This is a genomic window from Flavobacterium sp., from assembly GCF_036759525.1.
In the GTDB taxonomy this organism is placed as follows: domain Bacteria; phylum Bacteroidota; class Bacteroidia; order Flavobacteriales; family Flavobacteriaceae; genus Flavobacterium.
The window spans coordinates 57,672-173,014 of sequence record NZ_DAIOUN010000001.1; the positions used below are offsets into that span (position 1 = coordinate 57,672).

Sequence of the window (115,343 nt, forward strand, 5' to 3'; positions counted from 1 at the left end):
GTTTGGTAAACTTAGGTTGTGCTACAGGTCACCCAAGTTTTGTGATGAGTAATTCATTCACCAACCAAACTTTAGCTCAAATTGAGTTGTGGAACAACAGTGCGGCTTACAAAAACGAAGTGTATATGTTACCGAAACATTTAGATGAAAAAGTAGCGGCGTTACACTTAGCCAAATTAGGCGTTGAATTAGAAACCTTAAACGAAGAACAAGCCGCTTATATTGGTGTTGAAGTTCAAGGACCGTTTAAGCCAGAGTATTACAGATATTAGTAGTAAGACTGGAGTATTATTAAGTATTAAGACTTTTGAAATAAAATTACCCTTGCTGAAAAGTGAGGGTTTTTTATTTTATTAGCGAAAAATTCAAAACAAAAAACCCATTTCTCTCGAAATGGGTTTTGTATAGTAGAAAAAATGCTAATTAAGCTTCAAATGGAACAACAGATACAAATGATTTGTTATCTCCTTTTTTCTGGAACTTAACAACTCCGTCAACTTTTGCATGTAAAGTATGATCTTTACCCATGTAAACGTTTTCACCGGCATTGTGTTTAGAACCTCTTTGTCTTACAATGATATTACCTGCAATTGCAGCTTGACCACCATAAATCTTAACGCCTAAACGTTTCGATTCTGATTCTCTACCATTCTTGGAACTACCGACACCTTTCTTGTGAGCCATGATGTTTAAGTTTTAAATGTTAATTATTCTTCTGTGGTTTCTGCTTTTTTAGCAGCTTTCTTTTTTGGAGCACTTCCTGAAGCATTGATTCCCTCAATAACGATTTGCGTCAATGACTGTCTGTGACCGTTTTTCTTTTTGTAACCTTTTCTTCTTTTCTTTTTGAAAACGATTACTTTATCACCTTTTAAGTGTTGTAACACTTTGGCTTCTACTGAAGCACCTTCTATAGCGGGGGCGCCTATAGTAACTGTTCCGTTTTCGTCTAACAACATTACTTTGTCAAAAGAAACTTTGCTTCCTTCTTCAGATGCTAAACGGTGAACAAATACTTTTTGGTCTTTGCTTACTTTAAATTGTTGCCCTGCTATCTCTACGATTGCGTACATAACAATATGTTTTAATTAATTTTTTGAGTCTGCAAATATACAACTAATTATGAATCACACAACTGAAAACTCAGTTTTTAATTTATATTTTAAACTTCTTTTGAAATGAGTTAAAAAAACAAGAAAAAAATTGGTCAAACTGTAACAAAATCACGAAATTGCATACCTATTTCTGTATTAAAAAAATTAATCACCAATTTTATGAAAAAATCATTAATGGCTTTAAGTAGTATGCTTATGCTGGGAGGGACGGTTTCAGCACAAAAAGTTGCTTTTGAAGAGTACACTTTAGACAACGGCCTTCATGTTATCCTTCACCAAGACAACTCAGCTCCGGTTGTAATTACATCAGTAATGTATCACGTTGGAGCTAAAGACGAAAACCCTGAAAGAACAGGTTTTGCTCATTTCTTTGAACACCTTTTATTTGAGGGAACCCCAAATATTGGTCGTGGAGAATGGTTTAAAATAGTGACCGGAAACGGTGGAACAAACAACGCTAATACTTCAGACGACCGAACTTATTATTATGAAATTTTCCCTTCAAACAACTTGGAATTGGGTTTATGGATGGAATCGGAAAGACTTTTACACCCTGTTATCAATCAAATTGGTGTAAATACGCAAAACGAAGTGGTTAAGGAAGAAAAACGCCTTAGAGTTGACAACCAACCTTATGGAAATTTATTAGCCGAAGTAAAACGCAACATGTTTACGAAACACCCATACCGTTGGGCAACAATTGGTTCTATGGAACATTTAGATGCCGCAACTTTAGAAGAATTTCAAGCTTTTAACAAAAAATTCTACGTGCCAAACAATGCTGTTTTGGTTGTGGCCGGCCAATTTGAACCCGCTCAAGCCAAAGAATGGATTCAAAAATATTTTGGCGTAATTCCGCGTGGTGCTGATGTTGTTCGTACTAAAGTTGAAGAAGAGCCTATCACAAAAACCTTAAAAGCCCGATATGAAGATCCAAACATCCAAATTCCAATGGCTGTCGCTTCATACAGAACACCTTCTATGAAAACCAGAGACGCAAGAGTACTAGACATGATTTCTACTATTCTTTCTGATGGAAAAAGCTCAAGACTTTACAAAAAAATGGTTGACGATAAAAAAATGGCTTTACAAGTAGGAGCTTTCAACTTTAGTCAAGAAGATTACGGATTGTATATCCTTTATGGACTTCCTATGGGTGGTAATACTCCGGAAAGTTTAATTGCCGAAATGGATGAAGAAATTGTTCGTTTGCAAAACGAATTGATCTCTGAAAAAGAATACCAAAAACTGCAAAACATTTACGAAAGTGAATATGTAAACAACAATGCTTCTATTGAAGGTATTGCCGGAAATTTGGCCACTTACTACATGTTGTACAAAGACATTAACTTAATTAACACCGAAATCGAAATTTACAGATCTATCACGCGTGAAGAAATTAGAGAAGTAGCCAAAAAGTACTTAAATCCAAATCAACGTCTTTTATTAGACTACGCACCAAAATCTGATAAAGCTCAAAATTAAGATCCATCATGAAAAAAATAGCCATTATACTTTCGAGCTTGTTTTTAACTATCACTATGCAAGCACAAGACAGATCACAACCCAAACCGGGTCCGGCTCCCAAAATTAACATTGGTAAGCCGCAAACTTTTGAATTACCTAACGGATTAAAAGTATTGGTTGTAGAAAACAACAAACTTCCTCGTGTTTCTTACAGTCTAACTATTGACGTTGCTCCTTATGCTGAAAACGAGAAAAAAGGAGTTTCTGACTTAACCAGCAGTTTGATGGGTAACGGAACTAAAACCATGTCAAAGGATGCTTTTAACGAAGAAACCGATTTCTTAGGAGCCAGTATCAATTTTAGTTCAAGCGGGGCATTTGCTAACGGCCTTTCAAAATACGCAGACCGTATTCTTGAGTTAATGGCAGATGGAGCTCTAAACCCGGTATTTACTCAAGAAGAATTTGACAAAGAAAAAGCCAAATTATTAGAAGGTTTAAAATCACAAGAAAAAAGTGTACCTGCTATTGCTCGTAGAGTAGAGAACGTTTTGGCCTATGGTAAAAACCATCCTAACGGAGAATATTTGAGTGAAGCTACAATTAACAATGTAACTTTAAAGGATGTAACTCTCAATTACACCACTTATTTCGCTCCACAAAATGCCTATTTGGTAGTTGTTGGTGATGTAAAATTTGAAAATGTAAAAAAATCTATAGAAAAACTATTTGGCCCCTGGAGAAAAGGTACTGCACCAAAAGTTTCCTATCCTGATCCAAAAGATGTTCAATACACTCAAATCAACTTTGTAGATGCACCTAATGCTGTACAGTCTGAAATTTCTGCTGTACACATCACCAAATTAAAAATGACTGACAAAGACTATTTTGCAGCATTATTGGCCAATCAAATATTAGGAGGCGACTTTAACAGCTACCTAAATATGAATTTAAGAGAAGCACACGGGTGGACCTATGGGGCTCGCTCTAGCCTAAGAGGCACAAAATATGTGAGTAACTTTTCGGCTTCTACTCAAGTGCGTAATGCCGTAACCGATTCTGCCGTTGTAGAGATTTTGAAAGAAATCAAACGCATTCGTACAGAGAAAGTATCGGATGATGTTTTGAGTAATGTAAAAGCAGGTTACGTAGGTAACTTTGTTATGCAAATTGAAAAACCGGCTACCGTTGCACGCTACGCTCTTTTGACTAAAACGCAAGGTTTACCGGCAGATTTTTATGAAAATTACATCAAAAACATCAATGCCGTTACAGCTGATGATATTTTACGTGTAGCGAAAAAGTATTTCTTAGCAGACAATTTGAGAATTGTAATTGTAAGTAAAGGCTCTGAAGTTTTACCGGGATTAGAGAAATTAAATATCCCTATTTTTTACTTTGACAAATACGGAACCAAAGTTGAAAAGCCTCAAGAGAAGAAAGTAAGTGCTGATGTAACTGCAAAATCGGTTTTAGAAAAATACATTGCTGCTGTTGGAGGTCAAAAAGCAGTTTCAGAAGTAAAAACTATTTCTTATAAAGGATCAACTACGATTCCGGGAGCTCCTGCTCCGGTTGCTTATTCTTATAAATCTGATGCAGCAGGAAAACTAGCTGTAGAATTAAGCATGAGTGGAATGAGTTTAATGAAACAAGTTGTGAACGGAAACACAGGTTATGCCGCTCAACAAGGTCAGAAAATGAATTTGGAAGGCGAAATGTTGGAAGACTTGAAATCCAATGCACATCCATTTCCTGAATTGAAAATGCTTACCCAAGAAGGCATTACTTTAAAAGGGATTGAAAATCAAGACGGTAAAGATTGTTATGCCATTGTAAGTGGAAAAACTACCTCCTATTATGAAGTGAGTTCTGGTTTAAAAATTGCTGAAGTTTCGGCAACACCTCAAGGGAACAGTACCGTTTCTTTTAAAGACTACAGAGATGTTAAAGGTGTAAAAGTTCCGTTTAACACGATAATGAATGTTGGATTTGAACTAGATATCAAAATGGATGAAGTAAAAGTTAACGAAGGCGTTAGCGATGCTGATTTCCAATAATCTAATCCTAATAAAAGTAAGACTGTCAGAAATGGCAGTCTTTTTTTTGCTTTATAAAAACTCCAAATTCATTTCTATCCGCAAAGCACGCAAAGGGTATCTCTTTTTACACTAATACGCTTCTCTTTAATGGTACACAAATTGTAAGGATTTAAGTGATTTTCTCAGATTTAGAATAGCTATACTATAAGTAATGGAAACAAATTCGTTTAGTGCAACACTCTCTTTTTACAATAACTCTCAACCTGACAAGATCCCATAGGGCGACTGGCGTAGCAAAATTGAAACCTGAAACTAAAACAACTTATCACTTCTTAGCCGATAAATAAACCCCAAACATAATAATTGCCGCCCCAAGAAGCTGGACCCACGTTAAACCTTCTTGGTCTAACAATCCCCAAAAAAAGGCCACAACCGGTATTAAATAAGTTACCGAAGATGCAAATACCGGTGAAGATATTTTAATCAATTGATAAAATAAAATGTTTGCCAAAGCAGTTCCCACCACGCCTAAAATAGCAATGTAAACAATTACATCTTGTGTTTCGGGAACTTGAACAGCTTCAAAAAAACCGGAAAAAATTAAAACCAATGTAGCCGGAATAAGCATTACTACAAAATTACCCGTTGTTATACTCAACGGATTCAAATCGGATAAATACGTTTTTATAAAATTTACATTTAAAGCGTAGCAAACCGAAGCTATTAACAACAAAACTGTATAATTATAGTTTTGCTCCGGATGCGTTGCTGCCCCATTTAAAATAAGTAATGCACTTCCTAAAAGACCAAAAACAACCCCATAAATCTGCCTCCTTTGAAAATCAATTTTGAAAATTAAAATCCCAATAAGTAAAGTATTTAATGGTGTTAATGAATTCAATATGGCACTTATAGTGCTGCTAATTTCAGTTTGGGCATACGAAAAAAGATAAACGGGAACAAACGTACCAAAACATGCCGTGAGGGCTAAATATTTCCAATGTCTAAGATGGATGTGTTTAAGACTGTTAAAACCAATTAGCAACAAAAAAAGAGCCGCAAATACCATTCGTAGTGAGCCCAATTGAAAAGGTGTTAAACCGGTTAGACCTCTTTTAATTAATATAAAAGAACTCCCCCATACCAATGCCAATACAAACAAATAAAGAAAACGTAAATTCTTATTTTCCATTACCTTAAAATTGAGTCACAAATCTGCGTTAATTTTTGCAAACCCACAGCGAAAAAAATGTTATTTTTGTACTAATGTTTAAAAAAACACTTCTTTAGTAATCCTTTTAAAGAACACACTATGAAAATTTCAACTTCAATAGCCGTTATGGCTTTAGCTGTTATAACTTTAACCGGTTGTAAAAATGAAACTCCAGTAGCCACCGATACGGCAACTACAAATCAATCTGAACAACCAGCTGTTTTAGCAACTGCTACCTTTACTATAGAAGGCATGCATTGTGAAGTAGGCTGTGCCGGACATCTTGAAAAAAAATTAGCCAAATTAGACGGTGTAAAAAAAGCAGATATTGATTTTGAAGCTAAAAAAGCAACCGTTGAATACGACACCAACCTCCTAACTCCTGAGATTATTGTTCAAACTGTGGAAGGAGCAGCCGATGGTAAAACATACAAAGTGTCGGATGTTATGAATTCTGCAGATGAAGCTCTTGGGGTAACAAAAGACAAAAAGAAAAAGAAAAACCAGTCACAAGAATCTAAATCGGAAAACCAATCACAAGAGCCAAAAGCATCCTGCACTTCCGGTGAGAAAAAAGCATGTTGTGCTTCAAAAATGAAAACCACATAATATTCATCTTACATAAAAAAACCTTCATCTTTGATGAAGGTTTTTTTTGTTTAAAACTTCAAATTTAATTCTTCCACCGTAAGGTTTCCATCAAGGTTTTCATATCGTCTTTAATATAACTCGCAGCAGGCATTATTGAATCAAAATTGGGCTTGGCATAAAAATACACCGAACCACTAAGGAAATGCTTTGTACTATCCGTGGCATAAAATTGAGTGTTGGTAGCTGCATTTCCCCCTACTTGGTAAAACATTCCGTAAACTTTATGATTCCTATTTAGAAACGGAATCTCCGAAATATCATCAGCTTTAACCACATGTTTGTAGGTTAGCTTTTGTGCATCTTTAAGCAACTCTTCCAAATTAGTCGCTGTTACTGGCTTGTAGGTTAAATAAACCGTTGCCTTCATTTTTGGATATTCTATAGTCACATAACAGGAATCGGTTACCTTCACCTTGGTATTTGAATTGAAATCAAAAACAAAAGGACAAGGGCTGTCAAAACCAAAATATTGAGCAACCGGATAATCCAATCTTAAATGAGCGGCCGGCTTGGGCATTATTTCGTTTTTACACCCAAAAACCGAAAATACAACTCCAACCAAAACTAAATATTTATACATCTGTTGTAACTTTAATTTGTTTTATTCTTTTGGCATCTACAGATTCTACAGTAAACATACAAGTATCAAACGCAATTTTTTGATTTTTCTTGGGAAAAGTGCCTAAAATTTCCAAAAGAAAACCGGCTAAAGTTTCTGCTTCCCCTTTTTTGGCTTCAAACAGTGTTTCATTAACAGATACAATTCGGTAAAAATCTTTCAAGCTAATTTTTCCTTCAAATAGAAAAGTCTTATCATCAATTTGAGAATAATTGATATTCTCATCGTCAAACTCATCACTAATATCTCCTACAATTTCCTCTATTATATCTTCCAATGTAATTACTCCCGAAGTACCACCATATTCATCTACTACTATAGCCAGGTGGTTTTTCATGCCTTGAAAATCTTGCAAAAGATTGTCTAGTTTTTTGTTTTCAGGAACAAAAAAAGGTTCGCGTAAAAGTGAAGTCCAATCAAAATGCGTTTTATCAATATGGGGTAGTAAATCTTTAACATACAAAACGCCTTCAATTTGATCAATCGTATTCTTGTATACCGGGATTCTAGAGTAACCTTTGGATACAATTTTAACCACAACCTCTTTGAAAGACTCTTCTATTTCAAGGGCAAAAACATCAATTCTGGGACTCATGGCCTGACTCGCATCAGTATTTCCAAAAGACACAATTCCTTCTAAAATTTTTTGTTCTTCTTGAGTCGTTTCATCATCTGAAGTAAGTTCTAAGGCTTGGGATAGCTGATTTACAGAGAGATTTGTTTTTTGTTTGGATAACTTATTTTCTAAAAACAAAGTAATGGCTCGCATTGGCATATTGAGTGGTGTAAGCAAAACATTGAGAAAATGTATAGGTGTAGCCACAAAAAGAGCAAATTTAACATTGTTTCGATTGGCATAAATTTTTGGCAAAACCTCGCCAAACATCAAAATCAAAAAGGTAACAACAACTACTTCTAACGAAAACCGGAGCCATTCTTCGTGAATAGATGCAAAAATGGACTCTTTAACAAATGAAAAAACTATTACAATGGCAATATTGATAAAATTATTAACTATAAGTAGAGTAGCCAATAACTTTTTGGGTTTATCCAACAGAGCTGCAATTCGCTCTCCGTTTGAAGAATCCGTTTCAGATGCTTGTGAAATATCGTTTTGCGAAAGTGAAAACAAGGCAACTTCAGCACCAGATACAAGTGCTGAACAAACCAGTAAAATTAAAATACCTAATAACCCAAATACTAAATTTGTATCTATAAGGTTAAAAAAACCGGAGGGGTCTGTGTCCAAATGTGCTGTATTGGTTAAACATTAAAACGGCAAATCTCCGTGATCTGAACCGCTTCCGCCTTGCGTGTTCTCAAAAGAATTTCCTTTATTCGAATCTGGCATGTTTGGAATATTTTGTCTGTTGAGTTCGGTTTCTTTTTTGGTTGTTAAAAATGTAAACTCAGTAACTTGAATTTCGGTTGTATATTTAGTTTGTCCATCCTCGGCTTGCCATTGTCTGGACTTAATTCTACCTTCTACATATATTTTATCACCTTTGGACAAAAACTTTTCGCAAATCTCTGCGGCCTTGTTACGCACCACTAAGTTATGCCATTCTGTAGACGTAATTTTTTCATTCGTTGTTTTGTTAATATACACCTCATTTGTAGCCAAAGGGAATCTACCTATACAGTTACCACCCTCGAAATAATGCATTTTCACATCATCTCCTAAGTGACCAATAAGCATCACTTTGTTTAAAGTTCCATTCATAGTATTTAGTTGTTTTGAATAGTATCAAAGTTACAAATATAATAAGAGTTTAAAAATAGTTTTCAATAAAATTAAAAACAACTGCCGGAAAAGGCTTTTTAATTGCCTCCTTTTTTGAAATTCCAGAACTGAGTTTGCCCGAAATTTCCAACCGCCAAAAACGGATATACAAGTGTTGATGTGAAAGTTTATGGAGTCTGCTTTGGTTTTCATAAGCTACCAAAAAAAGGAGGGGTTGAAATTCGGAAAATTGTGTTGCAACACGTTCTTTTATTTCATTTTCATTCAATTCTTTCTCTGATTCAATTAGAGGAAACTCGTATAAATTATGCCAAATCCCTTTTTGAGTTCGTTTTTGAATGAGGGTAGCGTCTTCGGAATCAAATACAACCAAATAATTAAAATAACGGTTTGTAATTTTTACTTTTTGAGATTTTACAGGTAAGAGTGCCACTTTATCGTTCTGGAAAGCCCAACACGAATCATTAAAAATACAATCCGAGCAATTAGGACTTTTAGGCACACATTGCAAAGCTCCAAACTCCATTATAGCCTGATTAAAATCGGATGGCCTTTGTTTGTCCATAACTTCTTGAGCAAGATGGGTAAACTCTTTACGGGCTTTAGCAGAAGCAATATCTGTTTCCAATCCGAAATAACGAGAAAGCACTCTGTAAACATTCCCATCTACAACCGGAACAGCTTCATTAGAACTAAAAGATGCTACAGCTGCGGCTGTGTAAGGACCAACACCCTTTAACGCAATCAATTCCTGATAAGTTTTTGGAAATTGTCCTTCAAATTGAGCAACAACTTGTTGTGCTGTTTGATGTAAATTGCGTGCTCTGGAATAATAACCCAAGCCTTGCCAAAGTTTTAAAACCTGTTCTTCTTGAGCTTGAGCCAAATCAAAAACGGTAGGAAACTCCGAAATAAATGCTTCAAAATAAGGCAAACCTTGCACTACTCGCGTTTGTTGCAGAATAATTTCAGAGAGCCAAATAGCATAAGGATCTGTTGTGTTTCGCCAAGGTAAATCTCTCCGATTTTCTAAATACCAAGATATAAGACGATTAGAAAATGTCATGTTTTAAAATTGGTTTACAAAAGTATATCTTTATGTTATTAAATTTTAATCAATTATGCTTGAATAATTGTTTTTTTAATTTGTATATTTGCACTCTCAAAATTTTACACATAAATATTTAATACGAAAGAAAATGACGAAAGCAGATATCGTAGCAAAGATTTCAGAAAAATTAGGTCTTGAAAAAGGAGACGTCCAAGCGACCATTGAATCTTTTATGGATGAGGTTAAAAATTCTTTAGAAACTGGAGACAACGTTTATTTAAGAGGTTTCGGTAGTTTTATCATCAAAACTAGAGCCGAAAAAACCGGAAGAAACATTTCAAAAAACACAACCATTAAAATTCCTGCTCACAACATCCCGGCATTCAAACCTGCAAAAGTATTTGTAGAAGGTGTGAAAGCTAATACTGAAGTGACAGTTTAAACTTATTTATTAATACCAAAAAGATCACACTATGCCAAGTGGAAAAAAGAGAAAAAGACATAAGGTAGCGACTCACAAACGTAAAAAAAGAGCGAGAGCTAACCGTCACAAAAAGAAAAAGTAGTGTAAACTACTTTTTTCTTTTACAAAAAGTTCTTTGAAATGAAACAGCTAAAAACAATTGCTGTTTCACCGGGTACAAAAAAATACCTGTTTAAAATATTGTTTAATCCATCCTAACGTAAGGTTGATTGGTTAACAGTTGCTCGTTGATGGTTTTACCAACAACCGACAACCGACAACCGACAACTAAATTGTTCGGATAAAAATTTACACCGTGAATAAAGAATTGATCATTAGGTCAAGTTCTGATGCTGTAGATTTTGCCTTATTAAAAGATGGAAAACTAATCGAATTACACAAAGAAGAAGAACAAAAGAGCGGTTTTCAAGTAGGTGATATTTTTATCGCTAAAATCAGAAAACCGGTACCGGGACTTAATGCGGCTTTTGTGCATTTAGGCTTTGAAAAAGACGCCTTTTTACACTACCACGACTTAGGACCCAATCTTCCCTCTTTGCTGAAATTCACCAAACTTGTAAGCACAGGTAAACTAAAAGATTTCTCCCTTAAAAACTTTCAGTTTGATAAAGAAATCGATAAAGATGGCACAATCACTGATGTGTTAAGTGCCAATCAATCGGTTTTAGTACAAATCGTTAAAGAACCTATATCTACTAAAGGTCCCAGAATAAGCTCTGAGCTTTCTCTAGCCGGAAGATATATTGTTTTAGTGCCTTTCTCTGACCGCGTTTCTGTTTCTCAAAAAATAGAATCCAAACAAGAAAAAGACCGCTTAAAAAAATTAGTACAATCTATCAAACCTAAAGGATTTGGTGTTATTGTTCGTACAGTAGCAGAAGGCAAAAAAATAGCCGAACTAGACCAAGACATGCAGAACCTGCTTAGCAGATGGACTGGCATGTGTAAAAAATTACCAACGGCTCATCATCCTTCCAAAGTACTCAGCGAAGTGAATCGAACTTCGTCAATACTTAGGGATATCTTTAACGATTCCTTTACCGGAATTTACATAGATGATGAAGAGTTGTTTGAACAAACCAAAGAGTCAATCGAAGAAATTGCTCCTTCCAAGGCAAATATCGTCAAATTGTACCAATCCAGAGAATTACCCATTTTCGAAAAATACCACATAGAGAGACAAATTAAAACCTCTTTTGGTAAAACCGTATCCATGAGTAAAGGTGCCTATCTGATTATAGAACACACCGAAGCTCTTCACGTTATTGATGTGAATAGCGGAAACCGTTCCAATAAAGCACAAAATCAAGAGGAAACGGCATTGGAAGTAAACCTAATTGCCGCTGCTGAAGTAGCCAGACAATTGCGTTTACGTGATATGGGTGGTATTATTGTTGTTGATTTTATTGACATGCAAAACCCAGAAAACCGAAAAGTACTTTTTGATTTCTTAAGAGAGGAAATGAGTGACGACAAAGCCAAACACAAAATCTTACCGCCTAGTAAATTTGGTTTAATCCAAATTACCAGACAACGTGTAAGACCGGAAGTAAATATCAAAACAAGAGAAGAAGATCCTAACAACGGAACCGGAGAAATTGATGCTCCTATCCAAGTTATCGATAAAATCAATCTCGATGTTGAAAGATTAAAAAATCACAAAAATTTGGTGCTCAATGCCCATCCTTTTGTGGCCGCATACCTAACCAAAGGTTTTCCATCATTACGTTCAAAATGGTTTTTTGAACATAAAAAATGGGTGAAAATTATACCTCGTGATGCTTACACGTTTTTAGAATATCATTTCTTTGACAAAGAAGGAAATGTTATAAAAGAATAAAATCAAACGCTCGTTTTTTTAAACGGGCGTTTTTTTTTACTCAACCACCAATTCCACTTTCCGCTTAATCTCTCCCCCATTTTCATCCACCACAGTGATATAATGAATTCCTGAAGTCGCTTTCAACGGCATATCGTGAAAGTTTTGTGTGATGCCTAAATAGGTATGGTTCACATACCAATACAATTTGATGTTGGGTTGCGAATGAGCTACTTTTAAAATAATCGGTTGTACTTCGCTGTCAAAATTTTTGGTTAAGTATAATTTGCTATCTGCCTTCGGATAAATAAAATCCATAAAAGGCGTTTGGTTGTCTTCACAATCCGAACGAAAAGGGGGCAACACCCAATAATCCATGTTTTTACTTTTGTAATACCATTCCATTACCGGAGGCAACACAAACCAGGATTTAGCAACCATTTCGTCGACATTTTCGCAACTGCTGTTTACCCGAAATTGTTCCGTTTTGTCTAAATGGACTACTTTGTGATACGCACATTGTTCCGTTTGTTTAGCCGTGACCGGAATCCATTGCTTGCTTTTCGGACAATTTTCATTGGCTAAATAACCACTTTTAGCACAAACATCGGCTTGTTTCATGTTGTTTAATGGCTTTTCAAACCAATTGCTTCTGGGCAATAAATTAAATACGTCAAACAAAATCGGAGCGGCATGACTTACACCTGTGAGCAACGGACGACCTTCTCCGGTGGCGTTACCAACCCAAATTCCAACAACATATTTTTTACTCGTTCCAACCGCCCACGCATCCCGATTCCCAAAACTCGTACCGGTTTTCCAAGCGATTGGTAATGACGAATCGTAAAATCGCCAGGCTTCATCACCTTCGGGACGGTTGACTTCTTTCATGGCTTCATAGGTTAAATAAATGGAACCGGCTCCTACGATATTTTTTTGATAGGATAATTTTCCGAAATCCACTTTTTTATCCAAATCATAATTCAACTCCGAAAATTCATTTTTACGGTATTGAAAATTGTTTTTTGGGTAGTGATTTAATGTTCCGGTTAGTCCGGCATACGTTTTACACAAATCCCACAAACTGGTTTCGGCTCCACCTAAAATGAGCGACAACCCGTAATGATTCGGATGCCGTTTCATGGTGGTAAAACCGTATTGTTGCAGTTGGTCATAAAACCGATATACGCCAAAATCCTGCAACATCAACACCGACGGAATATTCAACGAACGTGACAAAGCCCTTCTTGCCGGAACCGCTCCATCATACGTCAAGTTAAAATTTTGCGGAGTGTAGCCCGAAATTTGTGTCGGAATATCGGGAACTAAGGTATTAGGTAACAATTCGCCTTCGTCTAACATTCCTGCAAAAAGCAACGGTTTCAAAATACTTCCAGAACTTCGCGGTGCCGAAATAACATCTACATCTTTTTGATGGTTTTTGTCGGTGGGAGCATTACCCACATAACCCACAATATTACGGGTTTCGACATCCACCACCAAAATGGCTAAGTTATAGACTTCATTTTGTTTGTATTGGTAATAATAATTTTGAGCAATTTGATTTAAGCGTTCTTGCAAAGCAAAATCAATAGTAGTTTTTACTTTTTGACCTTCTTGCTTTTTGGCTGTTTTTTGTAATAAATGCGGAGCCATTTGCGGTAAATCAAACGGTTTTTGAGGTAACGGTTCTTGCAAAGCCATTTCATACGAAAGTTGGTCCAACACTTTATTTTCATATAATTTTTCCAACAACCGATTGCGTTTTTCAAGTAACCGTTGTTGGTTTTTCCCGGGATAAATTAAGCTTGGAGCATTTGGTAAAACGGCTAACGTAGCTGTTTCTGCCCACGATAACTGATGCGACTGCACACCAAAATACCGCCACGAAGCCATTTCCAAACCCACCACATTACTGCCAAACGGAGCGTGAGCCGCATACAATTTTAAGATTTCTTTTTTAGAATGACGCAGTTCTAAACGTGTTGCCAAAACCACTTCGATAATTTTTTCAAAATACGTTCGGGTTTGCCCTTTTCGGGAAAGGCGAATGACTTGTTGGGTTAACGTACTTCCGCCACGAACCACGCGATTGGCTTTGCGGTTTTGCCGAAATGCATTCCACATAGAAATGGGATTAAAACCCGGATGATAATAAAAATGTTGATCTTCAAAAGCGATGATGCACTGTTGAAATTTCTCCGGCACACTATCCGCTGCCGGAAACCGCCACTGTCCATCACGAGCGATTTTGGCTCCTAATAAATTACCTTCTTTGCTTTCAATCACGGTGGAATACGGTTCGTTAAAAAGCGTTCGTGGCAAACAAAAATAATAACCAAGCAACAACACTAAAATCAAAATGAATTTAATTTTATGTTGGAGGATTTTGGTTTTGGCTTTATGGAGGAAGGTTTTGAACACGGAATTAAAACTAATTTTTATTATTCATCTTGTTAAAAAGGTAAACTCCTATGTCTCTGACTTCAGAGAGTGTTCTAAAATATACTTATTGAAAACTTTGTACATATACTCTTTTATTAATCAAGTTCAATTATTTTAACAGCTTCATTTATGTACATATTTGAATCATAATTAATAGCGTTCTCTATTATTCTATAATCTAATTTGAGTCCATTTCGTTGAACACTTTGGCCATTGGGATAAAAACCACCATATCCAGTAAATGCCTCTTCAGAACCATCAGGCAAAGTAAAAAGGGTAATATTAGTTGGAGCCCCACTAGTTTGTTCGCCTATAGTAATACAATTGGGTGATTGCTGTATTGCCATTCCAATAAATTCACCTCTACTTGCCGTATTTCTATCAACCAATAAAATTACTTTCCCTTTATAATACTTCTTAGCACTAGCAGCCGCCTTAAAAGGATCACTTATGAATCGTAAGGGAGCTTCAGCATCATATTCACAAACAGATGGATAAGCATTTATAGGTAAACTAACCTTTATAAACTCTTTTCTTATTGACAATAGATGTTTAGTAATATCAGATGCAGTAAGGTTTTTTGGATATTTTCTCAAATCTACAATCAATCCTTTTGTAGAGGAGAACTGTTTAAAAGCATTTTTTACATCCTTTTTTGTCATTTTCCCTAAATTTAAATACCCAATTTTTGGCTTAACAAAATAAAAATTGTCCTTAATATCCGTTTTGTCTGTTTTGGCATCGAAGTCAAACTTTTCATATAACTTAATATACTTGTTGACCACTTCACCATTCTTTTTTATTATATCAACATTAATGGAATCTACATTATTACATAATATTAAACTGTATGACAAGCCTACATTAAGTGCATTTGAATTTGAAGCTGATATCAAACTTGCAAAAGTAGAAGTGATATAGGTTGAAATTTTTTGATTTTTGATTTTCACAATAACATCTCCAAGTTCAATTCCGTTCTCTTCGGCTAGTTTCTTGTTTACAAAACGATTTACAACAGCAGAATCATTCACTATCTTCACATTGAAACTTGCATAAAATTTAAACAATGAATCCCTAACTTCACTAGAGAAACCCATGGAATGAGAATCATTTAATTTTGCAACAATCTTCAATTTTGCAATCTCATACGTTACTTTTGAGTTTGCATTTGAAAAATTGTTGATAGCACCATCCAAAACATCAAACCACTTTTCATCGGTCAAATATTTATTTAGATTCCAATATTGCATCGCATTCCAAAAACTAAATAAAGTCAACAATCGATGGTGTTTGTTGTTTAAATCGAAATCTTTAATTCCTTTCTCATTTTCAAAGGAAACCATTCTAGTGAGCTTACTTACTTTTGCATAAAAATTACCTATATTTCCGTTGATTTTCAATTTATTCAGCTCACTTGTTAATTCAACGCCAAATACTGCACTATCAATCCAATCATAATCTTGGTTTTTTAAAAAAAGTTTTGAATTATCAATCTTTCTTTCTTTAAAACTAGTGCTTTTAGAATTGTACTTTCTAACGAAGTCCAATAAAAAAACATTTATTTTTTCTTGTGATTCAATTTTTTCGGAACTTTCCATAAGCTCTAAAAAAATACCACCCCAATCGTATTTTCCCTTGCTAACATCCGGATGATGATATTTCATTAATCCCCAAACTAATCCTACTTGTTTGAATTTTTGTATGTCTGTTAATTTCGTTTGTGAGTTAAGAATAGAACTTGTAAAAATAATTAGAAATAAAAAATGTTTTTTCATAAAAAAAGATACACGAATTAAATGACAATAAAGACCCTCATAGCTTCATTAATAAATAAAAATAGGATTTCTTGGATTCTAACTATCTTACTTTTCTGTTAAATGTTTCTTTTGAAACGATTATTTGACAAAACCCCATAGCCCTGATTGCAGCGAAAAGCCCACAGACGTGAACCGCGTTTTTTGGTGGGAGGCTGAGCGACCATAGAAGCTCCAGCAAACCGCCTAAAAAAACCGGGTTCAGGGCGAGGACTTGCAGCGGAAAGCAGGATTAGCTTCATATAAAATTCTTTATGAGATTCCTCCTGCGTCGGAATGACACAACGAGGAGGAAAATCGGAATGACATAACTGTACAAATGATCAAACTCTTAATAATCTAAAAAAACTTGATTTAAAAATAAACTAAAAATTAACTAACTTTAAAAGGATAATCAACCCGATTATAAATAATATTAAGCCTCCAAAATAGCCTTTTAAATGCATTACATATGATGTTGTTAATTCTGCTTTACGTTTTCTGCCATCGATAAATGTAATGATAAATATAAATGTTCCTAAAACAATTAAAAAAACTGATAAACCAAACTTCATAACATAATTATATTTTTTTATTAGTACTTTAAATTTCGCTTTAATCCTTCACCACTTCCACCCACTGCCCCAAGGTTCGTGCCGCATACGTGTTATCATACATCGCTTCGGCTTGCATGCCCGGTAAATAGTAACGACCCAAGTACGACGCATTCAAGAGCACTCGGAACGTTCTGGACTCGTTGGCTTTGAGGCCAAAATAGAAATTGGTGCGGTCGTCGCGAATGTCGATATGGTCGGCTACGTTGTTGCCAAAACTGCCAAAATCGGTGAAACGGGTGTTTACAATTTCAAATCCTGACGGTAAAATTTGGGTCAATGCCACGTTTTCTACTCGTTCATTGGTTTGGTTTCGGATGGTGATTTCGGCAATAAACTCGGTGCCTTGAGCAATTTTGGTTACGTTCACCGGGGCTCCGCTTCGGTTTTTGAAAATCAAATTGGTAAACAACTTGCTTTGCATGGCTTTTTCCTGCCCAATCGGCAAAATACCACTCGTGAGCACCCGCACATACAAGGTGTTGGATTTGGTGTTTTTGAGCGTAATGGAATTGCTTCCGGTTTTGATTGCTAAGTTTCGATTGGCCAACGATTTTGCGGTTTTAATGCTCTCCGGTTTTCCATTAACGGAGTAAGTAATCGCTACCCCTTTTCCACCGTTTTGTTGGGCAAATTTAGACATGGCATACAAACTATATGCCGTGGTTTGCGTGCTCATCCACTGGTCGGAAGCCATATTTTTAGCTAAATCAGTCGCCATTTTGAACGCACGTTGCTTATCGCCCAACAAAATCAAGGTTTCCAATGCCATTGCTCTGTTGCGGTCGGACGAACCGTAATAATAATAATTTGGTTTGGAATCGTCAATTTTGCTTTGGTTAAACACACTTTGAGCCGCTTGTTTTTGTCCCGCCAACGCATACGCAGCCGCCAAACGCAATTTACTTTCGTTGGAAATTCCTGTGGTTTCTCGCAAACGGTTCATCGAAGCCATATCGGGTGAGCCGGCCAAAGCCAACGTATATAAGCGATAGGCTTGAGCAAAATCGTTTCCGTTTTTGGCAAATCGCCATTCTTTGGCTGTTTTTTGTTGGAATCCTATCCATTTGGCTTTGAAATTCAGTGGCAATACATAGCCTTTTTTCTCGGCTTCAATCAAGAAATGTCCCACGTAGGACGAACTCCAATCGTCGGCATAATTTTGTCCGTTCCAATACGAGAATCCACCATTTGATATTTGGAAACCGCCTAATTTTTGAATGCCGATTTTGATGTTTTTCTGAATTTCAGTTTTACGGTTTTGGTCTAAATCGAAAATATCGGACAAATACAATTGCGGAAACACACTCGACGTGGTTTGCTCCAAACAACCGTGTGGATACTGAATCAGATACTGTAATCTTCTGCTAAAATCAATGGTTGGGAAAGACGAAACTTCCAATTGAGCTTTGTTGCTTCCGGCGACACCAAAGGTAGAAACAGCAATGGTTTTAGAGCTATTGGGTTCTAAAACTACATCGGTAAACTCATTTGTAATCGGGTTTGGATTGGTGATGTCCAATTCAACTTCATACGTTGCTTTTTCATTACCGGATGTGGCAATGATTTGAACTTTTGCCAATCCGGTGGCACTGCCAACTTCCAAATTGAAGTACACCATTTTTTCATCCGGTTGAGCGAAAGTCAAGCTTTGTGAACTGCTTCCAATGACACGCACACCGTTATTGGTTTTGATTTGTACCGAAACATTTTTTACTTTCGATTCCATGGCAAAAAGCGTTACCGGAAGCGTTACTTTTTCGGAAGGTGAAATTTTTCTTGGCAACGAAGCCAACACCATCAATGGTTTTCTGACCGGAGTGGTTTTTTCAGCTGCACCGTACGCACTTGAATTTACATCACCGGCCACCACCATGGTACGAACCGAACCCACATAATTGGGCAACTTGATTTGATGTGTTTTACTTTGTCCTTTTTCCAACTTGAATGGGCCAAAATACATAACCACCGGTTTAAAACGATTGGCTTTTTTGGCTTTGCTTCCCCCTAAATCTTCGTCACCACCAATGCTGAAAACTTGGTTAATTCTTTCACCATACGCTCCAATTACGTCATCAAAAATATCCCAGGTTTTTACGCCTAAGGCTTCACGAGTATAGAAACTGTTCCACGCATTTGGCGTTTTAAAACGGGTTAAATCCAACAAACCATCATCTACAATCGCCAAAGTATAGGTCATGGCTTTTCCTGATTTTTCGCTTACGCGGATGTTGGTTTTACTCTCCGGTTTCAAGACTTCCGGCATACTGATTTGAGGTTCAAGAATGGTGTTTTTATCAATCACTTCTATCGGTACAATTCCATACAAACGAATTGGTGAATCATTCAAAGTGGACGCGTGGGGTTGCAATAAGGTAATATGCACAAACACATTCGGAGCCATGTCGCCGGTGATTGGAATTTCAACATTGGTTTCACCTTTTTGGGTGTTGGCCCAAAGTGTTTTTACGACACGCGAACCATTTTCTAACGAAATTAACGCTCTTCCTCCGGCACTCGATGGAAAGGAAATTTTAGCTTTTTCGCCAACAGAATAATTCTTTTTATCCGTAGAAAATAGCAACATCGAAGCGTTAGACGAATCGGTATTTCTAGTTTTTCCGGACCAATACGGCCAATCAATCATTACGGTAGAACCGGTGGCGTGTCCGCCTTCTTCATCCGTTACTCGAATTAAATAACGACCCCATTCATTTTCTTCGTTTTTGAATTGTATGCTGGCTTTGCCATTGGCATTCGTGTTAACAGTAAAATTCTTGAACGCTGTTGTTGAATTGGAGGAAACATAACTGGAAAGATTATCATAACTCGCATCCCACCACCAACGCCATTCTACTTTATACACTTGTACTTTTAAATTTTGCACTGCTTTTGGATTTCCTTTTTCATCCACAGTTACAATATCATAACGGTTCATTTTTCCGGTTTCTAACAAGCCGTAACGGTTTGGTTCAGGTGTTTTTAAACCAATATAGGTTTGATATGGCGAAAGTGTGGCCACCATTACATCGGTACTGAAATCGCCCCCGTTTTCATAAACTTTGGTCATCAAACTGGCTTTCAACATTCCGGGTGATTCAGTGCTTACTTTCGGTTGAAAACTAACGGTTGCTTTTCCTTCTGCATTTACTTTTCCGCTGAAAATATTGGTTTCTTCCGTTTCAAATTGACGAATCGGATCATCAAAATTGTAATTAGCAAATCCTTTGAACGTGGTTTTTTGTTGCATGATTTTAGCTTGCATTTCCATTTTTAAATCTTTGGCAACGGCACCATGCAACCAAGCTACTTCTACTTGACTGGTATTGATCTTGGAAGTAGATAAAATCTCGGAATCAAATTTGTTTTTGATTTTTAAACGATTGGGTTTAATGGTTTCAATCTTGATGTTTTTGTAAAATCGAGCTCCTCCCACACTGATTACCGCCTCCCAACTTCCGGTAGGATGCGAATCACGAGTAGGAATGATAAATTTGTAATGATTGAGTGGATTGTATTTTTGAACGGATTGAAAAGTCAACTTTCCGGTTGGATCATTCAATTTGAATTTGATCGGATGTGATTTGTCCAATTTACTGGCGGCATCATTAAGCATGAATCCTAAAAATAACGTATCGCCGGGACGCCAAACCCCTCTTTCGCCGTAAATATAGCCTTTGAGTCCTTTTTGTAATTTTTCACCGGATACATCAAAATTACTTACCGAAAGCGAATACCCTTCGTCTAATTTCACGTAAGTGGTTTGTTTATCCTTGGAAACAATGGCAAAAAAAGCATATTTTCCCACTTGAAAAGCGGTTATTCCTTCCGCATTGGTGGTTCCGGAAGCTAATTTTTGTTGTTGAAAATCATACAATTCAACCGTAGCTCCGCTAATAGCTTGCGTGTTGACAATATTTGTCACCGCAAAAGTATACGAACCATTTTCACCACGTTTGGCAATGACTCCCAGATCGGAAGCCAATACATTCATCCCAATTGGTCCACGACGGTAGTAATCCAATTCACAAGGATCTTTGCTATCGTACCAATCGTAATCATCATACCAATAATAGTCGTAGTAATCCTCGTCGTTGGAACGCACTTCATCGCTGTCTTCCTCATTTTCTTGTTCGGATTCAGTTACCGAATTACTACAACTGTACAAAGAATAACTTTTTTTGAACGACATTTCCACGCGATAAATCGCACCGGGTTCGGGGGTGATAATTTTGGATAAATCGATGGCAAATGTGTTCCATTTACTATAATTGGGTAATTTTTTGTCCAATAAATTGATGGTTTGTTTGGCTACAGGTGAAGCTACTTTTCGTAGGTTTCGCTTGCCGTTCAAATTATTATCTTGTAAAAATTGAAGAATGTTGTTTTTGTAAATTTTATACACTTTAACATCCACCGCTTTCAAGTTGGCCGATTCGAAATTGATTTTTAAATTGTTGGAACTCGGTAAAATGGTTCCGTTTTTCACAAATCGAATATTGGGTTTCATTTCGTTGAACGCCACACGTTGGGAATGGGTTTCTTTCATTTTATAGCCTTCGTCACTGGAAATTCCCTGAAAAACTTCTACCAACAAATCGCCTTTGAGAGGTTCGCTAAAAAAGACTTTAAGCAAATTCCCTTCGATGATGAATTTGGATGTTTGAGCCGTTTCAACCGCAACCAAACCTAGTAAATCTTGACCTTTTTTTATCGGGTCAGAAAAATTAATGAACAACGATTGGTTGTCTTCATCGCCTACTTCCATCCCTACAATTTTGAAATTGTTTTTGCCGGGAATATCATACTCCACACTTCCTTTTTGGTCGATGTTGAATGATTTTCCGTTCCATGAAATAGTAATTTTACTGTCTTCAACCTTACGCTGAATGCTATCAATGATAAATTTGAATTCGGTTTTTGTGCTAAGTGCTTTATCGAATTTAATTTTTAATTTATTACCGTTTTGAGTGGCTTCTACTAATTTGGTGACCGTCTCAAAATCAAGCCAGTCACTGGTTTGAATCGTTCCGTTTAAATAATTCAACTCTCGGCTGTAGGATTGCAAATCCAAAAGGTTCACTGTAAAATCTTGTTTGACTGTTTTAACAGAAAACTTAAATTCTTCCAATCCTTTTTCCGTTTTGATAAGTTTGGCTAATTTGAAAATAATACGATATTCGGTGTCTTGTTCCAACGGTTTTTCGGGTACAAAAGCAATAGTGTTGGAGGACAATGCTACCATTTTTCCTTTTATACTGGGAGAAATCTCAAATAAACCCGCATCAATTTCCTGATTTGGTTGCCATTCTGTTTTGTCAAACGCTAACGTCACTCGGATATCCGAATGAGCTGATTGTAATCCGGAACTAAAACTGAGAATATAGTTCTCGTACTTCGAAAAATCAGAATTGAATTCTTCGGTAGAAACTTTTTTGCCACAAGAGTGTAGCACAACAACCGCAACAAAAAGTTGCATCAAACGTTTGATTGACATTGTTCAAAAAGATTAAAAAATGGAACGAAAATGGTGTGGGTACTTATTGACGATAACACAAAAAGTATTCCAAATATTGTGTTAAAGTTAATTATTTTTAAGAAGAATTTTTGGATTAAATTATTTCCGTTTGGAGGCAAAAAAACGGAGCATTAAATCGGAGGCTTCATTAGCTAAAACCCCTGAAACCACTTCTGTTTTCGGGTGAAGTTGGGTACCCATTGTCATAAAACCGCGTTGTTCATCTCGGGCTCCAAAAACGATTTTAGAAATCTGACTCCAATACAATGCACCGGCACACATTTGACACGGTTCTAAAGTTACGTAAAGCGTGCATCCTTTTAAATATTTTCCGCCTAAGAAATTGGCTGCAGACGTAATGGCTTGCATTTCGGCATGAGCCGTCACATCGTGTAGCAATTCGGTTAAATTATGCGTTCGAGCAATGATTTTATCATCCACCACTATCACGGCACCAACCGGAATTTCACCTTTTTCAAATGCGGTTTCAGCTTCTTGCAAAGCTTTTTTCATGAAATAAGTGTCGTTGAAAGGATTTTCCATAGAAACAAAAATACAATTTCAATTCGTACATTTGTCCTATGGTTGATAATTTACTGCAACATATCGAATTTCCTTCTGATTTACGCAAACTAAACGTAAATCAATTGCCGCAATTGGCTCAGGAATTACGCGACTTTATCATTGATATTGTTTCGGTTAAAGAAGGACATTTGGGAGCTAGTTTAGGTGTGGTAGAATTAACCATTGCTTTGCATTATGTGTTCCATACGCCGGAAGATTTGCTCGTTTGGGATGTGGGTCATCAAGCTTACGGCCATAAAATTTTAACCGGACGAAAATCAGTTTTTCATACCAATCGCCAATTAAATGGCATTTCAGGTTTTCCCAAACGAAGTGAAAGTGACTATGACACCTTTGGTGTTGGGCATTCCTCTACTTCTATTTCTGCGGCGTTGGGCATGGCGATTGCTTCTCAATTAAAAGGAGAAAACAAACATCATATTGCGGTTATTGGCGATGCTTCGATTGCTAGCGGCATGGCGTTTGAAGGATTGAATCATGCCGGTGTTACCGATGTAAATTTACTCGTGATTTTAAACGATAATGCAATTGGAATTGACCCGAGTGTTGGAGCGTTGAAAAATTATCTTACGGCTGTAAAAGAGGGTAAAAATCCAAAAGTCAACAATATGATCAAGTCGCTGAATTTTGATTATTCAGGTCCGATTGACGGTCATGATATTTTTGCGTTGATTTCAGAATTTGAACGGTTGAAAAAAGTTAAAGGTCCGAAGTTTTTGCACGTTATCACTACCAAAGGTAAAGGTTTACAAAAAGCGGAAGAAGATCAAGTAAAATATCATGCTCCGGGGAAATTTGATAAAATAACCGGGGAAATTCATCTCAAAGAAGAAAGCCATTTGCCCCCAAAATTTCAAGATGTTTTTGGTTTGACTTTAGTTGAATTGGCTGAGCAAAACGAAAAAATTATTGGTATAACTCCAGCAATGCCAACGGGAAGTTCCCTCAAATTCATGATGGATGCTTTTCCGGAAAGAGCTTTTGATGTAGGCATAGCCGAGCAACATGCTGTGACATTATCTGCAGGAATGGCATCACAAGGAATGATTGTTTTTTGCAACATTTATTCTACTTTTTTACAACGAGCTTATGATCAAGTAATTCACGATGTGGCCTTGCAAAATTTACCGGTTATTTTTTGTTTAGACCGAGCCGGTTTAGTGGGTGAAGATGGAGCCACCCATCATGGCGTTTTTGATTTGGCGTATTTGCGATGCATTCCTAATATGATTATTTTTTCACCACGGAATGAAATTGAATTGCGAAATATGCTTTACACCGCACAATTGGGATTAAATCATCCCATCGCCATTAGATATCCCAGAGGAAGAGGTGAAATAGTCGATTGGCAACAACCGTTTCAAAAAATTGAAATCGGAAAGGCTACTTTATTGAAAAAAGGATCAAAAGTGGCTATTTTAACGAATGGTTATATTGGACGAAATGTAACTTTAGCTCTAGCCGAAATGGAAAATGCAGCCTTGTTTTCGCATTTTGATTTTCCGTTTGTCAAACCGTTGAATGAAGAACTTTTACATTCTATTTTTGAAGAATATGAAAGCATAGTAACAATAGAAGACGGGTCAATTATTGGCGGATTTGGTTCGGCTATTGCAGAATTCAAATCAAAATATAATTACAAAAATAACGTTGATGTACTAGGTATTCCTGATAAATTTATAGAACAAGGTAAAATTGACGAATTACAGACTTTGTGTGAAATTAATAGTGAAAGTTTGTTAAGATTTTTGTCAGGTTATTCAAAATAAGCATTTTTGCATTTTTAAAATAAGTCTTCTTTTAATGAAATCATTCTCGGTTCTAATCGCAATAATTTTACTTCCCGTAATTTGTTTCACGCAAAACCTAACGCCTATTGATAGTATTGTAAAGGTGAAAGATACAACGTATTGGACACACAAAAACATGCTTGGCCTCGATTTAAGTCAGATTGCTTTTATCAATTGGAATGCGGGGGGAAACAGTTCCATTTCCGGACTTTTTAAAGCTGATTTTGGTAGGAAATACATGAAAGAAAACATATTATGGAATAACGAAATGAGTATTCGTTACGGAATTAACAAGCAAGAGGGTAGAGAGCTTCGCAAAACTGATGATGCATTTTCGGTATTGTCCAATTTTGGTTATCGCAAACATCCGGGATCCAATTGGTTCTACTCCGCTCGTTTTAACTTTAATACACAATTTACCAACGGATATGCCTATCCCAATACGCAATTGGCTATTTCTAAACCTTTTGCACCAGCTTATATCTTTTTGGGAGCAGGTTCAGAATACAATAGAAAAGATTTAAATTTAAACTTTTATTTTTCGCCTTTAACATTGAAAACCACTTTAGTATTAGACCGAAGACTAGCCGATTTGGGTTCGTTTGGAGTTACAAAAGCTTTGTTTGACGAAGAAGGGAATCTATTGAGAAGGGGACGAAAAAGTCGAAACGAATTTGGTATGCTTTTTAATAATTTTTGGAAAACCGAAGTTTACAAAAATATGATTTTAGAGCATCGGGTTTCGCTATATTCTGATTACATAAACAATTATGGAAATATTGATATTGACTGGCAACTGCAACTAAACATGGTTGTAAACCAATACGTTAGAGCCAACATTGGATTTCATATGATTTACGACGATGACATCAAAGCTAAGAAAGAAGTCGAAGGGGAACAAATTACAATTGGACCCCGTATTCAGTTTAAACAAGCTTTGGGTGTAGGCGTTGTGTATGCTTTTTAATGGGTATTAGAAGCAATAATTTTATGCATCAAAATAGCATTACCGTCTGTCAAAAGTGAAATGTAATGCGAAATATGCAACAAGCGTTCATACAAACCCTTTTTCTCAACCTGGTATTTTTCGGGAAGTAATTTAAGTACCAAATGGTCGTAATTGGTCATTTTATCCTCAAACTTGTTATTTACAGCTGTGATGAATGTATCCAGTAAATGTGCAAGAACGTGGTACCCGTTTATTTCTTTTTCGATTACTTCTCTACTTTGGTAAATTTTTTTGACACTCAATTGAATAATGTCATTCATTTGGGCTTTGTATTTACTCTTATCTGTTAAGGCATAGGGAAATTGACCTCGCATAATTGCTTCTTCGTTTTCTAAAAATACCCGAACAGCCTCATTAATCAAACTTCCTATAGCTAATGCCCTCAAATAACTTATACGATCTTCCTTGGTTTGTAATGAATAAAACTTGGCTGAGTCAATTGTGTCTTTTACTAATTTCAACAAATATTCTAAAGCGTAATCTTCATCAACCAAACCGAGATTTATGCCGTCTTCAAAGTCGATAATGGTGTAACAGATATCGTCTGCCGCTTCTACTAAATAGGCCAACGGATGGCGTTCGTATCCAATATCATCTCCTGATTTATTGGGTATCAAACCCAACTCCTCTGCGACTTCTTGAAAAAAGGCTTTGTCTTGTTGAAAAAAACCGTATTTTTTATCGGCAATGTTAGGCGTTGGTTTTTTTGGTAAACTTTCTTTAGGGTACTTCATAAAAGCACCTAAAGTAGCATAGGAAATTCTGAGTCCGCCTTCGTTACCGGGTCTGTTTCCGGTTAAAACAGAAAACCCGTTGGCATTGCCTTCAAAATCAATTAAATCCTGCCATTCTTTTTCAGAAAGTTGGTTTTTGAATTGCAAACCGTTTCCGTTTTTAAAATATTCGCCAATGGCTTTTTCTCCGGAATGTCCAAAGGGTGGATTTCCAATATCATGGGCCAAACAAGCGGCAGCAACAATGGCTCCAAAATCATTCATGTGATACCCGTGCACATCTTTTAAATACGGATATTTTTCGATTATTTTTTTTCCTACCAATCTGCCAATGGAACGACCTACAACCGAAACTTCCAAACTATGAGTCAATCGCGTATGTACGAAATCGGTTTTAGAAAGTGGAATAACTTGCGTTTTGTCTTGCAAACTTCGGAACGCTGCAGAAAAAATTATTCTATCGTAATCAACTTCAAAACCCAATCGGGTGTCGTCTTGTTCCAAGCGTAAACGTTTTCCGGTGTCGCCTTGCCTTTTGAGCGATAAAAGTTGTTCCCAGTGCATCATAAAATTTCAGCTAAAAAAAGGATGTTTTTAATTTTTAGAATTTCTTATTTATCGTTTGCCAAAAAGAAATGCTTGGACTTTTTAGGATACTGATTGTAACTGATATCACTTGGATTTTCAATTACTGACTTTATATTGATTACATCACCTAATTTGAAATTGGCTTGAGTGTATTTGTAATCTAGAAGATATTCGCCACAGAAATAATTTCCTTTTTCATCTTTCTCAATAACTCCGGTATAGATTCCTTTTTTCTCTTTTGACATGATTCCAAGTTTGATTTCCAAATGTACGAATTGGAATCGATAAAAAAGAACAGCTCCTCATAAAATGAAGAGCTGCTTATTACTTATTCCTGATTTTTTGCTTAAGACCCACACATCTCACAATCTTCCGGGCCTGAGTTTCGGGCTCTTTCAATCATGGCTCTATATTCTTCGGGCGACATTTCTACCGGTTCATTTACTACTGCAATGGCTTCTAGCTTTTGAGCGGCCGGTTGTTCAATAATTTGTACCGGCTCGGCTTTTTTATCATTATTTAAGGTAAACTTGATGGCATCTACTGCTGCTTTGGTTCTCAAATAATACATTCCTGTTTTTAATCCGGATTGCCAAGCATAGAAGTGCATTGAAGTTAATTTAGCATAGGTTGCCCCTTCCATAAACAAGTTCAACGATTGTGATTGGTCAATAAAATAACCGCGTTGACGAGACATATCAATAATGTCTTTCATGCTCATTTCCCAAACCGTTTTATACAATTCTTTTATGTCTTGTGGAATGGCATCAATATTTTGAACCGAACCGTTGTGACGCATGATTTCTTGTTTCAACGTCTCGTTCCATAAACCTAATTTTACCAAATCTTCCAACAAATGTTTATTTACTACAATGAACTCTCCAGAAAGCACTCTTCGGGTGTAGATATTTGAAGTATACGGTTCAAACGCTTCGTTGTTCCCCAAAATTTGAGAAGTGGAAGCCGTGGGCATTGGAGCTACAAGCAATGAGTTTCTCACCCCGTGTTCTACTACTTCTTTTCTCAAACTTTCCCAATCCCATCTTCCGGATAGATCGCTGTCTTTTAATCCCCACAAATTGTATTGGAACTCTCCTTGGGAAATGGGTGACCCTTTGAATGTTGAATACGGTCCTTCTTCTTTGGCCATTTCCATAGAAGCGGTTACGGCTGCAAAATATAAGGTTTCAAAAATTTCTTGGTTTAATTGTTTAGCTTCATCACTGGTAAAAGGCAAACGCATCAAAATGAATGCATCGGCCAAACCTTGTACACCCAAACCAATGGGTCGGTGACGCATATTGGAATTCTCTGCTTCCGGAACCGGATAATAGTTTCTATCAATTACGCGGTTCAAGTTGCGTGTTACACGTTTTGTTACATCATATAATTTTTGGTGATCAAATTTTCCATTCTCTACAAACATGGGTAGCGAAATAGAAGCCAAATTACACACGGCAATTTCATCTGCTGATGTATATTCTAAAATCTCCGTACACAAGTTTGAAGAACGAATCGTTCCTAAGTTTTTCTGATTTGATTTACGGTTTGCGGCATCTTTGTAGAGCATGTATGGCGTTCCGGTTTCAATTTGCGATTCCAGAATTTTTTCCCATAACTCACGTGCTTTGATCGTTTTTCTTCCTTTCCCGGCTGCTTCATACGAAGTATAAAGGGCTTCAAATTCATCGCCATATACATCGCATAATCCCGGACATTCGTTAGGACACATTAAGGTCCAAGTAGAATCTTCCTGTACCCGTTTCATGAACAAATCGGAAGTCCACATCGCAAAGAATAAATCTCTGGCACGCATTTCTTCTTTACCGTGGTTTTTCTTCAAATCCAAGAATTCAAAGATATCGGCATGCCACGTTTCTAAATAAATAGCAAAACTTCCTTTTCGTTTTCCGCCCCCTTGATCTACGTAACGAGCGGTATCGTTAAATACTCGCAACATTGGAACAATTCCGTTTGAAGTTCCGTTTGTGCCGCGAATGTAAGAGCCCGTTGCACGTACATTGTGAATTGAAAGACCGATACCACCGGCAGACTGCGAAATTTTGGCGGTTTGTTTTAAGGTATCGTAAATCCCGTCAATGCTATCATCTTTCATGGTCAACAAGAAACAAGATGACATTTGCGGTTTTGGTGTACCGGCATTGAATAAAGTAGGTGTAGCGTGTGTGAAGAATTTTTTCGACATTAATTCATACGTTTCTTTCACGGCTTCAATATCATTTAAATGAATCCCAACCGAAACACGCATTAACATGTGTTGCGGACGCTCCACAATTTTTCCGTTTATTTTTAATAAATAGGAACGCTCTAGTGTTTTAAAACCAAAATAGTCATAATTAAAATCACGGTTGTAAATAATCATAGAGTCCAATACTTCTGCATTGTTTTTGATTACTTCGTATACCTCATCTGAAATCAAAGGAGCTTTTTGACCCGTACGTGGATTTACGTACAAGTACATATCGGTCATGGTTTCAGAAAATGATTTTTTGGTATTTTTATGTAGATTCGATACCGCAATACGTGCGGCCAACTGGGCATAATCGGGATGTGTTACCGTCATGGAAGCGGCGGTTTCTGCGGCCAAGTTATCCAATTCAGAAGTGGTTACACCGTCATATAAACCTTCAATTACTCGCATGGCTACCTTTACGGCATCCACTAAATCATTCAATCCGTAACAGAGTTTTTTAATTCTGTCGGTGATTTTGTCAAACATTACCGGTTCTTTGTGCCCGTCTCTTTTTACTACATACATACGCTTTAGTTTTTTGTAAAACAGAAAATCCCTTTTGCTGTTTTGGTTATTTGTAAATTGGTTTTTGGGAAACTACTCCCGGTATTTTGAACCCGTTTAGGGATAGGTAATCAATTAAAAATCAGCATCAAAGCTAATTTTTTGAGCTTCTGAATCGTTGTTCATTACCCCGGCTTTTTGGTATTCTGCTACTCTTTTTTCAAAGAAATTGGTTTTTCCTTGTAGCGAAATCATATCCATAAAGTCGAACGGATTGGAAGAATTGTAGACTCTTTCACATCCTAATTCTACTAATAGGCGGTCGGCAACAAACTCCAAATATTGGGTCATCAATGTAGAGTTCATACCAATCAAACTTACCGGAAGTGACTCGGTGATAAATTCTCTTTCGATAGTTAAAGCATCGGTAATAATTTCGGTAATTCTAGCTTTTGAAACTTTATTTACCAAATGATGGTTGTGTAAATGCACCGCAAAATCACAATGCACCCCTTCGTCACGCGAAATCAATTCGTTTGAAAAGGTCAAGCCAGGCATTAAACCTCTTTTTTTCAACCAAAAAATCGAACAAAATGCCCCTGAGAAGAAAATTCCTTCAACTGCAGCAAAAGCAATTAATCGTTCTGCAAATGAATCCGATTTAATCCAACGCAAAGCCCAGTTGGCTTTCTTTTGAATAGCCGGAAATACTTCAATAGCGTGAAATAAAATGTTTTTTTCTTTTTCGTCTTTTACATACGTATCAATCAATAACGAATAGGTTTCGCTGTGGATGTTTTCCATCATAATTTGGAAACCGTAGAAAAATTTAGCTTCGGGATATTGCACTTCGTTTACAAAGTTTTCCGCTAAATTTTCATTTACAATACCATCTGAAGCTGCAAAAAAAGCTAATATGTGCTTGATAAAATACTTTTCATCGTCATTTAACTTGGTATTCCAATCGGTTAAATCTTGATGTAAATCAATTTCTTCTGCGGTCCAGAAACTGGCTTCCATTTTTTTGTACCATTCCCAAATGTCGTGATGCTTAATGGGAAAAATAACAAATCTGTCTTTATTTTCTTGCAAAATAGGTTCTACTGCTGCCATCTTTTTCTTTTATTTTTTAGTAAGTGGATTAAATGTGGGTTCTTAAGAGTTACAAAGATTGCAATTCAAAATGGTAAATGAAAGTCAAACTTATTCACAATCGGGCTTAGTTTTTAACAACGGATGAGGTTTTTCTTACCTGGAAATTAAAACTTCAAAAACTTGAATATCAGACACTTGAAAACGTGTTTGTTAGCGATAGAAAGGAAAAAAGTAAAATTTTTAAGAAATAATTAGGCAGGAAAGTAAGCCAAAAAATTACTTTTCTTTATGGTACTCTTCCCCCACTTTTTCGAGTTCTTGATACCATTGTTCACCAAATTTTCTAACGAGAGCTTCTTTGACGAATTTATAAACCGGAACTTCCAATTCTTTACCTAAAGAACAGGCCGGACTACAAATGTCCCAACGGTGATAATTTACGGCTGCAAAATCGGAAAAGTCCTTAACTCGAATGGGATACAAGTGACACGAAACCGGTTTTTTCCAAGCCACAACACCTTGATTGTAGGCTTGCTCGATGCCACACAAAGCCGTCTTTCCATCAAAAATCACGTAGGCACAATCTTTTCCGTTGATTAAAGGGGTTTCCAATTCCCCATCGGCTCCAGTAATCCAAGTTCCTTGTTTTTCAATCGCTTCAATACCTTCTTTTCGTAAAAACGGTTTTACTTTAGGAAAAATTTCTTCCAAAATTTTGGCTTCATCCTTGTTCAAAGGAGCTCCGGCATCGCCATCTACGCAACAAGCCCCATGACAAGCTGTTAAATTGCATACAAATTCTTTTTCCAGAATTTCCTCAGACACGATAGTTTTTCCTAATTGAAACATTTTTTGGATATACGAATGATTGGTACAAAGGTACAAAGGTTTGAGGAAAATTGACTCAAATTATTAACGGTATTTTAGGGAAAAGCCACTTTAAAAACTTTAATTTTGTCCCAAAATACAGAATAATGGAAATTGATTTGCGAGAAATATTTACGGCTACAATGGTCCTCTTTGCCGTGATAGATATAGTAGGTAGTATTCCTATTATTATAGATTTGAGACAAAAAGTAGGACATATCCAATCTGAAAAAGCTTCGTTGGTAGCAGCTTGCATCATGATTGCGTTTTTATTTGTGGGAGAAACTATTTTGAGTTTAATTGGTATTGATATTAATTCGTTTGCTGTGGCGGGTTCGTTTGTATTGTTTTTTTTAGCCTTGGAAATGATTTTGGGTATCCGTTTGTATCGAGATGAAAATCATGGTTCAGCTTCTATTGTTCCCATTGCCTTTCCTTTGATTGCCGGTGCCGGAACGATGACGACTATACTTTCTATAAGGGCCGAATTTCAAACGGTAAATATTATCATTGCCATCGTATTAAACATAATCTTAGTGTATGGTGTTCTCAAATCTTCATCAAGAATTGAACGTTTTTTAACCCAAAACGGATTAAGCGTTATCCGAAAAGTATTTGGGGTTGTACTTTTGGCTATTGCTGTAAAATTATTTGCAGCTAATGTTAAAGGTCTTTTTGAATAAATACAGAAAATGTATCTTTGTTTTAATTACCGGAAAGAATGAAAATTTTTACTTACATAGTTATTGCTTTAGCCTTTGGTTTAATTGTTTTTAATGTATTTCAATTGGACTTTGAGAATTTGACAGATGACAACAGTTTGATTGCCTTGATTGGTATTGTTGCTGCCTTTTGTGCCATATTGATATTGTTGATTTTCAAAATGTCAAAATCAATAGAAGATAAACTAAACGACCGCTAAATTCATGTTGGATGTTTTAATTATTGGAGGTGGTGTTTCTGGAGTTTCGTGTGCCCTTTTATTGGGGTCTGCTCATTCCAAACCTTTTGCATCTGATAAAAATATTGCCTTGATTGCTCATCAAAAAGCTTCTTCATTACAAGATGCTTTATTCAATAATGCATATGGAATTGAAGCCGGGAAATTAGGCCGTGAATTACTTTCCGAAAGTTTAACACATCTTTCTGCTACTTATCCGCATATTCTACAAATTCCAAACGAAAAAGTTTTGAAAATTGAAGGAGAAAACCAAAATTTTCTGGTAACTACAAACAAAAATATTTACCAAACCAAATTGGTAGTTATTGGCATTGGAGCCGGAAATCCGTTTACCATTGAAGGTTTGGAAGAATATGTAATTCCACACCAAAAAGCCAACCCGGAGAAAAACCGTATTCAATTGAAAAACCACGACCATTTAGTAAAAGACGGTGTTTACGTTTGTGGCACATTGGCCGGATGGCGAAGTCAATTATCGATTGCTTCCGGAAGCGGAGCTGCTGTTGCGACAGATATTTTAACGTTGTGGAATGGCGGGGTGCACGTTCAAGTGCATGATAGTATAAAGAAGTAGCAGTTGGTTGTAAAACCAAACTTAAAACCTGATACATATCCAAAGGGTAATAAGGTAAAGCAATACCGAAATTAAAAATTTACCTATTCAACACTTCCAGTATCATCAAATCTGATTTCAAAATCAGTTCGTAGTAGCGTTCTTCATCAAACAACTGACGAGCAAATTCAGCCATCAGATAGTTTTTTACAAGTTCTGAATGGGTTTGTAAACTCAAAGATACTCCGTTTGATTTAAGGTATTTTTCAAAGCTTTTGACATAATCACTTGAAGATTCAAATTTGGATTTAAATGCATCAAAAGTCATTCCTTCATAAACTTTACGGTTTTGATCTAATTGTTCAAACACAAAATAACTGACTATGCCGGATTGCATGAGCATCTCGGTGGCTTCGTCACCATGTTTTCCGTTTAAAGGCACAAATACATCAGGAATAATTCCGCCACCACCATAAACCGTTCTGCCTTTAAGGGTTTTAAATTTTAGACTGTCGGCTACTTTAATACTGTCTTTTTGATAGAGTTCACCGTTGCGATAGCGTTTTTCAAACTCGTTAAAATAGGCATCATTCCCATCGTTATACGGTTTTTGAATTGATCTTCCGGAAGGGGTGTAATATCTTGCAACAGTTAATCGCACGGCAGAACCGTCGCCCAAAGGCATCTCACGTTGTACCAATCCTTTTCCAAAGGAACGACGCCCCACAACCAAGCCTCTATCGTTATCCTGAATAGCTCCGGCTAGAATTTCTGAGGCAGAAGCTGAATTTTCATTAATAAGGACTACAACTTTTCCGTTTTCAAATAATCCATTGGGGGTTGCTTTGGTTTTATCTACCCTTCCTTTTTTGTTTTTTGTAGATACAATGGGAGCTTCATTAACCAAAAAATCATCAGCTATTTTTACAGCTTGATCCAAATAGCCCCCTCCATTATCTCTTACATCTAAAACTATAGTTTTTGCCCCTTGTTTTTTTAATTTTAGTAAGCCTTCTTTAAATTCTTTATAGGTTGATTCTGCAAATCGATTGATTTTTATAAAACCCACATCGGGGCTAATCATAAGAGCTATATCTACACTTTTAATGGGAATAACATCTCTTTTTAATTTGACTTTGAGTTGTTTGTTTTCACTTTTTCGAAAGAGAGTAAGTGTCACTTCAGAACCAACTTGACCTTTTAATCGGGAAAACAAAGAATCATTAGGGAGTTTCTTACCAAACAATTTGTATTGATCGGCAAATAAAATTCGGTCGCCTGCTTTAATTCCTGCTTTTTCAGAGGGTCCTCCCCGTAAAGGCTTTATAACTGCAACCGAATCTTTGTACATATAAAAATTTACACCTATACCCACAAAATCTCCACGCATAGATTCGGCCACTTCATCAAACTCGTTTTTTGAAATGTAAACCGAATGAGGATCCAGTTTTTCCAAAATACCGTTAACGGTTAGGTCTACAATACTATCGGTATCTATGGGGTCTACATAATCCCGCTCAATAAAATCAATTAATCGATTGAGTTTGTTTTTGTATCCATTGGAAGATGCGGTAGGATGAGGAGCAAAACGGTACCATCTTTCGCCAATTAATACCCCAAGGGCAATTGCCGAAAAAAGCAGTAAGGGACCGTAAACTTTTTTAATTTTCACTTCTGTCTAAAAATATTTTAGCATTAATCATCCAAGTTAGCTATCAATTCTACCTCAACACCTGCTTTCTCTAGAAACTGAATTCCACTATCATCTTTGTATCCCTCATGATAAACGACTCTTTTTATACCGGATTGATGAATAAGCTTACTGCATTCTTTACAAGGAGAAAGCGTAATATATAATGTGGCTCCTTCACACGATTGAGTAGAACCGGCAACTTTCAAAATGGCATTGGCTTCAGCATGTAGTACATACCATTTGGTAACTCCGGACTCGTCTTCACAGCAATTTTCAAAACCTGATGGCGTTCCATTGTACCCATCTGAAATTATCATTCGATCTTTTACAATAATAGCACCTACTTGTTTCCTTTTGCAATACGAAAGACGACTCCATTCTTTAGCAATACGAAGGTAAGCCTTATCGTATTTATTCAATTTCTTTTTATTCATTTTTTAACAGCCCTTTCAATTTATTTCCAAATATCACTCTCAACAATCATCGGTAATACCACCCCAACAATAAAGGAAGACATAACCAATGTCCAATCTCTTTTTGAAAAACGAAAAAAAGTTTGAACTATGTATGAAAGTATCAAAACCCCAAGTACTACTATAATTTGAGCTGCCTCTATACCCAAAGCAAATTCCAAAAGAGGGAGCAATTTATCTGAATTATCGCCTGGTAAGATCACCTTAAAGTAATTGGAAAAGCCCAAACCGTGTATGATTCCGAAAAACAAAGTTACAAAGGCAACAAAAGTTATGCTTTCTTTTTTAGCCGATTTTCCGGCAGTAAACAAATGAAACAACGCAGTAATTAAAATAGTAATTGGAATTAAAAACTCTACCAAACTTGCTTTAATTATCAGTACTTCATAGACAGCTAAAATCAAAGCCAAAGTGTGACCTAAGGTAAAAAGAGATACCAATAAAAGCACTCTTTTCCAATCTTTAAATGCATAAGGAACCGATAAAGCCATGAGAAAAAGCACGTGGTCATAACCGTTGATATCGAGCACGTGTTTTAAACCCAAGTTGAAGTATAACCAAAATTCAGACATAGATTCTTAAATTAAAATTTAGGGAATCCAAACTTACGATTTATTTTCTATAAACTCCTTTTTGTAGTTTTAAATTTGATGTTAAACCCAGATACATCTATTGGACATTTTTTAAAAAAATGCTAAAAAAAATTGGAAATAGAATTATATTTGCACAACTATTTAAAACAAACTTATGTCAATTTCAGATTTATTTGATAGCGGATTTAAAAACAGAAATAAGGGTCACTTTTCGGCTATTGTTCGCGTTGCTTTGAGCGATGGAGAAATTACTCCGGAAGAGAGAGAATTCATTGACCGACTGGCCAAAAATCTTGAAATCTCCAAAGATGAGTATGAAGAGATTATGGAAAACCCAATGAAATATCCAATCAATCCTCCCTATCTTTACATTCACCGTTTGGAGCGTTTGTATGATTTGGCCCGAATGGTATATGCAGATCACGTTTTAGGTCCAAAACAAAAAGAAATTTTAATCAAATTTGCACTAGCTTTGGGATTCACCCCGGGAAACGTAGTTTATATTGTAGATAAAGCCTTATCGCTTTTGGTCTTGAATGTAGATTTGGATACCTTTTTGTTCGAAATGCAAAACATGAATAAATAACAAAAAACAATAAAAGAACATGCCCCAAAAAAGTTAGACACTATTTGGGGCATTTTTTATGTAGTTTAAATATATTTTTTTAACTATTAAACTATTTATACTTCGCCATAAACTCTTCGGCTTTTTCTACCATTTTACGGCTACCGCAAAAGAAAGGAACGCGTTGATGCAATTCGGTGGGTTGGATTTCCATAATGCGTTGGTATCCGTCTGAGGCTTTACCACCGGATTGTTCGGCTAAAAAAGCCATAGGATTGCATTCATACAACAATCGGAGTTTACCGTTTGGTGCTTTTGAACTCGTTGGGTAAATATAAATACCCCCTTTAATCATATTGCGATGAAAATCGGAAACCAAACTTCCAATGTAACGAGAAGTATAGGGACGATCTTCTTCTTCTAACTGACAATACTTGATGTAATCTTTAACGCCTTGGGGAAAATGCACATAATTTCCCTCATTGATAGAATAGATTTTACCGGTTTCGGCATACGTCATATTGGGATGTGAAAGATAAAAAGTCCCTATAGCTGGGTTTAAAGTAAATCCATTCACCCCATGACCGGTTGTATAAACCAACATCGTCGAAGTTCCATAAATTACATAACCCGCCGCCACTTGATTTACACCGGGTTGCAGAAAATCTTCCAAGGTTACCGGAGTTCCCACCGGCGTTTTACGTCTGAAAACGGAAAAAATAGTACCCACTGAAACGTTTACATCAATGTTAGACGAGCCGTCCAAAGGATCCATCAACACCACATATTTGTTGTTGTGTGAATTATCGCTTCCCGCAACCGTAATAAAATCGTCACTTTCTTCAGAGGCTATACCACATACAATTTCACGGTTAATAAGGGTTTGAATAAATACTTCATTGGCATATACATCCAACTTTTGTTGGTCTTCGCCTTGAATGTTTTGTTCGCCTACCGCTCCAACAATGTCAACCAATCCGGCTTTGTTTACTTTGTAATTGACTACTTTGGCTGCCAATCGAATCGAGTTGATTATGCGTGATAATTCTCCGGTTGAATATTGAAATTCTTCTTGTTTCTCGATGATAAATTCACCAAGGGTTTTGTTTCTTTCTTCCATTACGAAAACGTTGTAGTTGTGTTTGTGGCACAAATATCGAAATTTTTGTGATACAAATAAGATTATTATTTTGTTAGGTTAAAGAATTGTATTTTTGTTCCGGTTTTATTGTTATGATAAGTTGTGAAAAGCAGAAACTTAATTCAAAAATGAATGTCAGAAAAGGAAAAATAACCGATATGCCCGCCGTCTTAAGTTTGATACAAGAACTCGCTGTTTTTGAGAAAGAACCGGATGCGGTTGTCGTTACGGTTGCCGATTTGGAACGTGATGGTTTTGGTGAAAATCCCCTTTTTCAAACCTTTGTAGCAGAAACAAATGGCGAAGTTATAGGTATGGCATTGTATTACTATCGGTATTCCACATGGAAAGGCAAAACAATTCATTTAGAAGATTTAATTGTAAGAGAAGCCCATCGGGGTACCGGAGCGGGCTTGGCATTATACACTGAAATCATGAAGCAAGGCCAAAAAGACGGTGTGCGACGTATAGAATGGAACGTTTTGGATTGGAACGAACCCGCCATTCGTTTCTATGAAAAATCCGGGGCTAAAGTATTAGAGGATTGGCGAGTAGTACAAATGAATGAGGAAGGAATAAAACGATTTTTGATTGAAGAATAATGGTTCTTGAAGATAAAAATTGACACATTGCCAAATAGGCAAATTGACACATTAAACGTATGAAAATATTCAAATTTGGAGGTGCTTCTGTAAAAGATGCCGAAGGTGTAAAAAACGTATTGTCTGTTTTACAAAAAGTAGGTCACGAGGATGTTTTACTCGTAATTTCAGCCATGGGAAAAACCACAAATGCGTTGGAATTGGTAATCAAACATTATTTTGAAAAATCCCCCGAATTGAAAGCTTCAATTCAAGAAGTGCGAAAGTATCATAACCAAATATTATTAGAACTTTTTGAAGACGATAAACATCCGGTTTTTAAGACTGTAAATGTTCATTTTGAAGAATTGGATTATTTTTTAAGTCACAATAAATCGCCAAATTACAACTTTGTGTATGACCAAGTTGTGAGTTACGGTGAAATTATTTCAACCACCATTGTGAGTCATTATTTTAATTATTGTGGATTGAAAAACAACTGGTTGGATGTGCGACAATTCATTAAGACCGATGCTACGTATCGCGATGCGATTGTAGATTGGGAACAAACACAAAAATTAATTTCAAAAAATGTAAAGAAAAAAGCCTTGAACATTACACAAGGTTTTTTGGGTTCTGATGAAAATAACTTTACAACTACTTTGGGTCGAGAAGGTTCAGATTACACGGCCGCTATTTTTGCTTATTGTTTGAATGCCGAAAGCGTAACTATTTGGAAAGATGTACCCGGGGTTTTGAATGCTGATCCTCGGTATTTTGAAAATGCGATTTTGCTGAATCAAATATCCTATCGCGAAGCCATCGAATTGGCGTTTTACGGTGCTTCTGTAATTCACCCAAAAACGTTGCAACCCCTGCAAAAAAAGGAAATTCCGTTGTTTGTAAAATCATTTGTGAATCCGCTTTTGCCCGGAACAAGAGTATATAAAGGTGCCGATTTAGAACCGCAAACGTCGTGTTTTATAGTGAAAAAAAATCAATTATTGATTTCGCTCTCCTCTATTGATTTTTCGTTTATTATGGAAGAAAATATCAGTGAGATTTTTGCACTTTTCCACCAATACAAAATAAAAGTAAGTTTAATCCAAAATACGGCCATTAGCTTTTCGGTTTGTATTGAAGATAAATTTGGAAACTTCCCGGAATTAAAATCAATCTTGTCCAAAAAGTTTAAAGTATCCTACAACGAAAATGTATCGCTTTATACCATTCGCCATTTCACAGAAAAAGCTGCTCAAATGGTAGAGGAAAATAAAACCGTTTTGGTAAAACAAATTAGTAGAGAAACGTTGCAGGTTGTAACGAAAGAGTAATTTTTGGGTTTCTGGTTTTAGGTCTCCTAGTTTTGTCATACCACCATAGGAGGTGTCTTATTAACTTGTTAAACCAATAAAAAACATCCATTTTTAATTTTGTTTAATCTTTTGTTAAAAATATTAAACAAGATATTTTATCCTCTACCTTTACATTCTAATTCTAAAAAAAATTAAAATGAAACTAATCAAAACATTAACCGCATTATCATTTGTTGGAATAATTTTATCCTCGTGTGGTGAAGCCAAAAAAGAAGAAGTTGTAGAAGAAGTTGTAACTACAGAAGAAGCAGTGCCGGTAGTTGAAACCCCAAACCTTGTAGGAGTTGCCTCAAGCAATGCCGACTTTAGCACGCTAGTTGCTGCTGTAGGAGCAGCCGAATTGGTAGAAACCTTAAGCGGAGAAGGTCCTTTTACTGTTTTTGCACCTACTAATGCTGCCTTTGAAAAACTTCCTGCCGGAACTGTTGAAACTTTATTGAAACCCGAAAACAAAGAAAAATTAACGTCAGTGTTGACTTATCATGTAGTTGCAGGAAAATTTGAAGCTGCTCAAGTAATTGAAGCTATCAACACCAATAAAGGTAAATTTGAAGTAGCAACTGTGCAAGGTGAAAAAATCACATTAAGTCTTGAAGATGGAAAGGTAGTTCTTACTGATGCTAAAGGAGGAAAATCAACGGTTGTTCTACCGGACGTACCCGCTTCAAACGGAGTAATACACGCCATTGATTCAGTTGTTATGCCTAAATAAAAGTGTTACTTTTTTTCATGAAAAGAGTTGTTTTGTGATGAAACAACTCTTTTTTTTTAGATTTCAAAAATACCATATCTTAAAGAAGTTAAATTTAAAAAGTGTAGATTAAAAATTTAGATTAAAACAAAACTTGCTTCGTGATTTCTAAAGACCCTAAATTTATAGTATTTCCCCATGTTTTAACCTTCAAAAATACTACTTTTGAGTTTTTGGAGTTTGTATAACTATGCTTAAAAAGTGCATTTGGGGAATTTTTTTTCTTTTCATTTCCGGGTTGTATGCTCAGGAAAATGAATCTTTATATCAAAAAAAGCGAGTTCTCATTACCCAAGACACTTTAGTTCTCAGCCCTAGCGGAATCAGCAAATCCTATTTTAAACTCCAAAACCTCTCGGGAACATCAATCGATACGAGTAGATACCAAACAAACTTTGTTAAAGGCTTACTTATTTTCAAACCCGGTTTACGCCCACAAGACTCTGTTGAAATTTCATATTTGCTATATCCCAAATTCCTAACCCAAACTTACAGTGTTTACGATTCTTCCAAGATTGTGCCTAATGCAAAAGGGAACGGACTTTTATACAGTTTGTCCAATGATTCTAAAACCACATATAAACCCTTTGACGGACTGACAACTTCGGGAAGTATAACGCGAGGGGTAACAATTGGCAACAATCAAAATGCGGTTGTCAACTCAAACTTGGACTTACAAATTACGGGAAAACTTTCTGATAAAGTTAGTTTAAGAGCTTCTATACAGGACAGTAATATTCCGTTGCAGGATGGCGGGTATTCCCAACGATTAGACGAATTTGATCAAATATTTATTGAGCTCTATTCACAGGATTGGTCATTACGTGCCGGTGATTTATTTTTAGAAAATCGAAAATCGAAGTTACTTAATTTTTCCAAGAAAGTACAGGGTGTCTCATCTCAATTTGTGTTTGGAGAAAACGGAAACAAAACCACCGTATTTGGGGCCGGAGCCTTGGTTAGAGGACAATATGCTCGTAGTAATTTTACGGGACAGGAAGGCAATCAAGGCCCTTACAAACTGAGAGGAAACAACGGAGAATTGTATGTTTTGGTTATATCCGGTTCGGAACGGGTATTTGTTAACGGAATTTTGGTACAACGCGGAGAAAACAACCAATATACTATTGATTACAATGCAGGAGAAGTGACTTTTACCTCTTTGTTTCCGATTACTTCCGAAATGCGAATTGTAATAGAATACCAGTATTCGGATAGAAGCTATAATCGTTTTGTGGCTTATGGAGGAGTTGTACATGAAAGAGAAAAATGGCAAATTGGTGGATTTTTTTACAATGAAAACGATGTAAAAAATCAACCTCTTCAACAAAATTTAACAGCAGAACAAGTAATGGTATTGCAAAATGCGGGAGATAATTTAGCTCTGATGAATGCTTCTTCCGCTTATGCAGATAGTTTTTCTGAAAATAAAATTTTATATCGAAAAGTAACCGTTGCCGGAACAACTTATTTTGAATTTTCAAACAATCCGGATGATGAATTATTCAATGTACGATTTACTTTGGTGGGCAATAACCAAGGAAATTATATTTTAGCAAACAATCAAGCGATTGGAAAAATTTATGAATATGTAGCCCCAGTAGATGGTGTTCCACAAGGAAATTATGAACCTGTAATCCGACTTATCGCTCCTACGCAAATTCAAATGGCTACCCTTATGGGAAAATACAACCCTTCAGAAAAAACCAATGTAGCATTTGAGGTTGGTTTAAGTAGAAATGACCTGAATTTGTTTTCTTCTTTGGATGATGCCGACAATCAAGGTGTTGCCTTACAATGGGAAGCCCAACAACGATTATGGACTCGAAATTGGACCCTGGATGCCTTTGCAAACCTTAATTTTATAGACCAAAACTTTAGAACCATAGAACGATTATTTACTATCGAATTTGGTAGAGATTGGAATTTAAATCAACCTCAAGGAAATCAAAGGTATTTGATTGCCGGACTACGATGGCAACTTCCTCAAAAAAGCAGTGCTGTTTATCAAGTAGAGACACTTGATTTTTCTGAAAATTACAGTGGAATTCGTCATGTTTTTAATGGTCATTTTCGCAACAAAAATTGGAACGTTACCCAAAGTAGTAGTATCATGCAAAACCAATCCGGTAGTATTGAAACCCGTTTTGGAAGAAACGATTCCGCCTTGCGATACGATTGGGGGAAAAATTGGTCCGGTACCTCTGTTCGGATGGAAGATTATCAGGAAAAAAATACGGTTTTAGAAACATTTAGCCCATTAAGTCAACGTTTTACAGAGTATGGCATTTTTTCGGGAAGAGGAGATACTACAAAAGTTTACATGGAAATAGGGTATTTACACCGAATTAATGACAGTTTGCAAAACGGTATATTAACCCGGGTAAATCGTTCAAACACTTATTTTCTTAAATCTCGATTGCTTCAAAACTCTACTTCCGATTTGACGGCCTTTATATCCTATCGGAATTTAAAATTTGAAGACCGAGCAATTCCTACGGAAACCTCTCTCAATTCCAGAATCTTATACAACGGCAGGTTTTTTAAACAACTTGTAAATACTACAACATTGTATGAGACCGCTGCAGGTACACTTCCGCAACAAGAGTTTACGTATTTGGAAGTAGAACCCGGCAGAGGACTTTACATGTGGAACGATTATAATAACAACGGCATTCAGGAACTTCAAGAATTTGAAATTGCTCCTTTTCCGGATCAAGCCAAATACATTCGGGTTTTTCTTCCGAATCAAATTTTTATAAAAACCCATCAAGTGAAATTTTCGCAATCCCTAAGTATCAATCCCGGAATTTGGCAAAATGAAACCGGATTGAAAAAATTTCTCTCGCATTTTTACCAGCTCACTTCGTTTACTACAGACCGAAAAACAATTCGTTCAAATGACACATTCAACTTAAATCCGTTTAGTTCATCAGAAGATGCTATATTGGGATTGTCCACAACATGGCAAAGCAGTCTTTTTTTCAATCGTGGCAAACAAAAACACAGCAGCACTTACACTTATTCGAAATCTGAGGTTACCAATTTGTTATCGGTAGGATTACAAGAAAGTAGTTCGCAACAACATTTTATTCAATATTCTCATTTGTATCAAAAAAGTTGGCTTTTTCAATGCGGAATTAAATCGATATCTTCTGCTTTTTATGCCGATTCATTTGAGGCAAGAAATTTTAAAACTCAAGGCTGGTTGGCACTTCCAAAAATTAGTTATCTGTTTTCAAAAAATGCGAGCTGGGATATTTTTTACCAATATCAAAATAAAGAAAACAAAATAGGGTTTGAAGAAACTTTACAACAAAATCTTTTGGGTACATCCTTTAACTTTTCGGGAGTAAAACAGTTTACACTTAACGGAGAGTTCAATTACATTGCTAATACCTTTACCGGCGACCCCCTTTCTGCTGTGGGATTTCAAATGTTGGAAGGATTACAACCCGGAAAAAATCAAACTTGGAGACTTTTAATTCAGAAAAGCCTAACTCAATTTTTAGATTTAAACTTAAGCTATCAAGGGCGAAAAAGTGAAACGAGCAATGCAATACACACCGGAAGCGTTCAATTGCGTGCCTTCTTTTAAGAGGTTTGTTAAAATGTAAAATTTAAGGTGATATTTCCTTATATTTGAATTTCAAATCATTCAAATTATGAAATCGAAATTTTACTTAGCCATAGCTTTAGCCCTATTTCTGACACAATCTTCATGTAAAAAAGAAGAAACGGTTTCTACTCAAGAAACCCCTGAGGCAGAAAAAGCCAAAGTTGAATCGGCAACTCCGGCAACTCCGGCACCGGCAACAGAAACAAATACTGCCGGGCAACCTCCAAAATTGAATCCACCCCATGGACAACCTTACCACCGATGTGAAATAGCCGTTGGAGCTCCTCTAGACGGAAGTTCGGCCACGCCTCAAGCGTTGCCAACGGCACAAACCTCGGCTCCAAAATCTTTTTTTAAAGAAGTAAAACCCACCGAAACCGTTGCTCCAGCTGCACCGTCACAGGTAACTCAGACTATAACAAATGGTCAAGTAAATACAACTCAAACCGGCGGTGCAAAAATAACCACCACCACTACTCCTTCTAATTCCACAACTCAAGTAAATACTCCCAAGCCTAAAATAAATCCGGCTCATGGCCAACCTCATCATCGTTGTGATATTAAAGTAGGAGATCCGCTTCCGGATGCTTAGTTGTTATTTAAAATCATAAAAAAACAAAACCTCGTAAACAGTAAGTCTACGAGGTTTTTTTGTGAAGTTTCTTAGGCTATTTGATGTGAAAACTTATAAGACATTCCTATTTAAAATAATGAATATACCTTAATCTACACCAAAAAAAACAAAACCTCGAAAACATAGCGTTTTCGGGGTTTTAAGTGGAGAAGATGGGGCTCGAACCCACGACCTTTTGGCTGCCAGCCAAACGCTCTAGCCAACTGAGCTACATCCCCAATACGGCAGCAAATATAATATAATTCCTTTTGAAAATCCAAATATGCCCAAACAAAATAAAAATACCGATTCAATTGACTTAAAAAAGCCATTTCAAAAGAATTCAAATAAACAGAAATCGCTATTTTTACAAAAATTTGATTCTTATGTCAAACCCGGGCACCTTAAACACAACTATTGCTCATTATATTGCTCATATAACTTTTGGGCATCCTTCCGGTAATTCATTTCCCAGTTCACTTTTGCTGGAATTATCGGAAACGTTACATCAATTAAGCGAAAACAATCTGGTTCGAGTGATTGTATTGCAAAGTGAAGGAATAGGCCCGTTTTGTGCCGGAGCTTCTTTTGATGAACTGCTAGCTGTTTCCGATTTATTAAAAGGAACACACTTTTTTTCGGGCTTTGCCAATGTGCTAAATGCCATGAGAAAATGCAAAAAAATTATTATTGGTAGAGCTCAAGGCAAAGTTGTAGGTGGTGGAGTTGGATTGCTTTCTGCTTGCGATGTGGTTTATGCTACATCTGATGCAGCTGTTAAACTTTCGGAAATTGCTATTGGAATTGGCCCATTTGTGATTGAACCCGCTGTCTCACGAAAAATTGGAAAAACGGCTATGTCAGATTTGGCTTTGCATCCGCAAACCTGGAAAACGGCATCATGGGCATTAGAAAAAGGTTTGTATAATGCTGTATTTGATTCGGCAGAATCAATGGATTTAGCTTTGGCTAACTATACTCAAACTTTGGCTCAAAGTAACCCTGAGGCTTTAGAAAATTTTAAAAAAATTCTTTGGGAAGGTACTGAAGATTGGGATTCAGTTTTGTATGAAAGAGCTTCAATATCCGGTAAACTTGTACTTTCTGATTTTACTAAAAATGCATTAGCCAGTTTTAAAAAATGAAAAATCTCTTTTTACTCATTCAATCGGACGTTATAGACGAAAAACTAAAAAATGCACCGGATGGCGATTACCAAATTGGAATCTGGATTGGTTCTTTATTGCCTTTTGTAGTTTTGGTAGGCCTAGCCTATTGGATGTATTATACAGCGAAAAAGAAGGAAAAAAATAACTAGTTTAGCTACCTTTGCAGCAAATAAATTCAAATGACAAAAATCAGAATCACAAAACAATTCAACTTTGAAACCGGACATGCCTTGTACGGTTATGATGGGAAATGTAAAAATGTTCACGGACACAGCTATAAGCTTTCGGTTACGGTTATAGGCGAACCTATAAGCGATTCAAATCATGTGAAATTTGGAATGGTGATAGATTTTGGGGATTTGAAAAAAATTGTTCGTGAAGAGATTGTTGATGTTTTTGATCATGCCACGGTTTTTAATCAAAATACACCGCACATAGAATTAGCTCACGAACTTCAACAAAGAGGTCATCACGTAATCTTGGTTCCTTATCAACCTACAAGCGAAAATATGGTTACAGATTTTGCTGAGAAAATTCAAAAACGATTGCCTCAAAATATTGTTTTGCATTCATTGAAACTACAGGAAACCGAAACTTCGTATGCCGAGTGGTTTGCTTCAGACAATCCAAAATAGTTTAAAATGAATAAAGGTGCCGTAAAAATATATTTCGCTTCAGACCAGCATTTTGGTGCTCCCACTCAAGAGGCAAGTTTTCCCAGAGAACAAAAATTTGTGGCTTGGCTGGATGAAATTAAGCACGATGCTACAGCACTTTTTTTATTGGGCGATTTGTTTGATTTTTGGTTTGAATACAAAACGGTTGTACCTAAAGGTTTTGTTCGTGTTTTGGGAAAACTAGCCGAACTTCGCGACAGCGGAATTCCCATTTATTTTTTTGTAGGCAATCACGATTTATGGATGCATGATTATTTTGAAAAAGAGTTAAACATTCCGGTTTTTCACGACAATCAAGAATATACGTTTAACGGAAAAACATTTTTAATTGGTCATGGCGATGGGAAAGGTCCCGGTGACAAAGGCTACAAACGCATGAAAAAAGTGTTTACCAATCCGTTTTCAAAATGGTTGTTTCGGTGGTTGCATCCCGACATTGGGGTGAAACTGGCTCAATATCTTTCTGTAAAAAACAAATTGATTTCCGGTGCCGAAGATGTTAAATTTCTAGGCGAAGAAAACGAATGGCTCGTACAATATGCCAAACGAAAACTCACTTTCAAACACTATAATTATTTTGTTTTCGGACATCGGCATTTGCCCCTACAATTGGAAGTAGGTGAAAACTCTACCTATATCAACTTAGGCGATTGGATTGGTTATTTTACGTATGGCGTATTTGATGGAGAAAAAATGGAGTTGAAAGAATTTAAAAACTAACGAATAGCTTTCGCTCTTAATTGTGTCGTAACCGTTCCATTGAACTCATTTTCATCAATACAAAAGGCCATTTCAAACGGTTGGTAATTTTGGGTTAGCTCCAATTTTTTTCCTAAACCAAAACCTATTACACCCAAACCTTCTGAGTTATTTTGTTTGACAAATAATTTCAAATGTTCATTGTTTTGACCTAAGGTTTTTCCGTAACCGGTATCTGTTAGATTTTTTGCCATAAAAACCGGCGTCATATTTTCTGGACCAAAAGGTTCAAATTGGTTTAAAATACGAATTAATTTCGGATTAATTTCTGTTAATTCTATTTCGGCATCAATCGATATTTCGGGAATTAGCAAATCGGGATGAATGGTTTCTTGTACTACTTTTTCAAACGCTTCTTTGAATTGCAAATAATTCTCCTCTTTCAATGTCATTCCGGCTGCATACATATGTCCGCCAAACTGCTCTAAATGTTCGGAGCATTTTTCCAACGCATTATACACATCAAAATCTTTTACAGAACGAGCTGAAGCGGCTAATTTATCGCCACTTTTTGTAAAAACTAAAGTTGGTCTATAATACGTTTCTGTTAATCGAGAGGCCACAATTCCAATTACACCTTTGTGCCAATTTTCATTGTAAACAACCGTTGTGAAATTATCTTTTTCGTTGTTTTCTTCAATTTGAGCTAAAGCTTCAATGGTGATTTGTTTGTCTAAATCTTTTCTATCTGCATTATATCCTTCAATTTCAGAAGCAAATTGTTCGGCTTGTTCTAAATTGAATTCTGTCAACAATTCTACCGCATGATTGCCGTGTTTGATTCTTCCAGCGGCATTAATTCGGGGAGCAATGATAAAAACGACATCGGTAATGGTAAGACTTTTTTTCTTTATATTTTGAATCAACGCTTTGATTCCCGGTCTTGGGTTAGAGTTGATAACTTCTAAACCAAATTTGGCTAAAATGCGATTTTCTCCCGTAATCGGGACAATATCTGCGGCAATAGCTGTGGCAACCAAATCTAAATACGGAACCAAATCGGCAATCGTTTCACCTCTGTTTTGAGCCAATGCCTGAACTAATTTAAACCCCACTCCGCAACCGCAAAGTTCATCGTAAGGATAGGTGCAATCACTTCTTTTGGGGTCTAAAACTGCAATAGCTTCGGGTAAATTTTCGCCCGGCCGATGGTGATCACAAATGATAAAATCAATATTTTTTTCTTTGGCATAGGCCACATGATCTATAGATTTTATACCGCAATCTAAGGCAATAATCAATGGAAAATCATTGTCATCGGCAAAGTCAATTCCTTTATATGAAATCCCGTAACCTTCGTCATACCGATCCGGAATGTAAGTGGCGACATTTGGATAAAAACTTCTTAAATAGGAAGAAACCAAAGAAACTGCCGTAGTTCCATCTACATCATAATCGCCAAAAACTAAAATATTTTCGTGATTGGCTATCGCTTTTTCAATTCGAGCCACGGCTTTATCCATATCCTGCATCAAATACGGATTGTGTAATTGCTCTAATTGAGGTCTGAAAAAAAGTTTGGCTTCTTCATATGTGGTGATATTCCGTTGAATGAGGAGAGAAGCAACCAAGGGACTTACGTTCAATTGAGTTGCCAATTGAATCACCTGATTTTCTTGAGGTTTGGGTTTGAGATTCCATCTCATACGATATTATTTTAATGGCTTATATTGAAACAGTGTGAAAAAACAATTTCACATCTACAGTAGCGAATTTACGAAACATTTCCATGACTCCGCAATATTTTTCAACCGATAAATCTACGGCCTTTTTTAATTTTGCCTCGTCTAAATTGGAACCATAAAAATGGTATTCTAATTGTACCGCATCATAAATTTTGGGGTGTTCATCGGTTAAGTTTGCTTTAGCATCTATATGAAAATCAGAAATTTCTAGTTTCATTTTTTGAATTAGTGAAGCTACATCCAACCCGGAACATCCGGCCAGAGCTGAAAGCATTAAAGCTTTAGGTCGCAAACCATTACCTTCTCCACCATTTTCAGGTCCGGCATTTATCCAAAGGGTCTCACCGCTAGGATTAGACGATTCAAATTGCATAGAGCCTCTCCAAAAGGTTTTAACTATCTGTTCACTCATGAGGTATTTGTTTATTAGATTTCCCGGCAACCACAACTACAATTTCGCCTTTGGCGGGTTTTGTTTCAAAATGTTTTAAAACTTCTGTAGCTGTGCCTCGTATGGTTTCTTCATGCAATTTCGACAATTCTCTAGATACTGAAACCCCCCTTTCCGGACCAAAATACTGAACAAACTCGGCCAAAGTTTTATTTAATTTATGAGGTGAAACATAAAAAATGAGTGTTCGGGTCTCTTCAGACAAAGCCAAAAAACGGGTTTGTCTTCCTTTTTTGTCGGGTAAAAATCCTTCAAATACAAATTTATCATTGGGAAAACCACTATTCACCAAGGCAGGAACAAAAGCAGTAGCTCCAGGCAAACACTCAACATCTATGCTCTTTTCTATACAGGCTCTTGTGAGCAAAAATCCGGGATCGGAAATAGCCGGTGTTCCGGCATCTGAAATTAAAGCAATGGTTTCTCCAGCTTGTAAACGTTTGATTATTCCTTCTACGGTTTTGTGTTCGTTATGCATATGATGACTTTGCATTGGAGTAGAAATCTCAAAATGCTTTAACAATTTTCCGCTGTTTCTGGTATCTTCGGCAAGAATACAATCAACCTCTTTGAGCACTTTGATAGCTCTAAAGGTCATATCTTCCAGATTTCCGATAGGCGTTGGAACAATGTAAAGTTTACTCATGAATTTGGTTTAGGTATAGTAAAAAAGCTTAGTTAAACTTCTTTTCAATTAAACTCAAAAATCGTGTAGCATATTCGTCTTTCCCTTCCCAATTATGGTAGTCGGGTTTAACCATGTCATCAATAAAATTTTGGGCCTCATCAAAAGAATCATAGGTATTAATTTGAGAAATCACCCGATTGTAATCTTCATTACTTCCGTCAAACAAATGTTTCACAAAAGCTATTCTATCATTTAATCCAATATTAATTCCTTTGATTAAAGTATCGTTTAGAGAGGTTACTTTGTGTTCCGTTTTAACCGTAATAGTCTCGGTTTTAATTTCAGACTTAAGATCCGGTGTGTGAACCTCTTCTATTTTTTCGAAGGTAATCTCGGTTACTTTTTCAACTGTTTCGGGAACTTCATTTACTTTTACAAAATCGGGTTCTTTGTAATCAAGGCCCAGCAAATCGTCAAAAGAAATTTGTTTTTGTTCTAAAGCAGCCGTTTGAGGTTTCTCGGGCTCGGCTGGAGTTTCTTCTTCTGTTGTTAATTCAAATAAAGGATTAAAATGAGCCTCTTCCTCTTCCGTAGGTGCGAGAGCTTCTTCAATTTCTACAGTTGCTTCTTCTTCTGTATTCTCAACCGTTGCGGCTTCAAGAATGACTTCTTCTGCATGCTCTTCTATTTTCTCATTTTGCAATACAGGAGAATCTAAAGGTTTGGTCTCTACAGAAAGAGGTGCTTTATCTTCCAGCTTTTCCTCTAAAACAGCAACCGGAATTTCTTCTTGCAAGGCAATATTTTCCTCATAAAAACGAAGAATCGCTAATTTTTCATATAATTTCTGGGCTTCCATATGAAGTTGAACTACATCTTCCTTGCCTTTTAATTTTAAAATTCTGTGTGCAATACTGATTAAATCGGCTTCTAACTTTTTCTTCATAACTTTTGACATTATTATTGAATATAGCGTTTGTATTTTTATAAATTTGTTACAGTTACAAAATAACATAAAAATATGTTGTTCACCGCTAGAAAAGTACAAAATGTTTCTTGAAAATACCGTAAATGCAAAAGAACAGTTTGGTTGGATTGAAGTCATCTGTGGATCGATGTTCTCCGGAAAGACCGAAGAATTGATTCGTAGACTTAAAAGAGCTCAATTTGCCAAGCAAAAAGTGGAGATTTTTAAACCCGCTATAGATACGCGTTACCATGACGAAATGGTAGTGTCGCACGATGCCAATGAGATTCGCTCTACTCCGGTTCCGGCAGCAGCCAATATTCGAATTCTAGCTCAAGGATGTGATGTTGTGGGAATAGATGAAGCCCAGTTTTTTGACGATGAAATTGTTGCGATTTGTAACGATTTGGCCAATTCCGGAATTCGCGTAATAGTAGCCGGATTGGATATGGATTTTAAAGGAAACCCCTTTGGCCCCATGCCTGCTTTAATGGCTACTGCAGAATATGTAACCAAAGTACATGCGGTGTGTACCCGAACGGGCAATTTGGCCAATTACAGTTTTAGAAAAACAGCCAATGACAAATTGGTAATGTTGGGAGAAACTGAAGAATACGAACCCTTGAGCCGTGCTGCCTATTATCATGCCATGCGTGAACAAAGTGACCTGTCTTCCAATGAACCCGAAAACGCTTCAAAATAATCACGTGTGAGTCTCGTTATAAACGATATTATTTTACCTCTAGGTGCTAATTTGGAAAGCCCTAAAAACTATGTGATATCCAATGTATCCATAGACAGTCGTTCCTTTCAAAACAACGATGAGACTCTTTTTTTCTGTTTGATTGGTCCCAATAACAACGGACACGATTATATTTTAGAACTCATTTCAAAAGGCGTTCGCAATTTTGTAGTTTCTCAAGATATTTCACATTCAGAAGATGTTAATTTTCTCAAAGTTGAAAACACCTTGGAAGCTCTTCAAAAATTTGCCTCTTTTTACCGCCAAAAGTTTGATTTTCCTATCATTGGGATTACCGGAAGTAACGGAAAAACCATTGTAAAAGAATGGCTCAACTTTTTATTGAGTCCGGATTACAACATTATCCGAAGTCCCAAAAGTTACAACTCACAAGTGGGTGTACCCCTATCGGTTATAGGAATTAATGAGCAACACAATCTGGGCATTTTTGAAGCCGGTATTTCAACCGTAAACGAAATGCAAAAACTAGAAACAATCATAAAACCTACTATTGGAATTTTAACCAATATTGGTTCGGCTCACGACGAAGGCTTTGAAAATTTAGGACAAAAAATCAAAGAAAAAGTCAAGCTGTTTTCCCATGTTGAGGTTTTAATTTTTAATAAAAATAAATCCATTGAAGCTTTCCTAAACCCAGACATTAAAACCTTTTCTTGGAGTTCTAGCGACCCAACTGCCGATGTTATGGTGCATCACAAAACGTATTCCAATAAAACCAGTTTGAATGTAACCTACAAAAAAACCTGTTTTAAAATCAATATCCCGTTTTCTGATGAAGCTTCAATAGAAAATGTAATCCACTGCATGATGGTTTTGTTCTATTTTCAATATGATTTAGACACCATCCAAAAAAGACTTGCTCTATTGTATCCCATAGAAATGCGGTTGAAAGTAAAAAAAGGAATTAATAATACGACCTTGATTGATGACAGCTACAGTTCGGATTTTCAATCGCTAAAAATTGCTCTGGACTTTTTAGAAAACCAAAAGCAGCATTCCAAAAAAACTTTAATTCTTTCCGATATATTTCAGAGTGGTTTAGAAAATGACGAACTCTATTCTCGCGTATCCCAAATGATTATATCAAATAAGATCACTCGAGTTATTGGTGTAGGAGAAGTGATTTCTAACTATAAAAACAAGTTTTTAAACGGTACTACCTTTCAATCACAAGCCGATTTTTTAACGCACTTTGAACAATTAAATTTTGAAAACGAAACCATCCTAATAAAAGGAGCCCGAAGTTTTCATTTTGAAGAAATTGTTTCACTTTTAGAGGAAAAAACACATGAAACGGTTTTAGAAATCAACCTCAATGCCCTATCGCACAATTTAAACTTCTATAAAGCCAAATTAAATCCGCATACCAAAATGATGGTAATGGTGAAAGCTTTTAGTTATGGAAATGGAGGTTTAGAGATTGCTAAACTTTTAGAATATCACAAAGTTGACTACTTGGGAGTGGCTTTTGCCGATGAAGGAATTGCATTAAAAAGCAATGGGATATCACTACCTATAATGGTATTAAATCCCGAGACTACCAGTTTTGAAGCATTAATACAACACCAATTAGAACCGGAAATTTACAGCCTAAAAGGATTAAATGCCTTTTTAAAATTGGCCAAACAAAAACATTTGAAGCATTTTCCCATTCACCTAAAAATTGATACCGGAATGCATCGATTGGGTTTTGATGAAATTCACTTGGAAGAATTGATTTCGATTCTAAAAAACTGCAAAACCGTTCAAGTGAAAAGCATTTTGTCGCATATGGCTACGAGTGATGATTTGTCGCATAATAAATTTGCATTGGAACAAATAGAAAAATTCAAACGCATTTCTACCTATATAAGTTCGGCATTAGAAATTAGTCCGATTCGGCATATTCTGAACACTTCGGGAATATCCAATTACCCACAAGCTCAATTAGACATGGTTCGTTTGGGTATAGGTTTGTATGGCATTTCAAACGATCCGCAGGAGCAAAAATTTTTAGAAAATGTGGGAACGCTAAAATCGGTTATTTCTCAAATCAGAACGATACAAGCTGGAGAAAGTGTGGGTTACGGAAGACGATTTGTTGCCGAAAAAGAAACCCGAATTGCTACTATTCCTATTGGTTATGCCGATGGAATTCGAAGAAGCTGGGGGAACGGTTTGGGTTTTGTTTTGATAAACAACCAAAAAGCTACCATTGTTGGCAGTATCTGTATGGACATGTTGATGGTAGATGTAACGTCAATTGCTTGTACCGAAGGTAATGAAGTAATTGTTTTGGGTGAAAATCCATCGGCAACTTTAATGGCATCTGAATTACAAACTATCCCTTACGAAATCTTAACCGGAATTTCTCAAAGAGTAAAAAGAATTTTCTACCGAGAATAATTTTTTAGTTTTTTGTTAAAATTTTAACTAACTTCGTTACAACAAAAACATTAAAACTTTAGAATATGCTTAAAGAATTTAAGAATTTTATCATGACCGGCAATGTTATTGAATTTGCCGTAGCTGTAATCATGGCTGGAGCCGTGGGAGCAGTAGTAAACGGATTTGTAAACGATATTGTAATGCCTGTTGTAGGAATGCTTACCGGAGGCGTTGATTTTTCAGAAATGAAAGTTGTTTTACAAGATGCTGTTGAAGCATCCGAAGGGGTTGCTGCCGTTCCGGAAGTAGCCATTAGATGGGGAGCTTGGGTAAATACCTTAGTAAACTTGGTCATTGTTGGTTTTGTGATGTTTATTATCATTAAAGGGTACAACAAAATGAGAAAACCAAAAGAAGAAGCTCCGGCAGCTCCGGCAGGGCCAACTCAGGAAGAATTATTGGCTGAAATCAGAGATTTATTGAAAAAATAGAAGTTCCGCTATACTATATATTCTAACCAAACCCCGACTTGTTCGGGGTCTTTTTTTACAAAAAATCAAAATTTTGTGAAACTGATTTTTTTCAACCGACTATTCTTTACTTTTGTACTTTAAATCTAAAAATTCACACATGAGAGTTGCAGTTGTTGGTGCTACCGGAATGGTTGGCGAAGTTATGCTACAGGTTTTAGCCGAAAGAAATTTTCCGATTACAGAGTTAATTCCCGTGGCTTCGGAAAAGTCGGTTGGAAAAGAAATCGAATTCAAAGAAACAAAATATAAAGTAGTTGGATTGCAAACGGCCGTTGAAATGCGTCCGGATATTGCTTTATTTTCAGCCGGAGGTGAAACTTCCTTAGCTTGGGCACCCAAATTTGCGGAAGCCGGCACTACCGTTATCGATAATTCTTCTGCTTGGCGAATGGATCCTACAAAAAAATTAGTAGTTCCGGAAATCAATGCTTCCGAATTAACCAAAGCCGATAAAATTATTGCCAATCCCAACTGTTCAACCATTCAAATGGTAATGGTTTTGAATCCGTTGCATAAAAAATACAACGTAAAACGCGTAATTGTTTCTACCTATCAATCCATTACCGGAACAGGTGTAAAAGCGGTGCAACAATTGGAAAATGAATATGCCGGAGTGAAAGGTGAAATGGCGTATCCGTATCCCATTCACCGAAACGCCATTCCGCAATGTGATGTGTTTGAAGACAACGGCTACACCAAAGAAGAAATGAAATTGGTTCGCGAAACCCAAAAAATTATGGGTGATAAATCAATAGCCGTGACCGCAACTGCCATCCGAATTCCGGTGGTTGGCGGACACAGTGAAGCCGTGAATGTGGAGTTTTCGAATGATTTTGAGGTAAATGAAGTGCGTTCGATTTTACATAACACTCCGGGCGTGACCGTTCAAGATAATTTAGACACCAAAACCTACCCTATGCCTATTTATGCTCAAGGCAAAGACGATGTTTTTGTGGGTAGAATTCGCCGTGACGAAAGCCAGCCCAACACCTTAAATATGTGGATTGTAGCGGATAATCTACGCAAAGGTGCCGCAACCAATACGGTGCAAATTGCGGAGTATTTGGTGGAGCATAATTTAGTTTAAAATAAAATTATAATAGTTAGAAGCCCCTTTTTTAGGGGCTTTTTTTGTTATAGTTTTGGGAAGAATTTTGTTGTTTTTATTGAAATTTATGATTTGAAAAACCTTAAAAATTCCGCTCCGAAAAATGTTCTTGTAAAATCCCTAATGAAACGTTCCGCAAATGTCTCCTGACTTGGCGGAAAATAAATGAGTAGAACACAAAACAAAATTTGAAACCCCACTTCCTAAAGTCTTCTAAAAAAATATTAAGTAAATTGCTTTTTCCCTACCTTTGCAACCAATGAAAAAGAAATTAGCTCAACTAAACCTGTATTTAATGTCGGCAGTATTGTTCACAATACTGTTTCAGTCATTGCATACCTACAGGCATTTGGTAGCTGATTATTTGGAAATACCCGAGGTTTGTCATCAATCCCATCATGATTTTTCGCATCAACATTCAGAAGACGCATGTTCTATCTGTGATTTTCATTTTTGGTATTATATTCAACCCGAGGTACTCACATATCGATTGGATTTTCCCGTAAAACCCATTCCCTATTTTGTAGTAAAACAAGACTGGGTTTCTCGTTTTTCGGGTTCTCTTTTCTCACATCGCGGTCCACCAACAACTGTTTAAAATTTTTGGATACAAAAAAAAGTCATTCTTTTACTAAGAAATGACTCAATGTGTTTGTTATTTTAGAACAGAAAAATGCGATACCTCATCTTTATTCTTTTACAGATGATTGCTTTTTCGGGTTACGGGCAATTTACATTATCCGGAACTGTAACCAATGAAAAAAAGCAACCTCTTACAGGAAGTCATGTCCATACAAAGTATGCCATCACGGTAACCAATCCTATTGGAGAATTCGAAATTAAGAATTTACCCAAAGGGCAAACACGGGTTTATATTACCTATTTGGGCTATAAAACCTGTGATACTTTATTGGATTTTAATGAGGATCTAAAAGTATTCATCCAACTTAAACCTATTGAAACCCCTCTAGAAGAAGTAACGGTTAAGCAAAAAAACACCAAAGTAAGCCAAAGTATTGTAGAGCAAACTATTTCTAAAAACCAGATAGAAAGGTACAGCTCTAAAACTTTAGGCGAAGCCTTAAAAGAAGTTACCGGAGTTTCTGTATTAAAAACCGGAACAAGCATTGTAAAACCCGTTATTAACGGGTTGCACAGCAGTCGCGTTCCCATCTTTTCCAATCAAGTTCGATTGGAAGATCAGCAATGGGGTGCAGAACATGCTCCGAATTTTGATTTGAATGCCGCTTCAAAAATTTCGGTAATCAAAGGAGCTTCCGGATTGCAATACAGTGGTGATGCCGTAGGGGGAATGGTCGTTATAGAATCGGCTCAAATACGAAAAGACACCGTATATGGGAAAACGCTCTTCACCGGTTCATCCAATGGAAGAGGCGGAACTTTAAGTACAAGTCTTTACAAAGGCAACTCTCAGGGTTGGCAATGGAATGTGCAAGGAACCTTAACCTATATGGGAGATCGTGAAGCTCCGGACTATGTTTTATCCAATTCGGGAAATCGAGAATTTAACTTTTCGGGAACATTATCCTATGTGCAAGAAAACTATGAAGTATCTGCTTTTTACAGTTCATATCGTGCTGTTTTGGGTATTTTGAGTGCTTCTCATATTGGAAATGTAACCGATTTGTACAACTCGATTAACAACCAATCACCCTACGAACGTTCAAACTTTACCTATTCTATTCAAAATCCAAAGCAAACCCTCCAACATCATTTGGTTAAACTCAACTATTTTCAGAAATTAAGCGAAAACAGTTCCATCTCTACATTTTATGCTCTTCAACACAATAACAGAGAAGAGTTTGATTTGAGATTGGGTGCCGATTCATCTAAAGCCTCTTTAGATTTAGAATTGACAACACATTCGATTCATTCTGATTATAAAAAAGAATGGAATCAACTAACCTGGCAAACGGGAGTAAGCGGATTGTTTCAAAATAATTTTGCCAATCCCAAAACCGGAATAAGGCCATTAATTCCTACCTATGTACGTTTTGATGCGGGACTTTATTCCATTGGAACGTATCAAATGAAAGAAGATTTGCTTTTGGAAGGCGGGATTCGATATGATTTCTCTACTTTGGAAGCAACCAAATATTATCTGAAATCCAGATGGAGCGAGAGAGGTTATGATACCGATTTTAGTCATATTATTGAAGGAGAAACTTCAGATCAATGGCTAACGAAACCTCGTTTTACATTTCATAATATTTCGGCAAGCTTAGGGGTAAAAAAAGAGTTTCAATCGGGTTGGAAATGGTTTAATAACGTGAGTTTTTCCAATAGAAATCCCAATCCTTCCGAATTTTTTTCTGACGGTTTACATCATTCAAGTGGTCAGATTGAATTGGGTGACTTGAGATTAAAAAAAGAAGAATCTGTTAAACTCACGAGCTCTTTAACTCAACGATGGAATGGATTTGCAATAGATATTAGCCCTTTCATTCATCGTATAAAAGATTTTATTTTCTTACGACCCGTGGGCTTTGAAACCACAATTCGAGGTGCGTTTCCGGTTTGGGAGTTTCAACAAACAAATGCTGTATTGAGTGGTATCGATTTTAACTCAAATTGGAACCTATCGGATAAATGGAAATATCAATTTTCATTGGCTTATGTTCATGGAGAAAATTTGACCAACAAAGAAGCTTTGATAGATATGCCTCCTTTAACCCTAACCCACTTGATTGAGTATAAAATCCCAAAATGGAATGCTTTCATGGTTCAACTCCAATCTGAAATGGTGTTTCGTCAAAATCGTTTTCCCAATTATAATTTTAACACCGACATTATAGTTGAGGGCAACTTTGTTCCGGTTACCGTTGATGTGAGTACCCCACCAAGAGGCTATCAACTCTTTCATTTGTACACGGAAATCAAATTCAAAACGTTTAAAAAAGTGAATACTATATTGGCATTTTCTGTTCAAAATTTAGGAAACACATCTTATCGAGACTACCTCAACCGGCAACGCTTTTTTGTTGACGAAATGGGTAGAAACTTTCAATTGCAATTAAAATTTAATTATTAAAAAATCAGAAAAATGAAAAATTTAAAATTCATGGCTTTTGCCTTAACCGCTTTACTAACTTTTAACTCTTGCAGCAACGATGATGCACCTGTAATTGAAGAAGAATTAATTACCACAGCCACTGTTACATTTGTTGGTGGGGGTCAAACGATAACTTTAACTTCACGTGATTTGGATGGCGATGGTCCCAATCCACCGGTGATTAACGTAAGTGGTAATTTTGCTCCTTCAACCACTTATATAGGTTCTGTAGTCTTTTTAAATGAATCGGAAAATCCGGCTGAAGATGTAACATTAGAAATTGCCGAGAAAGACGTTGAACACCAAGTGTTTTACCGTGTTTCAAATAACTTAGGGAATTTTACTTACACCGATTTAGATTCCAATGGCAGACCGCTGGGATTAACTTTTACATTTGTAACAGGTGCCAATCTGGGTACCGGAAATTTAACCGTAACTCTTAGACACTTATTAAATAAAAATGCTTCTGGTGTGGCATCCGGAGACATTACAAATGCCGGTGGATCAACAGATATCGAAGTTACCTTTCCGATAATAATTCAATAAAAACCTTGTTTTTATGTCAAAAAACCAAACTTAGTAACATAGGTTTGGTTTTTTTATTAGCATTCCTGTAAATTATTGAATAATTATTAGTACTTTAGTTACACTAACTAAAACTAAATTTTATGAATTCAAGATTTACCCTTCTCGTACGCATTATTTTAGGATTAATTCTGATTTTATTCGGATTGAACAAGTTTATCCAATTTATACCTGCCCCCGATTTGCCTGAAGCAGCTGCCAAATTTATTACCTCACTGGGCGAAACCGGCTATGTCTTACAAGTTGTTGGTATTCTTGAAGTTACAATTGGCCTTTTACTAATAGCTAATAAATGGGTAGCTTTTGCACTTATTTTACTAGCTCCAATTTCTTTCAACATCTTATTGTTTCATTTATTTTTGGATATCCCCGGTATTAGTGGTGCTTTATTAATTATTATTTTAAATGCTATTTTAGTATACAAACTCTGGCCAAAATACAAACCTCTATTTAACTAATTCGTAACATTTGAACACGTATTTTTGTGTGATAAAACGCAATCAAATGAAAACATTTCCTATGTCTATTGCCCTTTTTGCAATTGTTGGATTAAATGCCCAAAATAAAATTCCGTCTGTAATTTATCCCGAAACGAAAAAAGAAAAAGTTACTGACACCTATTTTGATGTCCCCGTTTCTGACCCTTACCGATGGTTGGAAGATGATCGTTCTGAAGAAACCGGGAAATGGGTAAAAGCCCAAAACGAGGTTACTTTTAATTTTCTAAATGCCATTCCATTTCGTGATCAAATCAAAAAAAGAATGGAACAATTATGGAATTACGAAAGAATCTCGGCTCCTTTTAAAGAAGGAAAGTTTGTTTATTTTTTTAAAAATAACGGACTTCAAAATCAATCGGTATTGTACCGAAGAGACGCCAATGGAAAAGAGCAAATTTTTCTAGATCCAAATACTTTTGCAAACGATGGCACTTCCTCGTTAACCAAGCTCGAGTTTTCAAAAGACGGCTCTCGTGTTGCTTATGCCGTGTCTGACGCCGGTAGCGATTGGAACAAAATTGAAATTCTGGATGCCGAGTCGGGAAAACCCATAGAACAACCTTTACTCAACATAAAATTTAGTGAAATAGCATGGTTGGGCAATGACGGTTTCTTCTATTCCAGTTACGAAAAACCCGAAGGCAGCGAATTATCGGCTAAAACAGACCAACACAAATTGTATTATCACAAATTAGGGACTTCTCAAAAAGAAGATAAGGTGATTTTTGGTCAAAATCAAAAAAGACGTTACGTGAGCGGTGCAGTTACAGAAGATCAAAACTACTTAGTTATTACGGCAGCCAATTCTACTACCGGTAATGAACTTTACATTAAAGATTTAAAAAATCCGAATAGTTCATTGGAAGTTATTGTTGACAATTTCAACAGCAACAATTACATCATTGATAATTTGGGTTCAAAATTGTACATCGTTACCAATCTAAATGCACCAAACCAAAAAATAGTAACCGTAGATGCCAAAAATCCTAAACCTGAAAACTGGAAAGATTTTATTCCGCAAAGCGATTATGTTTTAACCCCATCTATTGGAGGGGGATATGTATTTGCACATTATATGAAAGATGCTATCTCTCAGGTAAAACAATACGATTATAATGGCAAACTAATTCGTGAAATTCAATTACCCGGTGTAGGTTCTGCCGGAGGTTTTGGCGGAAAAAAAACAGAAAAAGAATTGTACTTTTCTTTTTCAAATTATGTAACCCCCGGAACAATCTATTCTTTTGACCCCAAAACCGGCACTTCAAAAGAGTACCAAAAACCAAAAGTTGACTTCGATTCTAAAGCTTACGAAAGTAAACAGGTCTTTTTCACATCAAAAGACGGAACAAAAGTTCCTATGATAATAACGTACAAAAAAGGCATCAAATTGGACGGAAAAAACCCAACCCTTTTATATGGTTATGGTGGATTCAACATTAGTTTAACTCCCAGTTTTAGCATTCCCAATGCCGTATGGATGGAAAACGGCGGAATCTATGCTGTAGTAAATCTAAGGGGTGGTGGCGAATATGGGAAAAAATGGCATGATGCCGGAATTCAAATGAAAAAACAAAATGTTTTTGACGACTTTATCGCTGCAGGAGAATATTTAATTACAGAAAAATACACTTCTTCAGATTATTTAGCCATTAGAGGAGGTTCAAATGGAGGTTTACTGGTAGGAGCTGTTATGACTCAAAGACCCGATTTGGCCAAAGTTGCACTTCCTGCAGTTGGGGTATTGGATATGCTAAGATACCATACTTTTACAGCCGGTGCCGGATGGGCTTACGATTACGGAACAGCCAATGACAGTAAAGAAATGTTTGAATATTTAAAAAACTATTCTCCGGTACATAATGTAAAAAAAGGGGTTCAGTATCCTGCTACTTTAGTAACTACAGCCGATCATGATGACCGCGTTGTTCCGGCACATAGTTTTAAATTTGCTGCAGAATTGCAAGACAAACAAGCCGGTGAAAATCCAGTATTGATTCGTATAGATGTAAATGCAGGGCACGGAGCCGGAAAACCTATATCAAAAACCATTGAAGAAAACGCCGACATTCAAGCGTTTACCTTATTTAATATGGGGATTATAAAAATCTAAAAGTAACTTTATAAAAATAAAAAACCACTGATTCACAGATAGTATGTTGTGAATTAGTGGTTATCTTTTTTGTAAAACCGCTAATACGATAATCTATAATTTTAAAGTCCGTTAAAATATTTAATATTCTATTTTACCCAAATAACTCATTTGTCTTACAATATGATTTTTTCTTCGATTGATATAATTAGAAGAATTGGTAGCTTTGAATTTTCGAGGGTTGGGTAAAATTGCCGCAATACCGGCTGCTTCACGAGGCGTTAAATGAATTGCATCTTTTCGATACCAAACCCGAGAAGCTTCTTGAGCACCATAAACGCCGTCGCCCATTTCAATACTGTTCAAATAAACCTCCATAATACGTTCTTTACCCCAAATAAGCTCTATCAAAACCGTAAAATAGGCTTCCAATCCTTTTCGTAGGTAGCTACGACCTTGCCATAGAAAAACATTTTTGGCGGTTTGTTGTGAAATCGTACTTCCCCCTCGTAATTTTTTCCCTTTTTTATTGGCTTCCATGGCTTTTTCAATGGCTTTAAAATCAAAACCATTATGAGTTAAAAAATTGCCATCCTCACTGGCTATGACTGCTTTTTGAAGATTAATTGAAATTTCTTCGAGTGGTACCCAGTCATGACTACAAGTCATTTCTTTTCCGGCACTTTTCTGCTCAATAGCTCGAATTGCCATCAAAGGAGTAAATGGAACCGGAACAAATTTGAAGAGAATCACTAAAAAAATTGAAATTCCAAAAAACCACAACATCGCTTTCCAAAGGAAACGAAATATTTTTCTTATCATAAATTAATCGATTAAATCTGCCAATTCTTTGCCAATTAAACTCCCAATTGCAACTCCCATCCCTCCTAATCGTACACCACAATACACATTTTCACTCAGCCTTTTCACAAGGGGTTTTTTATGGATTCCTACTCCCATTATACCGCTCCACCGGTGTTCTATTTCAAAAGTATGCTTGGGCAAAATTACTTCTTTTAGCAATTGCTCCAACTTATTTTGAATGATTTCTGTTTGAGCTAACTCTGTAGTCGTTTCGCCTTCAAAATCTAGATTTCGGCCTCCACCTAATAAAATTCTATTTTCAAAATTTCGAAAATAATAATACCCTTTATCCAAATGAAATGTTCCTTTCATATCTAAATCAGGTATGGGTTTGGTAATTAAAACTTGGGCTCTGGCCGGTTTCACCTCGCCATTAGTGAGTTCGTTGGCAAATCCGTTAGTAGCAAAAAACAATTTTTGAGTTGAAAAAGAAAAATTGTCCAATACAACCTCAACTGCATTATTTTTATCACTATGGGATGTTACCGTTTGTTGATTTAGAATTAATATATTTTGATTTGAAGCCATTCTCAGAAGCTCTTGCATCAAATTTCCGGTATCGATTTGTGCTTCATAGGGATTAAAAAGTACATATTCTTGGATGCCCTGAAATGCAAATCGGTCTATTTCTTTTGAAAAAACGTCATTTTTAAACAACGGCTTCAACATTTCATTAATAAACGGAAGCTTTTGCAAACAGGTTTCATATGTTGATTCGTCTTCTTTTAAAAACAACTCATATCCGCCAAAAGGTTTTAAGTCTAAAGCTTTATCTCCAATACGTTTACGGAGCAACTGCAATCCACTCCATCTTTTTTGAACCAATTGAACAACCTCTTCTTCTGAATGCGAATTCAAATCATCCAAAATTTCGGAAACTGAACCAAAACAAGCAAATCCGGCATTTTTAGTACTGGCTCCTTGAGGAAGCACTCCTTTTTCGAGTACTAAAATTTTGGCTAAAGGAAATTTTTCACGCAATTCAAGAGCACAATGTAACCCAACGATTCCACTACCTACAATAGTGAAATCTACATTTGTAAACCAATTTTTAAGTTCCCAAAAACTAAGTTGCATCTTCAATTTTTTTGATGTAAATGTATCCTATTTTTAAAAAGTAGTTGGCAAATAAGTTCAAAAGTAGCTATAAAATCGTTACTTTTAGCCTTTAATTTTTTTAAAAATGAAAAATCTAATTTTAATTTTAAGTTGTTTTATGGGATTAACAACCTCAACCGCTCAACAAGTGTTAACTCCGGAAACTCTATGGAAATTGGGCAGAGTTTCGCCTTTAGGCATTTCCAAAGATGGAAAAAATATCATTTACAAAGTTGCTACACCTTCTGTAGAAGAAAATAAATCCAATTCCAAATTCTACAGCATTCCAATTAATGGCGGCGTTGCTTCAGAAATTACCGAAACCAAAGAGCTTTTAAACGATAAAAATATTTCTCCTGACGGAAAATTTCTCCTTTCTCACAAAGAAGTGAAAATGGAAAAGATAAACGGAAAAGACATTTACCCCGAACTTAACAAGTCGGATGTTCAAGTTTATAACGGACTAAATTACCGCCACTGGGACAGCTGGAATGAAGGCAAACACAACCACGTTTGTTTTTCAGAAATAGGTAAAGAAAACTCCTTTTTTGACATCATGAAAGACGAACCGTTTGATTCTCCTCAAAAACCATTTGGTGGCGACGAAGATTACGTTTGGTCAAAAGATGGGAAGAGTATTATTTATGTATGCAAAAAGAAATCAGGTACTGCATATGCCGTTTCTACCAATACCGATTTATACGAGTACAACTTAGAAACCCAAACCACTACCAATCTAACCGAAAACAATTTAGGTTACGACACGCATCCCACCATTTCACCTAATGGCGAATTGTCTTGGCTGCAAATGAAACGCGATGGTTTTGAGGCCGACAAGAACGACATAATTGTTCGTTTTAAAGGAATGGATATGAACTTAACCGCCAATTGGGACGGAACAGTGGACAGTTTCACTTGGAGTGCCGATGGGAAAAAAGTCTATTTCTTAGCTCCGGTTGATGGTACCAAACAATTGTTTGAAGTAAACTTTCCGGGATTAACTCGAATAGCTATTACGGTGCGTCAAATTACATCGGGTGATTTTGATGTCACGGATATTGTGGGATTTTCAGGTGATAAAATTATTGTGGGTAGAACCGACATGAACCATGCAAAAGAAATTTATTCCTATGATTTTAAGAAAAAAACGTGGTTACAAATCACCAAAGTAAATGATGAAATCTATAAAAAACTAGCTTTACCCAAATTTGAAAAAAGATATGTAACTACAACCGATGGAAAAAAAATGTTGGTTTGGGTTATTCTTCCTCCCAATTTTGATGCCTCAAAAAAATACCCTGCATTATTGTATTGTCAAGGAGGACCTCAAGGAGCTCTATCACAATTTTACTCCTTTCGATGGAATTTCAGTTTGATGGCTTCTCAGGGTTATGTAGTAGTGGCTCCAAACCGTCGAGGAATGCCGGGTCATGGGGTTGAATGGAACGAACAAATCAGCAAAGACTGGGGCGGACAAGTGATGGATGATTACCTTTCTGCCATTGACGATGTGGCTAAGGAAAGTTATATAGACCAATCACGTTTGGGAGCTGTAGGTGCAAGTTATGGTGGTTATTCCGTTTTTTATTTAGCCGGAATACATAACAAACGTTTTAAATCGTTTATCTCGCATTGTGGAGTTTTCAATCTAGAAAGCATGTATGGGACAACCGAAGAGGTGTTTTTTACCGACTGGGATTTGGGCGGACCGTATTGGGATAAAACCAATACTTTGGCTCAAAAAACCTATTCGCAATTTAATCCCATTAAAAATGTAACCCAATGGGATACGCCTATCTTAATCATTCAAGGTGGAAAAGATTTTCGTGTGCCCATTGGTCAAGGACAAGAAGCCTTTCAAGCGGCTCAATTGCAAGGTATCAAAAGTAGATTTATCTATTTTCCGGAAGAAAATCACTGGGTTCTTCAACCGCAAAATGCTATAGTTTGGCAACGCGAATTCTTTTCTTGGTTAAAAGAAACCTTATAATTTAATTCCCGATGGCAATCGGGAATTTTTTTTAACACTTCCTAGGTAAACAAAACCTTTTGTTCTTTTTATCTTTGAGAATGGCACAAAAATCAAGCTTTATTCCACTCAAAGTGCTCCTAAGTTACTTACTGCTTGCTACACTGGTAATAGCAGTAGGTTTTTTGCTTTTTAAAGAAAATAAACTTTTTACAGCTTATGAAAATGAATCTGTTGTTGAAAACCAAAAACTAATCCATCTCAGCTCTTTAATTTCTAAAATTTATGATGTTGATAATTTAGGTCGAATTGCAGCCCAAAACAATAAAGAAAATGATTTCAGACTCTATTACCAAGAAAATCAAAAACTCATAAAAGCCATCGATTCTTTTGAACAAAAAATTGACAATGCCAAACAGATAGAACAATTAGATAGTTTAAAAATCATTTTAGAACAAAAAGTAGCAAACATAACTGCACTAAAAAAAATGAACACATCCCAAAACGATTACAGTTCTATTGAAAAAGCAGTTACCGATATTAGAAGAATGGAAGAATCAATGGGTAAAATTACCTTAGAAGGATTAAATATTGATCCAAACCAACTTTCTGCATACGAAAAAAAAGTATATCAGGAATATGTTGATTATCTGAATGAAAACGTACCCAAAGAATCAGCGAGTACATTATCGGATAAAGAAATAGATTCTATTTTGGTATCATCCAAAAAAATACTCGAAAATGTTCGCACCAATAATCAGGTAAAAACGACTTCGCAAAAAAATAAAGAAATTGAATTACTGCGTAATGATTTGTTTATTTCACAAAAACTAAACGAAATTTTGGTTGAATTTGAATCTGATATCATCAAAAAAGCCAATTTAAATAATCTTTCCAGAGAAGAAGCCCAACAAAAGACCGTTTCTATTTTAACCTCGGCAGCGGTAATTGGACTCCTAATGACCGGATTGTTTTTCCTTTTGATTACCAATGATTTTCTTAAAAATCAACGCTACAGAAAACAATTAGAAATAGAAAAAAAGAAAACAGAAACCCTATTAACCGCTAGAGAGCAACTTATTGCAACGGTGAGTCATGATTTGAGAACTCCACTCAATACCATTCAAGGATTTAGTGAACTTGTTAAATCCGGAAATATCTCAGAAAAACAAAACTACTATATTTCTAATATTCAAAGTGCTTCGGTTTATATCAATCAATTGGTCAACGATTTGTTGGATTTTTCCAAAATTGAAGCCGGAAAAATTAAGCCGGAAATATCTGTTTTTAATTTACACCAACTCATTGAAGAAGTTGCCCTAAGCATTCAATCTCTTTATCACAATAAAACGATTTCCTTACAATTCGAGTTAGATGCCATTGAAAACCTTTTGATAGAGAGTGATGCCTTACGCATTCGACAAATCATGAGTAACTTGATAGGAAATGCCTATAAATTTACGGAGAACGGATTCATAAAAATCACGGCAAAATACAATCAAAACCAACTGTATTTAAGTGTTCAAGATAGCGGAATTGGAATAAAAAAAGATCAATTACATTTGATTTTTAATGAATTTACTCAAGCCAATTCCAGCATAGAAAAAAAATATGGCGGAACCGGATTAGGTCTAACCATTTGCAAAAAACTTACTGAAATGTTGGGCGGCAACTTAACTGTTGAAAGCGAATTGGGTCAAGGAAGTACATTTCAAATGATACTTCCCGCAAAAAGTAAAGAAATAGAAAATACACTATTACAAAACTCAAAACAAAATCATAATTACACTCTAGCTGTTGTGGATGATGACAGTTCATTACTCCAACTTACAACTACATTTTTAAAACTACATCAATTCAATGTTCTTTCTTTTAACCATCCCAAAGAACTTTTGGAGGCACTACACACATCAAGTGTAGATGTTGTTTTCACGGATATTCAAATGCCAGAAATGAGCGGATTTGAGTTGTTAGAACAAATACCGAGTTCGATTCCGGTAATTGCAATAACGGGGCAACGTCAATGGGAAAAAGAATATTATAGAAACAAAGGTTTTGCCAGTCTACTTTACAAGCCATATACCTCTGAAGAGTTGATTTCTGTTTTAAATCAAGTACTTCACACTCCAATTGAAATAAATCAAAAGCAAATTTTAAAAAAGGAAGAAAACACCATTGAAGCGTACAATCTAAGTGCTTTAAAAACAATGTTGGATAATGATCAAGAGGCTATTCGAGATGTTTTAAATTCGTATATAGAAAACACACGCTCCAGTTTGATTCAAATAGAAAAAGCAATTGAAGAGAAAAATTATTCTTTGGTAGAATCTATTTCACATCGAATGATACCAATGACTCATCAAGTTGGAGCTTCACACATTGTTCGGCTTTTGCAAGAAATGGAAACTTGTAAAACATCAAATGTCTCAAACTCTGCCCTTCAAAAGTTGTTTAATGAGGTTCGAAATAAACTTACAAAATTAATTGATACATTAGAAAAAGAATTAATCCTCTAAGTGATAAAGCTTAAGTTTATTGTAAAGTGTTTTACGGTTAATTTCCAACATTTTTGCAGCCTCTGATTTATTTCCGTTACATATTTGAAGAGCTTTAACTATCATTTCCTTTTCGTTTTGTGATTTTGAAAATGCAGATGAAGATTGGTTTTCTACTTCAAAAAACTCAGAAGGAATAACCTCTTTTTCGACTAGATCTCCAGGGGTTAACAATACCGCTCTTCGGATAATATTTTGCAATTCTCTTAGATTTCCGGGCCAAGAATAGTTTTGAAAAATTCGAAGTGTTTCGGGTGAAAATCCTAAAACCTTTTTATGTAATTGTTCGTTGGCTTTTTCCAAAAAATATTCGGCATACATCAGCAAATCTTGTTTTCTCTCATTTAAACTGGGAACTTCAATGGAAAATTCATTCAATCGATGGTATAAATCTTCACGGAAATTTCCCGCTTTCACCGCTTCTTTTAAATCTTCATTTGTGGCTGCAATTACTCGAATATCTACTTCTACTTCTTTACTGCTTCCTATTCGTTTTACTTTGCGTTCTTGTAAAGCTCTTAATAGTTGTATTTGATTTTCATAGGTTAGATTACCCACTTCATCCAAAAACAAAGTACCCCCATTTGCGGCTTCAAAATGCCCCATTTTATCTGTTACCGCACCTGTAAAAGAACCTTTTAAATGACCAAAAAACTCGCTGGTCGCTAATTCTTTGGGAATAGCTCCACAATCAACCGCTATAAATGGAGCCTTATTTCGATGACTCAGATTGTGGATTTCTTTGGCCACAACCTCTTTCCCGGTTCCGCTTTCACCAATAATTAATACCGATAAATTAGTTGGACTTACCAATTCAATGTGCTTGTTCATCGCTTTAGATACGGGGCTGATCCCTTGAACAAAATCACTAGAAACAGAACTTTCTATTTTATTCTTTTGACTATTTTCAGGCTTTTTTTGAGCTTTAGGAGAAAGTAACGCGTTAGAAAGAACCAATAAAACTTCTTCGGGAACAAACGGTTTGGAAATATAATCTGCCGCTCCTTTTTTCATGGCCTTGACAGCAGTATTTACATCGGCATAGCCCGTCATCAAAACTACCGGAACCTCATTTTTAGTTGATTTTAAATCAATCATCAGGTCAATACCATCACTATCCGGCAAACGTAAATCACACAAAACCAAATCAAAATCTGAATTTTTAAAACGATTTTTGGACTCCTGTGCAGTATAGGCTGCTTCAACAAGGTATCCATTTTTAGAAAGAAAGTTGCTCACCATTTTTGAAAAAGCAATATCGTCTTCAATCAATAAAATAGTCTTCATGTATTTAGCTTTGGATATAGCTAAAATAAGGCATTCCGATGAAAATTCTCTTAAAAAATAACTAAATAAAAAAAGAGGTTTTAAAAACCTCTTTTTATTCAGCCAAATCTTGGGGTATTTGGCTGCCCACTTAACTTAACCAATTTTTATTCATTTATTAGGAACTGATACTTTCATTAATCTGAAATTATAAGGATTGATTAGGCCGGTATTTCACGGGTTAACCAACCCCTTTTGCCTGCTGTGGCAATGGCATACGGCGTTATCCAAAAAAGCCCAAACGTATACAATACACTATAAGTATATGCCCAAACCGACTCAGAAAAATTATATCTTTTAGCATAAAACAACATCGGGAATGATGAAAGAACGAATATACTAGCCAGTGTTGAACTTAAAAATAAAACCGGGTGAGTAATAATAAAAAACAGCATGAATATCAGAAATGGATAGGTCATTACTATATTTAATGATTGATTAAAAAATAAGAGCCTAGCACCAAATTTAGATTCCGTTCTAAAATTTGTAAACACATATTTTGCCATCATAATGTTTTCACGCACATTACTTCTTCCCCAACGAATAAACATTTTATAAAGTCCTTTATACTGTTCCGGTACGTTGGTCAACACATGGGCATTTCTTTGAAATAAGACTTCATAACCTTGTTTCAAGATCATATTTGTCATGGCTCTGTCTTCACCTATATCAGAGGGTTGCCCCATAAAAGTTTGATTAATCCATTCTTCCAAACAATTAAATACCGCTTCTCTTTTATATGCTGCTAGAGCTCCAGGAGTACACAAAACAGAACCTAACATACTTTCTGCCGATCGAACAAATTCAAAACTCATTACAAAACTCACATTCAACATTTTAGGCAACATGGCTTTTTGATTGTTTAGAACTCTTACATTTCCGGCCACAGCACCACAATTTTCTTGAGTTACAAACGGACTAACCAAGTTTCGCAGGGTATCTTTCTTAACGATAGAATCACTGTCTATTGTAACAAAAACATCTCCGGTTCCTATAGTAAATCCTTTGTAAAGAGCATGACGTTTCCCTTTATTTTCGGGTTGTTTGAAAATTGTCAATCGGTCACCCAATTCATTTTTTGCCTGCTGAATCCAATACCATGTATCATCTTTACTGCCATCGTCAATGGCTAATAGCTGTAATTTTTCCTGAGGATAATCACTATTTGCAATGCTCTTAAGGGTTTCCCATACCAGTTTCCCCTCATTGTAAGCCGGTACAATTATTGTACATGTGGGTAATTCTTCATCAGAAACCGATTGAATAGGTTTATACCTTAAATACAAATAAACCTGATAAAGAGAAAAACCTAGTTTATAAAATAACAAAACCAGTGACAGAATTAGAAAGAACATCCCAAAAACAGTTCCCATTCTATCTATATTAAATTGTTCAAAATGGGGTTGCAAATGATAAGCACCCAAAGCAGATCCAGCCAGTATGAAGAAAGTTCCGGCAAGCACAACCCCATTGATAAGTCTATATTTTGACACATTGGAAAACCTTCTTTTTCTTTGAATGAAATCTTTAATCTCCGTACCTTTTTGTGCCATAATCCGATGCATTGATTTAGTATAAATCGGAACAACAAAACTAAATAAGCTTTGTTCCTGTTCGTTTTGTTTTGTAGTAGATGATTCATTTGGATATCGATTTCGGCTTTCCATAGTTATAAAATTTTGGTATTGAACTTATACTTGGTATTCTTAATCAAAACCCAACTCTAATTTGTCTTGAACTTGAAAGGTTTGAGTAAAAACACATTATCGTACAAAGCAAGTGCTATTCCTTTTTTACAAACCCTTGTTTTTCTGATATTTACTAACACAATGCCTTAAAATCGCTGTGTAAAAAATACCCATTAAAAGGAATTTTACACACTTTGTAATGTGTAAATTTTACATCGATTACCCCTTTTACAAATAAAAAAAGAGCCTGATAAAATCAGACTCTTTTACGTTTTTGAATATTGTATTACACTATTCCGGATCGTTCATTTTGAAACCTTCCATAAATTTTGTGGTATAATTTCCGGCTACATAATCCGGTTCGTCCATTAATTGACGGTGAAACGGAATAGTAGTTTTAATTCCTTCAATATAAAATTCATCTAAAGCACGTTTCATTTTGTTGATAGCTTCCTCACGGGTTTGAGCAGTGGTAATTAATTTGGCTATCATCGAATCGTAGTTTGGTGGAATCGTGTAACCTGCATACACGTGTGTATCTAGACGCACACCATGTCCGCCCGGTGCATGGAGTACGGTGATTTTTCCCGGTGAAGGTCTAAAATCATTGTACGGATCTTCTGCATTAATACGACATTCTATAGAATGCAATTGAGGCAAATAATTTTTACCGGAAATTGGCACACCTGCTGCAACTAAAATTTGTTCACGAATCAAATCGTAATCAATAACTTGTTCCGTAATAGGATGCTCTACTTGAATACGTGTATTCATTTCCATGAAGTAGAAATTTCGGTGTTTGTCCACCAAAAATTCAACCGTTCCGGCCCCTTCATATTTGATAAACTCTGCGGCTTTTACAGCAGCTTCTCCCATTTTTTCGCGTAAATCATCGGTCATAAAAGGAGAAGGTGTTTCTTCTGTTAATTTTTGATGACGACGTTGAACGGAGCAATCTCTTTCGGATAAGTGACACGCTTTACCATAGGCATCACCTACTACTTGAATTTCAATATGTCTGGGTTCTTCTATCAATTTTTCCATGTACATTCCATCATTTCCGAAAGCTGCGGCTGCTTCTTGACGGGCACTTTCCCAAGCTTTTTCTAACTCGCTTTCTTTCCAAATGGCTCTCATTCCTTTACCACCACCACCGGCAGTAGCTTTCATCATTACCGGATAACCAATTTCTTTGGCTACTTTTTTAGCTTGTTCAAACGATTCTAAAATTCCGTCAGATCCGGGAACACAAGGAACTCCAGCTGCTTTCATGGTAGCTTTAGCAGTTGCTTTGTCTCCCATTTTTTCAATCATTTCAGGAGAAGCCCCAATAAATTTAATGCCGTGTTCTTGACAAATTTTAGAAAACTTAGCGTTTTCAGATAAAAATCCGTAACCGGGATGAATAGCATCAGCATTGGTAATTTCTGCAGCTGCTATTATGTTTGACATTTTTAAATAGGACAAATTACTAGGCGGAGGACCAATACAAACGGCTTCATCGGCAAACTTTACGTGAAGACTTTCTGCATCGGCTGTAGAATAAACCGCCACAGTTTTGATACCCATTTCCTTACACGTTCTTATCACACGTAGTGCAATTTCTCCGCGATTGGCTACTAATATTTTTTTAAACATCTTTTATTAATTTAGATTATTGGATTATTGGATTGTTGGATTTCTAGACCTAGAAAAATTAAATAATTTCTAAAATCTAAAAATCTAAAAATCTAAAATTAAGATGGATCTACTAAAAATAAAGGTTGATCAAATTCAACAGGAGAAGAATCGTCAACAAGAACTTTAACAATTTTTCCTGAAACTTCAGATTCAATTTCATTGAATAATTTCATAGCTTCAATAACACATACTACATCACCTTTTGAGATAGTAGCTCCTACCTCTACAAACGGAGCTTTATCTGGAGATGGTTTTCTGTACAAAGTACCAATCATAGGAGATTTTATTGTAATGTATTTTGAATTGTCTTCAACCGGAGCACTGGCCACAACAGGCGTACTAACGGAAGCCTGAGCTACTGGAGCAACAGGTTGAGACATCATTGGCTGCATAGGTTGAGCGGCTGGATAATGTTGAAAATAGGATGCTTCAGCGGCACCTGCTTCGGTAGTTTTGATGGTGATCTTAAAATCATCCATTTCTAATTTAACTTCGGTAGCACCTGATTTTGCTACAAATTTGATTAGGTTTTGAATTTCTCTAATATCCATGTTATCTAAGTTTAGTTTGTTTTTTTATTTTGTATCGTATGCCCATTTCAAATAGATAGCTCCCCATGTGAAACCACCACCAAATGCAGCAAAAATTAAATTATCTCCTTTTTTTAGTTTATTTTCAAAATCACTCATTAACAACGGCAAAGTAGCAGAAGTTGTATTTCCGTATTTTTGAATATTTATTAAAACTTTATCTTCATTTAATCCCATTCTTGATGCTGTAGCGTCAATAATTCTTCTATTGGCTTGGTGAGCCAACAACCAATCTACATCATCATGTGTGAGGTGGTTTCGTTCCATTATTTTTTCACTTACATCAGCCATTCCAGAAACGGCATATTTAAAAACCGTTTTTCCATCCTGAAAAACAAAGTGCTGTTTGTTTTTTACGGTCTCTTCAGACGGGGGTAAAAGAGAACCTCCGGCATCAATTTTTAAAAACTCCCTACCTATTCCATCACTTCTCAAATATTCATCTTGCAATCCAAGACCTTCATAGTTGGGCTCAAATAAAACAGCTCCTCCACCATCACCAAAAATAATACAGGTAGCTCTATCAGTGTAGTCAATAATAGAAGACATTTTATCTGCTCCTATTAGAAGCACTTTTTTATATCTTCCGGATTGAATGTAAGCAGCTGCTGTAGACATTCCGTATAAAAAACTGGAACAAGCGGCTTGTAAATCGTAGGCAAAAGCATTGGTAGCTCCAATTTGAGTAGCAACATAAACAGCTGTAGAAGCCACAGGCATATCAGGTGTAGCAGTTGCAACGAGTACCAAATCTATTTCAAGAGGATTGAGATTCCGTTTTTCAATTAGATTTTGTGCGGCTTTTATAGCCAAAAAAGAAGTCCCTTTTCCTTCTTCTTTTAACAGCCGACGTTCTTTGATTCCGGTGCGGGTTGTTATCCATTCATCATTGGTATCAACCAAAGTTTCAAGCACTTGGTTAGACAATACAAAATCCGGGACGTAAGCACCAACGGCTGTGATTGCTGCAGTTATATTACTCATAGGGTTCGATTGTTTTTCTTTTATCTTATCACAGAAAAAGAGGTGGAAATTACAAAAAAAAATCTAAACTTAAGTGTTTTAGAAAGGGTTATTTGTTAAAATATTGATATAACAAAAAAACTCTCACCAAGTGAGAGTTTTTCTTTCTATTATATTGAAAAACTAGGCAACTGCTTCAGTTTTATCAATAACAACCTGACCACGGTAATACATTTTACCTTCATGCCAGTAAGCTCTGTGATATAAATGAGCTTCACCTGTAATTGGACAAGTAGCTATTTGAGCTGCAGTAGCTTTATAATGAGTTCTTCTTTTGTCTCTTCTGGTTTTCGAGGTCTTTCTCTTTGGATGTGCCATTTTACTATATTATTTATCCGTTAATAGTTTTTTTAATTGATCCCAACGTGGATCAGTATCATTATTATTTTTTTTTTCACTCTTCTTTTTGACTGCCAATTGCTCTAATTTTTCAATGGCTTCAGATTTCAAACTTCCATCTTTAATGCCCGGATGTGTTCTTTTATATGGAATTGACAATACAATCATTTCATAAATGAATTGTGACACATCTATTTGATGTTCTCCATGAGGCAAAATCAACAACTCCTCATTATCATTATTGAACGTGTCTCCAAACTGAACAACTAAATCCAACTTCCCTTTAATAGGCAAATCAAAATACTCACCCGTTAAATCACAAGGAACATTTACAGTTCCTTTGTGTTTGAAATGCAACTCTAACAGGGTGGTTTTTTTTTCTAAAACGACCGTTGAAACAATAGCACAATTTTCAAACTCATCATATTCGAAGCGATCAAAGAACGATTTATCTATTTGATAGTCAAATTGATGTTTTCCCAACTTTAATCCGATGAACGGTATTAAAAATTCATTAGATACTTTCATCTGTACAACAATTTGTCCCAAAAATTTGGTTTGCAAAGATATAAAATAATCGCAATTCCAAAACAGTTATAAACATTTTTTTGTTTAAAACTGCTTTTCTTTTGATTTTAGTGGTTTTTCGGCCCAATGTGCGTGCTCTAACCTAGATTTATAAATATCCAAGGCTAAATAAACTGCTTCTGTAAATGAATTAAAGTCAGCTTGATTTTTACCGGCTATTTCATATGCAGTTCCATGATCTGGAGATGTTCTAACTTTATTCAATCCTGCTGTATAATTTACGCCTTTCCCAAAAGACAAAGTTTTAAAAGGTATTAACCCTTGATCGTGATAGCAGGCTATTACAGCATCAAATTTTTCATGAGAATGAGATCCAAAAAAACTATCGGCAGCATAAGGTCCAAAAACCAGTGTTCCTTCCTCAAACATTTTCTTCAATGTGGGTCTAATGATTTCATCATCTTCTTTTCCAATTACACCTTGGTCTCCACAGTGTGGATTTAAACCCAAAACGGCTATCTTAGGCTTGGGAATACAAAAATCTTGAATCAACGACTTTTTAATGGTTTGTACTTTTTGTCTGATTCTTTTTTCTGTAATAAAGGTAGCAACCTCTGTAACCGGAACATGGTCGGTTAGTAAACCTACTCTTAAATCATCACAAACCATAAGCATTAAAGCGTCGCCTTCTAATTCTTGATTTAAATAATCGGTATGCCCCGGGAAATTGAACGTTTCAGATTGTACGGTATGTTTATTTATTGGAGCAGTAACCAAAACATCAACAATTCCTTCTTTCAAAGCCTTTGTGGCAGCTACAAAAGATTTAATGGCATGACTCCCTACGATTTCATTCTCTATACCATATTCTAAATTAAAGCTTTCCTTCCATAGATTGAAGACGTTAATTTTACCGGGAACAATTTGATCCAACCTATCTATTCCATGTAAAACCGCAGTAGAATCAAAACTTTTTCTCAAATAGGACAACATTTTCACATTTGCAAAAATCACGGGGGTGCAAAGTTCCAACATCCTAGCATCTTCAAATGTTTTAAGTACAACTTCTGAACCTACACCATTTAAATCTCCGATAGAAATCCCTACTAAAATATTTTCTGCTTTTTTTACCATGACTACACGCTATTTATTCCTATTTTTGAACTGCAAATTTAAGAAAATAAAAGTCAAATGTTTACCGGAATTATAGAAAGTATTGGAATTGTATCCGAAATTAAAAAGGAAAGCAGTAATCTTCACATAACTATTTCATCTGTTTTAACTCCAGAATTGAAAATAGATCAAAGCGTGGCACATAATGGGGTTTGTTTAACTGTTGTCGAAATTAAAGATAAAACCTATACAGTAACAGCTATTAAAGAAACTTTGGAAAAAACCAATGTAGGTAATTGGAAAGTTGGTGATAAAATCAACCTTGAAAGAGCCATGCTCTTGGGAAGCCGATTGGATGGACATATAGTTCAAGGCCATGTAGACCAAGTGGGCTATTGCACCCAAATTAGCGAATCAAATGGTAGTTGGTATTTTACATTTGAATATAACGCAGATTTAAACAATATTACTATAGAAAAAGGCTCTATCACCGTTAATGGAGTAAGTCTTACAGTTGTGAACTCTAAGAAAAATGAGTTTAGTGTAGCCATTATACCTTACACTTATGAGCACACCAACTTTCATACTTTTTCTGTTGGAACTCAAATAAACTTAGAATTTGACTTGATAGGAAAATATATTAGCCGAATAGTTTCATTACGAAATTAAAAAAGCTCCGAATTATTTCGGAGCTTTTTTCATATTTTTTGAAATCGTATAAAAAGCGTAGAGAAGTCCTAAAAAACCAATAACATAAATCCAGCCATCTATTGGAAGACCAGGAGGTGGTGGTGGGTTTGGCGGAGGTGGATTATTATTCAACATTAAACCATTTGAATACGTCTCACTCGCACCAAAAAAAGAACTCAATAAAAGAATAATATACTTGTTTGAAAAAATTCTCATAGAGTGCAAAAGTAATTGTTTTTATTCTTTAACAAAATTTTTGACAAATAAAGTAAAAAACTCAATAAAAAAAAACTAAAGCGTTATTTTTTTAAAATCAATCTTTTAATTGGCAAAACCTCGGCAAATGTAACGGTTTTTTAATAACATCATACATAACTGAGTTTATATTAACGTAAAAAAATTACTTTTGGTTTCCATAATCAACAAAATTCTACAAACCATAAATTTTAATTCTACAAAACGGATTGAATTAATAGTTTATTCTGAATTTTTAATCTTTGTCAGACATACAGCAAGCCTGTAAAAAATTTAAGAATACGTCTTATCATAATATCCTGAATGGTGTTTGGAAATTCTTTCTGTTAAATCTGTTTGGGTAAAACCAGTGTAATAAATCTTCTTTGAAGGACTATATAAAATGTAACAATAAGGCATATAAGACATTAAATAAAAAAAGTGCCGTGAAGGCACTTTTGTGGTCCCACTTGGGCTCGAACCAAGGACCACCTGATTATGAGTCAGGTGCTCTAACCAACTGAGCTATAGGACCCGCTTAGAGAGTGCAATATTACTACTATTTTTTATTTACTCAAAATATTAATTCAATTTATTACCGACTTAACTTAGCATCGAACTGTAACAACTTCTCAATTTGTTGATTAAGAATTACTCAAAAAGTACTTACTTTTGCAAAAAAATCTGAAATGCGTAAAATTTTCTACCTCAAAACCTGTGATACGTGTAAAAGAATCATCAAATCACTTCCCAACACAAACGGTTTTACACTTCAAGATATCAAAGAAGAACCTATTACTGTGAAGCAATTGGAAGAAATTCATCAGCTAACCGGAAACTATGAAGTGCTTTTTAGCAAAAGAGCTAAATTGTATAAAGAAATGGGTTTAAAAGATGAAAAACTCACTGAATCCGACTATAAAAGATATATTTTAGAACATTATACATTCTTGAATCGTCCGGTTATTGTGATTGACAAATCTATTTTTGTTGGTAATAGTCCCAAAATCGTACAAGCAGCCATTGATTTTTTAGCAAATGAGTAAAAGACATTGGGCGTTAATGGCGGCCACCTTGGTTTCCATTATTTATGGGGTTACATTTACCATTGCCAAAGATGTAATGCCCAAATTTATTGAACCGTTTGGCTTTATTGTCCTTCGTGTTGGTGGGTCGGTTTTACTATTCTGGATGGTATCCTTTTTTGGCCCGAAAGAAAAAATTGCAAAATCTGATTTTCCCAGAATAATTGCTGCTGCTTTTTTTGGAGTAGCGTTAAACATGCTCACGTTTTTTAAAGGATTAAGTTATACTTCGCCTATCATGGGAGCGGTTTTGATGGTTACCACACCTATGATTGTACTTATTCTTTCAGCCATTATCATGAAAGAACGGATGCTAAAAAGAAAAGTATTTGGTATCATTTTGGGCTTAGCCGGAACGGTTTCACTCATTCTTTACGGTAAATCGATGATTAATGCTCCTAACGAAATGTTAGGGAATCTATTGGTATTCATCAATGCCGTTTCTTATGGTTTTTACCTTATCATCGTAAAAAAATTAATGGATAAATACAATGCTTTTACCTTTGTAAAATGGATTTACAGCTTTGGCTTTTTGATGGTTTTGCCTTTTGGTTGGGGCGAATTTGAGGCTGTAAATTGGAGTTTAGTGCCTACTGAAATTTACTGGAAGATTGGTTTCGTGGTTGTTTTTTCAACTTTCTTAACGTATTTGTTAAACTTGGTTTCTATGCGGGAATTGAAGCCTACAACAGTAGCGGTATTTATCTATCTTCAACCTTTATTCGCAACCATTTTTGCCATCAGTTTAGGAAAAGACGAATTGAGTTGGGTGAAAATAGGTTCGGCTATTTTGATTTTCACAGGAGTTTATTTGGTAACTCAGAAGAAAAAGTAGTTTACAGTCGCAGTTTACAGTCGCAGTTAATCTGAAAACTGAGACTGAGACTGTAAACTTTTAATTATCTTTGAAAACATTTTTTTAATAGCATGATACAATCAATGACCGGTTTTGGAAAAGCTTCTTTGCAACTTCCAACCAAAAAAATAACCGTAGAAGTTAAATCGTTAAACAGTAAAGGATTGGATTTGAATGTCAGAATGCCATCTGTTTATCGTGAAATGGAATTAAGTTTACGCAACATCATTTCACAAAAATTAGAGCGAGGCAAAGTTGATTTTTCCATTTTTATAGAAATAACCGGTGAAGAAACTTCCTCCAAAATCAATGTTCCGATTGTGAAAGGCTATATTAATCAAATGAAAGCCGTAATTCCGAATGCCGATGAAACCGAATTGATGAAAATGGCTGTTCGTATGCCCGATGCTCTCAAAACCGAACGCGATGAAATCGATGAAAACGAATGGAATGAAATTTTAAAAGTGGTTGATGATGCCATGAAAAATATCGCTTCATTTCGTATCGACGAAGGAAAATCGCTAGAAAACGAATTCATCATGCGAATCGAAAACATTCGGAATTTTATGAATCAAGCGGTAAGTATGGATGCCGAACGAATTGAAACCGTAAAAAATAGACTTCGAACCGCTTTAGCAGAATTGGAAGCCAATGTAGACGAAAACCGTTTTGAACAAGAATTGATATTTTATCTTGAAAAATATGACATTACAGAAGAACGGGTTCGCTTAGAAAATCACCTCAATTATTTCATTGAAACTATTGCCGGAACGGAAGCCAACGGACGAAAGTTAGGTTTTATTACCCAAGAAATCGGTCGTGAAATTAACACAATGGGCTCCAAATCGAATCATTCTGAAATGCAAAAATTGGTAGTAATGATGAAAGATGAATTGGAAAAAATTAAAGAACAGGTTTTGAATGTTTTGTAAAGTATCAAGATGAAAGATGTAAGTATCAAGACTAAAGAAGTAAGATTTTTTAAATTCAAATCAATGACAAAAAGAACTTTAGCAATCTTAAGTATAGTACTATTTTTTTCATCTTGTGGCTTAACCATCCGGATGTTAAGCGGTTTTAAAGACCCTGTTGTTCAATCCAAAAATGATATTAATCAGTATGTAAAAGAAAATGCAGGTGATTTTGACACTTACTTTTTAAATGTACAAACCCCAAAAGATAGTACCGAAATTTTTGAGAGGTTTTTATTTGGGTTTAATTCCGATTTGTACCTTTTTCATACAGAAAGTGGAAAAAAATATTGTTTTCAAGGCACCGAAGAATGTTCCGGAGTTTTAATGCAAGAAGCTTTTAAAAATGTTGAAACTAATTTTTCAGTTTGTCAATCTAATAATCAAATCCATTTGGACAACTTTTTAAAATTATTGCAAGACAAAAATGGCAAAAGTGTAAGTCGTTCAAATTTACCAAATTCTGAGTACTATTTGTTTGAAACGTGGAATACTTACATGCAAAATAAAAAAGAATTCAAGGAAAATTTAAAGTGGCTCACAGCATTAGAACAAACCAATAAAAAAATAAAAATCATTTATATTAACACCGATTTACTAGACGATTGGGGATTAGAAAAAGGAAAAAAACTACCCATTAAATTCAAAAGAAACGGGAAACGTTCAGTTGAACTTGTTTTTGGAAAACTACCCATAAAAAAATAAATCTAATAAAATTATAAATCTTTTGAATATCAATTCTTTGGATTAAAAACACAACACAATGACTAAAGGAAAACTACTTGTCTTCTCTGCTCCTTCCGGTTCGGGAAAAACCACCATTGTACGACATTTATTGGCTCAAACCGACTTGAATTTGGAATTTTCTGTTTCTTGTACAACAAGAGAACCACGAGGTGAAGAAATTCACGGAAAAGATTATTATTTTATATCGCTCAAAGAATTTAAAAACCATATCAAAGCGGAAGAATTTGTTGAATGGGAAGAAGTGTATCGTGATAATTTTTACGGCACCTTAAAAAGTGAAGTCGAACGCATTTGGGCCAAAGGAAAAAATGTGATTTTTGATATTGATGTAGCCGGCGGATTGCGAATAAAAAAGAAATTCCCACAAGAAACTTTAGCTGTTTTTGTAAAACCGCCAAGCATTGACGAGTTAAAAATTCGATTAAAAAAACGTTCCACCGAAAGTGAAGATAAAATCAATATGCGAATTGCCAAAGCATCAGTAGAATTAGCCACCGCACCCCAATTTGACAAAGTGATTAAAAATTATGATTTGGATGTAGCGAAAGCGGAAGCATATGAATTGGTCAGACAATTCATAAATCAAAAAAATCCAAATGATTAAAAAATCTAAAACAACATTTTTTTGGTTTTTTAGCTTTTTTAAATTTTTTTATAGTGTAACAAAATGAAAATCGGTCTCTATTTCGGCACCTTCAATCCCATTCACGTGGGGCATTTAATCATTGCCAACCACATGGCGGAGTATTCTGATTTAGATCAAATTTGGATGGTGGTTACGCCGCACAATCCGCACAAGCAAAAAAGCACCTTGTTGGATGATTACAATCGACTAGAAATGGTTCATTTGGCGACCAAAGAGTATCCGAAAATAAAACCTTCTGATATCGAATTCAAATTACCACAACCCAATTATACCGTTAATACGTTAGCTCATCTTCAGGAAAAATATCCTAACTATGCATTTGCTTTGATTATGGGCGAAGACAATCTGAATTCGCTTCATAAATGGAAAAACTACGAAGTCATTCTGCAAAACCATGACATCTTTGTGTATCCGAGATTAAATTCCGGTGTGATGGACGAACAATTTATCAATCATCCCAAAATTCATCGTGTAGGAGCTCCAGTGATAGAATTATCGTCAACTTTTATTCGCGAAAGCATCAAACACGGTAAAAATGTGAGAGCCGTTTTACCGGAACATGTGTGGGCTTTTTTAGATCATAATTTGTTTTATAGGAAATGACAGAGAAAGAGATAATTGACAAAGTTAAAACAGTAGAAAATATTGGCGGAATGACGGTCAATGAAAGACTATATATGTGCGGTTTGACAGATGAGTTTGACAGATGTTTAAAAGAAGATAAAAATAAAGCTGATTTTATCCTAAAGACAATAGGTGTTGATCAAGATTCGATAATTAAAATCTTGCAAAATCAAGAAAATAAGTAAGCTAAATAAACCAAAATTTGACGGTATTTAAATTCTCTTAACACTCCTTTACCACTTGTTCCTTCAATCGTTTTGTAACTTTGTTTTCGTTTAAGCTTTAAACCTTTTAAACGCTTAAACAATTTTAATCCTTTAAACAATTTTACAATGACAAACTTCGAATTATACAACCCAACTAATTACATTTTTGGAAAAGGTCAAATCGCAAAACTATCCGAATTAATACCTGCCAACAGTAAGATTTTATTGACTTATGGTGGCGGAAGTATTTTTAAAAACGGTATTTACGACCAAGTGAAATCCGCACTTTCATCAGTGGAAATTATAGAATTTGGTGGTATCGAACCCAATCCGCGTTATGAAACCTTAATGAAAGCGGTAGAAATCATTCGCAGCGAAAACATCACTTTTATTTTAGCCGTTGGTGGCGGAAGTGTAATTGACGGCGTGAAATTCATTTCAGGAGCCGTTAATTTTGAAGGTGATGCGATTGAGATTTTGAAAAAACGCGTTTTGTTCAAAGATGTTTCCAAAGTCATTCCGTTTGGAACGGTTTTAACCTTACCGGCAACCGGAAGCGAAATGAACTCGGGTGCGGTAGTGACCATCGAAGCTACGCAAGAAAAATTAACCTTGGGCGGAAGTGCGTTGTTTCCAAAATTCTCCATTTGCGACCCAACTGTGGTGGCTTCTTTACCCAAAAGACAATTGGAAAATGGCGTGGTCGATGCTTTCACTCATGTGATGGAACAATATTTAACGTATCCGCATGATGCTCTTTTGCAAGACCGCATTGCCGAAAGTATTTTGCAAACGCTAATTGAAATTGGACCGGATGTAGTTCAACATCCATCGGATTATAAACTAGCTTCTAACTTTATGTGGTGTGCCACGATGGCCTTAAACGGATTAATTCAAAAAGGAGTGCCAAGCGATTGGGCAACCCACATGATTGGGCATGAACTAACCGCTTTATACGAAATTGATCACGCAAGAACGTTGGCTATTATTGGTCCAAATTTATACCGCACTATGTTTGAAACCAAAAAGGAAAAACTAGCTCAATACGCTGAACGCGTTTGGAAAATAGACGGAAATTCTATTGAAGAAAAAGCTACATTAGCTATTGAAAAAACAGTTGAATTCCTTCATAAAATGGGAATGGAAACTAAACTTTCAAACTATACAACCGATTATGAAAAAGCATCCGATTTTATCGTAAATCGTTTTGAAGAAAGAGGTTGGAAAGCCATGGGAGAAAAACAAAATATTACTTTGGAAAAAGTGAGACAAATTGTGGAAATGAGTTATTAAAAAGAGTAGCTAAGATGCTGAGTAACTTAGATAGAAATGCAATCATTATATAATTACTTGGAAACTCAGTAACTCGGCTTTTCTGCTACTCAAAAAAAAATCAAAAGGCGTTCCCGAATCAACTTCCGGAACGCCTTTTTCTCAAAACACCAAAACAAAATTTAACTAACTCTAACTAGATTTTCAAATCTATTGTATAGAAAACGTCAAAATGAAATACATATTGTTTTGATTTTCAATTTTTTATAAAATTACCATATTTTAACACGTTTATCTTCCGGTAAATACATCCCGTCTCCCGGTTTGATGTTGAAAGCCTCGTAGAACGCATCTACATTTTGCAACGGTACGTAAGCTCTATATTGTCCCGGTGAATGGGGATCTGTTTTAACTTGGTTCTTAATTGCTTCGTCTCTTGCTTTACTTCTCCAGATAGTAGCCCAAGAAATAAAGAAACGTTGTTCTGGTGTAAAGCCATCAATTAATCCGGGATTACCGGTTTCTTTCAAATGAATTCTCAATCCGTCTAAAGCGGCACTCACACCTCCTAAATCCCCAATATTTTCACCTAAAGTAAATTTACCATCTACAAAAATGCCGGGTATAGGTTCCAATTGCGAATACTGATCGGCTAATGCTCCTCCTAATTCATTAAACTTTTTCAAATCTTCATCGCTCCACCAATTTACCAAATTACCATCGGCATTGTAACGTGAACCACTATCGTCAAAACCGTGTGAAATTTCGTGACCAATTACAGCTCCTATACCGCCATAATTTACCGCTTCGTCTGCTTTATAATCATAAAAAGGCGGTTGTAAAATAGCAGCCGGAAATACTATTTCATTAAAAGAAGGGCTGTAGTATGCATTTACCGTTTGCGGAGACATACCCCACTCGGTTTTATCAACCGGTTTATTTAATTTGGCAAAGTTTTCCGCATTACGCCATTGGGTAACCTTCTTCATGTTTTCATAATAGGTTCCTCCTTGAGATGGAGGTAATATAACTACTTTGGAATAATCTTTCCATTTATCGGGATAACCAATTTTGACTGTAAATTTTTTAAGTTTTGCAATAGCGTTTTCTTTGGTTGTTTTGGCCATCCAAGGCAAATTATTGATTCTGTTTTCGTAAGCCAAAAACACATTTTGTATCATTTTTTGAGCTTTTTCTTTAGCTTCGGCCGGGAACATTTTTTCTACATAAATTTTACCTAATGCTTCACCCAAAACTCCATTAACGGTTTGTAAAGCTCGCTCTTCAAAAGGGCGTTGTTTGATGGCTCCGGTTAAAGTTTTACCATAAAATTCCCAATTGGCGTTACCTATTTCGGTAGATAACATTCCGGCTGAGCGATTTAATAAAGTCCAACGCATATAGGCTTTCCAGTGTTCTACTTTATTCTCTTTAAAAATAGTTTCAAGAGCCGTCATGTAACGCGGTTGAGAGACAATCAATGTATCAACAACTGGGAGTCCAACTCCAACAAGATATTCTGTCCAATTGATAGAAGGGGTTATTTTTTGTAACTCGGCAACTGTCATTGGATTGTAGGTTTTTCTTCTGTCTCTTCTTTCAACCCGATCCAATCTCGGACTTGCCATTGCGATTTCGAGTTCTATTATTCTTTGAGCATTGGCTTGAGCAACAGCAGGCTTTTCACCTAAATAGGCCAACATTCGAGCCACATGGGCTACATATTTTTCTCTTTTTTCCTTACTGTCTTTATCTTCAGAAACATAATAATCTCTGTCCGGAAGACCTAAACTGCCTAAACCTACATTTACTACATTTCGGTTACTGTTTTTGGCATCGGTTCCTACACCTACCCCAAAAAATCCAACACCACCTTGCGTCTCCATTTCGATAAGTAATTTTCTCAAATCACTCATTGATTTTACTGCATTGATTTTATCTAAATAAGGCTTCAAAGGTTTAACCCCTTGCTTATTTCGGGTAAGCGTATCCATTACAGAGCGATAAAGATTAAGGGCTTTACCTTGATCGGAATCTGCAGTGTAACGAGAATCTGTTAAAGCTTCTTTTAAGATAGCCATCATATCTTTATCTGTCTTTTCCCGGAGCTCATCAAAACTTCCCCAGCGGGTTCTATCTGCCGGAATATCGGTATTGTCTAACCAAGTTCCATTTACATATCTAAAAAAGTTATCGCTGGGTTTAACGGTTTTATCCATAAAATCGGTGTTAATTCCATGCGATTCCTGCGTTTTGTTCTGTGCCATACCTACCACAAATGCTGATGCGGAAAGTAGAATAGTAAATTGTCTTTGGAGTGTTCTCATGATTTAGTTTTTAATAATTCTTTTGATAAATTGGTTTTCAGGAGTGGTCGCTTTTAGCAAATATACTCCGGCTGAAAGTGAACTTAAATCCAGTTCTGTTTGGGTATTTGAAATAGCTTGTTTTTTTACATTTTTTCCGGATATGTCAAACACTTCTATACTTCCTGATTGAACCATAGGGATAAATACCGATACAAATCCATTGGTTGGATTGGGGTACACTGTCATTTCAAGATTCTGATTTGATGGAATTGAAAGGGTTCCATCAATACTAAAGTCATCCATTACAACCCCTTCAAAAGTAACAGACTCATCTGAATGAAATACAAATCTGAAAATTACATTGGATTCATTTTGCAAAAAAGAAAGTGGCAAACTGTACTCTTGGTACAAGAGATTGGTACCTGTCCATTGAGCTCCCACACAATTGAAACAATTTGAATTATTTGGAAATCGATTGCTATTATACCAATTGGGGTCATTGGCGGTTCCTAAAAGTGACCATGTTTCTCCTTGATTGGTACTGTATTGTAAATAGACTAAATCCCAATTTAATTCTAAATTGAAAGCCATTTTGAAACGAAGTATCGGATTGACCACAGAAGTTAAATCGTAACATGACGAATACAGATATCCTTTTTGATTGTTGCTATAATTTCCGGTTAAATTGGTTGCATAAACTTGAGTCCCAGAGAAAGCTGTGTTCAAATTTAAACCGGATGGAATTCCTCGCTCCCAAACCGTTGTTGTTCCTTCTTGTGAAATTAACCAATCCGAATGGTTACCTTCAAACGTATTGATGACACCCACTTGTCCCATATCATTAGTGAGCAAACTTCCCGAAAAAGAGTTGTTATTTGAGAAAGTATCGTTGGCCATCACGACAGTGGCTGCTATTAAATTGTTCCCTTTGGGTAAATTTAAATTTTGAACAACTACTGTTGTAGAAGCCAGCGAAGGTATGTTTCCTTCCCAATTTACAGAATTTGAAATCCCGTTTATCGTATAATTTAATGTAAATGAGGAAATACTCTCTAAACCTGAATTTTGAATATTAAATGCAATTTGAGAATTGTTGCAATCTATATTCGCTGAGCTTTGTGATTCAATACCCAATAAAGCAATTTCGTTTGAGGCCATTTGAGTGGGAATTGGTGACTCCCAAACCCCTCGCCCGTATGTTGAGGCCACAATTTTTTGATCAATTTCATGAATTTCTATATCTGTTACCGTTACATTGGGTAAACCAGTATCATAGGGAACCCACTCAGATAAAGAATCGTCTTTGTAATAAACTCCCAAAGTCGTTCCAACATACAAAGGATTCAAAACATGCAATCCTTGATGTTTAACAACTGTTTTGGCAATTAAAGGCAATCCGGCACCTATATTAGTAAAAGAAAATCCGCCATTGGTAGATTGAAAAACCGAACCTCCGGTTCCCGAGGTTGAAACATATACAATTTGATTGTTGTTTGAATTCACTTCAATGGATGTAATGTTTGAAGAAAAAGTAGTGCAGTTGAAAAAATTAACTCCTCTATCTTCACTTTTTAGCAAGTTTCTACCATCGGCTATGTAAATGATATCATCATTGGTTTTGTCAATCGTTATTCGTTCCAAATTTCCATCTGTAATTAACGAATTGGATACCAATTGCCAACTGGAATTGATTAATTTGTACACGCCATTGTATCCGGCAAACAATTCCCCTACAGAATTTATAGCTAATGGAGTTATCCAATTCCCGGATAAATCATTAGGAGCACTAATACTTCCGCTTAATTGGTTTCCGGAGTTATTGGTAAAATACAAACCACTACCGTTTTGAATAAAACCGTAATACTTGTTAGGGTTGGTAGGGTCTATCACGGCCTCCATACCATCGGCCCCAAAGTAATTTTTCCATAAATTATTGCTCAAAGCATAACCTCCATTGTCTTGTAAACCTCCAGCGATTTTTGAACTCGATTGTTTGGATAATCCAATTCGGTAAAACTGTCCAATTTGTGCTGTTGCGGTTAAATCTGTAAAAGAAGCCCCGTTATTGTTTGAAACATAAACACCACCGTCACTTCCACAATATAAAATACCGTTGTAAAACCTCAAAAAATGAATGTCGGCATGTGTGTAAGTAGGCTGAAACGGGTTTGACCAGCTGTTTAATCTTGTAAATGTATTGCCTCCGTTTGAAGATTTCCAAACATTCAAAACTCCGGTATAAACCTCCTCCGGATTGGAGTCAGATACCGCCAAAGCCAGATCGAACCAGGCTTGATCTGCTTCAAAAATATCAACCGTATTTGAGGTTCTGGTAAAATTTAATCCGGAATTTGTAGATTTATATAATCCTTGATGACCCCAATCTGTACGTGCACTAAGAACATAGACATACTCGGGATTGGCCGGAGTAACATCAATAATTAATCTACCCGAATTAGCAGGCATTCCGGAAGATATCTGAGTAAAAGTATCCCCTCCATTGGTAGATCTAAAGAATCTATTCGTAGAAACGGCATATACAACATCCGGATTTCCAGGCTTTAATTTCAAATCTTTGATGTTTCCGGTTAATGGTCTTGTCCAAGTTAATCCCGCATTTATAGTCTTATACAATCCCGCACTGGTTGCTACCCATAGAATAGAGGGATTTGAAGGATGCATAAAAATATCGGCAGCTACCGTAGTGGTATTGGTAAATTGTAATCCGGTTGTGTTCCAAGTTAGACCTCCATCTGTAGATTTTAAAACTCCAATAGAATAGGTGTCTGAGGCATCTTTATCGCCGGTTGCAATATAAATAATATTCGGATTGGTATAATCCACCACAATCCCGGAAACCCCAATTTGTGGGAGAAAATCAGATAAGGGAGTCCAATTCAATCCGGCATCAGTAGATTTCCAAATTCCGCCTGCAGGAGCTCCAATATATAAAGTTGAGGCGTTAGTTGGATCAACATAAACCACGTTAACACGACCTTGACCGGGAGACCATGAACCGGTATTGACATGATTAAAGGGGCCCAAAGGTTGCCAGTTGCTTAGGGTACTTTGAGTTTCTATTCGTTGTGTAGCAGCTAGTCTCTTTTGATTCCAGGCATTCCACAATTGCTCAGGAGTTATGATGTAACCGTTGGCGTCGGTTTTTTCCTGCCAATGGGTTTCCCAACGTTTAAACGGTTTGTAACCACTACCTCTTTTATTTTTATCATGATCTTTCCAATACAAATCAAAGGCTTCGCGAATGGCTTCAACAGTAGCTTCGCCTTTGGCGTCTTTTTTCACGTTTTCCATCCAAGGTGCACTTTCGTTAAATTGAGCAAATCCGTTGAATTGATAGATAAATAATATAAAAAGTAATAGCTTCTTCATTATTTTTTAAAATTTTAATTCAAAAATAGGAAATTGTTAGGTATAGTTTGTAATTATTAACAGTTGTGTAAGAAGATGTATAGCGATTAACTTTTATACCTTTGCAAAAAAAATCACTTGTATGCTAGTTTTTTTAAAAAAATATAAGTTTGCTCTTATCGGATTCATTTTGTTTTCAACTCTTTTTTTGACTATTTCCTACTATCTCTTAAAACCCAAAAACCGACTCCCTTATTTTAATCCGTCAGATATTAATCCGGAATTGGTTGACAGTACAGTTCAACACATCAGTAAATTTCATACGATAGCCAACTTTTCATTTACCAATCAAAATGGAGAGATTATTACACAAGATGCCTATAAAAACAAAATATATGTAGCCGATTTTTTCTTCACAACTTGCCCCACCATTTGCCCTATCATGCAAAACCATATGGTTTTAATTCAAAATGAATTTGAAAACAATCCGGATGTAATGTTATTGTCTCATACGGTTATGCCGGACATAGATAGTGTTCCTGTACTAAAAAAATATGCCCTAGAAAAAGGAATAATTGACTCGAAATGGAACCTGGTTACGGGCGATAAAAAAGACATTTTTTATATGGCCAGAAAATCTTATTTGGCCGTGAAAACCGAAACAGCGGGCGAACTTTACGACATGGTACATACTGAAAATTTCATTTTAATTGATAAAGAAAAAAGAATTCGCGGATTTTATGACGGAACAAATCCAAAAGAAGTAGCCCAACTTATAAAAGACATTAAAATTCTTTTAGAGGACACAAAATAGTTTGATTCTTTAAATTCTTAGGTTCGTTTCGATTTAAAATAGTACTTTTGTATTTAAATTAATTCTAAATAACGCTTGGAAACAACAGTTGACCAATTAAAAAAAGGAGAAAAAGCGATTATAATCGGTTTTGATTTAGAGAGTATTCCATTGAAATTAATTGAAATGGGGTGCATGGAAGGCCATTGGATTGAATTGGTTCAAGTAGCCCCTTTAGGAGACCCGCTTTATCTTGAAATCAATGGAGCCCATTTAGCCATCAGAAAAGATATGGCCAAAGAAATTCAAGTAGAAATCATTCAAAATTAACCCTAGCGAATGGAGAATTCTACCTTAAAAGTTGCACTAATTGGCAATCCAAACACCGGAAAGACTTCGTTGTTCAATCAGCTAACCGGATTAAATCAACAAGTGGGTAATTATCCCGGGATAACTGTTGAACGAAAAGTAGGAACCTTTTATTTACCCAATTATAAAAAAGTAACTTTATTAGACTTACCTGGAACGTATAGTCTTAATGCCAATTCTCTTGACGAAAATTTAGTTATAGAATTGTTGTTAAACAAAAATGATAAAGATTACCCCGATGTGGTGGTGGTGGTTACTGAAGTAGAAAATTTAAAACGGAATTTACTCCTTTTTACTCAAATAAAAGATTTAGAAATTCCAACTGTTTTGGTAATCAATATGGCCGATCAAATGGAGGCTAAAGGCATAGAACTGAATATTGAAAACCTAGAAAAAGCACTGAAAACCAAGGTTGCACTGGTGAGTTCAAGAAAATCTACCGGGATAACCGATTTGAAAAATATAATTCAAAATTACAACCAACTCAACACAGAACCCTGCTTAAACACTTCATCTATAGATTCAGATTATTTTGAAAATCTGAGACGTATTTATCCCAGTCATAATTTATACAAACTTTGGTTGGTTATCACTCAAGATGTGAATTATGGTGAATTATCAAAAAACAAACTTCAAATTGATTCTTTTTCCAAATCGGATAGTGAACTCAAAAAACTTCAACACAAAGAAACCATAAAGCGGTACCAATTTATAAATGAAATTTTAAAAGAAAATAAAAAAGTAGATGCCTCAAAAGCTCAAGATTTACGCGGTAAATTAGACCGCATAATGATGCATAAAATTTGGGGATATACTATATTCTTTGGGGTTTTATTTCTTATTTTTCAATCTGTTTTTGAATGGTCTAGTATTCCTATGGACTACATTGACGAAACTTTTGCCAATTGGAGCACTTGGCTTAGCGAAACCTTACCTCCGGGAAAACTTACAGATCTTATTACACAGGGCATAATTCCGGGAATTGGTGGTGTCGTGATTTTTATTCCTCAAATTGCCTTTTTATTTCTTTTTATTTCACTTTTAGAAGAAAGTGGGTACATGAGTCGAGTAGTTTTTTTAATGGATAAAACCATGCGTCGATTTGGACTTAGCGGCAAAAGTGTAGTTCCGTTAATTTCCGGAACGGCATGTGCAATTCCAGCCATAATGGCTACTCGTAATATTGAAAATTGGAAAGAACGTTTAATTACTATTTTAGTTACTCCTTTTACCACGTGTTCTGCCCGAATTCCTGTATATACCATTCTAATTGCTCTTGTAATTCCCAACACAAAAGTGCTAGGTTTAATCAATTTACAAGGTTTAACCTTAATGTTGCTTTACTTGATCGGTTTTCTAATGGCTATTTTATCTTCACTAGTTTTGAATAAAATTTTGAAATTTAAGTCTAAAAGTTTCTTTGTTGTAGAAATGCCAAACTACAAAATTCCCTATTACAAAAATGTTGCTTTAAATGTTATAGAGAAAACCAAAGCTTTTGTTTTTGGAGCCGGTAAAATTATCGTATCCATTTCTATAATACTATGGTTTTTAGCTTCTTACGGACCTTCAGATAATTTTAAAAATGCCGAATCTATCGTAAAATCTGATACCCAAAATACTTCGCTTAATGAAGATGAAATTGAGGATAAAATTGCTTCATACAAGTTGGAAAACTCATACATTGGAATATTGGGTAAATCAATAGAGCCGGTTATAAAACCGTTAGGTTACGATTGGAAAATAGGCATCGGAATTATTGCATCTTTTGCTGCACGTGAGGTATTTGTAGGAACATTAGCTACAATATACAGTGTAGGAAGTCATCAAGAAGAAGAAAACACCATCAAACAACGCATGAAAAATGAAGTTCATCCTGATAGCGGTCTGCCTATTTACAATTTTGCATCCGGAATTTCTTTACTCCTTTTTTATGCTTTTGCCATGCAATGTATGAGTACTTTGGCTATAGTAAAAAAAGAAACCAATTCATGGAAGTGGCCCACAATTCAACTTTTTTTCATGAGTGGATTGGCCTATATTTGTGCATTATTGGCTTTTCAATTTTTGAAATAAATTCATTTTCAACTCATTAAAAAATTATTAGAAAAAACGTTATTTATAATTTGTCTAAATAAATTCTAGGTCTTACTTTTGCATCATAGAATTAATCTAAATAAAAAATGAAAAAGCGTTTTCACCTATTTTTCTTCTCTTTCATACTAACATGTAATGCCTTTAGTCAACAAGAACAAACAACCGATACACTAAAACTTGATGGTGTTATCCTAGAACCCAAAAAAAATAGTCCGGAAAGAATGCCTGAAATCAAACAAAATATTTTGTTTTCAGGTAAAAAAAATGAAGTGTTACATTTATCCAAAATCGACGGAAATTTCACCACCAATAATAGTAGAGAAATTTTCTCCCGAATTCCGGGTGTTACCATTTGGGAGAACGAAGGCTCTGGAATCCAAATTAATGTAGGAGTCCGCGGTTTAAGTCCAAATAGAAGTTGGGAATTGAATACCCGTCAAAACGGATACGATATTTCCTCGGATGTTTTTGGTTATCCCGAAGCCTATTACAATCCGCCATTGGAAGCCGTTGAAACCATTGAATTAGTTCGTGGAGGATCTTCTTTACAGTTTGGTCCCCAATTTGGTGGAATGTTGAATTATGTTTTAAAAAGAGAAACGAAAAAGAAATTTTCATTTGAAACCCAAAATACAGTAGGTAGTTATGGCATGATGAGTAGCTTTAATGCCATTGGCGGTAATTTCAAAAAGTTTTCCTATTATGTTTACAATCATTCACGTAGTGCAGATGGCTGGCGAGAAAATAGCGAATATACGGTTCGAAACACACACGCTTTTGTGGAATATCGCTTTACCGAAAACACCAAACTTTCGGCAGAATATACCAACATGGATTACCAAATGCAACAAGCAGGTGGTTTAACCGATGAGCAATTTAAAGATAATCCGAGACAATCCCTAAGAGAACGTAATTGGTTTGGAACGCCTTGGAATGTATTCTCTTTGAATTTTGACACAAAAATTAATGACAATTTTACTTCCAACACAAAACTTTTTGGACTAATTGGCGAAAGAAATAGTGTTGGATTCACAGCTACTCCAAATGTTGAAGATGTTATCAATCCTGCAACAAATGATTATGCTAATAGAAGAGTAGATCGCGATTTTTACGAAAATTACGGATTGGAAAATCGAAACATTTATAAGTACAAACTTGGAAAAACAAATAACAACCTTGCTTTTGGTGTGCGTTTGTATAAAGCAAATACACAACGGGTTCAGGATGGAAGAGGCACAACGGGTTCCGATTTCGATTTATCAATTGACGGAAGATTTGCCCGAGACATTAATTTTACTACCGAAAACGTAGCGGTATTTGCTGAGAATCAAGTTAAAATAACTGAAAAATTTAGCGTTACTCCGGGAGTACGATATGAATACATCAAAAACACCGGCGAAGGAAGATTCGGAATCAGTAATGGTAATGATGTAGCCTTTCCCGACAAAACGATTTCAAGAAGTCAACCCTTGTTTGGATTAGGAATGGAATACAAATTTACAACAACAAATATTTATGCAAATATTACTCAAGCCTACAGACCTGTTCTATTCTCAGATTTAACTCCCCCTGCAGTAACCGATGTTATTGACCCAAATTTAAAAGATGCCAGTGGTTTTAATGCCGATTTAGGTTTCAGAGGAACCTACAAAAACTACTTAAATTTCGATTTCAGTCTATTTTATTTAAGTTACAACAATAGAATTGGCGGAATAAGACAATTTGTAAACAACGACCCAACTCAAGGAACCTTTATCTACAGAACCAACTTGGGTGAAACTGTAAACAAAGGAATCGAAGGATTTTTTAATTTAAACTTTACGAAATTATTTGAAGTAGATAAACCTTATGGTAATTTAGATTTATTTGCCTCTATAAGTTTTATCGACAGTCGCTACACCGATTTCAGAATTTTTAACACCTCTGGAACGGCACCAAATGTTACCATCACAGAAACGAATCTAGATGGAAATCGAGTTGAAAATGCACCGCGTTATATTCACAATTTTGGACTTTCTTGGAGTAATACCAATTTCTCTTCTACTTTACAATATAGAATGTCCGGTAAAATATTTACGGACGCTAATAATACAACAACTCCGTCAGCCAATGGTGTTACCGGACTTTTAGACGATTATCGTGTTTTTGATTTATCTACTGAATATAGATTTTTGAAAAATTATAACATTCGTGCCGGTATCAACAACTTGCTTAACGAAGATTATGCCACCCGAAGAGCCGGTGGTTATCCGGGTCCGGGTATTCTTCCCGGGGAAGGCAGAACATTTTATATTTCTGTAGGAGCTAAACTTTAACAAATAAATGGTTTTCAGATAATTGAAAACCATTTATTTTTACATTATGATACAAACTATTATCGTTTATATTTTAGTAGCCATTGCTGTAATTGTTCTTTTGAAACCTTTATTCATGAAGAAAAAATCAAAGAAAAATTGCGGTGGTGATGATTGTGGTTGTCATTAACTTCCTAACGCCACATCCAAACTCATCATCACTACAAATCCACCAATGAATCCAAGAGTAGCAATATCGGTATGTTTGTCTTGTTGCGTTTCCGGAATTACTTCTTCCACCACTACAAATATCATAGCTCCGGCTGCAAAAGCAAGTGCATAAGGCAAAATTGGGGTGAAAAACGTAACAGCAACAGCTCCCAAAACTCCGGCAATCGGTTCTACTAACGCAGAAGATTGTCCGTATAAGAAACTCTTTTTTCGGCTCATTCCCATTCGTCGTAACGGCATAGAAACAGCAATTCCTTCCGGAAAATTTTGAATCCCAATTCCAATCGCTAAAATGGTTGCTCCGGCTATTGACGCTTCGGGAATTCCGGCTGCTACACCTCCAAACAAAACGCCAACTGCCAATCCTTCGGGAATGTTGTGTAATGTTATTGCCAAAACCAAAAGCGTTGTCTTTTGCCATGGTGATTTCACACCTTCCGTTTCTTTAAAATTGATATGAATATGAGGCAATAATTTATCCAAGCCAAATAAGAAAAAAGCTCCTAGCAGAAAACCAATTGCGGCGGGCAAAACTTTTACAAAACCTTCTCCCTCAGACATAGCAATGGCAGGTGCCAACAAACTCCAATAACTCGCCGCTACCATTACGCCACCAGTAAAACCTAGCATTCCGTCTAAAAAAGCTCGGTTCATCGTTTTAAAAAAGAATACAACAGATGCTCCTAAAGCCGTTAAAAACCACGTAAAAACAGTAGCGTATAAGGCTGCTAAAACCGGATTAATTCCGGATAAATAAGCTACAACAGAATCAAACATATTACACTAATTTTACGTAAAGATTACTCGCAATTTTATATGAAATTAAAATTTGCCTTTCATTAATTAAAATACCTAACGATTGATCAAAGGGTTCTTTACTGACTACTTCAATTTCAGACCCTAAAGCAATTTGATATTTGTCAAGATATTTTAAAAAATTCGGCGAACTGTCTTTTACCCCCAAACAAATAACTTTATTGGAAGGTAAAACCTCTGATAGTAATTGTTTATCAACTTTTATCATTTGACCATACCTGTCCGGAATGGGATCGCCGTGCGGGTCTTCTTTTGGAAATCCTAAATACTCATCCAACCTATTGATTAATTTCTCCGATTTGATATGCTCCAACTCTTCTGCCAAATCATGCACTTCATCCCATGTGAAATCTAATTTTTCAACCAAAAAAACTTCCCATAGCCGGTGTTTTCTTACAATCATCTTAGCCGCATGAAGCCCTTTCTGTGTCAAGGTTACACCCTGGTATCTTTGATAGTGAACCAATTCTTTCTCGGCCAATTTTTTCACCATATCCGTTACCGAAGAGGCTTTACTTTCTATCATACCGGCAATTGCATTTGTATTGATCCCTTTGGGAGAAACCAGAGACAAATGATAAATAACTTTTAAATAATTCTCCTCAGAATACGTCATGCTGTTAAAATCTGTAAACAAAAATAAAAAATTATTTTATATGCGTAAAAATATTTTTAGTTTTGTCTAAAATTATTTTTTGAAATGAAAAAAAATATACTGCTGTTATTCCTTTTGCTTGCCCTAATTGGTTCTTCACAAGAAAAAGGCATCGTTGTAGGCCATATACTATCTGAAGGTCAAGCTGTTCCTTTTGCCAGTGTTCTACTTAAAAACACCACCTCCGGGACCTCATCCGATGAAAACGGGAATTATTCTATTGAAGTTCCATCTGGAAAACAAACCCTAATTGTACAAGCTATTGGTTTTAAAAACCAAGAAAAAAACATAATTGTGCCCCCTGGAGGAAAAATTCATTTGGATTTTAATTTAGAAGAAAGTGTATTCGGACTCAATCAAGTGGTGGTTTCAGCCACACGTGGAATTCAAAAAAGAACTGAAGCTCCAGTGATTGTTACCGTTACCAATTCTGAAGTTCTACAAAAAGCCCAAGCCATCAGTTTATCGGAAGGATTGAGTTTTCAACCCGGATTACGAATGGAAACCAATTGCCAAAACTGCGGATTTACTCAAGTTAGAATGAATGGCTTAGATGGAGCGTATTCTCAAATTTTAATGGACAGCCGACCGATTTTTTCAGCTTTAAATGGTGTGTATGGTTTAGATCAAATTCCGACCAATATGATTGAACGCATTGAAGTGGTTCGTGGTGGTGGTTCGTCTTTATATGGTTCGAATGCGATTGCGGGCACCATCAACATTATTACAAAAGATCCGATTGTAAATTCATTTGAAGTAAATTCGCATTTAGGATTGATTGATGGAAAAACACCTGACAAAGCCTTAACGTTAAACGGAACCGTTTTATCAGACGATTTGAATTTAGGCATTCAACTTTTTGCAATGCTTCGTGATCGCGGTGCTTTTGATGCCAATGAGGATAATTTTACCGAAATTACCGCCATGCAAAACCGAACATTCGGATTCAAATCGTTTTACCGACCGTTTGAGCGAAGTAAAATTACTGCCGAATTTCATACGGTAAATGAGTTCAGAAGAGGGGGTGAAAACAATTTTAATTTACAACCTTTTGAAGCACTTACCACAGAACAAATTACGTCCAAAATGGTGGGTGGCGGACTCACATTTGAAAATTATTCAAAAAATGAAAAGAATAAATATGCCGTTTACATCAACACGCAACAATCTAAAAACGACAATTTTTATGGCGGTCGTGTGGATGATGAATTGGGTAATATAGATTATGCCGAAAGCCTAAGAGGATACGGAAATACTGAGGTAGTTACTTGGATTGGTGGTACGCAATACAATCGAAAACAAGAATCCTTTTTAGGAGGCTCAGGAACGTTAACCACAGGAGCCGAATACAAAAAAGAAAAAATGAGGGATGCCAAGCCCGGTTACAATGCGTTCGTCAATCAAACTTTAGATATTCTTGGGATTTATGCTCAACAAGAATGGAAAGTAAATGAAAAACTAAAAGTTTTAGGCGGATTACGAGCCGATTTTCACAATGCCGCCGATGAAGATGTGATATTGAACCCAAGACTAAATATTCTGTACAATATTAAAGAAAATTTGCAATGGCGAAACTCTTATGCCAAAGGGTTTAGAGCACCACAAGTATTTTCGGAAGACATACACGCCCGAATTGCCGCCGGAGAAGTGGCTTTGGTTGAATTAGCAGACGGATTACAATCGGAAACATCCCATTCCTTTTTAACTTCGTTAGATTGGAGTAATGTTTCGCCTAATTCGGAAGCCGGATTAACATTTGAAGCCTTTTACACTCGATTAAATGACCCGTTTGTCTTGGAACAACTTACAGAAACCATCTGGGAAAAACGCAATGGAAAAGGAGCAAATGTTTACGGAATTAACCTGGAAGCCAAATATGCTCCGGGACAAAAATGGCAATTTCAAGCGGGAGCAACCATTCAAAAAGCCTTGTATGACAAAGCGGTTCAATGGAGCGAAAACGTGACCAATACCAATCGAAATTTCTTCCGTTCACCAAATGTATATGGAAATTTAATGGCAACATTTTCTCCTAAAAAGGCTTTTCAAAACAATCTTTCATTGGTTTATACCGGAAAAATGTATGCTCAACACTTTGCCGGATTCATTGCCGAAGACCGTTTAGTAACCACCCCTGATTTTTATGAAATCAATCTAAAATCATCCTATACCTTTGTGGTAAAAGAAAAATTACACCTTCAATTAAGTGGCGGAATTCAGAATGTATTCAATCAATATCAAAACGATTTTGACTTAGGTGTAAACCGAGATGCCAATTATATTTACGGTCCATCTCGACCCAGAACTATTTTTATTGGCTTAAAGATTGGAACCGATTTGTTGTAAAAATTATTCCATCATAACAAATCTTTATGATTGAAATCATCAAATGAAAATGAAAACTTAGTAACTTTGCAAAGTTTTCGATTCTGAGAATCGAACAATCCTAAAATCTAACAATCTAATAAAAAAAATATGTATCCAGAAGAAATGGTAAAACCCATGAGAGCCGAATTATCGGAAGTTGGTTTTCAAGAATTATATAGTGCAGAAGCGGTTGAAAATGCTATCAAACAACCCGGAACTACTTTAGTTGTAGTAAATTCTGTATGCGGATGTGCCGCCAGAAACGCTAGACCGGGAGCCAAAATGAGCTTAGACGGAGCTAAAAAACCGAATCAATTGGTAACCGTTTTTGCCGGTGTTGACAAAGAAGCGGTTGATGCCGCAAGACAACATATGTTTCCTTTTCCACCATCTTCGCCAAGTATGGCTTTGTTTAAAGATGGTGAATTAGTACACATGTTAGAACGTCACCACATTGAAGGTCGCCCGGCTGAAATGATCGCTGAAAATTTAAAAGATGCGTATAACGAATTTTGTTAAATAGAAATCGTTTCTAAAATAACCCTCTCAAATTCTGATTTTGAGAGGGTTTTTTATTTTAATGAAAAACGCAACCTTTTAAAAAAAACTCATCTTACACATAGGATAACCAATTAAAAACAGCTATGAAATTTATTTTAAAATTATTTGTATTGGCCGTGTTGCTTCAAAGTTTTCAGTGTGAAGACAATAATTCTGAACCTATTACCCTTGAACAATTAAATTTGAAAAAACAGGAGATTATAGATTACATCGCCGGTTTTGAATGCAACAACTCAGAAAACTGCAACACTATAGCATTTGGTGTGAAACCGTGTGGTGGGCCAACAGAGTTTTTAACTTTTCCATCATCGATTGATTTAGACGAATTAGAGTCAATGATTGAAATCTACAATCAATTAAACCTAGAGTACAACATTCAAACGAATGCAGTTTCAGACTGTGCAGTTGTTTTACCACCCCAAACGGTGGAATGTGATAATGGGGGTTGTGTAATAGTTGGAAATTAGAAAAATTAAGCCCATGAAATGAGGAGAGTTGCATTTAAAGAATAACTCTCCTTTCTTAAATTAATTTAAATTCAGGAATACAAAATACAATTTACAGTTCAATGAACTTTGTGAAATCTGCACATCTGATATAAATTAAAATTACAACTCTAAATAAACTTTATTAAAAATAAGGATTTTAAATAAAATGAAAACCCTATCTTCTTTATAAAACGAACTTCATTTTTTTTAATTCATATTAAATATTTATACTTTTACCCAAAATTCTTCCATTTAGAATTCAATTTATTGTAAAACCCAAAAACGTTTATAGCATGCAACTGTATAACACGATGAGGGCAGAAGAAAGAGCCGAGCTTATAGATCAAGCCGGCAAACAACGACTTACGTTGTCTTTTTATGCCTATGCCAAAATTGAAGATCCAAAAAAATTTAGAGATGATTTGTTCTTAGCCTGGAATCCGTTGGATGTCTTGGGTAGAATTTATGTGGCTCACGAAGGTATTAATGCCCAACTCTCGTTACCGGCAGATTACTTTTATCAATTCAAAGACACGTTAGATGTTTATGATTTTATGCGTGGCATCCGATTGAACGTGGCTCGCGAGCAAGACGATCATTCCTTTTTAAAATTGACCATAAAAGTACGTCATAAAATTGTAGCCGATGGCTTAGATGATTCCTCTTTTGATGTAACCAATAAAGGAATTCACTTAAAAGCGAAGGAATTCAACCAACTTTTAGAAGACCCGAACACCATTGTGGTAGATTTTAGAAATCACTACGAAAGTGAAATTGGTCATTTTAAAGGAGCCATCACCCCGGATGTGGACACGTTTAGAGAATCACTTCCCATTATTGAAGAACAATTAAAAGACCTTAAAGAAGATAAAAATCTGTTGATGTATTGCACAGGTGGAATTCGATGCGAAAAAGCCAGTGCCTATTTCAAGCATAAAGGTTTCAAAAACGTCTATCAATTAGAAGGTGGAATCATTGAATATGCCCGTCAAATTGAGCAAGAAGGTTTGGAAAGCAAATTCATTGGTAAAAACTTTGTGTTCGATCATCGTTTGGGCGAACGCATCACAAACGATATCATTTCGCAATGTCACCAATGCGGAAAACCATGTGACAATCATACCAATTGTGTGAACGATGGTTGCCATTTGCTATTCATTCAATGTGATGAATGCAAAGAAAAAATGGATAATTGTTGTTCCTCCGAATGTCAGGAAATCATTCATTTACCATTAGCCGAGCAAGTCAAATTGAGAAAAGGCATTCAAAAAGGAAACATGATTTTCAAAAAAGGAAAATCACCTGCTTTAAAATTCAAACATTCCGGCGAATTAAGCGATGTGCCCTTGGCCGTTGCAAATGAAATAGAAAAACCAAAACCTATTCGCGAACGCATAAAACGTAAAAAAATACTAGTGGGCAAAGCCGAACATTATTATACCAAAGCTAGTGTTGGTTTGTTTTTAATTGAAAACCAAGAGATAAACTCTGGAGATAAAATTTTAATTTCCGGGCCAACCACCGGCAATCAAGAGCTGGTTTTAGAAAAAATATTTGTCAATGGTCAAGAGGGAACGGTTGCCAAACCGGGAGACAAATTAACGTTTGCAGTTCCGTTTCGTATTCGATTATCGGATAAATTGTTTAAAGTTATTAGCTAGTCATGACTCCATCAGGAAAAATAGAACTCATGGCTCCGGCCGGAAATTTTGAATCGTTGCAAGCCGCATTAGATAACGGTGCCGATTCGGTATATTTTGGTGTAGAACAACTGAATATGCGAGCTCGGGCAACTATCAATTTTACTTTGGAAGATTTACCCGAAATTGCTAAACGTTGTAAAGCCCAAAAGGTTAGAACTTATTTAACGCTGAATACCATTATTTACGACCACGATTTATCCGTTGTAAAAACGTTGGTTAGCAAAGCCAAAGATGCCGGAATTACAGCTGTGATTGCTTCAGACCAAGCCGTGATTGCTTCGGCTAGAGCTATCGGGATGGAAGTCCATATTTCAACCCAACTAAATGTGACAAATGTAGAAACTGTCAAATTTTACAGCTTGTTTGCAGATACCATTGTGCTGTCGCGTGAATTGAGTTTGCGTCAAGTGAAAAAAATCACAGAACAAATTGAAAAAGAACAAATCAAAGGCCCAAGTGGTAATTTAGTAGAAATCGAAATCTTTGGACATGGGGCTTTGTGCATGGCCGTTTCCGGAAAATGTTATTTGAGTTTGCATTCACACAATTCATCTGCCAACAGGGGAGCTTGCAAACAAAATTGCCGAAAAAAATATACTGTAATTGATCAAGAATCCGGATTTGAAATTGAAATTGATAACGAATATATGATGTCTCCCAAAGATTTATGTACGTTGGATTTTCTAGATCAAGTAATCGATTCGGGAATTAAAGTTTTGAAATTAGAAGGTAGAGGACGTGCTCCGGAGTATGTGGCAATGGTTACTAAAACCTATCGTGATGCAATTGATTCCTATTACAACGGAACTTTTACCAAAGAAAAAATCGACCTATGGATGGAAGATTTGAGTACCGTTTATAATCGAGGTTTTTGGTCGGGTTATTATTTGGGACAAAAGTTAGGTGAATGGAGTGCCAATCCGGGTTCAAATGCAACACAGAAAAAAGTATATGTGGGTAAAGGCGTTCACTTTTTTCCGAAAACGAATATCGCCGAATTTAAAATTGAGGCTTACGACATCAAAATTGGTGATAAAATCATGATAACCGGACCAACTACGGGAGTACAGGAACTCGTAATCAATGAAATGCTAGTAAACGATAACCGTTTAGAAAAAGCATCCAAAGGGGATAGCTGCACTCTGAAATTACCTTTTAGAGTGAGAAATTCGGATAAATTATATAAAATTGTGGAGCAATAATGGTAGTCATAACTTTGCAACGCGACAAATGCATTGGATGTAATTATTGTGTAGAAATGGCTCCGGCACAATTTCAAATGTCAAAAAAAGACGGAAAATCAGTTTTGTTGAAATCCGTAAACACCAAGGGTTTTCACACTTTAAAGTCGCCCAATCATACGATTGTAGAAGCTTGTGAAGCAGCTCAAAAAGCTTGTCCGGTGCATATTATTTCGGTAAAAGAAACGTGATTTTTTAGAAATTGAAAATCAAACTTTGGTGAAACATCAACCAAAAAAATACTATCTTTACACTCTTAACGTTTAATGTCAGTAGTCTCGTTTTGTATAACGAGATGACCAATATATACAAAATTATGGCTTGTACAAACTGTTCTACCGGGAGTAAAGATGGAGGAGCTCCCAAAGGATGTCAAAATAAAGGGACTTGCGGCACCGATAGCTGCAACAAATTAACGGTTTTCGATTGGCTTTCCAATATGAGTTTGCCTAGCGGTCAAGAACCTTTTGACTGTGTGGAAGTGCGTTTTAAAAACGGAAGAAAAGAATTTTACCGCAATACCGAAAAATTGTCACTTTCTATTGGAGATATTGTGGCAACTGAAGCTTCACCGGGACATGATATCGGAATTGTTACCCTAACCGGAGAATTGGTTAAGGTTCAAATGAAGAAAAAAGGCGTAAATCCTACTAGTCCTGAAATTACCAAAATCTACCGAAAAGCTTCTCAAAAAGATATTGATATTTGGTCAGACGCCCGAGCAAAAGAAGAACCTATGAAGGTAACCGCTCGAGAAATTGCGATTCGTTTGCAATTGCAAATGAAAATTTCTGATATTGAATTTCAAGGAGATGGTTCAAAAGCTACTTTTTATTATACCGCAGAAGACCGCGTAGATTTTCGTCAATTGATTAAAGAATATGCTCAATCTTTCAAAACCCGAATCGAGATGAAACAAGTAGGTTTCCGTCAGGAAGCGGCTCGTTTAGGCGGAATCGGTTCATGTGGAAGAGAATTGTGTTGCTCTACTTGGTTGACCGATTTTAGAAGTGTAAACACCTCTGCTGCTCGATACCAACAGCTTTCATTAAATCCGCAAAAACTTGCCGGACAATGTGGTAAACTAAAATGTTGTTTGAACTATGAGTTAGATACCTACATGGATGCTTTGAAAGATTTTCCGGATTTTGATACCAAATTAGATACTGAGAAGGGTTTGGCCTATTGCCAAAAGCAAGACATCTTTAAAAGACTCATGTGGTTTGCCTATGCTGATAATATTGCAAATTGGCATGTATTACATGTAGATCAAGTTAAGGAAATCGTGGCTGAAAACAAGCAAAAGAAAAAAGTGAGTTCGCTTGAAGATTTTGCTTTAGAACTAGCCCAAGAGCCAAAACAAGACTTTAACAATGCAATGGGACAAGAAAGTTTAACCCGTTTTGACCAACCCAAGAAAAAAAGAAAAAACAATAATAAAAAAAGAAGACCCAATACCCAAAACAAAAATGACATTAAGAAATAGTTTGTTTTTACTTGTATGGTTCACATTATTTTCGTGTGATAAAAATCGGGGTTTTGACCAATACAAAAGCACCGGAGAATCTTGGCATAAAGACAGTATCGTTTCGTTTGACTTTACTCCCAAAGATTCAACCCAAAAATACAATCTTTTTTTAACGGTAAGAAACAACAACAATTATCCTTTTCAAAACCTTTTTTTAATTGTTGAAATGAATCAAGGGAACAAAAAATCAATTATTGATACCCTAGAATATGTTATGGCAAATCCGGATGGGACTCTTTTAGGCAATGGAATGACCGATACCAAAGAGAGTAAGCTTTTTTACAAAGAAAACTTTACTTTTAGCCATACCCAACCACACACCTTTTATATACAACAGGCGGTTAGACAGCAAAATAAAATTGAAGGTGTTGAAAATCTGGAAGGTATAACCGAAATTGGATTACGAATTGAAACAATAAAGTAAAATGGCTCATAAAAAAAATACACTCACAAAAGATATAGCCTATTACCAAAAAAAATTCTGGAAAGTATTTTTATACGGATTGGGCGGAATATTTCTGTTTTTTGTCTTTGCTAATTTTGGTTTGTTTGGCTCAATGCCAAGTTTTGACGAATTAGAAAATCCCGATTCCAATTTGGCCACAGAAATCATTTCTTCCGATGGTGTTGTTATTGGTAAATTTTACAAGGAAAACCGTTCTCCGGTAAAATTTGAAGAATTACCCAAGCATTTAGTTGATGCACTTATTGCTACCGAAGATGAACGCTTTTATGAACATTCCGGAATAGATGCCCGAAGAACTTTTGGTGCTGCTGTAAAATTAGGTTCAGATGGCGGAGCAAGTACTCTTTCACAACAGTTAGCTAAACTACTCTTTCACGGAGAAGGCTCTAAATTTATTTTATTTCGAGTTATTCAAAAGGTTAAAGAATGGATTATTGCTACCAAATTGGAACGCCAGTATACCAAAAACGAAATCATTGCTCTTTATTTAAACAGAGCCGATTTTGTCAACACAGCTGTAGGAATTAAATCGGCTGCCAAAGTCTATTTTGGTAAAGAACCCAAAGACCTTACCATAGAAGAAAGTGCTCTTTTGGTAGGAATGCTAAAAAACCCTTCTCTTTACAATCCTGTCAGAGAAAAAAGAAAAGAGCTTGTTTTAAAACGAAGAAATACGGTTTTGGCTCAAATGGTTCGCAATAACTTTTTAGAACCCGAAGCCAAAGCTTTACTTGAAAAAAAACCTATTGTATTAGATTTTAATCCCGAAAGTCATGTAGACGGTATTGCCACTTATTTTAGAGAATACCTTCGTGATTATATGAAAAAATGGGTAAAAGAAAACAAAAAACCGGACGGCTCGGAATACAATATCTATAACGATGGGCTAAAAATTTATACCACCATCGATTCACGCATGCAAAAACATGCCGAAGAAGCCGTTGATGAACATTTAAAAAATCTTCAAGCCGAATTTTTTAAAGCCCAAAAAAGCAATAAAAATGCCCCGTTTTTAAAACTAACTGACGACGAAACTCAAAAGCTCATGACCAGAGCCATGAAAAATTCGGAAAGATGGCGTCTCATGAAAGCTCAAGACAAAAGCGAGGAAGACATCATAAAATCGTTTAGTGTAAAAACAGACATGCGAATCTTTACTTGGAAAGGGGAACGTGATACAATCATGACTCCATTGGATTCTATTCGGTATTACAAACATTTTTTACGTACCGGAATGATTTCTATGGAACCACAAACCGGACATGTTAAAGCTTGGGTTGGAGGCATTAATTACAAGCATTTTCAATACGATCATGCCGGTCAAGGAGCTAGACAAGTAGGATCTACTTTCAAACCCTTTGTATATGCTACTGCTATAGAACAACTTAATATGTCACCTTGTGATTCTATTATTGACTCTCCTTTTACTATCCCTAGAGGAAGACACAATGTAAGTGAGTCTTGGACACCAAAAAATTCTAATGGCGAATACAGAGGAATGATCAATCTGAAAAAAGCATTGGCAAACTCCATAAACACTGTATCTGCTAAACTTATAGATCAAACCGGACCTAAACCCGTTATCGATTTAACTCACAAATTGGGTGTTACCTCAGACATACCCGAACAAGTTTCTATTTGTTTAGGTGCTGTTGAAATTACGGTTCATGATATGGTTGCCGCTTTTAGCACTTTTGCCAATAAAGGTATTTACATAAAACCACAAATTATAACCCGTATTGAAGATAAAAACGGAAATCTCATTTTTGAAACTGTTCCGGAAAGCCATGACGTACTCAATCAAGATATCGCCTATGCGGTTATCAAATTAATGGAAGGAGTTACCGAATCTGGTACAGGAACCCGATTAAGATGGGGCGGTGGTGGCGTTAAATCGTATAATTACAGATTTGAAAATCCCATAGCAGGAAAAACAGGAACTACGCAAAATAATTCTGACGGCTGGTTTATGGGAATGGTTCCAAATTTATGTACCGGAATTTGGGTAGGATGCGAAGACAGAGCGGCAAGATTTAGAAGTACCGCTATGGGACAAGGAGCTACAATGGCATTGCCTATTTGGGGATTGTACATGGATAAATGCTACAAAGACGACAAACTCAACGTCTCCAAAGACCCTTTCGAAAGGCCCGAAAATTTAAACATCAAGGTAGATTGCTGGAAGGCTACCAAAGACACTTTAGATTTTGACCAAAACGTAGATGAATTCAACTTCTAATAAACATAACTTTAAAATGGACTTTGCAAAAAGCCCATTTTTTTATACCTTTAAAATCCGAAAAAACAAACACTATGATTATACGAAAAGTTAATTCTGTGCAAGAAGCTCTTCACGGAATCACTAATAACACAACGATAATGTTGGGTGGATTTGGACTATGTGGAATCCCTGAAAATAGCATAGCCGAATTGGTTAAAATGAATGTCACCCATCTCACTTGTATCTCTAATAATGCGGGTGTGGATGATTTTGGATTGGGACTCCTACTGCAAAAAAAACAAATAAAAAAAATGATTTCTTCCTATGTAGGTGAAAATGCCGAGTTTGAACGCCAAATGCTCTCGGGAGAACTGGAAGTTGAACTTACACCTCAAGGTACTTTAGCCGAAAAATGCCGAGCTGCTCAACACGGAATTCCTGCTTTTTTTACACCAGCTGGTTACGGAACTGAAGTGGCAGAAGGAAAAGAAACCCGAGAATTCAATGGCAAAATGTATGTCATGGAAGAAGCATACAAAGCCGATTTCGCTATTGTAAAAGCATGGAAAGGAGATGAAGCCGGAAATTTAATTTTCAAAGGAACGGCAAGAAATTTTAATGCCTGTATGGCTGGAGCTGCCAAAATTACAATAGCTGAAGTAGAAGAATTAGTCCCAGCCGGTACCCTAGACCCCAATCAAATTCACATTCCGGGAATCATGATCAATCGTATTTTTCAAGGAGAAAAATATGAAAAAAGAATCGAACAAAGAACGGTTAGACAGAGATAATGTGCCAATGGGACAATTTGTCAATTAGACAATTCATTGACACATTTCCAAATTGACACATCGACTAATTAACACATTGACACATTAAAAAAATGGCTTTAGATAAAAAACAAATTGCAAAACGCATTGCAAAAGAAGTGAAAGACGGTTACTACGTAAATCTAGGAATTGGCATTCCAACATTAGTAGCCAATTTTGTCCGTACCGATATTTCGGTTGAGTTTCAGAGTGAAAACGGTGTATTGGGTATGGGACCTTTCCCGTTTGAAGGAGAGGAAGATGCCGATATTATTAATGCGGGAAAGCAAACCATTACCACCTTGCCCGGAGCGAGTTTCTTTGATTCGGCTTTTAGTTTTGGGATGATACGCAGTAAAAAAGTAGATCTAACTATCTTGGGAGCCATGGAAGTAGCCGAAAACGGCGACATTGCCAATTGGAAAATTCCCGGAAAGATGGTAAAAGGTATGGGTGGAGCCATGGATTTGGTTGCTTCTGCAGAAAACATTATCGTAGCTATGATGCACGTAAATAAATCTGGTGAATCAAAAGTGTTAAAAAGATGTAGTTTGCCTCTTACCGGTGTTGGTTGTGTAAAAAAAGTAGTTACCGAATTAGCGGTCTTAGATGTAACGCCCAATGGTTTTAAACTCTTAGAAAGAGCTCCAGGTGTATCGGTAGAGGAAATCATTAAAGCTACTGAAGGAACTCTTATTGTAGAAGGTGAAATTCCGGAAATGGTTTTGGATTAAGACTTACTGAACCCTAAATTGATGAATAAATTATATTGGATTATAGTATTTTTTGGGTCTTATGGATTTTGCCAAGAATACAAACTCGAAAATGAAGTTCTTAAAGGAAAAATTAAGTCTATTGAATTAAGTGTAAGTAAAGAAAACACCGCACAAACTCCAATTGAACATATTTTATTTGACACAAAAGGAAGAATAATTCAATCTAAAACTTTTTTTAACCAAAGATTACATACTTTCGAGCGAAACCAATATATAAAGAATCAAATTGTCACTGATTTGTGTGACTATTGTGATGATTTGGATAAAGAATTTGCCCATTTTTCGATTAAGGAAAACCAAAAAAATCCCTACACCGGTTATGCAACGGCCGAGCCCAGAAGAACTCATAAAACCATTAAAACAATTGACAAAAAGGGGAATATTATACGTTCCAAAACCTTCAATTCGGAAGGTTACTTAATATGGGAAAAAAGGTTATTTTATGATAAAAACTCCAACTTACTGGAGACAGAAACCTTTGATGATGAAGGAAAAAAAGAACCCGAATTTCTAAAAAATACTTTTAACACTAAAGGCTTGCTCATCGAATCTGTAAACGTAATGCGTCATAACAACTTGAAAACGATTTATGAATACGACTCTCAAAATCGAAAAAAAGTAGAGAAAATTTGGCAAGACAATAGAGTAATGGAATACCATTATATTTATAAATCAACCCCAGACACTAGTGCCGTTTATAAATATTCAAAAAATCTTGAAGACCATTCTTTACAGTTGAGAACTAAAGAGTTAACATATTATGAAAAAGGCAAAAAAATCATCTGTATTACAGAAACCTACAATAATAAAATCACCTTTGTACGTGTTTTCGAATACGATTTACAAAATAAACTTCGGGCCAAAAAATATTACAACGATAAAAACGAACTTCGGTCTGAGACCTTTTTAATTTATGATAAAAAAGGAAATTGGATTGAAATGAATGTATCAAATCTCATTAACACCAGTTACAACGGAAGTGAACCTAAACCGGTATGGCATAAAAACACTTATTACCGAAAAATTGAATATTATTAATTACCCTTTCGGAATGGCATCAATCAATTTTTGAGTGTACTCACTTTTAGGATGGGCATACAATATATCGGCATCGGCCATTTCTTCGATTTTTCCTTTATTCATTACCAGAACTTGATCGCTCATATATTTAACAACGGCTAAATCATGAGAAATGAAAATATAGGTAAATCCGAAATTCTCCTTCAATTCATTCAATAAATTTAACACTTGGGCTTGTACCGAAATATCTAATGCCGAAACCGATTCGTCACACACAATCAATTTAGGTTGAAGTGCGATTGTTCGTGCTATTCCGATTCGTTGCCTTTGACCACCGGAAAACTCATGAGGATAGCGGTTAAAATGGGCTTCTGTAAGACCTACACGTTCTAAAATTTCGATTACTTTAGCTTTTCGGGTTGCATTAGAATCATACAATTTGTGCACTATCATGGGCTCCATAATGGCTTTACCTACAGGAATTCTAGGGTTTAAAGAAGAAAAGGGGTCTTGAAAAATGAGTTGAATTTCCTTGCGTAGCACTCTTAAATCGCCACCGGTTAATTCCGAAATGTTTTTACCACGATATAAAATAGAACCGGAGGTGGCTTTATCTAATTGTAAAATAGCATTTCCTAATGTTGATTTACCACATCCCGATTCGCCTACCAATCCCAAAGTTTCACCCTCATATACCGAAAAACTTACATCGTCTACGGCTTTAAATGTTGTTGTTTTTCCAAATAAGCCCACTCTTGAAAAATAGACTTTATTTACATTCTTTACTTCCAATAATGGCGGATTGGCGTACATTTTAGCGTGATATTTTGCCCGTGAATCGGTAGTTGTAATTTGCTTATCAACTTGGTTCAGCATATAATCTTGAATGGTAGGAAGTCGTTTTAAACGTACATCCAATGTGGGTCTGGAAGCTATCAAAGCTTGTGTATAAATATGTTTAGGATGGTTAAAAACTTCTTTAGCTAAACCTTGTTCAACCATTTTACCTTGATACAAAACCAAAACTCTCTGAGCGATCTCAGAAACCAAAGACAAATCGTGAGAAATAAAAAGAATACTCATCTCATTTTCTTTTTGAATTTCTTTGAGAAGTAAAATAATCTCTTTCTGAACCGTAACATCTAAAGCTGTAGTGGGTTCATCGGCAATGAGTAATTTCGGCTTGCATGCAATAGCCATTGCAATCATTACTCTTTGCTTTTGTCCTCCGGAAATTTGATGCGGGTACTTTTCAAAAATGGTCTCCGGATTGGGTAGTTTTACTTTGTGAAATAACGCAATAACCTCTTGTTTGATTTGATTTGCATTCATAGAAGTGTGTTGAGCCAAAACCTCAGCCACTTGTTTGCCACATTTCATCGATGGGTTTAAAGAACTCATAGGCTCTTGAAAAATCATCGCGATTTCTTTTCCTCTAATTTTTTGAAATTGTTTCTCTGAAAACTGAGTCAAATCATCAGATTGAAAAAAAATATTCCCCTTTTCAATTTTACAAACTTTTTGAGGCAACAAGCCCATTATAGCCAATGTAGAAATCGATTTTCCGGAACCCGACTCTCCAACTATTCCAATAATTTCATTTGGAAAAACTTCAAAATTTATGTCGGATACTACCGTATGAAACTGATTCTCTCGTAAAAAAGAAAGAGTCAAATTTTGAATGGTTAAAAGTGGTGATTTATCCATAAATCTAAAATTGGCATTGAAACGTAAATATAAGAAAACCCTAAACTGTTTAGAAAGTAAAATTAAACTATTCTACATTTTACTTGTACTTATAAAACCATAATTTCTTTCAATATTAGAAATTAAAATAAATTCGTAAAATTTAATATATTTGAAAAAAATTGCACAATACCATGAAAAAAACCTACAAAAACTACACTTCTTTTACTTTGTTTTTGTTTTTATTAGTATTTTCTAATTCTGTATTTGCCCAAACAGAAGAACAAAAAGCAAAGATTTTAGAACAATATGATTTGGCTAAAATAAAACTCCTTCAAGAAGAACTTCTTCAGAAAAACAATTCTGACAGAGAACGGGCTTTAGCTTTAGCAAAAATAAACGGTTGGGAGATTTATAAATTTAATGAAGACGGCAGTTTTGATGAACTCGTTGGGTTATACCCCGATGGCAGTCCTAAGTATTTTTCATTAAACAACACTGCAGCAGCCTTATCTAGTCGTGCCAGTTTTTTAAATTCAGGTGGTGCTATGGGACTTCAATTGGATGGTCAAAACATGGTTGCAGGAGTTTGGGATGGCGGACCAGTAAGAGTATCACATCAGGAATTTAATAACCGAGTAACTATTGGTGATGGTGTTTTTAATCTAAACAATAATAGTTTTCATGCTACCCATGTAACAGGAACCGTAGCAGCTGCAGGTGTAGATTTTAGTGCAAAAGGAATGGCAAATCAAGCTTCAGTAAAAAGTTTTACCTGGACAAATGATGAAGCCGAAGTTTTACAAGAAATTCAAAACGGACTCTTACTTTCCAATCATTCTTATGGTACCCCTTTAGCCAACTCTCCAGGAGATTGGTATCCCGGAGCCTATTCTCCAGACGCAAGAGTTTGGGATCAAATACATTATGTATCTCCCTATTATTTAATGATTGTATCTGCCGGGAACGATGGGGGTAATGCCAATCCCTCACCCACAACATTTGGATTTGACAAGTTAATGGGAAATAAAAATGCCAAAAACAATTTGGTTATTGCCAATGCATTAGATGCCAATATTAATGTAAATGGGGATTTAGTTTCGGTAAATATTAATGCCGGAAGCAGTCAAGGACCCTCAGACGATTTACGAATAAAACCGGATATAACCGGAAACGGTTCTGGTTTGTACTCCACAAATAGTACCGGTGATAGTGCATATTTAACCATATCCGGAACATCAATGGCTAGTCCCAATGTGATGGGTACTCTACTTCTTATACAACAGCATTATTCCAATTTAAATCAAAAGTTTTTAAAAGCTTCTACTCTTAAAGGCTTAGCATGTCATACAGCAGACGATGCCGGACTTGTAGGCCCTGATGCACGTTTTGGTTGGGGCTTAATTAATGCCAAAGCAGCCGCAAATGTGATAACAAATAACGGTTTAAATTCTTGGGTATCAGAAGAACGTTTGAATCAGAATCAAGTTTTTACAAAAACCGTAAAATCTACAAATAATACCCCTTTGATTGCCACAATTTGTTGGACAGATGTACCCGGAACAGCCAATATAGGTGTTTTAAACGACCCTACTCCAGCTTTAGTAAACGATTTAGACATTCGCATAACTCAAGGGTCTTCTGTTTTTTATCCTTGGAAATTACAACCCGATGCTACCAGAGCAGCTTTACGAAACTCAGACAATAATGTAGATACAGTAGAATCGGTAAAAATTGATAATGCTAATGGTGGCGACTATACTATTACAATTACTCACAAAGGTACTTTGGTTGACAATTTTCAAGATTTTGGATTAGTAATTACGGGAGTGCAATCTTCCTTTGGATTTGTTCCTCAAGGTTATGATCAAGTTTTATGTTCAAGTGAAAATGCGGTTTTTGGATTTAATTTTAGAAAAACTTCCGGACCCAATGTTACGTTTTCTGTAACAGATGTACCCCAAGGTGCTCTAGCTGAATTTAGTTCAACTTCGTTGAATTCGGACGGCTTTTTTTCATTAACCGTATCCCAATTGAATGCTGTGAATCCCGGAACTTATACCATTGGGGTTACGGGTTCAAACGGGATTGAAAGTGAAACCCGATATGTAACTTTGAAAGTTCTTAGTCCAAATTTTAGTCCGTTTGTGAGTGTCTCTCCAACAAACGGTCAAACCAGCTTAGGGTCAACGGTTACTCTTAACTGGCAACCCGATGTAAATGCTGAAAATTACATTGTAGAATTGGCTACAGATGTTACATTTTCAAATATCATTAGAACCTCAACTACTTCACAAACCTCTTTTACGGTTTCAAATTTAAACGATCAAACAGTCTATTATTGGCGAGTGAAACCCAGTAATCGTTGTGGTGCAGCCACTCAATTTGGTTTTTCAAGTTTTCAAACGGGTTTATTGTTTTGCACAATCCCTTTTAATGCAACCAATTATAACAATGCCGTAATTGGAACCGTTGCCAATTCCATAGCTACAGTTCCATTAACTCTATCCGGTGGTTATACTATTGGCGACTTAAATGTTAGACTAAACATTTCACATACTTGGATTCAAGACATGACAATTAATCTGTATGGTCCAGCGAGTATTGGCAGTCCCAAAATTATACTTTTTGAAGAACCTTGTGGCGGAGAAGACGACATCGTTGCGACTCTTGATGATAGCGGGTCCAATATTGTTTGCGGCAACAATCCCGGAATCTCGGGGGTTGTTAAACCATTAGACCCATTAAGTTCATTAAATAATCTACCTGCTGATGGAGTATGGTGGCTGGAAGTAGTTGACAATCACAATCAAGATGGAGGTCGAATAAACCAATTTGGAATTGATATTTGTAGTTTAACTAATATAATTAACCTACTTTCCTTTCAAAATAATGGAATTGTAACTGATATTTCCAGTACCAAAGTGATTTTAAATTCAGAAATGAATGCCTCAACTCCAAATCAAAACAGTCAAAGTCAGGTTTACACCCTATTACAAACTCCTAGTTTAGGTCAATTATTCAAAAACGGGATTCTTATGACTGTAGGAAATACGTTCACACAAAATGATATTAATTTAAACCGTATAACTTATGTTAATGCATTAACCGAATCTAACACCGATTCGTTTAAAGTGAGTATCCTTAATGCTTTTTCGGGGTG

The 115,343-nt window shown here is 36.0% G+C and carries 100 protein-coding genes and 2 tRNA genes (2 of these 102 cut by a window edge); 59 read left to right on the forward strand and 43 right to left on the reverse strand.

Features of this window, described 5'->3' with window-relative positions; all coding sequences use genetic code 11:
• Positions 1–272, forward strand: the final stretch of a protein-coding gene (gene ahcY / locus V7M80_RS00250; RefSeq protein ID WP_333693178.1) for an adenosylhomocysteinase. Its footprint begins 1,045 nt before the window's first position; the window shows 272 of its 1,317 coding nt (coding positions 1,046–1,317); its start codon lies beyond the left edge, outside the window; its stop codon occupies positions 270–272.
• A gap of 151 nt (positions 273–423) precedes the next feature.
• Here the strand turns inward: ahcY and rpmA are convergent, their stop codons facing one another.
• Positions 424–684 (reverse strand): 50S ribosomal protein L27, encoded by a 261-nt coding sequence (rpmA, locus tag V7M80_RS00255; protein WP_333693179.1) that lies wholly within the window; start codon positions 682–684, stop codon positions 424–426.
• A gap of 23 nt (positions 685–707) precedes the next feature.
• Positions 708–1,073: a 50S ribosomal protein L21 gene (gene rplU / locus V7M80_RS00260; protein WP_026711140.1), complete on the reverse strand. Its 366-nt coding sequence runs from the start codon at positions 1,071–1,073 to the stop codon at positions 708–710.
• Positions 1,074–1,274: 201 nt separating this feature from the next.
• Between rplU and V7M80_RS00265 the strand changes: the two genes are divergently transcribed.
• Both V7M80_RS00265 and V7M80_RS00270 read left to right on the forward strand, forming a co-directional pair.
• A complete protein-coding gene (locus V7M80_RS00265; RefSeq protein WP_333693180.1) occupies positions 1,275–2,600 on the forward strand; it encodes a M16 family metallopeptidase in 1,326 nt (441 codons plus the stop codon).
• Between the two features lie 8 nt (positions 2,601–2,608).
• On the forward strand, positions 2,609–4,642 hold the full coding sequence (locus tag V7M80_RS00270) for a M16 family metallopeptidase (RefSeq protein ID WP_333693181.1): 2,034 nt from the start codon (positions 2,609–2,611) through the stop codon (positions 4,640–4,642).
• A 307-nt stretch (positions 4,643–4,949) separates the two neighbouring features.
• Here V7M80_RS00270 and V7M80_RS00275 read toward each other — a convergent pair whose 3' ends face one another.
• On the reverse strand, positions 4,950–5,816 hold the full coding sequence (locus V7M80_RS00275) for a DMT family transporter (protein WP_333693183.1): 867 nt from the start codon (positions 5,814–5,816) through the stop codon (positions 4,950–4,952).
• Positions 5,817–5,936: 120 nt separating this feature from the next.
• Here V7M80_RS00275 and V7M80_RS00280 point away from each other — a divergent pair, with 120 nt between their 5' ends.
• A complete protein-coding gene (locus tag V7M80_RS00280) occupies positions 5,937–6,446 on the forward strand; it encodes a heavy-metal-associated domain-containing protein (protein ID WP_333693185.1) in 510 nt (169 codons plus the stop codon).
• A gap of 64 nt (positions 6,447–6,510) precedes the next feature.
• On the opposite strand, the gene gldD is transcribed toward V7M80_RS00280, so the two are convergent.
• Genes gldD through mutY form a run of 4 tightly spaced genes read right to left on the reverse strand, consistent with a single transcriptional unit; the run spans position 6,511 to position 9,917 of the window.
• The gene (gldD, locus tag V7M80_RS00285; RefSeq protein WP_333693187.1) at positions 6,511–7,068 is read right to left on the reverse strand and encodes a gliding motility lipoprotein GldD; all 558 of its coding nucleotides are present in this window, start codon (positions 7,066–7,068) and stop codon (positions 6,511–6,513) included.
• Positions 7,061–8,356, reverse strand: a complete 1,296-nt coding sequence (locus tag V7M80_RS00290) for a gliding motility-associated protein GldE (RefSeq protein WP_333693189.1) — start codon at positions 8,354–8,356, stop codon at positions 7,061–7,063. The genes gldD and V7M80_RS00290 overlap by 8 nt, the downstream gene beginning before the upstream one ends.
• A 21-nt stretch (positions 8,357–8,377) precedes the next feature.
• Complete coding sequence (locus tag V7M80_RS00295) at positions 8,378–8,830, reverse strand: single-stranded DNA-binding protein (protein ID WP_333693191.1); 453 nt, start codon at positions 8,828–8,830, stop codon at positions 8,378–8,380.
• A gap of 49 nt (positions 8,831–8,879) precedes the next feature.
• Positions 8,880–9,917: an A/G-specific adenine glycosylase gene (gene mutY / locus V7M80_RS00300; protein WP_333693193.1), complete on the reverse strand. Its 1,038-nt coding sequence runs from the start codon at positions 9,915–9,917 to the stop codon at positions 8,880–8,882.
• Between the two features lie 88 nt (positions 9,918–10,005).
• On the opposite strand from mutY, the gene V7M80_RS00305 reads away from it, so the two are divergent.
• Positions 10,006–10,344, forward strand: a complete 339-nt coding sequence (locus tag V7M80_RS00305; RefSeq protein ID WP_333693195.1) for an HU family DNA-binding protein — start codon at positions 10,006–10,008, stop codon at positions 10,342–10,344.
• Positions 10,345–10,681: 337 nt separating this feature from the next.
• The gene (locus tag V7M80_RS00310) at positions 10,682–12,226 is read left to right on the forward strand and encodes a ribonuclease E/G (protein ID WP_333693197.1); all 1,545 of its coding nucleotides are present in this window, start codon (positions 10,682–10,684) and stop codon (positions 12,224–12,226) included.
• 36 nt (positions 12,227–12,262) lie between these two features.
• On the opposite strand, the gene pbpC is transcribed toward V7M80_RS00310, so the two are convergent.
• The 4 genes from pbpC to V7M80_RS00330 form a co-directional block, all read right to left on the reverse strand.
• On the reverse strand, positions 12,263–14,629 hold the full coding sequence (pbpC, locus tag V7M80_RS00315; RefSeq protein ID WP_333693199.1) for a penicillin-binding protein 1C: 2,367 nt from the start codon (positions 14,627–14,629) through the stop codon (positions 12,263–12,265).
• 116 nt (positions 14,630–14,745) lie between these two features.
• Positions 14,746–16,425, reverse strand: coding sequence for a S41 family peptidase (locus tag V7M80_RS00320; protein WP_333693201.1), 1,680 nt, complete (start codon positions 16,423–16,425; stop codon positions 14,746–14,748).
• 633 nt (positions 16,426–17,058) lie between these two features.
• Complete coding sequence (locus V7M80_RS00325; RefSeq protein WP_333693202.1) at positions 17,059–22,554, reverse strand: alpha-2-macroglobulin family protein; 5,496 nt, start codon at positions 22,552–22,554, stop codon at positions 17,059–17,061.
• A 120-nt stretch (positions 22,555–22,674) separates the two neighbouring features.
• On the reverse strand, positions 22,675–23,118 hold the full coding sequence (locus tag V7M80_RS00330) for a nucleoside deaminase (protein WP_333693203.1): 444 nt from the start codon (positions 23,116–23,118) through the stop codon (positions 22,675–22,677).
• Between the two features lie 38 nt (positions 23,119–23,156).
• Here V7M80_RS00330 and V7M80_RS00335 point away from each other — a divergent pair, with 38 nt between their 5' ends.
• The gene (locus V7M80_RS00335) at positions 23,157–24,929 is read left to right on the forward strand and encodes a 1-deoxy-D-xylulose-5-phosphate synthase (protein WP_333693204.1); all 1,773 of its coding nucleotides are present in this window, start codon (positions 23,157–23,159) and stop codon (positions 24,927–24,929) included.
• A gap of 34 nt (positions 24,930–24,963) precedes the next feature.
• On the forward strand, positions 24,964–25,917 hold the full coding sequence (locus tag V7M80_RS00340) for a DUF3078 domain-containing protein (RefSeq protein WP_333693205.1): 954 nt from the start codon (positions 24,964–24,966) through the stop codon (positions 25,915–25,917).
• On the opposite strand, the gene V7M80_RS00345 is transcribed toward V7M80_RS00340, so the two are convergent.
• The 5 genes from V7M80_RS00345 to V7M80_RS00365 form a co-directional block, all read right to left on the reverse strand.
• Entirely contained in the window at positions 25,914–27,257 is a 1,344-nt protein-coding gene (locus tag V7M80_RS00345) for a deoxyguanosinetriphosphate triphosphohydrolase (RefSeq protein WP_333693608.1), read from the reverse strand. The genes V7M80_RS00340 and V7M80_RS00345 overlap by 4 nt on opposite strands.
• 47 nt (positions 27,258–27,304) lie before the next feature.
• On the reverse strand, positions 27,305–27,526 hold the full coding sequence (locus V7M80_RS00350) for a hypothetical protein (protein WP_333693206.1): 222 nt from the start codon (positions 27,524–27,526) through the stop codon (positions 27,305–27,307).
• A gap of 101 nt (positions 27,527–27,627) precedes the next feature.
• Positions 27,628–30,060: a ribonucleoside-diphosphate reductase subunit alpha gene (locus V7M80_RS00355; RefSeq protein WP_333693207.1), complete on the reverse strand. Its 2,433-nt coding sequence runs from the start codon at positions 30,058–30,060 to the stop codon at positions 27,628–27,630.
• A 114-nt stretch (positions 30,061–30,174) separates the two neighbouring features.
• Complete coding sequence (locus tag V7M80_RS00360) at positions 30,175–31,152, reverse strand: ribonucleotide-diphosphate reductase subunit beta (RefSeq protein ID WP_333693209.1); 978 nt, start codon at positions 31,150–31,152, stop codon at positions 30,175–30,177.
• Positions 31,153–31,410: 258 nt separating this feature from the next.
• Positions 31,411–31,983, reverse strand: a complete 573-nt coding sequence (locus tag V7M80_RS00365; protein ID WP_333693211.1) for a DUF3109 family protein — start codon at positions 31,981–31,983, stop codon at positions 31,411–31,413.
• Between the two features lie 122 nt (positions 31,984–32,105).
• Here V7M80_RS00365 and V7M80_RS00370 point away from each other — a divergent pair, with 122 nt between their 5' ends.
• From V7M80_RS00370 to V7M80_RS00380, 3 genes are read left to right on the forward strand one after another with little or no spacing between them, the layout of a single operon-like run.
• Complete coding sequence (locus tag V7M80_RS00370) at positions 32,106–32,684, forward strand: MarC family protein (RefSeq protein WP_442902332.1); 579 nt, start codon at positions 32,106–32,108, stop codon at positions 32,682–32,684.
• Between the two features lie 38 nt (positions 32,685–32,722).
• Positions 32,723–32,923 carry a hypothetical protein gene (locus V7M80_RS00375; protein ID WP_333693215.1) on the forward strand — a complete coding sequence of 67 codons (201 nt, stop codon included), beginning with the start codon at positions 32,723–32,725 and terminating at the stop codon, positions 32,921–32,923.
• A gap of 4 nt (positions 32,924–32,927) precedes the next feature.
• Complete coding sequence (locus V7M80_RS00380; protein ID WP_333693216.1) at positions 32,928–33,536, forward strand: FAD-dependent oxidoreductase; 609 nt, start codon at positions 32,928–32,930, stop codon at positions 33,534–33,536.
• 79 nt (positions 33,537–33,615) lie between these two features.
• Here V7M80_RS00380 and V7M80_RS00385 read toward each other — a convergent pair whose 3' ends face one another.
• The 3 genes from V7M80_RS00385 to V7M80_RS00395 are packed head-to-tail and all read right to left on the reverse strand — an operon-like array spanning position 33,616 to position 36,253.
• Positions 33,616–35,187, reverse strand: coding sequence for a S41 family peptidase (locus tag V7M80_RS00385; protein ID WP_333693217.1), 1,572 nt, complete (start codon positions 35,185–35,187; stop codon positions 33,616–33,618).
• Between the two features lie 23 nt (positions 35,188–35,210).
• Complete coding sequence (locus tag V7M80_RS00390) at positions 35,211–35,642, reverse strand: deoxycytidylate deaminase (RefSeq protein ID WP_333693218.1); 432 nt, start codon at positions 35,640–35,642, stop codon at positions 35,211–35,213.
• A gap of 20 nt (positions 35,643–35,662) precedes the next feature.
• Positions 35,663–36,253, reverse strand: coding sequence for a HupE/UreJ family protein (locus V7M80_RS00395; protein ID WP_333693219.1), 591 nt, complete (start codon positions 36,251–36,253; stop codon positions 35,663–35,665).
• 175 nt (positions 36,254–36,428) lie between these two features.
• Between V7M80_RS00395 and V7M80_RS00400 the strand changes: the two genes are divergently transcribed.
• Complete coding sequence (locus tag V7M80_RS00400; protein WP_333693221.1) at positions 36,429–36,860, forward strand: tellurite resistance TerB family protein; 432 nt, start codon at positions 36,429–36,431, stop codon at positions 36,858–36,860.
• Positions 36,861–36,951: 91 nt separating this feature from the next.
• Here V7M80_RS00400 and fbp read toward each other — a convergent pair whose 3' ends face one another.
• A complete protein-coding gene (gene fbp, locus V7M80_RS00405; RefSeq protein WP_333693222.1) occupies positions 36,952–37,959 on the reverse strand; it encodes a class 1 fructose-bisphosphatase in 1,008 nt (335 codons plus the stop codon).
• A gap of 149 nt (positions 37,960–38,108) precedes the next feature.
• Between fbp and V7M80_RS00410 the strand changes: the two genes are divergently transcribed.
• The 5 genes from V7M80_RS00410 (at position 38,109) to V7M80_RS00430 (ending at position 44,899) form a co-directional block, all read left to right on the forward strand.
• Entirely contained in the window at positions 38,109–38,582 is a 474-nt protein-coding gene (locus V7M80_RS00410) for a GNAT family N-acetyltransferase (RefSeq protein ID WP_333693224.1), read from the forward strand.
• A gap of 59 nt (positions 38,583–38,641) precedes the next feature.
• A complete protein-coding gene (locus tag V7M80_RS00415; protein WP_333693225.1) occupies positions 38,642–39,895 on the forward strand; it encodes an aspartate kinase in 1,254 nt (417 codons plus the stop codon).
• Between the two features lie 178 nt (positions 39,896–40,073).
• Positions 40,074–40,649: a fasciclin domain-containing protein gene (locus V7M80_RS00420; protein ID WP_333693227.1), complete on the forward strand. Its 576-nt coding sequence runs from the start codon at positions 40,074–40,076 to the stop codon at positions 40,647–40,649.
• A gap of 229 nt (positions 40,650–40,878) precedes the next feature.
• A complete protein-coding gene (locus tag V7M80_RS00425; protein WP_333693229.1) occupies positions 40,879–44,286 on the forward strand; it encodes a hypothetical protein in 3,408 nt (1,135 codons plus the stop codon).
• A 67-nt stretch (positions 44,287–44,353) separates the two neighbouring features.
• Positions 44,354–44,899, forward strand: coding sequence for a hypothetical protein (locus V7M80_RS00430; RefSeq protein ID WP_333693231.1), 546 nt, complete (start codon positions 44,354–44,356; stop codon positions 44,897–44,899).
• Between the two features lie 186 nt (positions 44,900–45,085).
• On the opposite strand, the gene V7M80_RS00435 is transcribed toward V7M80_RS00430, so the two are convergent.
• Positions 45,086–45,159 (reverse strand) — tRNA-Ala (locus tag V7M80_RS00435).
• 147 nt (positions 45,160–45,306) lie between these two features.
• Between V7M80_RS00435 and V7M80_RS00440 the strand changes: the two genes are divergently transcribed.
• Genes V7M80_RS00440 through V7M80_RS00455 form a run of 4 tightly spaced genes read left to right on the forward strand, consistent with a single transcriptional unit; the run spans position 45,307 to position 47,486 of the window.
• Positions 45,307–46,065 carry an enoyl-CoA hydratase/isomerase family protein gene (locus tag V7M80_RS00440; RefSeq protein ID WP_333693233.1) on the forward strand — a complete coding sequence of 253 codons (759 nt, stop codon included), beginning with the start codon at positions 45,307–45,309 and terminating at the stop codon, positions 46,063–46,065.
• The gene (locus tag V7M80_RS00445) at positions 46,062–46,238 is read left to right on the forward strand and encodes a hypothetical protein (RefSeq protein ID WP_333693235.1); all 177 of its coding nucleotides are present in this window, start codon (positions 46,062–46,064) and stop codon (positions 46,236–46,238) included. Before V7M80_RS00440 ends, V7M80_RS00445 begins: the two co-directional genes overlap by 4 nt.
• A 30-nt stretch (positions 46,239–46,268) precedes the next feature.
• On the forward strand, positions 46,269–46,724 hold the full coding sequence (locus V7M80_RS00450; RefSeq protein WP_333693236.1) for a 6-pyruvoyl trahydropterin synthase family protein: 456 nt from the start codon (positions 46,269–46,271) through the stop codon (positions 46,722–46,724).
• Positions 46,725–46,730: 6 nt separating this feature from the next.
• Entirely contained in the window at positions 46,731–47,486 is a 756-nt protein-coding gene (locus V7M80_RS00455) for a UDP-2,3-diacylglucosamine diphosphatase (RefSeq protein ID WP_333693238.1), read from the forward strand.
• Here the strand turns inward: V7M80_RS00455 and recJ are convergent.
• From recJ to V7M80_RS00475, 4 genes are read right to left on the reverse strand one after another with little or no spacing between them, the layout of a single operon-like run.
• Entirely contained in the window at positions 47,483–49,171 is a 1,689-nt protein-coding gene (recJ, locus tag V7M80_RS00460) for a single-stranded-DNA-specific exonuclease RecJ (protein ID WP_333693240.1), read from the reverse strand. The two genes, V7M80_RS00455 and recJ, sit on opposite strands and share 4 nt — an antisense overlap.
• Before the next feature lie 19 nt (positions 49,172–49,190).
• Positions 49,191–49,622 (reverse strand): OsmC family protein, encoded by a 432-nt coding sequence (locus V7M80_RS00465; RefSeq protein ID WP_333693241.1) that lies wholly within the window; start codon positions 49,620–49,622, stop codon positions 49,191–49,193.
• Positions 49,615–50,307 (reverse strand): 16S rRNA (cytidine(1402)-2'-O)-methyltransferase, encoded by a 693-nt coding sequence (rsmI, locus tag V7M80_RS00470; protein WP_333693242.1) that lies wholly within the window; start codon positions 50,305–50,307, stop codon positions 49,615–49,617. The genes V7M80_RS00465 and rsmI overlap by 8 nt, the downstream gene beginning before the upstream one ends.
• Before the next feature lie 28 nt (positions 50,308–50,335).
• Positions 50,336–51,235 (reverse strand): hypothetical protein, encoded by a 900-nt coding sequence (locus V7M80_RS00475; protein WP_333693244.1) that lies wholly within the window; start codon positions 51,233–51,235, stop codon positions 50,336–50,338.
• Between the two features lie 103 nt (positions 51,236–51,338).
• Between V7M80_RS00475 and V7M80_RS00480 the strand changes: the two genes are divergently transcribed.
• The 9 genes from V7M80_RS00480 to V7M80_RS00520 all read left to right on the forward strand — a co-directional run bounded on the left by V7M80_RS00480 (position 51,339) and on the right by V7M80_RS00520 (position 62,298).
• Positions 51,339–51,959 (forward strand): thymidine kinase, encoded by a 621-nt coding sequence (locus V7M80_RS00480; protein WP_333693246.1) that lies wholly within the window; start codon positions 51,339–51,341, stop codon positions 51,957–51,959.
• Between the two features lie 6 nt (positions 51,960–51,965).
• A complete protein-coding gene (locus V7M80_RS00485; protein ID WP_333693247.1) occupies positions 51,966–54,404 on the forward strand; it encodes a bifunctional UDP-N-acetylmuramoyl-tripeptide:D-alanyl-D-alanine ligase/alanine racemase in 2,439 nt (812 codons plus the stop codon).
• 65 nt (positions 54,405–54,469) lie between these two features.
• The gene (mscL, locus tag V7M80_RS00490; protein ID WP_333693248.1) at positions 54,470–54,877 is read left to right on the forward strand and encodes a large conductance mechanosensitive channel protein MscL; all 408 of its coding nucleotides are present in this window, start codon (positions 54,470–54,472) and stop codon (positions 54,875–54,877) included.
• Positions 54,878–55,016: 139 nt separating this feature from the next.
• A complete protein-coding gene (locus V7M80_RS00495) occupies positions 55,017–56,006 on the forward strand; it encodes an aspartate-semialdehyde dehydrogenase (protein WP_333693249.1) in 990 nt (329 codons plus the stop codon).
• Positions 56,007–56,286: 280 nt separating this feature from the next.
• Positions 56,287–56,625 carry a hypothetical protein gene (locus tag V7M80_RS00500; RefSeq protein ID WP_333693250.1) on the forward strand — a complete coding sequence of 113 codons (339 nt, stop codon included), beginning with the start codon at positions 56,287–56,289 and terminating at the stop codon, positions 56,623–56,625.
• 75 nt (positions 56,626–56,700) lie between these two features.
• Positions 56,701–59,079: a TonB-dependent receptor gene (locus tag V7M80_RS00505; protein WP_333693251.1), complete on the forward strand. Its 2,379-nt coding sequence runs from the start codon at positions 56,701–56,703 to the stop codon at positions 59,077–59,079.
• A gap of 12 nt (positions 59,080–59,091) precedes the next feature.
• Positions 59,092–59,646, forward strand: coding sequence for a type 1 periplasmic binding fold superfamily protein (locus V7M80_RS00510; protein WP_333693253.1), 555 nt, complete (start codon positions 59,092–59,094; stop codon positions 59,644–59,646).
• A gap of 122 nt (positions 59,647–59,768) precedes the next feature.
• Entirely contained in the window at positions 59,769–60,143 is a 375-nt protein-coding gene (locus V7M80_RS00515; RefSeq protein ID WP_333693254.1) for a DoxX family membrane protein, read from the forward strand.
• A 46-nt stretch (positions 60,144–60,189) separates the two neighbouring features.
• Complete coding sequence (locus V7M80_RS00520; protein ID WP_442902327.1) at positions 60,190–62,298, forward strand: prolyl oligopeptidase family serine peptidase; 2,109 nt, start codon at positions 60,190–60,192, stop codon at positions 62,296–62,298.
• A 120-nt stretch (positions 62,299–62,418) separates the two neighbouring features.
• Here the strand turns inward: V7M80_RS00520 and mtgA are convergent, their stop codons facing one another.
• Both mtgA and V7M80_RS00530 read right to left on the reverse strand, forming a co-directional pair.
• Positions 62,419–63,099: a monofunctional biosynthetic peptidoglycan transglycosylase gene (gene mtgA, locus V7M80_RS00525; RefSeq protein ID WP_333693256.1), complete on the reverse strand. Its 681-nt coding sequence runs from the start codon at positions 63,097–63,099 to the stop codon at positions 62,419–62,421.
• Between the two features lie 3 nt (positions 63,100–63,102).
• On the reverse strand, positions 63,103–64,218 hold the full coding sequence (locus V7M80_RS00530; RefSeq protein ID WP_333693258.1) for an NAD(P)/FAD-dependent oxidoreductase: 1,116 nt from the start codon (positions 64,216–64,218) through the stop codon (positions 63,103–63,105).
• 106 nt (positions 64,219–64,324) lie between these two features.
• On the opposite strand from V7M80_RS00530, the gene V7M80_RS00535 reads away from it, so the two are divergent.
• On the forward strand, positions 64,325–66,229 hold the full coding sequence (locus V7M80_RS00535; protein ID WP_442902328.1) for a S9 family peptidase: 1,905 nt from the start codon (positions 64,325–64,327) through the stop codon (positions 66,227–66,229).
• An 80-nt stretch (positions 66,230–66,309) separates the two neighbouring features.
• Positions 66,310–68,724 carry a hybrid sensor histidine kinase/response regulator gene (locus V7M80_RS00540; protein ID WP_333693259.1) on the forward strand — a complete coding sequence of 805 codons (2,415 nt, stop codon included), beginning with the start codon at positions 66,310–66,312 and terminating at the stop codon, positions 68,722–68,724.
• On the opposite strand, the gene V7M80_RS00545 is transcribed toward V7M80_RS00540, so the two are convergent.
• The 8 genes from V7M80_RS00545 to pdxA form a co-directional block, all read right to left on the reverse strand.
• Positions 68,713–70,050 (reverse strand): sigma-54-dependent transcriptional regulator, encoded by a 1,338-nt coding sequence (locus V7M80_RS00545; protein WP_333693260.1) that lies wholly within the window; start codon positions 70,048–70,050, stop codon positions 68,713–68,715. The two genes, V7M80_RS00540 and V7M80_RS00545, sit on opposite strands and share 12 nt — an antisense overlap.
• Positions 70,051–70,250: 200 nt before the next feature.
• On the reverse strand, positions 70,251–71,654 hold the full coding sequence (locus V7M80_RS00550) for a glycosyltransferase (RefSeq protein ID WP_442902333.1): 1,404 nt from the start codon (positions 71,652–71,654) through the stop codon (positions 70,251–70,253).
• 414 nt (positions 71,655–72,068) lie between these two features.
• The gene (gene accC, locus V7M80_RS00555) at positions 72,069–73,415 is read right to left on the reverse strand and encodes an acetyl-CoA carboxylase biotin carboxylase subunit (RefSeq protein ID WP_333693263.1); all 1,347 of its coding nucleotides are present in this window, start codon (positions 73,413–73,415) and stop codon (positions 72,069–72,071) included.
• Between the two features lie 98 nt (positions 73,416–73,513).
• Positions 73,514–74,008, reverse strand: coding sequence for an acetyl-CoA carboxylase biotin carboxyl carrier protein (accB, locus tag V7M80_RS00560; protein ID WP_333693265.1), 495 nt, complete (start codon positions 74,006–74,008; stop codon positions 73,514–73,516).
• Between the two features lie 24 nt (positions 74,009–74,032).
• Positions 74,033–75,031 carry a beta-ketoacyl-ACP synthase III gene (locus tag V7M80_RS00565; protein WP_333693267.1) on the reverse strand — a complete coding sequence of 333 codons (999 nt, stop codon included), beginning with the start codon at positions 75,029–75,031 and terminating at the stop codon, positions 74,033–74,035.
• Between the two features lie 162 nt (positions 75,032–75,193).
• Entirely contained in the window at positions 75,194–75,388 is a 195-nt protein-coding gene (gene rpmF / locus V7M80_RS00570; protein ID WP_026709628.1) for a 50S ribosomal protein L32, read from the reverse strand.
• A 9-nt stretch (positions 75,389–75,397) separates the two neighbouring features.
• Positions 75,398–75,937, reverse strand: a complete 540-nt coding sequence (locus V7M80_RS00575; RefSeq protein ID WP_333693272.1) for a YceD family protein — start codon at positions 75,935–75,937, stop codon at positions 75,398–75,400.
• Positions 75,938–76,021: 84 nt separating this feature from the next.
• On the reverse strand, positions 76,022–77,071 hold the full coding sequence (gene pdxA / locus V7M80_RS00580) for a 4-hydroxythreonine-4-phosphate dehydrogenase PdxA (protein ID WP_333693273.1): 1,050 nt from the start codon (positions 77,069–77,071) through the stop codon (positions 76,022–76,024).
• 57 nt (positions 77,072–77,128) lie between these two features.
• Here pdxA and V7M80_RS00585 point away from each other — a divergent pair, with 57 nt between their 5' ends.
• Complete coding sequence (locus V7M80_RS00585) at positions 77,129–77,719, forward strand: riboflavin synthase (protein WP_333693274.1); 591 nt, start codon at positions 77,129–77,131, stop codon at positions 77,717–77,719.
• 12 nt (positions 77,720–77,731) lie between these two features.
• Here V7M80_RS00585 and V7M80_RS00590 read toward each other — a convergent pair whose 3' ends face one another.
• From V7M80_RS00590 to V7M80_RS00595, 3 genes are all read right to left on the reverse strand, one after another.
• Positions 77,732–77,956 (reverse strand): hypothetical protein, encoded by a 225-nt coding sequence (locus V7M80_RS00590; protein ID WP_333693276.1) that lies wholly within the window; start codon positions 77,954–77,956, stop codon positions 77,732–77,734.
• A gap of 312 nt (positions 77,957–78,268) precedes the next feature.
• Positions 78,269–78,403, reverse strand: a complete 135-nt coding sequence (locus tag V7M80_RS13150) for a GIY-YIG nuclease family protein (RefSeq protein ID WP_442902334.1) — start codon at positions 78,401–78,403, stop codon at positions 78,269–78,271.
• A 32-nt stretch (positions 78,404–78,435) separates the two neighbouring features.
• Positions 78,436–78,509 (reverse strand) — tRNA-Ile (locus V7M80_RS00595).
• Between the two features lie 154 nt (positions 78,510–78,663).
• On the opposite strand from V7M80_RS00595, the gene V7M80_RS00600 reads away from it, so the two are divergent.
• From V7M80_RS00600 to V7M80_RS00635, 8 genes are all read left to right on the forward strand, one after another.
• Positions 78,664–79,020 (forward strand): arsenate reductase family protein, encoded by a 357-nt coding sequence (locus V7M80_RS00600; RefSeq protein WP_333693277.1) that lies wholly within the window; start codon positions 78,664–78,666, stop codon positions 79,018–79,020.
• Positions 79,013–79,894, forward strand: a complete 882-nt coding sequence (locus tag V7M80_RS00605) for a DMT family transporter (protein ID WP_333693278.1) — start codon at positions 79,013–79,015, stop codon at positions 79,892–79,894. Before V7M80_RS00600 ends, V7M80_RS00605 begins: the two co-directional genes overlap by 8 nt.
• Before the next feature lie 92 nt (positions 79,895–79,986).
• Positions 79,987–80,847, forward strand: a complete 861-nt coding sequence (locus V7M80_RS00610) for a YicC/YloC family endoribonuclease (RefSeq protein ID WP_333693279.1) — start codon at positions 79,987–79,989, stop codon at positions 80,845–80,847.
• Between the two features lie 63 nt (positions 80,848–80,910).
• The gene (locus V7M80_RS00615; protein ID WP_333693281.1) at positions 80,911–81,591 is read left to right on the forward strand and encodes a hypothetical protein; all 681 of its coding nucleotides are present in this window, start codon (positions 80,911–80,913) and stop codon (positions 81,589–81,591) included.
• 58 nt (positions 81,592–81,649) lie between these two features.
• Positions 81,650–82,237, forward strand: a complete 588-nt coding sequence (gene gmk, locus V7M80_RS00620; RefSeq protein ID WP_333693283.1) for a guanylate kinase — start codon at positions 81,650–81,652, stop codon at positions 82,235–82,237.
• 63 nt (positions 82,238–82,300) lie between these two features.
• Complete coding sequence (gene nadD, locus V7M80_RS00625) at positions 82,301–82,882, forward strand: nicotinate (nicotinamide) nucleotide adenylyltransferase (protein WP_333693284.1); 582 nt, start codon at positions 82,301–82,303, stop codon at positions 82,880–82,882.
• Positions 82,879–83,088: a hypothetical protein gene (locus V7M80_RS00630; RefSeq protein WP_333693285.1), complete on the forward strand. Its 210-nt coding sequence runs from the start codon at positions 82,879–82,881 to the stop codon at positions 83,086–83,088. Before nadD ends, V7M80_RS00630 begins: the two co-directional genes overlap by 4 nt.
• A gap of 147 nt (positions 83,089–83,235) precedes the next feature.
• On the forward strand, positions 83,236–84,402 hold the full coding sequence (locus V7M80_RS00635) for an iron-containing alcohol dehydrogenase (RefSeq protein WP_333693286.1): 1,167 nt from the start codon (positions 83,236–83,238) through the stop codon (positions 84,400–84,402).
• 251 nt (positions 84,403–84,653) lie between these two features.
• Here the strand turns inward: V7M80_RS00635 and V7M80_RS00640 are convergent, their stop codons facing one another.
• Both V7M80_RS00640 and V7M80_RS00645 read right to left on the reverse strand, forming a co-directional pair.
• Positions 84,654–86,708, reverse strand: a complete 2,055-nt coding sequence (locus tag V7M80_RS00640) for a M13 family metallopeptidase (protein WP_442902329.1) — start codon at positions 86,706–86,708, stop codon at positions 84,654–84,656.
• Between the two features lie 3 nt (positions 86,709–86,711).
• On the reverse strand, positions 86,712–90,080 hold the full coding sequence (locus tag V7M80_RS00645) for a T9SS type A sorting domain-containing protein (protein ID WP_333693287.1): 3,369 nt from the start codon (positions 90,078–90,080) through the stop codon (positions 86,712–86,714).
• 121 nt (positions 90,081–90,201) lie between these two features.
• Here V7M80_RS00645 and V7M80_RS00650 point away from each other — a divergent pair, with 121 nt between their 5' ends.
• The 5 genes from V7M80_RS00650 to V7M80_RS00670 all read left to right on the forward strand — a co-directional run bounded on the left by V7M80_RS00650 (position 90,202) and on the right by V7M80_RS00670 (position 95,802).
• Positions 90,202–90,873, forward strand: coding sequence for an SCO family protein (locus V7M80_RS00650; protein WP_333693288.1), 672 nt, complete (start codon positions 90,202–90,204; stop codon positions 90,871–90,873).
• Positions 90,874–90,948: 75 nt separating this feature from the next.
• Entirely contained in the window at positions 90,949–91,182 is a 234-nt protein-coding gene (locus tag V7M80_RS00655; RefSeq protein WP_333693289.1) for a FeoA family protein, read from the forward strand.
• Positions 91,183–91,191: 9 nt separating this feature from the next.
• Positions 91,192–93,297 carry a ferrous iron transport protein B gene (feoB, locus tag V7M80_RS00660; RefSeq protein WP_333693291.1) on the forward strand — a complete coding sequence of 702 codons (2,106 nt, stop codon included), beginning with the start codon at positions 91,192–91,194 and terminating at the stop codon, positions 93,295–93,297.
• A gap of 107 nt (positions 93,298–93,404) precedes the next feature.
• The gene (locus V7M80_RS00665) at positions 93,405–95,633 is read left to right on the forward strand and encodes a TonB-dependent receptor family protein (protein ID WP_333693293.1); all 2,229 of its coding nucleotides are present in this window, start codon (positions 93,405–93,407) and stop codon (positions 95,631–95,633) included.
• Between the two features lie 46 nt (positions 95,634–95,679).
• Positions 95,680–95,802, forward strand: a complete 123-nt coding sequence (locus V7M80_RS00670) for a FeoB-associated Cys-rich membrane protein (protein ID WP_442902330.1) — start codon at positions 95,680–95,682, stop codon at positions 95,800–95,802.
• Here V7M80_RS00670 and V7M80_RS00675 read toward each other — a convergent pair.
• Both V7M80_RS00675 and V7M80_RS00680 read right to left on the reverse strand, forming a co-directional pair.
• Positions 95,799–96,620 carry a ZIP family metal transporter gene (locus V7M80_RS00675; RefSeq protein WP_333693295.1) on the reverse strand — a complete coding sequence of 274 codons (822 nt, stop codon included), beginning with the start codon at positions 96,618–96,620 and terminating at the stop codon, positions 95,799–95,801. The two genes, V7M80_RS00670 and V7M80_RS00675, sit on opposite strands and share 4 nt — an antisense overlap.
• 1 nt (position 96,621) lies before the next feature.
• On the reverse strand, positions 96,622–97,275 hold the full coding sequence (locus V7M80_RS00680; protein ID WP_333693615.1) for a metal-dependent transcriptional regulator: 654 nt from the start codon (positions 97,273–97,275) through the stop codon (positions 96,622–96,624).
• Positions 97,276–97,359: 84 nt separating this feature from the next.
• Between V7M80_RS00680 and V7M80_RS00685 the strand changes: the two genes are divergently transcribed.
• From V7M80_RS00685 to V7M80_RS00740, 12 genes are all read left to right on the forward strand, one after another.
• Positions 97,360–99,660, forward strand: a complete 2,301-nt coding sequence (locus V7M80_RS00685; RefSeq protein ID WP_333693296.1) for a TonB-dependent receptor — start codon at positions 97,360–97,362, stop codon at positions 99,658–99,660.
• A gap of 129 nt (positions 99,661–99,789) precedes the next feature.
• Positions 99,790–100,200 (forward strand): BrxA/BrxB family bacilliredoxin, encoded by a 411-nt coding sequence (locus V7M80_RS00690; protein ID WP_333693298.1) that lies wholly within the window; start codon positions 99,790–99,792, stop codon positions 100,198–100,200.
• Between the two features lie 125 nt (positions 100,201–100,325).
• Positions 100,326–100,709, forward strand: coding sequence for a hypothetical protein (locus tag V7M80_RS00695; RefSeq protein ID WP_333693300.1), 384 nt, complete (start codon positions 100,326–100,328; stop codon positions 100,707–100,709).
• Positions 100,710–101,023: 314 nt separating this feature from the next.
• A complete protein-coding gene (trhO, locus tag V7M80_RS00700; RefSeq protein ID WP_333693302.1) occupies positions 101,024–102,391 on the forward strand; it encodes an oxygen-dependent tRNA uridine(34) hydroxylase TrhO in 1,368 nt (455 codons plus the stop codon).
• Positions 102,392–102,393: 2 nt separating this feature from the next.
• Positions 102,394–103,635, forward strand: a complete 1,242-nt coding sequence (locus tag V7M80_RS00705) for a peptidase U32 family protein (protein WP_333693304.1) — start codon at positions 102,394–102,396, stop codon at positions 103,633–103,635.
• Complete coding sequence (locus tag V7M80_RS00710) at positions 103,635–103,865, forward strand: ferredoxin (RefSeq protein ID WP_333693305.1); 231 nt, start codon at positions 103,635–103,637, stop codon at positions 103,863–103,865. Before V7M80_RS00705 ends, V7M80_RS00710 begins: the two co-directional genes overlap by 1 nt.
• A 125-nt stretch (positions 103,866–103,990) precedes the next feature.
• Complete coding sequence (locus tag V7M80_RS00715) at positions 103,991–105,160, forward strand: PSP1 domain-containing protein (RefSeq protein ID WP_333693306.1); 1,170 nt, start codon at positions 103,991–103,993, stop codon at positions 105,158–105,160.
• A complete protein-coding gene (locus tag V7M80_RS00720) occupies positions 105,144–105,626 on the forward strand; it encodes a gliding motility lipoprotein GldH (protein ID WP_333693307.1) in 483 nt (160 codons plus the stop codon). The genes V7M80_RS00715 and V7M80_RS00720 overlap by 17 nt, the downstream gene beginning before the upstream one ends.
• Before the next feature lies 1 nt (position 105,627).
• Positions 105,628–107,907, forward strand: a complete 2,280-nt coding sequence (locus V7M80_RS00725) for a penicillin-binding protein 1A (protein WP_333693308.1) — start codon at positions 105,628–105,630, stop codon at positions 107,905–107,907.
• A 74-nt stretch (positions 107,908–107,981) separates the two neighbouring features.
• On the forward strand, positions 107,982–108,680 hold the full coding sequence (locus V7M80_RS00730) for a CoA transferase subunit A (RefSeq protein ID WP_333693309.1): 699 nt from the start codon (positions 107,982–107,984) through the stop codon (positions 108,678–108,680).
• A gap of 92 nt (positions 108,681–108,772) precedes the next feature.
• A complete protein-coding gene (locus V7M80_RS00735) occupies positions 108,773–109,432 on the forward strand; it encodes a 3-oxoacid CoA-transferase subunit B (protein ID WP_333693310.1) in 660 nt (219 codons plus the stop codon).
• A gap of 21 nt (positions 109,433–109,453) precedes the next feature.
• Positions 109,454–110,512 (forward strand): hypothetical protein, encoded by a 1,059-nt coding sequence (locus tag V7M80_RS00740; RefSeq protein WP_333693311.1) that lies wholly within the window; start codon positions 109,454–109,456, stop codon positions 110,510–110,512.
• Here V7M80_RS00740 and V7M80_RS00745 read toward each other — a convergent pair whose 3' ends face one another.
• Entirely contained in the window at positions 110,513–112,201 is a 1,689-nt protein-coding gene (locus V7M80_RS00745; RefSeq protein WP_333693313.1) for an ABC transporter ATP-binding protein, read from the reverse strand.
• Between the two features lie 173 nt (positions 112,202–112,374).
• Between V7M80_RS00745 and V7M80_RS00750 the strand changes: the two genes are divergently transcribed.
• A protein-coding gene (locus tag V7M80_RS00750) for a S8 family serine peptidase (RefSeq protein WP_333693315.1) crosses the window boundary here: on the forward strand, positions 112,375–115,343 show its 5' portion. 304 nt of this gene lie beyond the right edge of the window; 2,969 of the gene's 3,273 nt are visible here — the first part of the coding sequence; it begins with the start codon at positions 112,375–112,377; the stop codon falls past the right edge of the window.

Coding starts and splice junctions, on each gene's coding strand:
- rpmA (WP_333693179.1), bottom strand. CDS start 684: ATGGCTCACAAGAAAGGTGTCGGTAGTTCCAAGAATGGTAGAGAATCA.
- rplU (WP_026711140.1), bottom strand. CDS start 1,073: ATGTACGCAATCGTAGAGATAGCAGGGCAACAATTTAAAGTAAGCAAA.
- V7M80_RS00265 (WP_333693180.1), top strand. CDS start 1,275: ATGAAAAAATCATTAATGGCTTTAAGTAGTATGCTTATGCTGGGAGGG.
- V7M80_RS00270 (WP_333693181.1), top strand. CDS start 2,609: ATGAAAAAAATAGCCATTATACTTTCGAGCTTGTTTTTAACTATCACT.
- V7M80_RS00275 (WP_333693183.1), bottom strand. CDS start 5,816: ATGGAAAATAAGAATTTACGTTTTCTTTATTTGTTTGTATTGGCATTG.
- V7M80_RS00280 (WP_333693185.1), top strand. CDS start 5,937: ATGAAAATTTCAACTTCAATAGCCGTTATGGCTTTAGCTGTTATAACT.
- gldD (WP_333693187.1), bottom strand. CDS start 7,068: ATGTATAAATATTTAGTTTTGGTTGGAGTTGTATTTTCGGTTTTTGGG.
- V7M80_RS00295 (WP_333693191.1), bottom strand. CDS start 8,830: ATGAATGGAACTTTAAACAAAGTGATGCTTATTGGTCACTTAGGAGAT.
- mutY (WP_333693193.1), bottom strand. CDS start 9,917: ATGACATTTTCTAATCGTCTTATATCTTGGTATTTAGAAAATCGGAGA.
- V7M80_RS00320 (WP_333693201.1), bottom strand. CDS start 16,425: ATGAAAAAACATTTTTTATTTCTAATTATTTTTACAAGTTCTATTCTT.
- V7M80_RS00325 (WP_333693202.1), bottom strand. CDS start 22,554: ATGTCAATCAAACGTTTGATGCAACTTTTTGTTGCGGTTGTTGTGCTA.
- V7M80_RS00330 (WP_333693203.1), bottom strand. CDS start 23,118: ATGGAAAATCCTTTCAACGACACTTATTTCATGAAAAAAGCTTTGCAA.
- V7M80_RS00335 (WP_333693204.1), top strand. CDS start 23,157: ATGGTTGATAATTTACTGCAACATATCGAATTTCCTTCTGATTTACGC.
- V7M80_RS00340 (WP_333693205.1), top strand. CDS start 24,964: ATGAAATCATTCTCGGTTCTAATCGCAATAATTTTACTTCCCGTAATT.
- V7M80_RS00345 (WP_333693608.1), bottom strand. CDS start 27,257: ATGCACTGGGAACAACTTTTATCGCTCAAAAGGCAAGGCGACACCGGA.
- V7M80_RS00350 (WP_333693206.1), bottom strand. CDS start 27,526: ATGTCAAAAGAGAAAAAAGGAATCTATACCGGAGTTATTGAGAAAGAT.
- V7M80_RS00355 (WP_333693207.1), bottom strand. CDS start 30,060: ATGTATGTAGTAAAAAGAGACGGGCACAAAGAACCGGTAATGTTTGAC.
- V7M80_RS00360 (WP_333693209.1), bottom strand. CDS start 31,152: ATGGCAGCAGTAGAACCTATTTTGCAAGAAAATAAAGACAGATTTGTT.
- V7M80_RS00365 (WP_333693211.1), bottom strand. CDS start 31,983: ATGTTTCAATTAGGAAAAACTATCGTGTCTGAGGAAATTCTGGAAAAA.
- V7M80_RS00375 (WP_333693215.1), top strand. CDS start 32,723: ATGAAAATTTTTACTTACATAGTTATTGCTTTAGCCTTTGGTTTAATT.
- V7M80_RS00380 (WP_333693216.1), top strand. CDS start 32,928: ATGTTGGATGTTTTAATTATTGGAGGTGGTGTTTCTGGAGTTTCGTGT.
- V7M80_RS00390 (WP_333693218.1), bottom strand. CDS start 35,642: ATGAATAAAAAGAAATTGAATAAATACGATAAGGCTTACCTTCGTATT.
- V7M80_RS00395 (WP_333693219.1), bottom strand. CDS start 36,253: ATGTCTGAATTTTGGTTATACTTCAACTTGGGTTTAAAACACGTGCTC.
- V7M80_RS00400 (WP_333693221.1), top strand. CDS start 36,429: ATGTCAATTTCAGATTTATTTGATAGCGGATTTAAAAACAGAAATAAG.
- fbp (WP_333693222.1), bottom strand. CDS start 37,959: ATGGAAGAAAGAAACAAAACCCTTGGTGAATTTATCATCGAGAAACAA.
- V7M80_RS00410 (WP_333693224.1), top strand. CDS start 38,109: ATGAATGTCAGAAAAGGAAAAATAACCGATATGCCCGCCGTCTTAAGT.
- V7M80_RS00415 (WP_333693225.1), top strand. CDS start 38,642: ATGAAAATATTCAAATTTGGAGGTGCTTCTGTAAAAGATGCCGAAGGT.
- V7M80_RS00420 (WP_333693227.1), top strand. CDS start 40,074: ATGAAACTAATCAAAACATTAACCGCATTATCATTTGTTGGAATAATT.
- V7M80_RS00425 (WP_333693229.1), top strand. CDS start 40,879: ATGCTTAAAAAGTGCATTTGGGGAATTTTTTTTCTTTTCATTTCCGGG.
- V7M80_RS00430 (WP_333693231.1), top strand. CDS start 44,354: ATGAAATCGAAATTTTACTTAGCCATAGCTTTAGCCCTATTTCTGACA.
- V7M80_RS00440 (WP_333693233.1), top strand. CDS start 45,307: ATGTCAAACCCGGGCACCTTAAACACAACTATTGCTCATTATATTGCT.
- V7M80_RS00445 (WP_333693235.1), top strand. CDS start 46,062: ATGAAAAATCTCTTTTTACTCATTCAATCGGACGTTATAGACGAAAAA.
- V7M80_RS00450 (WP_333693236.1), top strand. CDS start 46,269: ATGACAAAAATCAGAATCACAAAACAATTCAACTTTGAAACCGGACAT.
- V7M80_RS00455 (WP_333693238.1), top strand. CDS start 46,731: ATGAATAAAGGTGCCGTAAAAATATATTTCGCTTCAGACCAGCATTTT.
- recJ (WP_333693240.1), bottom strand. CDS start 49,171: ATGAGATGGAATCTCAAACCCAAACCTCAAGAAAATCAGGTGATTCAA.
- V7M80_RS00465 (WP_333693241.1), bottom strand. CDS start 49,622: ATGAGTGAACAGATAGTTAAAACCTTTTGGAGAGGCTCTATGCAATTT.
- rsmI (WP_333693242.1), bottom strand. CDS start 50,307: ATGAGTAAACTTTACATTGTTCCAACGCCTATCGGAAATCTGGAAGAT.
- V7M80_RS00475 (WP_333693244.1), bottom strand. CDS start 51,235: ATGAAGAAAAAGTTAGAAGCCGATTTAATCAGTATTGCACACAGAATT.
- V7M80_RS00480 (WP_333693246.1), top strand. CDS start 51,339: ATGTTTCTTGAAAATACCGTAAATGCAAAAGAACAGTTTGGTTGGATT.
- mscL (WP_333693248.1), top strand. CDS start 54,470: ATGCTTAAAGAATTTAAGAATTTTATCATGACCGGCAATGTTATTGAA.
- V7M80_RS00495 (WP_333693249.1), top strand. CDS start 55,017: ATGAGAGTTGCAGTTGTTGGTGCTACCGGAATGGTTGGCGAAGTTATG.
- V7M80_RS00500 (WP_333693250.1), top strand. CDS start 56,287: ATGAAAAAGAAATTAGCTCAACTAAACCTGTATTTAATGTCGGCAGTA.
- V7M80_RS00505 (WP_333693251.1), top strand. CDS start 56,701: ATGCGATACCTCATCTTTATTCTTTTACAGATGATTGCTTTTTCGGGT.
- V7M80_RS00510 (WP_333693253.1), top strand. CDS start 59,092: ATGAAAAATTTAAAATTCATGGCTTTTGCCTTAACCGCTTTACTAACT.
- V7M80_RS00515 (WP_333693254.1), top strand. CDS start 59,769: ATGAATTCAAGATTTACCCTTCTCGTACGCATTATTTTAGGATTAATT.
- V7M80_RS00520 (WP_442902327.1), top strand. CDS start 60,190: ATGAAAACATTTCCTATGTCTATTGCCCTTTTTGCAATTGTTGGATTA.
- mtgA (WP_333693256.1), bottom strand. CDS start 63,099: ATGATAAGAAAAATATTTCGTTTCCTTTGGAAAGCGATGTTGTGGTTT.
- V7M80_RS00530 (WP_333693258.1), bottom strand. CDS start 64,218: ATGCAACTTAGTTTTTGGGAACTTAAAAATTGGTTTACAAATGTAGAT.
- V7M80_RS00535 (WP_442902328.1), top strand. CDS start 64,325: ATGAAAAATCTAATTTTAATTTTAAGTTGTTTTATGGGATTAACAACC.
- V7M80_RS00540 (WP_333693259.1), top strand. CDS start 66,310: ATGGCACAAAAATCAAGCTTTATTCCACTCAAAGTGCTCCTAAGTTAC.
- V7M80_RS00545 (WP_333693260.1), bottom strand. CDS start 70,050: ATGAAGACTATTTTATTGATTGAAGACGATATTGCTTTTTCAAAAATG.
- V7M80_RS00550 (WP_442902333.1), bottom strand. CDS start 71,654: ATGCATCGGATTATGGCACAAAAAGGTACGGAGATTAAAGATTTCATT.
- accC (WP_333693263.1), bottom strand. CDS start 73,415: ATGTTTAAAAAAATATTAGTAGCCAATCGCGGAGAAATTGCACTACGT.
- accB (WP_333693265.1), bottom strand. CDS start 74,008: ATGGATATTAGAGAAATTCAAAACCTAATCAAATTTGTAGCAAAATCA.
- V7M80_RS00565 (WP_333693267.1), bottom strand. CDS start 75,031: ATGAGTAATATAACTGCAGCAATCACAGCCGTTGGTGCTTACGTCCCG.
- rpmF (WP_026709628.1), bottom strand. CDS start 75,388: ATGGCACATCCAAAGAGAAAGACCTCGAAAACCAGAAGAGACAAAAGA.
- V7M80_RS00575 (WP_333693272.1), bottom strand. CDS start 75,937: ATGAAAGTATCTAATGAATTTTTAATACCGTTCATCGGATTAAAGTTG.
- pdxA (WP_333693273.1), bottom strand. CDS start 77,071: ATGGTAAAAAAAGCAGAAAATATTTTAGTAGGGATTTCTATCGGAGAT.
- V7M80_RS00585 (WP_333693274.1), top strand. CDS start 77,129: ATGTTTACCGGAATTATAGAAAGTATTGGAATTGTATCCGAAATTAAA.
- V7M80_RS00590 (WP_333693276.1), bottom strand. CDS start 77,956: ATGAGAATTTTTTCAAACAAGTATATTATTCTTTTATTGAGTTCTTTT.
- V7M80_RS13150 (WP_442902334.1), bottom strand. CDS start 78,403: ATGTCTTATATGCCTTATTGTTACATTTTATATAGTCCTTCAAAGAAG.
- V7M80_RS00600 (WP_333693277.1), top strand. CDS start 78,664: ATGCGTAAAATTTTCTACCTCAAAACCTGTGATACGTGTAAAAGAATC.
- V7M80_RS00605 (WP_333693278.1), top strand. CDS start 79,013: ATGAGTAAAAGACATTGGGCGTTAATGGCGGCCACCTTGGTTTCCATT.
- V7M80_RS00610 (WP_333693279.1), top strand. CDS start 79,987: ATGATACAATCAATGACCGGTTTTGGAAAAGCTTCTTTGCAACTTCCA.
- V7M80_RS00615 (WP_333693281.1), top strand. CDS start 80,911: ATGACAAAAAGAACTTTAGCAATCTTAAGTATAGTACTATTTTTTTCA.
- gmk (WP_333693283.1), top strand. CDS start 81,650: ATGACTAAAGGAAAACTACTTGTCTTCTCTGCTCCTTCCGGTTCGGGA.
- nadD (WP_333693284.1), top strand. CDS start 82,301: ATGAAAATCGGTCTCTATTTCGGCACCTTCAATCCCATTCACGTGGGG.
- V7M80_RS00630 (WP_333693285.1), top strand. CDS start 82,879: ATGACAGAGAAAGAGATAATTGACAAAGTTAAAACAGTAGAAAATATT.
- V7M80_RS00635 (WP_333693286.1), top strand. CDS start 83,236: ATGACAAACTTCGAATTATACAACCCAACTAATTACATTTTTGGAAAA.
- V7M80_RS00640 (WP_442902329.1), bottom strand. CDS start 86,708: ATGAGAACACTCCAAAGACAATTTACTATTCTACTTTCCGCATCAGCA.
- V7M80_RS00645 (WP_333693287.1), bottom strand. CDS start 90,080: ATGAAGAAGCTATTACTTTTTATATTATTTATCTATCAATTCAACGGA.
- V7M80_RS00650 (WP_333693288.1), top strand. CDS start 90,202: ATGCTAGTTTTTTTAAAAAAATATAAGTTTGCTCTTATCGGATTCATT.
- feoB (WP_333693291.1), top strand. CDS start 91,192: ATGGAGAATTCTACCTTAAAAGTTGCACTAATTGGCAATCCAAACACC.
- V7M80_RS00665 (WP_333693293.1), top strand. CDS start 93,405: ATGAAAAAGCGTTTTCACCTATTTTTCTTCTCTTTCATACTAACATGT.
- V7M80_RS00670 (WP_442902330.1), top strand. CDS start 95,680: ATGATACAAACTATTATCGTTTATATTTTAGTAGCCATTGCTGTAATT.
- V7M80_RS00675 (WP_333693295.1), bottom strand. CDS start 96,620: ATGTTTGATTCTGTTGTAGCTTATTTATCCGGAATTAATCCGGTTTTA.
- V7M80_RS00680 (WP_333693615.1), bottom strand. CDS start 97,275: ATGACGTATTCTGAGGAGAATTATTTAAAAGTTATTTATCATTTGTCT.
- V7M80_RS00685 (WP_333693296.1), top strand. CDS start 97,360: ATGAAAAAAAATATACTGCTGTTATTCCTTTTGCTTGCCCTAATTGGT.
- V7M80_RS00690 (WP_333693298.1), top strand. CDS start 99,790: ATGTATCCAGAAGAAATGGTAAAACCCATGAGAGCCGAATTATCGGAA.
- V7M80_RS00695 (WP_333693300.1), top strand. CDS start 100,326: ATGAAATTTATTTTAAAATTATTTGTATTGGCCGTGTTGCTTCAAAGT.
- trhO (WP_333693302.1), top strand. CDS start 101,024: ATGCAACTGTATAACACGATGAGGGCAGAAGAAAGAGCCGAGCTTATA.
- V7M80_RS00705 (WP_333693304.1), top strand. CDS start 102,394: ATGACTCCATCAGGAAAAATAGAACTCATGGCTCCGGCCGGAAATTTT.
- V7M80_RS00710 (WP_333693305.1), top strand. CDS start 103,635: ATGGTAGTCATAACTTTGCAACGCGACAAATGCATTGGATGTAATTAT.
- V7M80_RS00715 (WP_333693306.1), top strand. CDS start 103,991: ATGGCTTGTACAAACTGTTCTACCGGGAGTAAAGATGGAGGAGCTCCC.
- V7M80_RS00720 (WP_333693307.1), top strand. CDS start 105,144: ATGACATTAAGAAATAGTTTGTTTTTACTTGTATGGTTCACATTATTT.
- V7M80_RS00725 (WP_333693308.1), top strand. CDS start 105,628: ATGGCTCATAAAAAAAATACACTCACAAAAGATATAGCCTATTACCAA.
- V7M80_RS00730 (WP_333693309.1), top strand. CDS start 107,982: ATGATTATACGAAAAGTTAATTCTGTGCAAGAAGCTCTTCACGGAATC.
- V7M80_RS00735 (WP_333693310.1), top strand. CDS start 108,773: ATGGCTTTAGATAAAAAACAAATTGCAAAACGCATTGCAAAAGAAGTG.
- V7M80_RS00740 (WP_333693311.1), top strand. CDS start 109,454: ATGAATAAATTATATTGGATTATAGTATTTTTTGGGTCTTATGGATTT.
- V7M80_RS00745 (WP_333693313.1), bottom strand. CDS start 112,201: ATGGATAAATCACCACTTTTAACCATTCAAAATTTGACTCTTTCTTTT.